The sequence below is a fragment of the Rhizobium sp. Root1203 genome, from assembly GCF_001424945.1.
GTDB lineage: Bacteria > Pseudomonadota > Alphaproteobacteria > Rhizobiales > Rhizobiaceae > Rhizobium.
On the sequence record NZ_LMCW01000015.1, the window covers coordinates 1 to 87,102 of the forward strand.

At 58.7% G+C, this 87,102-nt stretch carries 80 protein-coding genes and 10 pseudogenes; 52 read left to right on the forward strand and 38 right to left on the reverse strand.

All coding sequences use genetic code 11. The features are described 5' to 3' along the window. Nucleotides 1-161, reverse strand: a 161-nt coding sequence (locus ASC97_RS33085; protein ID WP_200959493.1) for a porin, incomplete at its 3' end; no start/stop codon positions are given. Between the two features lie 1,098 nt (nucleotides 162-1,259). Between ASC97_RS33085 and ASC97_RS17275 the strand changes: the two genes are divergently transcribed. Next, complete coding sequence (locus tag ASC97_RS17275) at nucleotides 1,260-1,781, forward strand: hypothetical protein (protein WP_057469596.1); 522 nt, start codon at nucleotides 1,260-1,262, stop codon at nucleotides 1,779-1,781. A gap of 484 nt (nucleotides 1,782-2,265) precedes the next feature. Here the strand turns inward: ASC97_RS17275 and ASC97_RS17280 are convergent, their stop codons facing one another. From ASC97_RS17280 to zwf, 4 genes are all read right to left on the reverse strand, one after another. Beyond that, nucleotides 2,266-2,529 (reverse strand): CrpP-related protein, encoded by a 264-nt coding sequence (locus tag ASC97_RS17280; RefSeq protein WP_057469667.1) that lies wholly within the window; start codon nucleotides 2,527-2,529, stop codon nucleotides 2,266-2,268. A gap of 243 nt (nucleotides 2,530-2,772) precedes the next feature. Beyond that, nucleotides 2,773-3,360 carry a hypothetical protein gene (locus tag ASC97_RS17285; protein WP_057469597.1) on the reverse strand — a complete coding sequence of 196 codons (588 nt, stop codon included), beginning with the start codon at nucleotides 3,358-3,360 and terminating at the stop codon, nucleotides 2,773-2,775. Nucleotides 3,361-3,400: 40 nt separating this feature from the next. Continuing rightward, nucleotides 3,401-3,520 carry an ABC transporter gene (locus ASC97_RS35355; RefSeq protein ID WP_082530038.1) on the reverse strand — a complete coding sequence of 40 codons (120 nt, stop codon included), beginning with the start codon at nucleotides 3,518-3,520 and terminating at the stop codon, nucleotides 3,401-3,403. Between the two features lie 540 nt (nucleotides 3,521-4,060). Further along, on the reverse strand, nucleotides 4,061-5,518 hold the full coding sequence (gene zwf, locus ASC97_RS17295; RefSeq protein WP_244481508.1) for a glucose-6-phosphate dehydrogenase: 1,458 nt from the start codon (nucleotides 5,516-5,518) through the stop codon (nucleotides 4,061-4,063). Between the two features lie 659 nt (nucleotides 5,519-6,177). On the opposite strand from zwf, the gene ASC97_RS17300 reads away from it, so the two are divergent. Next, nucleotides 6,178-7,317, forward strand: coding sequence for an MFS transporter (locus tag ASC97_RS17300; RefSeq protein ID WP_244481509.1), 1,140 nt, complete (start codon nucleotides 6,178-6,180; stop codon nucleotides 7,315-7,317). On the opposite strand, the gene ASC97_RS17305 is transcribed toward ASC97_RS17300, so the two are convergent. Together ASC97_RS17305 and ASC97_RS34040 are read right to left on the reverse strand one after the other, a co-directional pair. Continuing rightward, nucleotides 7,307-8,320: a LacI family DNA-binding transcriptional regulator gene (locus ASC97_RS17305; RefSeq protein WP_244481515.1), complete on the reverse strand. Its 1,014-nt coding sequence runs from the start codon at nucleotides 8,318-8,320 to the stop codon at nucleotides 7,307-7,309. The genes ASC97_RS17300 and ASC97_RS17305 overlap by 11 nt on opposite strands. 230 nt (nucleotides 8,321-8,550) lie before the next feature. Continuing rightward, nucleotides 8,551-8,706, reverse strand: coding sequence for a hypothetical protein (locus ASC97_RS34040; protein ID WP_156390391.1), 156 nt, complete (start codon nucleotides 8,704-8,706; stop codon nucleotides 8,551-8,553). Between the two features lie 73 nt (nucleotides 8,707-8,779). Here ASC97_RS34040 and ASC97_RS34045 point away from each other — a divergent pair, with 73 nt between their 5' ends. The 6 genes from ASC97_RS34045 (at nucleotide 8,780) to ASC97_RS17330 (ending at nucleotide 14,640) form a co-directional block, all read left to right on the forward strand. Next, entirely contained in the window at nucleotides 8,780-9,013 is a 234-nt protein-coding gene (locus tag ASC97_RS34045; RefSeq protein ID WP_156390392.1) for a hypothetical protein, read from the forward strand. A gap of 80 nt (nucleotides 9,014-9,093) precedes the next feature. Continuing rightward, on the forward strand, nucleotides 9,094-9,960 hold the full coding sequence (locus ASC97_RS17310; protein WP_057469601.1) for a peptidyl-prolyl cis-trans isomerase: 867 nt from the start codon (nucleotides 9,094-9,096) through the stop codon (nucleotides 9,958-9,960). Further along, on the forward strand, nucleotides 9,957-11,000 hold the full coding sequence (locus ASC97_RS17315; protein WP_082530039.1) for a HupE/UreJ family protein: 1,044 nt from the start codon (nucleotides 9,957-9,959) through the stop codon (nucleotides 10,998-11,000). The genes ASC97_RS17310 and ASC97_RS17315 overlap by 4 nt, the downstream gene beginning before the upstream one ends. Nucleotides 11,001-11,130: 130 nt before the next feature. Then, nucleotides 11,131-13,062 (forward strand): DUF3604 domain-containing protein, encoded by a 1,932-nt coding sequence (locus ASC97_RS17320; RefSeq protein WP_082530043.1) that lies wholly within the window; start codon nucleotides 11,131-11,133, stop codon nucleotides 13,060-13,062. Nucleotides 13,063-13,132: 70 nt separating this feature from the next. Beyond that, the gene (locus tag ASC97_RS17325) at nucleotides 13,133-13,345 is read left to right on the forward strand and encodes a hypothetical protein (protein WP_057469603.1); all 213 of its coding nucleotides are present in this window, start codon (nucleotides 13,133-13,135) and stop codon (nucleotides 13,343-13,345) included. Between the two features lie 812 nt (nucleotides 13,346-14,157). Further along, entirely contained in the window at nucleotides 14,158-14,640 is a 483-nt protein-coding gene (locus ASC97_RS17330; RefSeq protein ID WP_057469604.1) for a hypothetical protein, read from the forward strand. Between the two features lie 102 nt (nucleotides 14,641-14,742). Here the strand turns inward: ASC97_RS17330 and ASC97_RS17335 are convergent, their stop codons facing one another. From ASC97_RS17335 to ASC97_RS17345, 3 genes are all read right to left on the reverse strand, one after another. Beyond that, a complete protein-coding gene (locus ASC97_RS17335) occupies nucleotides 14,743-15,117 on the reverse strand; it encodes a response regulator transcription factor (protein WP_057469605.1) in 375 nt (124 codons plus the stop codon). 80 nt (nucleotides 15,118-15,197) lie between these two features. Next, entirely contained in the window at nucleotides 15,198-15,845 is a 648-nt protein-coding gene (locus ASC97_RS17340) for a response regulator transcription factor (protein ID WP_057469606.1), read from the reverse strand. Continuing rightward, a complete protein-coding gene (locus ASC97_RS17345; RefSeq protein ID WP_057469607.1) occupies nucleotides 15,842-17,734 on the reverse strand; it encodes a sensor histidine kinase in 1,893 nt (630 codons plus the stop codon). The genes ASC97_RS17340 and ASC97_RS17345 overlap by 4 nt, the downstream gene beginning before the upstream one ends. 292 nt (nucleotides 17,735-18,026) lie before the next feature. On the opposite strand from ASC97_RS17345, the pseudogene ASC97_RS35360 reads away from it, so the two are divergent. The 6 genes and pseudogenes from ASC97_RS35360 to ASC97_RS17380 form a co-directional block, all read left to right on the forward strand. After that, nucleotides 18,027-18,300, forward strand: a pseudogene (locus tag ASC97_RS35360) (haloacid dehalogenase-like hydrolase); the annotation flags it as partial. 1 nt (nucleotide 18,301) lies between these two features. Continuing rightward, a pseudogene (locus ASC97_RS36270) lies at nucleotides 18,302-18,837 on the forward strand (HAD family hydrolase); the annotation flags it as partial. Between the two features lies 1 nt (nucleotide 18,838). After that, nucleotides 18,839-19,329: pseudogene (locus tag ASC97_RS33095) on the forward strand (HAD family hydrolase); the annotation flags it as partial. A 336-nt stretch (nucleotides 19,330-19,665) separates the two neighbouring features. Then, nucleotides 19,666-20,014 (forward strand): annotated as a pseudogene (locus ASC97_RS36275) (hypothetical protein); the annotation flags it as partial. A gap of 1 nt (nucleotide 20,015) precedes the next feature. Beyond that, nucleotides 20,016-20,501, forward strand: a pseudogene (locus ASC97_RS35375) (hypothetical protein); the annotation flags it as partial. A gap of 543 nt (nucleotides 20,502-21,044) precedes the next feature. Then, nucleotides 21,045-21,833, forward strand: a complete 789-nt coding sequence (locus tag ASC97_RS17380; protein WP_057469610.1) for a hypothetical protein — start codon at nucleotides 21,045-21,047, stop codon at nucleotides 21,831-21,833. On the opposite strand, the gene ASC97_RS17385 is transcribed toward ASC97_RS17380, so the two are convergent. The 3 genes from ASC97_RS17385 to ASC97_RS17395 are packed head-to-tail and all read right to left on the reverse strand — an operon-like array spanning nucleotide 21,830 to nucleotide 23,359. Next, a complete protein-coding gene (locus ASC97_RS17385) occupies nucleotides 21,830-22,285 on the reverse strand; it encodes a DUF2721 domain-containing protein (RefSeq protein WP_057469611.1) in 456 nt (151 codons plus the stop codon). The two genes, ASC97_RS17380 and ASC97_RS17385, sit on opposite strands and share 4 nt — an antisense overlap. 51 nt (nucleotides 22,286-22,336) lie before the next feature. Continuing rightward, entirely contained in the window at nucleotides 22,337-22,906 is a 570-nt protein-coding gene (locus ASC97_RS17390; protein ID WP_057469612.1) for an OmpA family protein, read from the reverse strand. A gap of 24 nt (nucleotides 22,907-22,930) precedes the next feature. Further along, entirely contained in the window at nucleotides 22,931-23,359 is a 429-nt protein-coding gene (locus ASC97_RS17395; protein ID WP_057469613.1) for a cysteine rich repeat-containing protein, read from the reverse strand. Between the two features lie 243 nt (nucleotides 23,360-23,602). Between ASC97_RS17395 and ASC97_RS17400 the strand changes: the two genes are divergently transcribed. The 5 genes from ASC97_RS17400 (at nucleotide 23,603) to ASC97_RS17420 (ending at nucleotide 29,700) form a co-directional block, all read left to right on the forward strand. Continuing rightward, entirely contained in the window at nucleotides 23,603-23,986 is a 384-nt protein-coding gene (locus ASC97_RS17400; RefSeq protein WP_057469614.1) for a superinfection immunity protein, read from the forward strand. Between the two features lie 12 nt (nucleotides 23,987-23,998). Next, the gene (locus ASC97_RS17405) at nucleotides 23,999-25,156 is read left to right on the forward strand and encodes an HlyD family secretion protein (RefSeq protein ID WP_057469615.1); all 1,158 of its coding nucleotides are present in this window, start codon (nucleotides 23,999-24,001) and stop codon (nucleotides 25,154-25,156) included. A 176-nt stretch (nucleotides 25,157-25,332) separates the two neighbouring features. Further along, nucleotides 25,333-27,399, forward strand: coding sequence for an alkyl/aryl-sulfatase (locus ASC97_RS17410; RefSeq protein WP_057469616.1), 2,067 nt, complete (start codon nucleotides 25,333-25,335; stop codon nucleotides 27,397-27,399). 205 nt (nucleotides 27,400-27,604) lie between these two features. Then, complete coding sequence (locus tag ASC97_RS17415; protein WP_244481512.1) at nucleotides 27,605-28,516, forward strand: HAD family hydrolase; 912 nt, start codon at nucleotides 27,605-27,607, stop codon at nucleotides 28,514-28,516. A gap of 224 nt (nucleotides 28,517-28,740) precedes the next feature. Continuing rightward, nucleotides 28,741-29,700, forward strand: a complete 960-nt coding sequence (locus ASC97_RS17420) for a formylglycine-generating enzyme family protein (RefSeq protein WP_057469618.1) — start codon at nucleotides 28,741-28,743, stop codon at nucleotides 29,698-29,700. Nucleotides 29,701-29,740: 40 nt separating this feature from the next. On the opposite strand, the gene ASC97_RS17425 is transcribed toward ASC97_RS17420, so the two are convergent. Together ASC97_RS17425 and ASC97_RS17430 are read right to left on the reverse strand one after the other, a co-directional pair. Beyond that, on the reverse strand, nucleotides 29,741-30,817 hold the full coding sequence (locus ASC97_RS17425; RefSeq protein WP_057469619.1) for a calcium:proton antiporter: 1,077 nt from the start codon (nucleotides 30,815-30,817) through the stop codon (nucleotides 29,741-29,743). Nucleotides 30,818-30,899: 82 nt separating this feature from the next. Further along, nucleotides 30,900-32,621, reverse strand: a complete 1,722-nt coding sequence (locus ASC97_RS17430) for an arylsulfatase (protein ID WP_057469620.1) — start codon at nucleotides 32,619-32,621, stop codon at nucleotides 30,900-30,902. Nucleotides 32,622-33,467: 846 nt separating this feature from the next. On the opposite strand from ASC97_RS17430, the gene ASC97_RS17435 reads away from it, so the two are divergent. Both ASC97_RS17435 and ASC97_RS17440 read left to right on the forward strand, forming a co-directional pair. Further along, complete coding sequence (locus ASC97_RS17435; RefSeq protein WP_057469621.1) at nucleotides 33,468-34,055, forward strand: DUF6088 family protein; 588 nt, start codon at nucleotides 33,468-33,470, stop codon at nucleotides 34,053-34,055. Next, nucleotides 34,045-34,989 (forward strand): nucleotidyl transferase AbiEii/AbiGii toxin family protein, encoded by a 945-nt coding sequence (locus ASC97_RS17440; RefSeq protein ID WP_057469670.1) that lies wholly within the window; start codon nucleotides 34,045-34,047, stop codon nucleotides 34,987-34,989. Before ASC97_RS17435 ends, ASC97_RS17440 begins: the two co-directional genes overlap by 11 nt. 235 nt (nucleotides 34,990-35,224) lie before the next feature. On the opposite strand, the gene ASC97_RS17445 is transcribed toward ASC97_RS17440, so the two are convergent. The 4 genes and pseudogenes from ASC97_RS17445 to ASC97_RS17460 form a co-directional block, all read right to left on the reverse strand. Beyond that, complete coding sequence (locus tag ASC97_RS17445; protein ID WP_057469622.1) at nucleotides 35,225-36,139, reverse strand: phosphotriesterase family protein; 915 nt, start codon at nucleotides 36,137-36,139, stop codon at nucleotides 35,225-35,227. Nucleotides 36,140-36,396: 257 nt separating this feature from the next. Further along, a pseudogene (locus tag ASC97_RS17450) lies at nucleotides 36,397-37,072 on the reverse strand (acetoacetate--CoA ligase); the annotation flags it as partial. 142 nt (nucleotides 37,073-37,214) lie between these two features. Then, on the reverse strand, nucleotides 37,215-38,468 hold the full coding sequence (locus ASC97_RS17455; protein WP_057469623.1) for a type II toxin-antitoxin system HipA family toxin: 1,254 nt from the start codon (nucleotides 38,466-38,468) through the stop codon (nucleotides 37,215-37,217). Continuing rightward, on the reverse strand, nucleotides 38,461-38,772 hold the full coding sequence (locus ASC97_RS17460; protein ID WP_057469624.1) for a helix-turn-helix domain-containing protein: 312 nt from the start codon (nucleotides 38,770-38,772) through the stop codon (nucleotides 38,461-38,463). The genes ASC97_RS17455 and ASC97_RS17460 overlap by 8 nt, the downstream gene beginning before the upstream one ends. Nucleotides 38,773-39,858: 1,086 nt before the next feature. On the opposite strand from ASC97_RS17460, the gene ASC97_RS17465 reads away from it, so the two are divergent. Continuing rightward, the gene (locus tag ASC97_RS17465) at nucleotides 39,859-40,239 is read left to right on the forward strand and encodes a hypothetical protein (protein ID WP_057469625.1); all 381 of its coding nucleotides are present in this window, start codon (nucleotides 39,859-39,861) and stop codon (nucleotides 40,237-40,239) included. Nucleotides 40,240-41,520: 1,281 nt separating this feature from the next. After that, the gene (locus tag ASC97_RS17470; RefSeq protein ID WP_200959495.1) at nucleotides 41,521-42,339 is read left to right on the forward strand and encodes a DUF72 domain-containing protein; all 819 of its coding nucleotides are present in this window, start codon (nucleotides 41,521-41,523) and stop codon (nucleotides 42,337-42,339) included. 313 nt (nucleotides 42,340-42,652) lie between these two features. Here the strand turns inward: ASC97_RS17470 and ASC97_RS17475 are convergent, their stop codons facing one another. Then, complete coding sequence (locus ASC97_RS17475) at nucleotides 42,653-43,282, reverse strand: TetR family transcriptional regulator (protein ID WP_057469627.1); 630 nt, start codon at nucleotides 43,280-43,282, stop codon at nucleotides 42,653-42,655. 85 nt (nucleotides 43,283-43,367) lie between these two features. On the opposite strand from ASC97_RS17475, the gene ASC97_RS17480 reads away from it, so the two are divergent. The 5 genes and pseudogenes from ASC97_RS17480 to ASC97_RS35380 all read left to right on the forward strand — a co-directional run. After that, nucleotides 43,368-44,024 carry an O-methyltransferase gene (locus ASC97_RS17480; RefSeq protein ID WP_057469628.1) on the forward strand — a complete coding sequence of 219 codons (657 nt, stop codon included), beginning with the start codon at nucleotides 43,368-43,370 and terminating at the stop codon, nucleotides 44,022-44,024. A gap of 40 nt (nucleotides 44,025-44,064) precedes the next feature. Then, nucleotides 44,065-44,931, forward strand: coding sequence for an SDR family oxidoreductase (locus ASC97_RS17485; RefSeq protein WP_057469629.1), 867 nt, complete (start codon nucleotides 44,065-44,067; stop codon nucleotides 44,929-44,931). 116 nt (nucleotides 44,932-45,047) lie between these two features. After that, nucleotides 45,048-46,259, forward strand: coding sequence for an arabinose transporter (locus ASC97_RS17490; RefSeq protein WP_057469630.1), 1,212 nt, complete (start codon nucleotides 45,048-45,050; stop codon nucleotides 46,257-46,259). Between the two features lie 100 nt (nucleotides 46,260-46,359). Continuing rightward, a pseudogene (locus tag ASC97_RS17495) lies at nucleotides 46,360-46,635 on the forward strand (SDR family NAD(P)-dependent oxidoreductase); the annotation flags it as partial. A gap of 14 nt (nucleotides 46,636-46,649) precedes the next feature. Next, nucleotides 46,650-46,790: pseudogene (locus ASC97_RS35380) on the forward strand (SDR family oxidoreductase); the annotation flags it as partial. A 279-nt stretch (nucleotides 46,791-47,069) separates the two neighbouring features. Here ASC97_RS35380 and ASC97_RS17500 read toward each other — a convergent pair. Continuing rightward, nucleotides 47,070-47,843 carry an SDR family oxidoreductase gene (locus ASC97_RS17500; RefSeq protein WP_057469632.1) on the reverse strand — a complete coding sequence of 258 codons (774 nt, stop codon included), beginning with the start codon at nucleotides 47,841-47,843 and terminating at the stop codon, nucleotides 47,070-47,072. A gap of 87 nt (nucleotides 47,844-47,930) precedes the next feature. On the opposite strand from ASC97_RS17500, the gene ASC97_RS17505 reads away from it, so the two are divergent. Continuing rightward, entirely contained in the window at nucleotides 47,931-48,590 is a 660-nt protein-coding gene (locus ASC97_RS17505) for a TetR/AcrR family transcriptional regulator (protein ID WP_057469633.1), read from the forward strand. Between the two features lie 543 nt (nucleotides 48,591-49,133). Here the strand turns inward: ASC97_RS17505 and ASC97_RS17510 are convergent. From ASC97_RS17510 to ASC97_RS17550, 9 genes are all read right to left on the reverse strand, one after another. Next, complete coding sequence (locus tag ASC97_RS17510; protein ID WP_057469634.1) at nucleotides 49,134-49,748, reverse strand: dual specificity protein phosphatase family protein; 615 nt, start codon at nucleotides 49,746-49,748, stop codon at nucleotides 49,134-49,136. 93 nt (nucleotides 49,749-49,841) lie between these two features. Beyond that, nucleotides 49,842-50,627, reverse strand: coding sequence for an HAD-IIB family hydrolase (locus tag ASC97_RS17515; RefSeq protein WP_057469635.1), 786 nt, complete (start codon nucleotides 50,625-50,627; stop codon nucleotides 49,842-49,844). Further along, the gene (locus ASC97_RS17520) at nucleotides 50,624-51,409 is read right to left on the reverse strand and encodes a DeoR/GlpR family DNA-binding transcription regulator (RefSeq protein ID WP_057469636.1); all 786 of its coding nucleotides are present in this window, start codon (nucleotides 51,407-51,409) and stop codon (nucleotides 50,624-50,626) included. The genes ASC97_RS17515 and ASC97_RS17520 overlap by 4 nt, the downstream gene beginning before the upstream one ends. A 10-nt stretch (nucleotides 51,410-51,419) precedes the next feature. Next, nucleotides 51,420-52,169 carry a glycerophosphodiester phosphodiesterase family protein gene (locus ASC97_RS17525; protein WP_057469637.1) on the reverse strand — a complete coding sequence of 250 codons (750 nt, stop codon included), beginning with the start codon at nucleotides 52,167-52,169 and terminating at the stop codon, nucleotides 51,420-51,422. A gap of 13 nt (nucleotides 52,170-52,182) precedes the next feature. After that, nucleotides 52,183-53,271, reverse strand: coding sequence for a sn-glycerol-3-phosphate import ATP-binding protein UgpC (locus tag ASC97_RS17530; RefSeq protein ID WP_057469638.1), 1,089 nt, complete (start codon nucleotides 53,269-53,271; stop codon nucleotides 52,183-52,185). Between the two features lie 2 nt (nucleotides 53,272-53,273). Further along, nucleotides 53,274-54,122 carry a sn-glycerol-3-phosphate ABC transporter permease UgpE gene (ugpE, locus tag ASC97_RS17535; RefSeq protein ID WP_057469639.1) on the reverse strand — a complete coding sequence of 283 codons (849 nt, stop codon included), beginning with the start codon at nucleotides 54,120-54,122 and terminating at the stop codon, nucleotides 53,274-53,276. A gap of 11 nt (nucleotides 54,123-54,133) precedes the next feature. Continuing rightward, nucleotides 54,134-55,018, reverse strand: coding sequence for a sn-glycerol-3-phosphate ABC transporter permease UgpA (gene ugpA / locus ASC97_RS17540; protein WP_057469640.1), 885 nt, complete (start codon nucleotides 55,016-55,018; stop codon nucleotides 54,134-54,136). Nucleotides 55,019-55,083: 65 nt separating this feature from the next. Beyond that, nucleotides 55,084-56,412, reverse strand: a complete 1,329-nt coding sequence (gene ugpB, locus ASC97_RS17545; RefSeq protein ID WP_057469641.1) for a sn-glycerol-3-phosphate ABC transporter substrate-binding protein UgpB — start codon at nucleotides 56,410-56,412, stop codon at nucleotides 55,084-55,086. A 693-nt stretch (nucleotides 56,413-57,105) separates the two neighbouring features. Next, nucleotides 57,106-57,858 (reverse strand): LysR family transcriptional regulator, encoded by a 753-nt coding sequence (locus tag ASC97_RS17550; protein ID WP_082530044.1) that lies wholly within the window; start codon nucleotides 57,856-57,858, stop codon nucleotides 57,106-57,108. A gap of 581 nt (nucleotides 57,859-58,439) precedes the next feature. Here ASC97_RS17550 and ASC97_RS17555 point away from each other — a divergent pair. The 12 genes from ASC97_RS17555 to ASC97_RS17610 all read left to right on the forward strand — a co-directional run bounded on the left by ASC97_RS17555 (nucleotide 58,440) and on the right by ASC97_RS17610 (nucleotide 70,430). Next, nucleotides 58,440-59,159, forward strand: a complete 720-nt coding sequence (locus ASC97_RS17555; protein ID WP_057469642.1) for an IclR family transcriptional regulator — start codon at nucleotides 58,440-58,442, stop codon at nucleotides 59,157-59,159. A 2-nt stretch (nucleotides 59,160-59,161) separates the two neighbouring features. Further along, nucleotides 59,162-60,898 (forward strand): hypothetical protein, encoded by a 1,737-nt coding sequence (locus ASC97_RS17560; RefSeq protein WP_057469643.1) that lies wholly within the window; start codon nucleotides 59,162-59,164, stop codon nucleotides 60,896-60,898. Continuing rightward, a complete protein-coding gene (locus ASC97_RS17565) occupies nucleotides 60,895-61,611 on the forward strand; it encodes a hypothetical protein (RefSeq protein WP_057469644.1) in 717 nt (238 codons plus the stop codon). The genes ASC97_RS17560 and ASC97_RS17565 overlap by 4 nt, the downstream gene beginning before the upstream one ends. Nucleotides 61,612-61,622: 11 nt before the next feature. Further along, nucleotides 61,623-62,594: a membrane dipeptidase gene (locus ASC97_RS17570; RefSeq protein ID WP_057469645.1), complete on the forward strand. Its 972-nt coding sequence runs from the start codon at nucleotides 61,623-61,625 to the stop codon at nucleotides 62,592-62,594. Nucleotides 62,595-62,697: 103 nt separating this feature from the next. Continuing rightward, nucleotides 62,698-63,771 (forward strand): extracellular solute-binding protein, encoded by a 1,074-nt coding sequence (locus ASC97_RS17575; protein ID WP_057469646.1) that lies wholly within the window; start codon nucleotides 62,698-62,700, stop codon nucleotides 63,769-63,771. Nucleotides 63,772-63,909: 138 nt separating this feature from the next. Further along, complete coding sequence (locus ASC97_RS17580; RefSeq protein WP_057469647.1) at nucleotides 63,910-64,767, forward strand: ABC transporter permease; 858 nt, start codon at nucleotides 63,910-63,912, stop codon at nucleotides 64,765-64,767. Continuing rightward, a complete protein-coding gene (locus ASC97_RS17585) occupies nucleotides 64,764-65,594 on the forward strand; it encodes an ABC transporter permease (protein ID WP_057469648.1) in 831 nt (276 codons plus the stop codon). The genes ASC97_RS17580 and ASC97_RS17585 overlap by 4 nt, the downstream gene beginning before the upstream one ends. Nucleotides 65,595-65,607: 13 nt before the next feature. Next, on the forward strand, nucleotides 65,608-66,654 hold the full coding sequence (locus tag ASC97_RS17590) for an ABC transporter ATP-binding protein (protein WP_057469649.1): 1,047 nt from the start codon (nucleotides 65,608-65,610) through the stop codon (nucleotides 66,652-66,654). A 45-nt stretch (nucleotides 66,655-66,699) separates the two neighbouring features. Next, nucleotides 66,700-68,085 (forward strand): aspartate aminotransferase family protein, encoded by a 1,386-nt coding sequence (locus ASC97_RS17595; RefSeq protein ID WP_057469650.1) that lies wholly within the window; start codon nucleotides 66,700-66,702, stop codon nucleotides 68,083-68,085. 13 nt (nucleotides 68,086-68,098) lie between these two features. Then, nucleotides 68,099-69,559 (forward strand): NAD-dependent succinate-semialdehyde dehydrogenase, encoded by a 1,461-nt coding sequence (locus ASC97_RS17600; RefSeq protein WP_162246699.1) that lies wholly within the window; start codon nucleotides 68,099-68,101, stop codon nucleotides 69,557-69,559. 91 nt (nucleotides 69,560-69,650) lie between these two features. Further along, nucleotides 69,651-70,040, forward strand: a complete 390-nt coding sequence (locus tag ASC97_RS17605; protein WP_057469671.1) for a RidA family protein — start codon at nucleotides 69,651-69,653, stop codon at nucleotides 70,038-70,040. 15 nt (nucleotides 70,041-70,055) lie between these two features. After that, nucleotides 70,056-70,430, forward strand: coding sequence for a RidA family protein (locus ASC97_RS17610; RefSeq protein ID WP_057469652.1), 375 nt, complete (start codon nucleotides 70,056-70,058; stop codon nucleotides 70,428-70,430). Nucleotides 70,431-71,044: 614 nt separating this feature from the next. On the opposite strand, the gene ASC97_RS17615 is transcribed toward ASC97_RS17610, so the two are convergent. Together ASC97_RS17615 and ASC97_RS17620 are read right to left on the reverse strand one after the other, a co-directional pair. Beyond that, a complete protein-coding gene (locus tag ASC97_RS17615; RefSeq protein ID WP_057469653.1) occupies nucleotides 71,045-71,542 on the reverse strand; it encodes an RES family NAD+ phosphorylase in 498 nt (165 codons plus the stop codon). A gap of 8 nt (nucleotides 71,543-71,550) precedes the next feature. Continuing rightward, on the reverse strand, nucleotides 71,551-71,901 hold the full coding sequence (locus ASC97_RS17620) for an antitoxin Xre/MbcA/ParS toxin-binding domain-containing protein (protein ID WP_057469654.1): 351 nt from the start codon (nucleotides 71,899-71,901) through the stop codon (nucleotides 71,551-71,553). Nucleotides 71,902-72,396: 495 nt separating this feature from the next. Here ASC97_RS17620 and ASC97_RS35385 point away from each other — a divergent pair, with 495 nt between their 5' ends. From ASC97_RS35385 to ASC97_RS17640, 4 genes are all read left to right on the forward strand, one after another. Continuing rightward, entirely contained in the window at nucleotides 72,397-73,773 is a 1,377-nt protein-coding gene (locus ASC97_RS35385) for a hypothetical protein (RefSeq protein WP_057469655.1), read from the forward strand. A 96-nt stretch (nucleotides 73,774-73,869) separates the two neighbouring features. After that, entirely contained in the window at nucleotides 73,870-76,542 is a 2,673-nt protein-coding gene (locus ASC97_RS17630; protein WP_244481513.1) for a UvrD-helicase domain-containing protein, read from the forward strand. Between the two features lie 147 nt (nucleotides 76,543-76,689). After that, nucleotides 76,690-77,535, forward strand: a complete 846-nt coding sequence (locus ASC97_RS17635; RefSeq protein ID WP_057469657.1) for a type IV toxin-antitoxin system AbiEi family antitoxin domain-containing protein — start codon at nucleotides 76,690-76,692, stop codon at nucleotides 77,533-77,535. Continuing rightward, nucleotides 77,525-78,448, forward strand: coding sequence for a nucleotidyl transferase AbiEii/AbiGii toxin family protein (locus ASC97_RS17640; protein WP_057469658.1), 924 nt, complete (start codon nucleotides 77,525-77,527; stop codon nucleotides 78,446-78,448). The genes ASC97_RS17635 and ASC97_RS17640 overlap by 11 nt, the downstream gene beginning before the upstream one ends. 248 nt (nucleotides 78,449-78,696) lie before the next feature. Here ASC97_RS17640 and ASC97_RS17645 read toward each other — a convergent pair whose 3' ends face one another. Then, on the reverse strand, nucleotides 78,697-79,539 hold the full coding sequence (locus ASC97_RS17645; RefSeq protein ID WP_057469659.1) for an oxidoreductase: 843 nt from the start codon (nucleotides 79,537-79,539) through the stop codon (nucleotides 78,697-78,699). 78 nt (nucleotides 79,540-79,617) lie between these two features. Between ASC97_RS17645 and ASC97_RS17650 the strand changes: the two genes are divergently transcribed. Beyond that, a complete protein-coding gene (locus ASC97_RS17650; protein WP_057469660.1) occupies nucleotides 79,618-79,977 on the forward strand; it encodes a MerR family transcriptional regulator in 360 nt (119 codons plus the stop codon). 9 nt (nucleotides 79,978-79,986) lie between these two features. Here the strand turns inward: ASC97_RS17650 and ASC97_RS17655 are convergent, their stop codons facing one another. After that, nucleotides 79,987-80,940, reverse strand: coding sequence for a D-2-hydroxyacid dehydrogenase family protein (locus tag ASC97_RS17655; protein ID WP_057469661.1), 954 nt, complete (start codon nucleotides 80,938-80,940; stop codon nucleotides 79,987-79,989). A gap of 282 nt (nucleotides 80,941-81,222) precedes the next feature. Between ASC97_RS17655 and ASC97_RS17660 the strand changes: the two genes are divergently transcribed. Next, nucleotides 81,223-81,600, forward strand: a complete 378-nt coding sequence (locus tag ASC97_RS17660) for a VOC family protein (RefSeq protein WP_057469662.1) — start codon at nucleotides 81,223-81,225, stop codon at nucleotides 81,598-81,600. Nucleotides 81,601-81,665: 65 nt separating this feature from the next. Here ASC97_RS17660 and ASC97_RS17665 read toward each other — a convergent pair. The 4 genes and pseudogenes from ASC97_RS17665 to ASC97_RS17680 form a co-directional block, all read right to left on the reverse strand. After that, a pseudogene (locus tag ASC97_RS17665) lies at nucleotides 81,666-82,124 on the reverse strand (phosphohydrolase); the annotation flags it as partial. A gap of 51 nt (nucleotides 82,125-82,175) precedes the next feature. Continuing rightward, complete coding sequence (locus ASC97_RS17670; protein WP_082530045.1) at nucleotides 82,176-82,937, reverse strand: alpha/beta fold hydrolase; 762 nt, start codon at nucleotides 82,935-82,937, stop codon at nucleotides 82,176-82,178. 193 nt (nucleotides 82,938-83,130) lie between these two features. Next, a complete protein-coding gene (locus ASC97_RS17675) occupies nucleotides 83,131-83,622 on the reverse strand; it encodes a GlcG/HbpS family heme-binding protein (RefSeq protein ID WP_443216752.1) in 492 nt (163 codons plus the stop codon). A gap of 12 nt (nucleotides 83,623-83,634) precedes the next feature. After that, on the reverse strand, nucleotides 83,635-84,333 hold the full coding sequence (locus ASC97_RS17680) for a type 1 glutamine amidotransferase domain-containing protein (RefSeq protein WP_057469664.1): 699 nt from the start codon (nucleotides 84,331-84,333) through the stop codon (nucleotides 83,635-83,637). A gap of 147 nt (nucleotides 84,334-84,480) precedes the next feature. On the opposite strand from ASC97_RS17680, the gene ASC97_RS17685 reads away from it, so the two are divergent. The 5 genes and pseudogenes from ASC97_RS17685 to ASC97_RS33100 all read left to right on the forward strand — a co-directional run. After that, nucleotides 84,481-85,383, forward strand: a complete 903-nt coding sequence (locus ASC97_RS17685; protein ID WP_057469673.1) for a LysR substrate-binding domain-containing protein — start codon at nucleotides 84,481-84,483, stop codon at nucleotides 85,381-85,383. 274 nt (nucleotides 85,384-85,657) lie between these two features. Further along, nucleotides 85,658-85,831, forward strand: a complete 174-nt coding sequence (locus ASC97_RS34695; RefSeq protein ID WP_200959494.1) for a hypothetical protein — start codon at nucleotides 85,658-85,660, stop codon at nucleotides 85,829-85,831. A gap of 10 nt (nucleotides 85,832-85,841) precedes the next feature. Continuing rightward, entirely contained in the window at nucleotides 85,842-86,318 is a 477-nt protein-coding gene (locus ASC97_RS17690) for a zeta toxin family protein (protein WP_082530042.1), read from the forward strand. Then, nucleotides 86,302-86,517, forward strand: coding sequence for a type II toxin-antitoxin system prevent-host-death family antitoxin (locus ASC97_RS17695; RefSeq protein ID WP_057469665.1), 216 nt, complete (start codon nucleotides 86,302-86,304; stop codon nucleotides 86,515-86,517). The genes ASC97_RS17690 and ASC97_RS17695 overlap by 17 nt, the downstream gene beginning before the upstream one ends. Further along, nucleotides 86,514-86,916, forward strand: a pseudogene (locus tag ASC97_RS33100) (type II toxin-antitoxin system VapC family toxin); the annotation flags it as partial. The gene ASC97_RS17695 and the pseudogene ASC97_RS33100, both read left to right, overlap by 4 nt. Nucleotides 86,917-87,102: the final 186 nt, after the last annotated feature.

Genomic DNA, 87,102 nt, shown 5'->3' on the forward strand with positions numbered 1-87,102 from the left:
TCCGTGCCCGGTATATAGAAGTAAGTCGTGCCGTAGGCGTCGCAGACGCGCACATACTCTGCCGGCTCCGGCTCAGCGGCGACGATCGCATCCGCTGCCATCAAGGGGGAGTATCCGGCAAGCAAGATTCCCGCACCCGTAAACATTTGTCTGAGGCTCATGATTTTGTCCCGGCATTGCAATCAGCTATCAGCTATCTGTTACCATCGTAATGTACCCGCGATTTCGCAAGTCGTTGTCGTGCCAGAGGCGGAATTTGCGGAACATTGTGATCTAATTGAAACAGCGCGGCTTCGATGCGTCTAATTTCCATGCTGGAAATCCGTTTGCCAACGCGCCTTCGAAACAAACCGCGCTATGCCAGCATCAAAGCGGCGGTGGAATTTTTTGCACAGCTCGCTTGCCCGGCCCTCATATCGGGGACACAGTCTGCTTCAATAGGAGCTGTCGGCCGCTCACGCGTCGGTCGAACATCACAACAACCGCATTAATGTGAGAACGGATCAGAACGTTCGGAACACAGATGCGAACGAGAATGCAATGCGTCCAACAATTGCACACACGGTCCGGGCCTGTGGTACCACGTGGCCACGAATTTGTTGGAAGCACGCCACGTAGTCTCGCGTAACCTCTATGCCACTACGTGCATACCCGACCGTTTCGCATTACCATCAGACCCACCTAACCAATCAATGTTTCCTGCCGTGATCGGTTGTCGATCGATTCGGTGCAGCGTCGACGGTATCGATGCCGTCACAAGATCAAAGTGGTCACAATCGCGGCCGCTTCAACGGGAGGATGGTTATGATCAAGTCACTCATCAGCGCTTTGGTGACTGCGGCACTCCTTGTAGGCACTCCCACGTTCTCGTGGGGGACTGAGCAAGGACAGCAGCGCAAAGCCGCTCGCGATGTCAAGCAAGACAGTCGGCAGGGTGCCCGGGATACAAAGCAGGCATGCCGCTCCGCGAATGACAAAAGCAACGCCTCCTGCCGCCAGGATAAGCGGCAGACCAAGCAAACTGGACGTCAGACTGGCAGGGACATCAAATACTGAGCTGTGGCGCGGACTCCGGTGCGACAGGGTTGGGACTTCAAGCCCTTGAACGGTCTTGGGGTCCCTATTCAGGCATGCCCACCAACTTTCTGCGTTTGTTATTTGGATTTCTTTAGACGCTATTCTCGAACGATCACGGCGAGGCGCGAAGATCACCGCCACGGCTACAGAGCAATTCAACCCACACACCAAAAGGGATACCAATGAGACACTTCGTGACAATCATCGCGTCCACAGCGGTTATGCTCTCATGTGCCATCGCGGCCTACGCACAAAATCCCGTTCCCAAGGCCAGTGATGTGCTTGCCAAATACGGCGAGGTCGAGGGCTGGACCGTCTATACAAATCAAACCCGCGGAGACTGCTTGATCGTTCGCGAATATGGCCCAGGTTCAGTGCAAATGGGAGTTACCCCGTCAGATCGTGAGGTGGGATATCTTGGAGTGTTCTCCAAGGCGGATATTGGGCTGCTAAACGGAGCCAAGTCTGAAGTCTTCGTGTCCATTGGAGGCAACCTCTATGGTGGTGTTGCCACCAGCACCCATGGCGAACTCAAGGGCGGGTATTCTGGCGGCTACATCACGACGGACAGCCCGAATTTCAAGCGCGACATAGCAAAGAAGTACGAAATGATCGTATTTCCGGAAACCACGGGAACCTTTGTGGTCGATCTGAAGGGAACCTATAAGGCAATGGCAATGGGTCGCAAGTGCCTCAAGCATTGAATGCGCGCGCACCGCTGCGATGACGTAAACATCAGCCGCCGATGATGCCAGGATCAACGGCGCAAACGAAATACAAAAACAGCGACCTCCTGGTTGACGAGAGACGGCTATCAGCGGAACACACACTCAAATCAAAGGTTAGTGGGTTCGAAGCGAACTTACGGTCGGGCGACAATGTGGACGTACTCCGACAAGATGGGGTCGTTAGCCAGGCACTCTTGACACTTCCGCTCCGACCAAGTCGGGAGGCTTCCAGAGTCCGACCCGGTTCACGTCAACGGGGGAGATGCATAGTAACCGGCGAAGCTTGGCGCGTCTCGGAAACCTTTTCACTATGGCGTGCTCAACGGCCAAAGAGAATATCGTGAACCGCGCCTTTGACCGTTCCGGGGAAAAACAGGCCGCTGCTTTGTGTCGACCTCTGGCTGAAAGGTATCCGAGGTCGTTCTTGCAATTGGCGGCGGCGGGCTGAGGAATCAGCCAATCAAGATAAGATCTTCGAATAACGTTGCCCGCGGCTCTCTGCCCCCAGCATCCGGAATGCTTCGGCCACGCTCTCATCCCTGCTCGCGTCTTCCGCTTCCCATCCGAATTTCCACGCATTGTGGCGAACGAGGCCGTCATCGAGTGCCGATTTATCACTAAAAGGAGTTCCGCCGCGAAGATATGGATTGTCGTGAAGCTTTAGCCCCGTTCCTCGGGCACGCCCGCCCTCTTCCTGGATGTCGATCAAATCTTCGATAGTCATGCCGGACTCCTTCACAGAAGGATGGTATCGAAGTTGGTGAACTACACAAGCAATCTCTAATCTAACGGCAGCGAGCCGCACCGCACCCACGCTCGGCCCTTCGGTAATATTACGATCATGGCCCTCGCGTCGCTCGCCCAGTTCCAGGGCGAGATTTTCAGGGTGGGAAAGACACGCCGGCAGGAACAGCTGCGAGATCAAGCAGAAAATGCTCAAACCCCGCAGTCGGCCTGGCAGCACCAGTCATTTCTCAGTGTTCATCTCGCGGAGCTCTGTAATGAACTGTTGTGGCCTCAGCCAGATGCTGGGCGTCTTATAGCCCATGTGGCGCGCGATCTCGCCTACCCAGTTGTTGCAATTATCGACCGATGCTTGCCAGAAGTGGGAATTCCCTTGCTGCTTGCGGATGAAGGCTACGACATTGCTGTATTCGTCGTCCGAGAGCATCACGCGCCAGCTTGCGGACCTGTACTGCTCTTCCAAATCACCGTCGGTTTGCCCGGTCGTAGCGGGAACCGGTATGACGTGACCTATGACGTAGGGAGCAGCATCCGGCGATGCCGGGGCAAGGCCTGCAACCTCGGGATCGATCATATTTCCATTTGCGTCTACGCGCCCGAAAACGACGTAGGTGTGTCCATAAGTCAGCGCGTAACGCGATCGGAACTCAATGAAGTGGCTGTAGGCTACGGCCCGTGCAGGGTCGGCGATTGATAGGCCGCGGCTGTCGGTTGTGAAATGCGGTTGGGGACTTTTATCTTCCGTCTGGCATGAGGATAATGAAAATGCCAACAGCACAACCAACAGGTGACCATTTCTTCCAAGCGTCATGACTACGCTCCATATGAGAGCCGAAGATCAGAGGGTGTGCTTATTTGTAGATTGCAGTTGCCGGCGGTGGCGCCTTCCCCTTGCCTTTGCCGATCGTCCCGCAGGCACTTAAGTTGGCTACAGCAATCACTGCAACGATCACGAATAGAATTCTGCTCATAAAGAGGCCCTCTGCTTCGATCCCCACGTAGGTGACGAATCAGAGATTAGGGGCTGCATATACCGGAGACTAGTGCCGGGATGTCACACCGAGCGGAATGTCGGCGCTCTGCCAAGAGGGCGTATAACAACCGCGTCTGACGTGTGGAGACAGCCATCTCGAGCGCGCACTACGCCGGCAGGACCGCAACACCTCCCGACATCGATGGGCATCGCAGCGCGTTCACTAGCGCAGCAGCAGGCTCCGCAACCTGCCCTTTATATGCGAGCCCAATACGGCTCCGGTGAATAGCTGGGCGATCCCACGACCGCCAAACGCAACTCCTTCGTGACACGCACCACGATCATATCCTTTTGAATATACTCGCCGAGTTGAATACCAGCATCAAACCCGACCGCGACGATGTCCACGTGGCGAGTGACGGTGACAACGTCAAGAATGACGTCGGGGTAAGCGTCGGCAAACGCTGTGAGCCTCGGCAACAATCACAGCAGCCGACCGTGACATTACGGCCGGGATTATTCTGGTGGAGGCTGCCGACTACTCCCTGTTCGAATCTCGCCAGGCCCGCTCGAACGGGAGGCGCCAGGCATGCGGGGCGATGAGCTGGTGGATCGATTTCGGCCCCCAGCCGCCCTGATCATATAGGCGCACCGGTGGTGGGTTTTCCAGAAGAGGTTGCGAGACCTCCCACAGACGCTCGATGCCCTCAGCGGTGGTGAATAGCGTGTGATCGCCACGCATGGCGTCGAGGATCAGGCGTTCGTAGGCCTCGAGCACTTCGCCGATCAGTCCGGTTTCGCTCATGGCGAACTGTAACGACAGCTTGTCGAGCCTAAAGCCAGGGCCGGGTCGCTTGCCATAGAAGGACAGCGAGACTTTTGAGGCATCCGCAAGGTCAAAAGTGAGGTGGTCCGGCCCTTGCGCCCCAACGCCCGAACCGGCCGGGAACATTGATTTGGGTGGCTCTCGGAAGGCGATCGAGATGATGCGCTGGCCCTCGGCAAGGCGTTTTCCCGTGCGCAGGAAGAAGGGGACGCCCGCCCAACGCCAGTTGTCGATGGCGCATTTTAAGGCGATGAAGGTATCGGTGTCGCTCTCCGGATCGACACCCGGCTCCTTGCGGTAGCCAATGTATTGGCCGCGCACCACGTCGCGTGGCTCGATCGGCAGCATGGAGCGGAACACTTTGTTCTTTTCCTCCGAGATCGGCGCCGGCTCCAGGGCCGTGGGCGGCTCCATCGCCATGAAGGCGAGGATCTGAAAGAGATGAGTTACCACCATGTCGCGATAGGCGCCTGTCGTCTCGTAGAAGGCAGCGCGAGTGGCAAGCCCCAGCGTTTCCGGAACGTCAATCTGCACGTGGTCGATGAAGTTGCGGTTCCAGATTGGCTCGAAAAGGCCGTTTGCGAAGCGGAATGCCAGGATATTCTGAGCCGGTTCCTTGCCGAGGAAATGGTCGATACGGAAAATCTGTTTTTCGTCGAAAACCTCGTGCAGCTTCTTGTTCAGTTCCATCGCGCTGGCAAGATCGATGCCGAACGGCTTTTCCATGATGATGCGGCAATGCTCAACGAGCTTTGCTTCTGCAAGGAGCCGCACGGCCGGAAGCGCCGCACTCGGCGGCACAGAGAGATAATGCACGCGCCGCGTCTCCGGCCCAAGCGCCTCCTCTGCCCTGTTCACCGCCTCCTTTAGGACGCCGGCGCCGGCAGAAAGCGAAACATAGTCAAGCGATGCAGAAAAATCTTCCCATTCCGCTTCCGTGAACTTGCGGGTCAGGAACTGGTTCAGGGACTCGCGTGCGATGGCGCGGAAACCGTCGGCATCGGTCTCATCCAGCGAGACGCCAACGATGCGGCACCCCGGGATGAAGCCCGCCTTAATGAGATGGAACAGCCCCGGCAGCAGCTTGCGCCGGGAGAGATCACCCGTTGCGCCGAAGAGGACGACGACCTGCGGATAGCCGGGCCCGACCCGAGTGGGATTCTTTTGCACAGTGCCGTTCCCTTTCTGCTGTTGCGCCCAGAGCAGCATCCGTGTGGCAAGCTGTCCTCATGCCTGAGGCCCCGCGGCATGTGTTCCCAACATAGAGCTAATAGAGGCATGAATTACTCAGTCGATCAAGGATTTACGGTCTCTGCGTGCGGGGAGGCCGAGCGGCGGCAGGGAGGGCGGATGGATAGACGAACCAGACCCTCGGTCCCGCGCCAACACGAATGGCCGTTCGCTCTTGAATAGATCCCAAGCGGCCGGGTCAGCAAGCTTGCCAGCATGGTTGGCGAGAGCCCTCAGGGCACAGAGGAAGGTCGTCAAGCGTGTGCAGCGGCATCCAGACTTTCTGGTGACCGCCCACATCCATGCAGCACGACGATGCGGAACGCAGGCGCCGTTCTCGTTGCTATGCGTCGCCATGATGGCCATCGCGCTATCGGCCCGCCCCTCTTTTCGGTGTAGAGCCCGACCACGTCCACCACAAAAAATCCATCAAATCATTGACAGTAACCGTTTACTGTCCTGCGGTCCTCTGCTCTAAGAATCCGAAAGGCAAGGGATGTGCCCGTACGAGAGGATACCAGGTGGATAGTTCAATTCAGGCTAAGCCTGCCTCAGCCATCAGCGAGGTGCTGGCGTCACCGCTCTTCCGAGGCGCCACCGTGGCGTTATTCATCTCGGGCCTGGGTACGTCGGCAGCGGCGCCGCAGATCGTCCTTTTCCTGGTCAGGGAGATGGGCGCCCCGCTGCATGTGGCCGGCCTCTACTACCTCACGAGCATCGCAGCCCCCGTCGCGGGGTTCATGGTGGGCAGGTACTCCGATCGCACGGGCATTCGGCTGGGGCTGTTCAGGATCTGCGCGCTGCTGGGCTTCGTCGGCTGGGCCGCCATCGCGCAATCGAACGCGCTGTGGATGCCGTTCCTGATCAGCGCCGCCATTCTCTCTCTGGCCGGCGCGGCAACGTCGCAGGTATTCACCGCCGTCCACGACGAGCTCAGCCGCCAACCGGGAGCCAATGAGAGCGTTGTTGGTATAATCCGCATGGCCTTGACCGCGGGCTGGATCGTCGGCCCGGTGCTCGGCGCCTGGCTCGCCGCCCAGTGCGGGCTGCGCGCCATGATCTGGATGACGGCAATCTGCTGGCTGCTGCAGATCATTCCCCTCGGCACGCTGAGCGTCCCGCCCGCCCGCAAGCCGACGACCCAGGACACGCCCGGGCAGCAGTCGCCCGGGCGCGAGATCGAGATGGTGCCGCTCCTCGCGTTCACCGGCCTGTTCGTCCTGGTCTACGCCGGCGAGCCGATCAAGTACGGCTTCCTCCTCCTCTACATGGAGGAGACCCTCAAGCTCGAACCGGCCGTGCGTGGGGCCGTCATCGGCATCCAGCCCTTCATTGAGCTGATGATCATGCCGTTAAGCGTGGTCATTGCGCGCAAGGTGGGAACACTCCGGCTGATGTGGCTCGCCGCGGGGCTCGGCATCTGCGCCAACCTCTGCTTCGCCTTCTGGGCTTCCGCCGCGGGCATGTTCGCGGGTCAAATCCTGATGGGTGGGGTCTGGGGAGTGTTCATGGTCCTGGGCATCATCGTCGCCCAACGCCTGCTGCCGGGAGCCGTGGCGACCGCGTCGGCGATCTTCATGAGCTCCACGGCTCTGAGCTCCGCGCTGGGCGGCGTCGCCGGCGGCCTCGGCGTCGATGCCCTCGGCCTGCCGCACGTCTTCGTCCTCCCCGCGGTCTTCGCCGGGGTCGCCGCCGTCGGCCTCATCGCTATGGACAAGGCAGGGATGATCAGGGACTAGGCACCGACGAGCCCCGCGCGACCAGCGTCGCGCGCAGCTCCGAGCGCATCGGCACCTGATGGCCGGCGATCGCCGCGGCCAGTGTCTCCAGTCCAAGGCGGCCCATCTCGCCGGCCGGCATGTGCATCGAGGTGAGAGCCGGGCGCAGGTACTGGCTGGTGAGGTAGTTGTCGAACCCAACCACAGCCACCGCATCGGGAACACGCCGTCCCGCGTCGGAGAGCGCAGCCATGGCGCCCAACGCGTGCCGGTCGGTCGATGCGATGACGGCCGTGGCGGCTAGGCCGCCGTCCAGTGCTTCGGCCACGCGCGAGAACGCGTCGGCCTCGCTGTAGATCCCGTCGAGCACGTCCAGCTTGTAGTTCTCCCCGGTTTCCCGGAGGAAGGCGGCAACGCCCACCTGCCGATCCTGGAAATCGTGCCACCCGCTGTCCGGCGCCAAATATGCGAACGCGCGGTGCCCAAGGCTCCAGAGATGTTTGGCCACTTCGTGGCCGGCCGCCACATTGTCCGTCACGACGATCGGGAAGCCGGGGTTCGGCTGCTGGCCGATCAGGACGGTCGGGACCGGCATCTCGGCCGGCGTTCGACCGGGCAGATGGTCGTCGGCCCCCGCGCAGATCAGAAGTCCGTCGACCCTCCGCTCGAGGAACTCGGTGACCAGGTGCTCACGCTTTGCCTCGTCGCCTCGGCTGAGGCCCAGCAGGATGGTGAGACCCTGGCGGGACGCAGCCTCGTCTATGCCTTCGATCATGGCTGCGTAGTACGCGTGGAGTGCCGGAACGATCACGCCGACGCTCTCGGACCTCGATCGCGACAAGCCGCGCGCCATGGCGTTGCGCACGAAGCCGAGAGTACGCGCGGCCTCGATCACCCTCTCGCGTGTCACCTTGGCGACCGGGTAGTCGGCCTTGGCGATGACGCGGGAGGCGGTGGCCACGGAGACGCCCGCCAATTTCGCGACGTCTCGTATGCCGGGAACGGAGTTGGTTTTGCGTGTCATCGCCAAGTAATAGCGACGCCGGCCCGAAGACGCCATGCCGGCGATAGCGATGCGAACTCAGCTTGCTTGTATGCGAGCGTCGATTGAAACTGTAGCGCGAATAGCGGTTTATTCTTGGAGCGCGTTTGATCGCAAACATCTTGGCCGCGATTGGCAGCTGAACGATCGCTTGTTTCGTCCTGTTCGTAATTGGCATGCCGGCTTGGACTCTGGTTTTTCCATTCGCTTTGTCATTGTGGCGCACCTGGCTGATCATTCCTTCCGCTGAGATCTCCCTGCAGGGCGGCGCCGGCGTATCGGCCAGGCGCAAAGTTCAGGACAATGCCGCCGATTATGAGATCGAGTGCGAGAACGATCTCAAAAGCATAGAGTTTCAGTGGAAGCATGCTCTGCCTCACAACTTCACAACCCATTGATAAGGCCTGATTGAGGGACTCCGGCCTGGGACAGGACTCCGGCATGGGACAGTTCGGTGGAGAGATAGATGAGCAGAGAATGAATTATAGCGCCATTGCCACAAGCGAATCTGATGGAAGCACGATCATTCCATGCCGTCAAAGAATGCTGAGCAGTGTTCGCAAATCCAACCGGAGCGCGCAATGGGAATATACTAAAGATATTGCAGGTTATGCCGGTCGGGTGCATAAATGGCACCGCCACCGCCCCGGAGAGAATTTGTTGGGCGGGCGTTAGTTCGAACAGAGGGACGGCGCTGATCTTGTACTTCGATTTTTCTTCTCTGCCACTCACCGGAGGAACACGGAGTGGGCTGCATGAAGGTGTTCAGAGAACCTCTGCTGCATTTCGCCGTCGCCGGCGCGCTCCTGTTTGGCGGCTACTCCTGGCTGCATGACGAGCGGGCGGGGGCCGTCGCGGAACCTGTCCGCATTAGCGAAGGGGACGTCCGCTGGCTGAAGCAGACATGGTCCAGCCAATGGCTGCGCGATCCGACCTCCATCGAGTTGAAGGGACTGGTCGAGGATCTCCTGAACGAAAGGCTGATGGCCCGCGAGGCCAAGGAGATGGGCCTCGATCAGGATGACACCATCATTCGGCGCCGCTTGGCGCAAAAGCTTAAATTCATGGTTGAGGACACCGCCCAGGTAGCCGAGCCGGCGGAGGCGGAACTGCGGACATTCTACGCGGCCAACTTGTCGCGCTTCGAGACGCCTGGCAGACTCTCGTTCAAGCAGGTCTACTTCAGTCCCGAGCGCCGGGTTGACGCCGCAGCGGACGCTAAGGCGGTTCTCGCCAGATTGAACGCCGGTGACATCGAGCCGGCAGGCGATCGGCTACTCATCGGGGACATATTCGACGACACCGACTCGGGGGCAATTTCCGGCATGTTCGGGGCGGACTTTGCGCACGCCGTCCTACAACTTCAACCGGGCGGGTGGCGCGGGCCGATCAGTTCCGGCTACGGCTTCCATCTGGTGTTTGTCACACGTCATATGCCGGCGGCCCGGAAACCTTTCGAAACCGTGCGGGACGCTGTTTTGGTTGAATGGCGTAGCGCCAGGCAAGCCGAACTTGCCCGCGATTATCTTGCCGAGCTTCGCAGGAAGTATGGGCTCGAGCTAGAGGACGGCGTGAGCACGATGTTGGGCTCCGAGACCGCGTCGAAGGTGGCTGCGAAATGACCAGGCGAGCCCAACGATCCGAGCGCGTGCGAGCCGTGTGTGAAGGGACGGTCTCCGTCTGGCTGATCGCACTGACAGTTGTGGCAGCGCTTTACTCGGTAGCTGCCGTCGCCCACGAGGTTCGGCCCGCCTACCTGAGCATCCTGGAAGAAGCGCCAAACGAGTTCGACGTGCTCTTCAAGACCCCCACGCAGGGCGACGCGCGGCTGGCGCTGAAAGCCGTTTTCTCCGGCAGGACGGAGACGGTGAGCCCGGTCGTCTCGCATCCGACTGACGATGCGATGCTGCAGACCTGGCGCATGCGAATGCTGGAGCCGCTGCCAGGCCAGAAGGTGCTGATCGACGGGTTGCAGAACACCATGACTGATGCGCTAGTGCGCGTCGCGTTCATCAACGGCAACACCTGGTCAGCGCGGCTGACCCCCGGCGAACCGTCTGCCTTGATTCCTCCGTCGCAAAGCATCTGGGATGTCTTCATCACCTATGTTGATCAAGGCATCTCTCACATCGCCTTCGGCTTCGACCACCTGCTCTTCGTCGCCGGTCTCATGCTGATCGTCCGCGACTGGCGCAAGCTTGTGAGGGCCGTCACCGCCTTCACCGTCGCGCATTCGATCACGTTGACCTGTGCGACGCTAGGCTGGGTAACGCTCCCATCACGGCCGGTCGAGGCAATGATCGCCATCAGCATTGTCATGGTCGCCGCCGAGGTCGTGCGCATGGAACGTGGCCAACTCAGCCTGGCCATCGCCAAGCCATGGATGGTGGCGTTCGCCTTTGGCCTGCTGCACGGTTTCGGTTTCGCTGGTGCGCTCGTGGAGCTCGGCCTGCCGCAGGGCGATATCCCGCTCGCGCTTCTTGCTTTCAACGTTGGCGTCGAGATCGGGCAACTAGCATTCATCGCTGTTTTGCTGACTGCGGTGTATCTGGCAGGGCGGGTCGTCGCCATCCCCCGCCGGGCGACGGTCGCTTCGGCCTATGCAATCGGCATCGTCGCGGCATTCTGGTGCGCTCAACGCCTGGACGCGATGTTCCTGTGAAGGAGGTCGACAATGGAGTTCTCGGAGATCGGAAAGGACGCTCGTCCCACGTAGTGTCGAACCTGAATTCCCAACGCCGCCTATCAGATTGACAGATTGGAAGAATGCACTCGTTCATATGGAGGACGCCATGCGCAGTTTGATTCCTTTGGCGGGGCTCGCCTTTGCTGCGATCACAGCATTTAGTCCCACCGCACTGGCACAGGAAACCATGGATGAGGGAACACTCGGTCCAAAGATGGTCGAGACTCTCTTTCCGAAGCCAGGCTATTCCCCTTACGTCGGCAACACGTTTCCGACCCGTCCTTTGTTCGGCGACACGCATCTGCACACGTCGCAGTCCTTCGATGCCATCGCCTTCGGCAACTCTCTCGGACCGGAGGAGGCCTATCGCTTCGCCCGTGGCGAGGAAGTCGTTTCCTCGACGGGCCAGCACGCGCGCTTGAGCCGCCCGCTTGATTTTCTGGTCGTGTCCGATCACGCCGAGAATATGGGAACGTTGGGCGAGATCAAGGCCGGAAACCCGACCTTGATGAACGATCCTGACCTGAAACGCTGGAACCAGATGATGGCCAACGGTGCCGATCAGGCGATGAACGTCTACTATGAAATAATGGCGAGCGTCGGGGGTGGGGGCAAACCATTGCCGGCTGCGCTTCGTTCGGACGAACTGACGCGGTCGGTATGGCAAAAGAACGTTGAGGCAGCGGAGAAATACAACGATCCGGGCACGTTTACGGCTTTGATCGGCTATGAATGGTCATCCAACACCCGCGGAAACAATCTCCATCGCGTGGTCGTTTTCCGCGACGGCGCGGCAAAGACAGAACAGGTTCTTCCATTCTCGTCGTTGCAGAGCGACAATCCGGAAGACCTGTGGAGGGCTCTTCAAAACTACGAGACAAAGACCGGCGGCAGTGTGCTCGCCATCCCTCATAACGGCAATCTGTCAAACGGTTTGATGTTCCCGTTGATCAATCCCGTCGGGGCAAAGCCGATCACCGCGGAATACGCGCGCACGCGCGCTACCCTGGAGCCGCTCATGGAAGTGACCCAGATGAAGGGAGATGGAGAGACGCACCCCGTCCTATCGCCGAACGACGAGTTCGCCAGCTTCGAGCGATGGGACATGGGTAATCTCGATTTGAGCGTAGCGAAAACTCCGGAAATGCTGCAATTCGAGTATGCACGCTCGGCCCTCAAGAACGGCCTGAAGCTCGAGAAAGAGCTTGGCGTAAATCCGTACAAATATGGCCTGATCGGATCGACGGATTCCCACACCTCGCTCGCAGCAGTCGAAGAGAACAACTTCTTCGGAAAACTCCCTGCAGCAGAACCGAACGCCGGCCGCGCCACCCACCCGATCGCCAAGTTCGGCGACAAGGAGGTCATGGGATGGGAAGTGGTTTCGAGCGGATATGCTGCGGTCTGGGCGTCGGAGAACACCCGCGAGGCCATCTTCGACGCGATGAAGCGCAAGGAGGTCTACGCCACGACTGGGCCGCGAATGATGGTTCGGCTCTTCGGCGGATGGGACTTCGCCGACGCTGATGCCAAGACGCGCAGCCCAGCGGCGGTCGGCTACTCCAAGGGCGTTCCGATGGGCGGCGACCTGCCGCCTGCGCCAGCGGGGAAGTCTCCCACGTTCCTGGTGGCGGCATTGAAGGACCCGATTGGTGCCAATCTCGACCGCTATCAGATTGTCAAGGGCTGGATGGACGCGGCGGGCGAACTGCACGAGCACGTCTATGACGCTGCATGGTCCGGCGACCGCAAGCCCGGCGCTGACGGCAAGCTGCCGCCGGTCGGGAGCACCGTCGATGTCGCCAACGCCACCTGGACCAATACGATTGGCGCGCCCGAGCTGATTTCGGTCTGGACCGACCCTGACTTCGACCCGGATCAGCGCGCCTTTTACTACGCTCGCGTGCTGGAAATTCCGACGCCGCGCTGGACGGCCTACGACGCGAAGTACTTCGGCGTCACCATGCCGCCGGAAGTGCCAATGACGCTACAAGAGCGGGCCTACACATCGCCGATCTGGTACAGTCCGGTGGGCTAGGCGAGAAGGTTGATTCACACGCAGAGCGCACCGGCCTTTCTCATGTGTGGCACTGAGCAAGGAGAGGGGAATGATGAATCTGCGCATGTTGGTGGCTGCGGGTATCTGCAGCCATTTTGGAACCCTGGCAGACGACGCGATCTATCCGGTGGCGAATACGAAAGGATACGAGTCGCCGTCGGGCTGGACGTTATCGGGCATCTGCCCCGAACATTCGTCGGAGAACGTTTCATCAATGAATTTCGGGGCGGTAACTGTAAAACCGTTTCGCTACACGCCCTGAGATGGTTTCCCTTTCTGCCTTCTAAGCAGGTTGTCGCGGGTTCGATTGCAGGGCCGCCAACCAGACAGCAGCTAAAACTTCTTGCAACGCGGATTCGGCAGCAACGATGGCGTCAGCAGCCTGAGCACCGGAAACTATTGCGAGAGCAGCAGCGGAGCCGAGAAGTAGGCTCATATTGACCTCCAGTTCAAAGTTTCGATCGGGTCTGGGTTTTTTCGCCGTTAGAGCAGCGTTCCCTGCCCATCCCCATGTTTCAACAAGTCGGACGATCAACCGCCCTCGCTTCCGAAGTTGAAAATACAAGACCGGAACTGTCACGCAATCACCAACTTGCCCGTTTGGGGTGGTATTCCCAGATATTGGCTCGCTGCGAATGCTGCTATTTCGTTGGGAATAACGGGTCGCAACTGCCTAGACTTGGTTGCACCACCCGCTTGCCATCGCCGACGATTTGAAGGAATATTGGGGCTCTGGCCCTTGAGGCCTGGGCAGTCTCCAAAGACAGGACAATGTTATGCCTCTGAAATATCTTTTGGCGACGGCAGTATTTGCGCTTCTGATCGTTTCTGGGTGCGCAACCACCAGTCAGGAAAACACAACCTACGCAACCCCCGCAGGGATAGGCCCGGTTCGCGGCACCGGTAACAACTTCTACTAGCTCTCGTCGTTCCCGATGCGTCTGTAGGCGCACAATAGTGGAAGACTGAGGCGTTCGCTGTGGTCACTTTCTTGTTTCCCAATGGGAGGCTTTGCGACATCCGCGTCAGGAATGCGTTTTGCGATGTGCTGCCATTTGCTTCTGAGAGTTTCGATTGGATCAACTTTCTCCACCCAACCCGTTTTTTGAGATTGTGCTCGGAACTTTGATGGTGATTACGATCATCATTGTACATGGTGTCGGGATCCGCACGATCACCCAGCGCTTCAGTAAGTCCTGGGTCCATGTCAACAATTCTACGCCGCATTGGCGGATAAACCTCTTGCTTGCTGTCACAATCGGTTCGCTGGCAATCCTCCATTTTGTAGAAACCCTCCTGTGGGCGGCACCGGTATCGCTGATGGGTTTGATTCCTCTAATGCGAGACAGCTATTACTTCGTGCTGGAGAGTTATACGACGCTTGGGGAAGGCACCGTGAGGCTACCTGACGGATGGCGCCTGATTGGGCCGATCATGGCGATGTCGGGCCTCTTTACATTCGGATGGACGGGTAGCGTTCTGGTGAGCATCATGACTGAGTTCGGCAAGCTCGACAGGGGCCGCGCCAAGAAAGATCTGAAAGATCCCGGGGAGTGAAGTCGGTGGAATCCCATCACTGTGCTTCGGATGAGGTGAGCACGATTAGTCGTCGCGATCTTTTTGCAGGCACGTCGTCCAAGTAATCGTTTTCCGGCGTCCTTACACTCCAAGCGCCTTTTTCACCGCGTCGACAAGATCCGATCCAGCAAACGGCTTTCGCAAGTAGGCAATGCACCCCGCCCGCTCGGCATCGATTTGCAAGCGTCGGTCCTCAAGCGCCGTGATAAAGATAATCGGCAGGTTCGAGCCAGCCTCTTTCAGCCTGCGCTGCAATTCGATACCTGACAAGCCACCGTCCAAGTCGATATCCAGCACAAGACAGGCGACGTCCGTGCTTGCATAGTGCGCAAGAAAAGCTTCGGCGGACGAATATTCCACGGCGTCAAAACCGTAGGCATTCAGGAGTCGTCCGACACTTCGCCGTAGGCTTGCGTCATCGTCTATAACGGCAACGGTGTGGCGCACCTTTCCCATCTCAAACCCCCACTTGTGACTACAACAGGGATATGCGGTTGCATTCACCGTAGGCGTGCTTGGGGGTGATTGATATTGTCCTAAAGGGAAGTCGCCAGGATATTCTGCGTCACAGGTTTTCGTTCGAGAGCATCGGCGCTGGCTGCGATTAACACGACCTCTGCAACGGACCGCACGCCTAGCTTTTCCATCACACGACGGCGATGTACCTTGACGGTCCGTTCGGATATGCCAAGGGCGTAGGCGATCTGCTTGTTGAGTTGGCCGCGGACGAGCAATTCAAAGACTTCGGTTTCGCGCGCGGTCATGCTTCCCACCAGCTTCCTCCGCTCCTGACGCCGCCCATGTTCCTCCCGCAGCATTTCAGATTTAGCCAGCGCCCGCTCAATCGTCTCCATCAGCACCGCGGATGAACTGCGTTTCTCCAGAAAGTCCTGCGCTCCCGCCTTCATCGCTTCGACGCTGGCGCCTATGTCGCCCTCCCCCGTGAGGAAGACGACCGGCAGACACGGCGCCCGTTCGCACAGTTGACGTTGTACCTGCAGACCGGACTGTCCTGGCATCTGCAGGTCCAGAAGAACGCAGCCAGGCTCGCAGCTCGAAAGGTCGGCTAGAAACTGGTCCCCCGACTCGTATTCCTCCACCTTCAAACCAAATGCGCAAAGCAGCCTCGCCGTCGCCTTTCGGCAGGACTCGTCGTCATCGACGATGTGGACAACTGATGTCATGATCCTTCCCCCTTCTGCCCGGCCAGGGGCAATACCACCCGAAAAATGGCGCCGCCTTCTGGCCTGTTGTAAGCGGCTATTGTGCCGCCATAGGTCTCGATGATGGCACGCGCTATGGAAAGACCCAGGCCGGTTCCCGCCTGCTTGGTCGTGTAGAACGGGTCGAAAACTCTTGAGAGGCGCTCCTCTGGAATTCCGTTGCCCGTGTCGGCGACACACAGCGCTGCCTTCTGATTGGTCAGTCCTGTCGCGAACGTAAGCGTTCTCTTGGAAGAACCGGCATCCAGTATGGCGTCCATTGCATTGGTCGCCAGATTGAGGACAACCTGCTGCACATGGACCTTGTCGGCGCGTACCGGCAGCTCGATGGTCGGCTCGGTTGTGTTCAATGTGATGCCTCGCCGTTCGGCCTCACCCTTGATGATGCGAATGGCGCTCGACATCACCTCGTTTAGGTCGAATTCCTGCCATTCGATCTCGCTTCTCTTCTTCAGCAAACCCCTCATCCTGCCAATGATGTCGCTTGCCCGCTGGTCGTCTTCCTGGATGTCCTGGAGAATCTGCTGGATCAATTGCAGATCGGGGTTCTCGCTTCGAAGCAGCTCCGAGGCAGCCTCGGCATTGCTTCGTATTGCCGAAAGCGGCTGGTTTAGTTCGTGGGCGATCGACGACGACAATGCGCCGGCCGTTGCCGACTGATTGAGATGAACGGCTTCGAGCAAATGAAGCAAAGACCTGCTCTCCGCCCGTTGACGTCTGCGGCGTTCAAATAGAAGTATCGAGATGACACCTGCTTGTATCAATAGGACGGCAAGCGCGCCCATTGCCACTAGCCAGTGCTCCTCCCAAAAGCCTTTTTCCCTGTTCACCTGTAAGGTGCCTGTTGGGAGATCCCTATCCGATAATCCCCAGCGCCGAAGTTGCCGGGCATCGACGATATATGTCTGGGGGGCGTCAACGTCCGCGACCTGCTTTCCGGCAATCACATCGATGACGAGGTTTCCGACGGTCCTGCCCAAGGTATCGAAGGGAACGGTGTTGCCGCCGACGACACCATAGCCGATGTATGTCTGGTAGGGGCCATAAATAGGCGCGCTGGCCGTTGCCGCGATCTGCCTGATCGCTTCGCGCGGGATGAAATTGCGCCCTGCCCGATCCTTGAAAACCGTCAATGCCAAGATGATGCTGTCGGACGGAATATGGGCTGCGCGATCGACGAATTCCTCGATCGTCAGATCTTCGAGGTACGTCGTCTCGTATGACCTGGAGAAATCACCGAGAGTGAAACGCGCCGCCGCCAGCCATCCGCGGTCGAAGTCAGACGAACCGCCGATGATATAGAGATGCCGCGCTTTGGGCTGTAGATTGCGCGCCATCTCGGCTGTCTTCAGAATGTCGTAGGCGCTGAAGGCGCTGATAACGTCGTCGGGCAAGTCGTTACTCTGAGCTGTGGGGTTACCAAAGCCCGCGGTGACAATCGTCGCTCCGGGAGCAATCGTTGCGCGATATTTGGTGATGAAGCTTGCCGATTCCTCCCCGAGTGCGACGACAACGTCCGGCCGGCGGGTTGCGTACTTCTCCGCAAGGAACGGTCCCATCCGCGTGACATGATCCGCTTCGGGAAACCTCGACAGATCCAGGAACTCCGAGAACACGTCGATCTTACTGTCCGTCGCTTGTATCAGGCGGTTTCTCAACGCTTCCCCGGCAATGGTCGTCGCCACGAGCCGTTCGTCGTAAGGATAGACGATGAGAATTCGGGGGGCCCGGTCGGCGGTCGCCGATGACGTGTCTGCTGCAATGGCATGAAAATTTGAAGCGGTAAACATTGTCACCGCCAGAAGGAGACCAGCATAGTCAAATCGATCTGACAGCTTGCCCGAGCTCATGTGGCTTCCCCAAAGCGGGCGGACAATAACACGTTAGCGATGTAGTGTCATCTGCACCTGATACCACTTTTGATTGGGGCAGTTACCAATTGGATTCCCTTAAGGGCAATATCGTTGGCACGCCGCATTGGCTAAGGTTGACTTGCTTGGAGTGAAGAAAATCTGTGTTCGGTCGAACGCAGTATGGCAAGCCGGTTTGCGCTGACGCAAGCGATCATGCCGCAGCATATCGCTGTGCCAGCGAGCGGAAGTCACCTCGGGGCCAGATCAACCAGATATGGAGGGCGCGGTGATACAGGCCACTCGTAGTCAATTCCTAAGGAGGTCGCGCGACCTCGTCCTAGCCATCGGCCTGTTCATCTCTTTTGCCGCCCCCGCGCAGGCGCAGAGCGATCCCCTGCCCTCATGGAACGACACCGCGCCGAAGCAGGCAATCGTCTCCTTCGTCGAGAAGGTGACCAAACAGGGTTCGCCCGACTTCGTCCCGGAACCGGAGCGCATCGCGGTGTTCGACAATGACGGCACGCTGTGGGTCGAGCACCCCATGTACACCCAGCTCGCCTTCGNAGATCGTCCAGACCAAATGCGCCAGCGCCGCCCTTGATCGAATGGACGGCACGGAATACCAAACAGGGTTCGCCCGACTTCGTCCCGGAACCGGAGCGCATCGCGGTGTTCGACAATGACGGCACGCTGTGGGTCGAGCACCCCATGTACACCCAGCTCGCCTTCGCGCTGGACCGGGTGAAGACGCTCTCTCCGSAGCATCCGGAATGGGCGACCGTACAGCCGTTCAAGGCAGTGCTGGAAGGCGACATGAAAACCCTTGCMGCATCGGGCGAAAAAGGTCTTCTCGAGCTCATCATGGTCACCCAKGCGGGCATGACCACCGACGAGTTCCAGAAGRTCGTGACCGACTGGCTGTCGACGGCGCGAGATCCGAGATTCAAGCGCCCGTACACCGAACTYGTGTACCAACCGATGGTCGAGCTGCTTGCCTACCTGCGCGCCAATGGCTTCAAGACCTTTATCGTGTCGGGTGGCGGCGTGGAGTTCATGCGGCCGTGGACGGAAAAGGTCTACGGCGTTCCGCCCGAACAGGTNTGGTCGAGCTGCTTGCCTACCTGCGCGCCAATGGCTTCAAGACCTTTATCGTGTCGGGTGGCGGCGTGGAGTTCATGCGGCCGTGGACGGAAAAGGTCTACGGCGTTCCGCCCGAACAGGTRGTGGGCTCCTCGATCAAGACCGAGTTCAAGATGCAGGACGACACGCCGACCCTGCGGCGCCTGCCGGAAGTCAACTTCATCGACGACAAGGCAGGCAAGCCGGTCGGCATCAATCAGGAGATCGGGCGCCGGCCGATTGCTGCCTTCGGCAATTCCGACGGTGACCTGGAAATGCTCCAGTGGACGACCATGGCAGGCGCGCCCGCGCGTCTCGGCATGCTGGTCCATCACACCGATGCGGAACGCGAATACGCCTACGACCGCGATACCGAGTTCGGCCGTCTCGACAAGGCGCTCGATGCAGCCCCCATCATGGGCTGGTCGGTCATCGACATGAAAGCCGACTGGAAGACGATCTTCAAGGATTAGGAATGTTGCACCTCACGGTTAGGGCGCAACGAAGGCTTGTGACATCACAATGGGTTCATCAGGCGACGGGCATCCCGCCTGTCTCCACTGGGAGGACATCTCCATGAAAATCGATCACGTCGCCCTTTTGTTCTTAGCCGGCGGTTTCACGCTGGCGACCGCTGCCTTTGCGCAGGACGCCCCGAAGAAGCCGCACGTACCGCTCGAAAAGTCCATCGGCGAAATCACGCCGACAGGCCCGGTGCCGTCGCTGGCGGTCCTCAATTCGGCCGGAGCCAAAATCGAAAACGGCAAGCTCGTTCTGACCGGCGTCTCGGCCAATTCGATCGTCTTTGNCAGGCCCGGTGCCGTCGCTGGCGGTCCTCAATTCGGCCGGAGCCAAAATCGAAAACGGCAAGCTCGTTCTGACCGGCGTCTCGGCCAATTCGATCGTCTTTGCTGACCGGCCCGTGCGCGCTGCAGGACATGTCGCCACCGAGCAGTTCATCATGCAATGGGACGAGGGCAAGAACAATTTCGCCATCGATCCCCCGAATGCGACCGTATCCGTCCTTGGCGGCGACGGCTCCGACGTAAGCGACGCAGTTGTCACCCTGAAATCTCCGAAGCTCGTCGGAAATACGCTGACATTCGACATATCAGTACTTGAGGGAAGCCTGAGTGGCGCGGCCGGCCCCGCAGCCCTNCAGGCCCGGTGCCGTCGCTGGCGGTCCTCAATTCGGCCGGAGCCAAAATCGAAAACGGCAAGCTCGTTCTGACCGGCGTCTCGGCCAATTCGATCGTCTTTGCTGACCGGCCCGTGCGCGCCGCAGGGCACGTCGCCACCGAGCAGTTCATCATGCAATGGGACGAAGGCAAGAACAATTTTGCCATCGATCCCCCGAATGCGACGGTGTCCGTGCTGGGGGGCGACGGCTCCGACGTCAGCGACGCGGTYGTCACCCTGAAATCTCCGAAGCTCGTCGGAAATACGCTGACATTCGACATATCAGTACTTGAGGGAAGCCTGAGTGGCGCGGCCGGCCCCGCAGCCCTCTTCATCGATCATTTTGGCGGCAGTTTCGGCGGCGGTGGTGGCTTCGGCGGTGGCAGCTTCGGTGGCGGTGGTTTCCGTGGCGGAGACTTCGCTGGAGGCGACTTCCGAGGAGAAGCGGAACCTGAAGCAGCAACGTNCAGCCCTCTTCATCGATCATTTTGGCGGCAGTTTCGGCGGCGGTGGTGGCTTCGGCGGTGGCAGCTTCGGTGGCGGTGGTTTCCGTGGCGGAGACTTCGCTGGAGGCGACTTCCGAGGGAACGATGTGCATATCGGCGAAACCAATTTCAACCGCGTGGGAGGCAACTACTGGCATGCGCCGGTCTATCATGGCGCTTGGTATCGGGGGGCTCCGGTTGCCGCAGGTGTCGTGGCAGGCGCAGCCATCGGAGCGGCGGCAGCGCGCCCCTACTACTACAATTCCTACTACAACAACAATCAGCAGTGCGGCTACTATCCCTTCCCGCCCTGCTATTGACCGCCGCTTCTTCGGTTACGCCGCGAAGGCGGCGTGACCCTCCCTCGACATCGCAGAGACACCCGGGACTGAGGCTGACGGGCCACAGATCTCGACGATTGCGACTGTTCTTCGACCCTGAGTAGCGATTCCAGCTTGCCGGAATTCACGACCTCTTGCACCGTCTGCTCGGAAGCAGGCTGGGAACGGGCTCGGAGAATTCTCATGAAGGCTATTCACTTGCATGCGGTCGCACTGCTGGCCGGTATCGTTGTCGCAACTGTAAGCAATGCAGCCGATCTGACGCCGCTCACGCCGGAGGCGAAGACCGTCGAGACCCGAAGCGGCTGGGAGTTCACTGTTGCGCCATATTTCTGGGCCGCCGGAATTTCCGGCGACATAAGGCAATTCGGCCTCCCGCAGGTCAACATTGACGCGGACTTCAGCGACGTTCTCGACAATCTGGACTTCGCCTTCATGGCGACAGCTGAAGCGAGATATGATCGCTTCAGCATCGTTGGAGACGTTGTCTACGTCAAACTCGGGGCCGACGCCCATACGCCAAACGGTATCCTTGCCGGTAGCGTCGATGTAACGTCGGAAACCTTCGCAGGACTTCTCGGCGTCGGTTATGCCGTCCTCGAGGACCAGAACGGCCACCTCGATGTGGTCGGCGGCATTAAAGTCTGGTCGGTCGACACGGACGTCTCCTTCAATGGCGGACTTCTGGGCGGCGTCGAGCGCGAGGACAGCGCGACGTGGGTGGACGCGGTCGTCGGCCTGCGCGGGAACTACTTCTTCACGCCGGAAATATATGTGACCGGATGGGGGCTGGTGGGCGGCGGCGGCGCTGACGTCGATTGGGACGTGGGCCTCGGCCTGGGCTATAAATTCAACGACACCATTTCTGCCATTGCTGGATATCGCGCACTCGGCGTCAACTATGAAAATGACGGATTTGTGTTCGACGTCGTCCAGCAAGGGCCGATCCTCGGACTATCTTTGCACTTCTAGGGTCCGACGTCAGCGCGCTGGCGGGTGCGGCTGCCAATGTCGTGCTCACGCTGGCTAAGCCTGATGTCCTGCAGGAGGCGGAAGAGTGCCGCTGCCAGAAAGCAAAGGGCCGCCATAAACAAGATGGCGGCTCCTGGTTCGTGGCGGTATCCCACAAAGGCGATGACAAACCCGAAGAGCAACAGAAGGGTCACGCCGATTCCTGCAAGCACTGCTAGGTGCAGCGCATTGTTCAACAGACGTTCTCGCTGTCGCAGTTGGGAAATTTCCTTCTTCAGCCACGCTCGAGTATCGCCTTCGTCGATCTCCCGAAGCCGTCGGATCCGCTCTGTAACAGCGGAAATCCGATTGACCAGAATTGCAATCATCGCGGCGACCGCATTGAGCATGAACGCCGGCGCAACCGCGTGACTTATCATGTTTGCAAGCTGGTCAGCTCCGACAGAGGGCATGTTTTTCACCCAGTTGTGTCCGCGATTTGCCCACGCATTTGTGCCGCGATTCTATCGAACCAATCCCAGATTGATCAGTTGAACGCGTCGATTGTCGGCCGCCGCCGGGTGACCGGCATCGATTGGCCATTCCTTGCCGACGCCGATCGGATAGAGGCGATCCGGGGGGACGGCGAAGGTCGTGGAAAGCGCGTAGGTTATGGCGTTTGCGCGGTCCTGGCTCAGTTTGAGATTGTGCGCGGCATCTCCCGTCGAACTCGTGTGCCCTACCACCAAAAATTTATATCGAGAGAGATTGGGATGATGCAGTGCATCGGCGATCATCCCGATGGTGCGATAGGACTGTGGTTCGATGGCGACGGAATTATTCTCGAAATCAATCTCGACAATGAGCTGGGACAGACGCGACAGGTTCTGCCAGTTCGGAAGATTCGCCACACCCTTTCCGGCGTTGGCGGTAACCTCCTCGGTCAGCAAGGCGACATCGACTGCCGGGGCAGCTTGGTCGAGCCGTCCCAAGGTGGTGATCAGTTGTTTATGGTCGATCTCCTGTGCGGTGGAATAGACCGGGGCAAGCAGAAGGCCGGCCGTTGCCAGCAGGCGAATCCGGGCGATGAACATTCTCTTCTCTCCTATCCCTGAGATCTAGCGCCATCCGGCGTCGGTTATTGCCTGGTCACATTTCCTGCCATCGACGCGGCTGGTCTCGATGAGGCAAGAGAGGATATTGCCGTCTCCTACGACGCCGTTGCAGAACTGGGACATGTCGTGCTGGCAGACCTTGCTATAGGCCATCTGCGCCTCTTGGCGCTCTCTGATGGAGGCCACGACCCCGGACAGCGTTGACGTGCACGTCGGCGAGACTTTGGCTCCATTTTGTTCCAGGCAGCTCTCAATCTCTCCGCCACCGAGATTGACACCCTTGCAGTGCTTCTTGATGTCTGCACCGCACTCCTTGGCGAGCGCGGTCACGGCGTCCGCGTAACTTATGGTGTCGGCCCTGCTGGCGACGGCGGATGTCAGGAATGCAGCGAACATCGCTGCGGCAACTAGCATGAGCCCCTTTTGCATCATGTCGTGATCCGATCTGAAGTTGTTGAAACTCTTTCATGCGGGCTTGGGGGACGCCAAATTGTCCCGCGCAGGAGCCGCTGTCCTTGTGGCTGGAAAGCCGGCGCTTTGTCTATTGCCCTTTAGGGAGGTCTACGCGCCCTCCCCAAAGGGCAATATTCGTTCGATCCGGGACGTGACAAAATGCTGCTACTCGGAAGGCTGACATAGATAGGGAGATGCCATTCGCGGGCGGAGGGACGGCCAATGTTCGGCTTTGAACTTACTTTTTGGGACTACGCAACGTTTGTTGTCATGTTCATCTGCGTGTTGCTCGGCTTGACCTTCATCGTGTGGTTTGCCGGATTGCCCGGCCGCATCGCCATCGCACGAAAGCATCCGGACGCCGAGGCGATAAAGATAATGGGCTATGCCGGCCTTCTCGTTGCCGTTCCTTGGGTTCAGGCATTCATCTGGGCGTTTAAGCCGACCGACGTCGTCGACATCCGCCGTTTTCCGCGAGAAGAAGCGAAGGACGTCCAGGAGGACCTGGACCGGCTTACCGGCAAAACTTCAACACCGAAGCCGCCCAATGAACGCGAGAGCGCCAGTCCAGGCCAGAGCACAACCGGCGGCCATTCGCCGGGTTGAAGGAGTTGCGCAATGCTGTTCGCTATTACTTTGACCTTGGGATTCGTCCTCGTCGCCTGGCTGGTGTTCTTTAAATTCAAGTGGCTGAAGTTCAGCATCCCCTGGGCAATCTTGTCAGCGTTCTTTTTTCTGCACGTCCTCCTGATTTTCCTGATTGGACTGCGGTTCGCAACCCCCTACACTGCCAATGCCAGGGTGGTTCAGCCCACGATCCAGCTTGTGCCGCGGCTCCCCGAGCCGACGCTTGTCACCGCATTACTCGTCGAGCCCGACGTGCTTGTAAAGAAGGGAGAACTTCTCTTTCAGTTCGACCGCAAGCCCTATGAAGACAAGGTCAGGCAGCTCGAGGCGGAACTGGATGCCTCGAAACAGCACGTTAAAACCCTACGGGCCGACACCGATATCGCGGCCCAGAAAGAAGCCTACGCGAAGGCCACACTAAACTATCAGGACTACTTTGTTCGCGTGCAACAGAAGCAGGGCAAAGTCGGCGTCGTCGCCACCGACCAGGTCCAATTGGCCATCGAGCAGCAAAAACTTGCGCAAGCTGGCTACGATGAAGCGATTGCTGTTGCCCTGAGCGCGCGCATCAAGGCGGAATCAGAAATTCAGGGCGTGAACACGACCGTAGCCGCGATACAGTCGCAGCTCGATGTGGCCCGCTATTACCTTGGAAATACGACCATGGTAGCGCCCGAGGATGGACGCATCGTCAACCTGCAAGTTCGCCCTGGCATGGTTGCTGGGGAGTTTCGCATTGGTGCGATTGCCTCGTTTATATGCGAGGCGGATCGTTATCTCCTCGCCAACTACGACCAGGAGAGCTTGAAATTCGTTGCCGAAGGGCAGCCGGTGGAAGTGGCGCTCGATCTTTATCCAGGCCAGATCTTTACAGCGAAGGTGGCGGCCGTGTGGAAAGCAAATGGGTCGGGTCAGTTGCTTCCCAGCGGTACGCTGCCGAACTTCCAGGCGGCGGCGCCGGAGACGCCACAGAACCAATATGCCGTGAAGATCGTGTTCGACGCGGAGGACCAGGCAAGGTTTCCGATCGGCGCACAGGGCGCGGCAGCCATTTATACCGGTGGCATGAAGGGCAGCTGGCCCGCACTTCGTCGCATAGGCATCCGCACCTACTCCTGGATGAACTGGCTCTATCCGCTTCCGTTCTGACGCAGGAGCCCCGAATACTCGCAACGCCCGAGAGGACGAAGGCCGGCGAGAGGTTGGCGGCACCCCAATCATCCCGGCAGGAGTAAACGCAGACAGCCCTCCCCAAAGGGCAATAGAAGCTCCAATCCGCATATGCCAAAACTATCAACAGGAATTCCATCCACGGGGACAAAGACATGCCCGGCTCGCCTAGACTTTGGACATCCGTGCTCGGCGCAGTTATCGCCGGCGCGCTGGGAGGCGTGTCGATTGCGCAGGAACAGCAGCATTTCAGCCCGAAGGGAAAGATGCCCTCGCAGTTCACGATCGAGGCCCAGCAGCAGCAACGGCGCCTTCTGCCCTTTGCCGACAAGCGTGACTTCGAGGAAGCAGAACGGGGTTTCATCGCCGCGCCGCTGTTCCGGAAAATCATGAACGATAAAGGCGATGTGGCTTGGAACATGGACAACTGGGACTTCCTGTTGAAAGGAAAGGACTTCGACAGCATCCATCCGTCGCTGCAGCGTCAGGCATTGCTCAACATGGAGTACGGCCTGTTCGAGGTCATCCCGGGCATCTATCAGGTGCGCGGCTTCGACCTCGCGAACATATCGTTCATCAAAGGCAAGACCGGTTGGATCGTGATCGATCCGCTCACGGTCAAGGAAACGGCACGCGCTGCCCTCAAGTTCGTCAACGAAAAGCTCGGCGAACGACCCGTCGTTGCCGTGATTATCTCTCATTCCCATGCCGACCACTTCGGCGGCATTCGCGGCGTTGTCGATGACGCCGCACTTGCTGCCGGGAAAGTTCAGATCATTGCCCCGAAAGGGTTCATGAACGAGGCGATCGCAGAAAACCTCTACGCCGGTAACGTCATGACCCGCCGGAAGACTTATACCTATGGCGACCTTATGCCGCCGAGCCCTTTTGGACATGTCGACGCGTCGATCGGCAAGGCAGTTGCCAACGGAGACGTCGGCATCCTGCCACCGACGATCACTATTGATCAGCCGATCCAGGAACTGACAATCGACGGGTTGAGGATGGTCTTTCAAAACACGCCGGGCACTGAAGCGCCAGTGGAGATGAACACCTGGTTTCCTGATCTCAAGGCCTTTTGGGCGGCCGAAAACATGGTCGGCAGCCTGCACAACATCCTGACGCTGCGTGGCGCTCCGGTGCGGGATGCGCTGGCGTGGTCGCAGTACATCAATGACGCGATCTACGAGTTCGGCAACAAGGCCGACGTGATGTTCGCGTCCCATAGCTGGCCACGCTGGGGCAAGGAGCGGATTACCGAAGTAATGCGTGGGCAACGCGACATGTACGCGAACCTGAACAATCAGGTTCTGCATTTGGCAAACATGGGCGTCACCATCAACCAGATCCACAACGTCTACGAGCCGCCAAAGAGCCTGCAGGCGCAGTGGTTCGCGCGTGGCTATCACGGCTCCTACCAGCACAACAGCCGAGCCGTCATCCAGCGCTACCTCGGGTTCTGGGATCTGAACCCAGCGACACTGGTGCCGTTGTCACCCGAGGATTCAGCACCGCTCTATATCGAAATGATGGGCGGCGCTTCCAAGGTGATGGCCAAGGGTCATGATCTTTACGCCAAGGGAGAGTATCGCCTTGCGACCGAAATCCTGAACAAGCTCGTCTACGCCGAACCGAACAATCAAGACGCAAAAGATCTGCTTGCCGACACCTACGAACAGATGGGTTACCAGTTCGAGAGTACCGCTCTTCGGCACAGCTTCCTTGCCGGCGCGAAAGAACTACGCGACGGCGTCATCGCCGTGAAGGCGGCAAAGGCCGGCAGTGCGGACTTCGTGCGCGGCACCGGCACGGAGCAGTTCCTCAACTATCTCGGCATCCAGATGGACAGCCGCAAGGCGGAAGGAATGCACTTCAAGATCAACCTGTCGACGCCCGACAATGGCGAGAAGTTCGTTGTCGAAATGAGCAACGCGACGCTGACGACGATCGCCGGCTTTCAGGCAGACGATGCCGACCTGACAATCACCATCGACCGCCGTGAGCTTGAGGACGTGATGATCGGCGCAGCCAGGCTGGCGGACAAAGTCGCGGCGGGAAAGGCAAAGTTGGACGGCAATACTCAGGTGCTTTCACAGCTAGCGTCGACCATGGTCGAGTTTGACAACTGGTTCGAGGTCCTGCCGGGGACGAAGAAGCAGGCAGCGGCGCTGACGAAACCCGAGCTTCTTCAGGACGACGCGACCTACTACGAAGGACCTTAGAGCTTCCGCGCTAAGGCTGCGAGCGTTGCGGCCACGGACCACCAAGTTCGTGGCGAGGGCAATTCCAGGAGACAGAGGAGGATGTGAAATGCATTCAATTCACGCATTCTGTGGGCGCCTCGCTGGCGTTTGCTTTTTGTACGTGTTGTTTCTGCTCGGCACGGCGCAGGCGCAATCTGATCCCCTACCGTCGTGGAACGAAACTGTGACGAAGAAGACGATCGTCGAGTTCGTGGAGGCGACAACGGACAATACCAAGCCGACATTCGTACCGCCTGAAGAGCGGATTGCGACCTTTGATCAGGACGGCACTCTGTGGGTCGAGCATCCGATGTACAGCCAGGTGATCTATTGTCTCGAGCGCGTTCCGGCGTTGGTCGCGGCCAAACCGAAGCTTAAGAACGTTGAGCCCTTCAAAACTGTGCTGACCGGGAACCGTGAAGCGATCGCCAAACTGCCGCTCGCCGATCTCGAAAAACTACTTGGAGCCACGCTTTCGGGCATGTCGGTCGAACAGTTCCAGACCGAGGCCGGCAAGTGGATTGCTTCGGCAAAGGATCCGCGGTGGAAGCGCCCGTACACAGAACTTACCTACCAGCCGATGAAGGAAGTCCTCACCTATCTGCGCGACAACGGCTACAAGACCTACATTGTCACAGGCGGCGGCCAGGACTTCGTTCGCGTCTACTCCGAGGGCACCTATGGGATACCTCCCGAACAGGTCGTGGGGACCGCCGGAGCAACGAAGTATGAGAGCGGCAAGGACGGCAAGCCCTTCCTGATCAAGGAGCCCAAGCTTCTCCTCAACGACAACAATGCCGGCAAGCCCGAAGGCATCCATTTGATGATTGGCCGACGGCCGATCATCGCGTTCGGCAACTCAACGGGTGACAGGGAGATGCTCGAATATACCGATGCGGGCGACGGTCCGCGCCTCTCCGTGCTCGTCCTGCACGACGATGCCGACCGAGAATACGCCTACGGCCCCGCAAAGGGTCTGCCCAACACCAAGGTCGGAACCTTCCCGCAGAAACTTTACGACGAAGCCATGACGAGCGGCTGGACCGTCATCAGCATGAAAGACGACTGGAAGCAGATTTTCACACCAGAGAAATAGTCCGAAGGACCGTCGATATACGACCGCGCCAGCTCGCGCGCACCACAAAAGGCTCGCCGTCGAGGAACGGGTGTCCCCGAGGCGCCCGATCTTCAGACCCACCTGCCCGCGGGCGAGCGGTTCCATTTCGCCGCAGAGGATCAATCTTGTTGAGCATCGTGCGGGCGTCGGCGGCGCAAACCGCAATGTGATTTACGACGAACCAGGGTTGGAAGGAGACCGCTATGACATTGGCATTTGACGATGCGAAGGCGTCGCACAATGGGATGGGTATGGTATGGATCCCAAGTCGCACGTTCGTCATGGGATCGAACGACCACTATCCTGAAGAAGCGCCGGCTCACCCCGTACAGGTTGATGGTTTCTGGATTGACGAGGCCCCTGTTACAAATCGTCAGTTCGGTGAATTCGTCAGAGAGACAGGCTATGTGACGTTCGCCGAGATTGCTCCCGATCCGAGAGACTATCCTGATGCGTTGCCGGCGATGCTTCGTCCGGGATCGCTCGTCTTTCACCAGCCTAAGCGTGTCAGCGGACCGGACATCTCGCAGTGGTGGACGTTCAAGTTCGGCGCGAACTGGCGCCGACCGATTGGAGGGCTCGGTGATCTGCGCGGGAAACTGAACCACCCGGTCGTGCATGTTGCCTATTGCGATGCAAAAGCCTACGCAGCTTGGGCAGGCGCCGATCTTCCGACCGAGGCGGAATGGGAACTCGCCGCCCGCGGCGGTCTGGATGGAGTCGAGTTTGCTTGGGGCAACGAACTGATGCCGGATGGTGTCTCCATGGCGAATACATGGCAAGGGGTCTTCCCAACCCGTACGACCAAGCCGGCAGGCAGGGAACGAACATCGCCCGTGCGCTCGTTCCCCGCCAATGGCTATGGTCTCTACGACATGATCGGCAACGTCTGGGAGTGGACGTCCGACTATTGGTCGATACGCCATCCGACACCGGCCGCCAAATCGTGCTGCCTTCCGCAAAACCCGCGCAATGGTGACGTTGATGCCAGCTACGACCCGGCTCAGCCCCACATTCGTATTGCACGGCGCGTTCTAAAAGGTGGCTCCCATCTGTGCGCACCGAACTATTGCCGGCGCTATCGGCCGAGCGCGCGCCATGCTGAACCCGAGGACACCTCCACCAGCCATGTCGGATTTCGATGTGTGAAGAGGTTGTCGTAGTTCACGATTGGCTCGCCCACCGACCGGTCGCCACCAGAGATCAGGGCGAGACCGCAAAGAACAGGAACACCCCAAAAATGACCAGGTGAACTACGCCCTGCAGAATCGTAGTTCGACCAGTCCCCAGCGTGATGACGCTGATGAACAGTGTCAGCGTCAGAAGGACGCGATCCTTGTCATCCAGGCCCATTGCCAAGGGCTGCCCTATGGAAAGGGAAACAAACGCGACGACCGGGACTGTGAGGCCAATGGCTGCGAGCACTGATCCCAGGGCAAGGTTGAGACTGTTCTGTAGCTGATTGGCTCGAGCTGCCTTGAGGGCGGCGACGCATTCCGGCAACAAAACTACAGCAGCAATAACAATGCCGACAACCGGCTTGGGCATCCCGAATCGAGCGATTGCCGCTTCCACAGTCGGCGTCAGCAGCTTCGCCAGTCCGACAACCGCGACAAGGGATATAAGGAGCAACGCAACGCTGCTGACCGTCCGCCTGTTCGACGGGGGCGTGTCGGGGCTCGTTTGTTCCGCTTCCTCCGAAACAAAATAGTCGCGATGCCTGACGGTCTGAACGAAGATGAATGCACAGTAGAGAACCAACGAGACTGAACCGGCAAATATCAACTGAGGCGTCGTGAACATTGGACCGGCAGCCTTTGCCACAACGTTCGGCACAACCATTGTCAAGGTCGTCATCGCCGCCAGCACTGCCAACGCTGCACTTGCTCCTTGGAGTTGAAATCCCTGCTCATGGTGACGCATCCCTCCAAGCAGCAGGCAAAGACCGACAATGCCGTTCATCACTATCATGACTGCAGCAAACACGGTATCGCGAGCCAAGCCCGCTTTTTCCTCCGGTGCCGAGATCATGACCGAGACGATGAGTGCCACTTCGATAATCGTTACCGATACGGCGAGAACGAGCGTGCCAAGGGGCTCACCCGTGCGGTGGGCGATAACCTCGGCGTGATATACGGCGGCTGAGACTGTGACGAGAAGGGCCGCTGCAGCAACAATGGACACCAGACCGCGTCCCCCCGCGAGGAGCATCAGAAGCATGATCGCCCATGCGGCAGCCGGAGATACCCATGTCCACAACGGCATTCGATCGAGGGTCATTCTCCTCCCGTCAGTCCAGCATTTATGATTGCAGACGTAACGGACGCCGACCCGCGGCGTCCGTTATCGGTTCCGAGCCGAGCTATTCGCTTGGGTGATGCTGTTGCTTCATCGCCTGAACCTGTTGGATGACCTGTTCCAGATTGTAGCTGGCCGGGTCCTGCATCGGCGGATAGTCGATGTAGCTCTGGAGTTCCTTGAGCCACAGCGCCTGGCCGATCGGCAGCATGTTCCAGTCGTACACATAGGCAGTCGCCGGAGCTGAGATCGCGCCGCCCATGCCTGTAAGGGTCTTTACCTGCTCCCCTATCGAGGTTTCGAACGGATCACGCTTGATGTTGACCACCTGCGTCCAGTGGAAAGGAAGGACGCCCGCAAGGAAGCCCGTAGGGGCATCCGATACCATTGCGAAATACATCTTCCAGTTCTTGTAGCGAACGGCCGACGGATCCTTGCCGGAATAGTAGAAGAACGTATCCCGGGCGGACTTGTCGGAGTCCCCTTCGAGATAAGCCCGCTGGTTGACGCCATCGAGCGTGGTCTTGGCAATTCCGGGATAGGCGCCCTTCTCGATCTCGGCCTTCAGCTCGTTGCCCTTGTGTCCGCCTGCGATGTCGACCAGGGTCGGCAGCCAGTCGAGCGAGGCGAAGATGTCGTTCTTGACCGTGCCAGGTTTGATGTGGCCGGGCCAGCGAACGACCAGCGGCGCGCGCATGCCGCCTTCCCATGTCGAGAGCTTGCCGCCTTTGAACGGCGTCGTGCCGCCGTCGGGGAAGGTGATCGTCTCGGCTCCGTTGTCGGTGGTGAATGCGATGATCGTATTGTCGAGCTCTCCCATATCTTCGAGCTTCTTGAGGACGTAGCCGATGTTGTCGTCCATCTGCTTCATGCCGGCTTCGTTGACGCCCCAGTCCTTACCACCGGGTTCGCCAACCATATTGAGGTACTTGTCCGGAAGCACGGTGGTGATGTGCATGCGGGCGGGATTGTACCAGACGAAGAACGGCTTGTTGGTTTTCTCGGGATCGTTGCGATCGAGAAAATCGATGACGTGGCTCGATATTTCCTCGTCGACCGTCTTCGAGCGCTCCAGCGTCAGCGGCCCCTCGTCCGAGCAGGTCTGGTTGGCGGCGGTACCGTCTGAAGATTTGCAGGCCAGCACCGGCCGCGGAGGCATCAGGCACAAGGTCGTCTTCGGGTCGACAGCCGCGGGGTCGTCCTTGAGGCCCGGGATCGGCGTATTCCTGCACGGCGGGGCAACGGTCTGCTCGGTCGGCGTCCTGTTGATATCAGGGAAGCTCACACCCTGCATGGCGTCGAGGTGATAGAGATAGCCCCAGAACTCATGAAAGCCGTGGGCGGTCGGCAAGGCGTCAGTATGATCGCCAAGATGGTTCTTGCCGAACTCCCCAGTGTTGTAGCCGAGGTCGCGCAGGAACCATGCGAGCGCCGGCGTTCCCGGTTTGAGATATGACGGACTACCCGGCAGCTGGGGCGGGATCATACCGGTGCGAAGCGGGTGCATCCCGGTGAAGAAAGCGTTGCGTCCCGCCGTGCAGCTCTGCTCGGCGTAGTAGGTCGTAAACATTGCGCCTTCTTCGCCGATCCGATCGATGTTCGGGGTTTCGCCGACCATCAAGCCTTTATGATAGATGCCCGGCTGCATCCAGCCGATGTCGTCGCCCATAATGAAGAGAATGTTGGGCTTCTTGGCGGTGTCCTGCGCGTGCATTGTCGCCGTACTCGCCAGCAGGCTTCCCGCGACCGCGACAGCCGCTGTCAATAATTGCGTGGTCCGTCTCATTTCTACTGCCTCCCTCAAATGGCCTCCACGTGGATGGCCAAGGTTGGTTGAAAGACGATGCAAGGTAGCGAGGGAATGTTGTACGACGTCCAAGTTACAATGCAGCAGCGGACCGACCAATTCGACATGGGATTCACCTCTGCGGCGGCACATTGCCCTCGACTTGCAGAAAGAGGATGTCCACTTTCCACTCAGCTTTCTACATTGTATTAGCGGCGCCAGATATTGTCCTTAAGGGAGTCCTGTTAGCGCTCGCGGTCAGCACAGTGGCGAGCTCGAGCTGAAGGCGTTTCAGCTCAAAAATCTTCGGATGGAGAGTATAAGGTCTCTGACAAAGCTTGTGGCACTCGCTCCTCCAGATGTAGCGACAAACGGCCTATTGGCCCCACCTTGAGGCAATCCCGCTCCCACCCACACGCTGGAGGGAGGCCGACCGGTGCAGCTTCGATGGAGTTCCAGCATCAAGGTCGCCGCCGCCGATCTACCGACGCTCACGTTCGGACGATCCAAAGGCCTCGGATTTGACCGCGTCGTCATCTATCCGACGGAAAAAATGATGTCATAGCTGGAAGACCCAAGGAGCCAATTGGAAGGAGAGGCGCGTGCCAAGCTGTACGTTGGCTTGACGCGGGCACGGCATGTCGTCGCTGTCCACGACTTTCCGGAAGGCAAGGCAGTTCCGGGGTTTTCGCTGTTCCAGTAGTGGAAATTTCCGGAAAATATTCCATTATGACTTCATGATCTGGCCTGGAATAGATGTTGTCGGACTCGCCCGATTTTGCATGAAATTTGGAAAAAATTGCATTCACTCCCATATTTCGCTATAGTGAGTGCAGGAGCTATCCCATGACGAAGTTACAGGAACTGAAAAAGCATCTGCGGTCCGGCAAGGTCTACCGTCGGGAGGACCTCGCCCAATGGTCGTCGTCTGTCGATCGGCACCTGCAGCAGCTGCTGGCGGAAGGGTACGTGACTAAACTATCGACCGGCATCTATCACCGGCCGAAGCAGACTGCATTCGGCAAAGCTCCTGCCGAGGATGACGCGCTCGTCGAGGCCTTCCTGAAGGACGACCGTTACCTCGTCACCTCGCCCAATGCCTATAACAGCCTGGGTGTCGGCGCCACGCAGCTCTATAACAAGATCGTCGTCTACAACCATAAGCGCCACGGCAACTTCACGCTGGGTGGACGGGAGTTCGAGTTCCGCAAGAAACCGGCCTTCCCCAAAACCCTGACCAAAGAATTCCTGCTGGTCGATCTGGTCAACAATCTCGACCAGCTGGCCGAAGACCGCGAACAGGTGCTAGCCCGCGTGAGAGAGCGTGCCCTACAAGGCAATCACACAGCCCTCAGCCGTGCCGCCAAGGAATACGGCCTGGTGCGCACGCGGAAGTTCTTCAACACCCTCGCAGCGGATGCGCATGTCAGCTGATTTCCTACATAGGCACAGGGATTTTGCAGCCCTGCTCCGCATCGTCGCTGACCAGATGAAGGTGCAGCCGGTGCTGGTCGAGAAAGACTACTGGATCATGCACTGCCTGTACGGCCTGCAGCAGCTTGAGATGGCGTTCGAGCTCAAGGGCGGTACCTCGCTCTCGAAAGGATATCGCATCATCAACCGCTTCTCGGAGGATATCGATATCCGTATCGAGCCCCCGAAGGCAATGGACGTGAAAACCGGCCCTAACCACGATAAGGCCGCGCACCGTGATAGCCGCAAGGCCTTCTATGACTGGCTGGCTGAGACGATCACGATCGACGGAGTCCAGAAGATCGAGCGCGATACCGAATTCGACAATGAAAGTTATCGCAGCGGCGGAATCCGCCTCTACTACCCCGAGACGACCGGCACGAAATCGGATCTCAAGGACGGCGTTTTGCTCGAAGCCGGCTTCGACACGGTGGCACCCAATATCAACAAGGATATCAGCTCCTGGGCCTATGATTACGCGGCATCGCGCGTCGAGTTGATCGATAATCGCGCGCTGGCCGTCCCCTGCTACGAGCCCGGCTATACACTGGTCGAGAAGCTCCAGACCATTTCCACCAAATATCGGAAGCAGCATGAAACTGGACAGTTCCCCGCCAATTTCCTGCGGCACTATTACGACGTCTTCTGCCTACTGGACCAGCCGCAAGTGCAAGACTTCATCGGTACGGAAGCCTATCTCGCGCACAAGGACCGACGCTTCCCGAAGGCTGACAATCAGAACATCGGCAGCAATCCCGCTTTCAGCCTTTCCGACCCCGGGACGTTCGGGCTTTACGAGCGCGCATATGAGCGGACGTCGGCGCTCTATTATCATGGCCGGCCCAGCCTGAAAGAGATCCTAGCACGCATCACCTCCCACGCGGAGCGTCTCTAACGATCCCGTCGCATTAGGCTGATCTTCTCGAAAGTCCACTTATATACTTGTCCCGGTGGACGCCTTCGCTATGCAGTATTTGGACGAGTTCATACCGCAGATCTGAACGCAGTTTACAAACCCGGATCGCCCCCTGTGCCAATCGGCTATCTTGCCTCTTGCTCTTGAACGGATACGAACCGTTGACCTCAAATGTCACCAATTCGCCTCTCGGTGAAGGTCAAATCGCCTCCCTTCAGCGCGCGAATGCCTCGAAGGGATTGGCTTCAGTCAGTTTCCGGATCGCCTCCTCGCTTACGCCCGCGATTTTGAGCGATGGCAGAAGGCTATCGACAAGGTGGGTGTAAGGTCTTGGGGTTCCACCACCGGGTTGCGCCGGATCATACCAGCCGAGATCGTGGCTTATGAGCAGATGTTCTCCCAGCCCGGCGTCAACGGCGCGCATTACCATTGAGACCAACTCGTCGTCGGGCGCTCTTCCGACATGGTCGTATTCGATCCATGCACCCCGGTCGACCAACACCCGGTGAAGCCCGAAGTCCTTCTCCTCTTGGGTATGAATGGATATGAAGCGCTCTGGTGAGCAGCCCTCTGACTGAAGAATGTCCAACTGCTCCAAAGCAATTCTTCCCCGGATCGTATGCGAGCCGATAACCGCATTTGTCCGTACGGATGCTCTTGCGGCTGCACGCAGGATACGGGCTTCGAGCGGCGAAATCCCGTCGTCGCCAGCGCTGAGCTTGATCCATCCCGCCAGCACACCAGTGTCCTCAATTCCTTCGGTTAGCTCACTAACCATCCATTGTTCAAGATCGCCCTCACTAGCCTCTGATATCCAAGCGGGGATCCACGGTTCACGATAGTTGCCGGTTGGGACGACTATCGGAAAATCGGCTGCCTTCGACACAGCAAGATCGATGTCGGCACGTCTTCCAACGCCCCCCGTCGTACACTCGACGAGCAACGTTATGCCTTGTCGTTTTATCGCTTCAATCTGAGGGACCATCAATGCGACTACCGCATCTATCTCCGCCTCTGCGTAACCGGGCTGGTCAGGCGTTCTGAGGTCGGCAAACACATGCTCGTGCGGGAGGATCATCCCGAGTTCGTCGCGGCGCCTTGGCCCCAAAGTCGTGTAAATCTGCTTCATCGTTAGGCTTCCGTCGCATTTGTAGGGCGGGCAATTTGGTGACTGTACAGTACGGAGAATGAGCTGGCGTCGCAAAAGTAATGTGGCAAGAAAGGCCCAAAGACAAGGAAGCCCATCGGAGCCTTCAGCATCGCGACGCGCGGACGCGCGCGGCGTCGGTAAGGCCACGCGCGGCCTGTTCCCGTAATGTGAGACGCCTGCGCTTTGATCTCAGGCGCGCCACTCCACCTGAAGTGCCGCCTCCCTGGCCGCAGGCCCTCCAGCGCATCCAGACCTGCATAAAGCTCCAGTGCTTCGGGATTGGCCAGCGCTTCCTTATTCTTGACCGGCCGGCCATGGACCACCTCGCGCACTGCGAGTTCGACGATTTTCCCGGACTTAGTGCGCGGAATGTCGGCGACCTGAATCGCCTCGGCCGGCACGTGGCGTGGCGACGCACCCATTCGAATGTTGGTCTTGATCTTCTTTTCGAGGTCGGCGTCCAGCGCCAAGCCCGTGCAGGCGGACGACGCGGATGGCGCATACGTCGTCGTTCCAATCCTGGCCGATGCAGGTCGCCTCGGCGACCTCATCGAGTTGTTCTACCCGATTGTAGATCTCCGGCGTCCCAGTGCGCACCCGCCCGGATTGAGCGCGCATCCGAGCGTCCATGGATGATCAGACCACCATGTTCGGTCCATTCACCGAAGTCGCATGGCACGAGACGAAGCGTTCGAAAGCAGCGCAATACTCCGCTCCATCCTCGTCGTTCCAAAAACCAACGGGCATGGAAAGAAAGGCTTTGGCGCAGGCCAGTTCGCCCTTCTCGCCACGCACCGGCTTGCCCGCGTCGTCCCAGACGTCGACCGCGAGGCCGAGGCCCCGGCCTTCGATCTCGCCACGCCAGACCGACTTGACCTGATTGCCAAGCACGAACCCGGAGACGATATCGGTACATCGATGCCTAAGCTACGCCAACAGATCGAAGTACGACGTCTGGCGGACAAATGCACGACCGGGCGAATATGGACCTAGGTGTGCGGTGGCCGGCCCAACGGCGGTATGGAGCCACGAGCTCATTCGGACAGACGACAAGCTAGTCCAGGCACGTGCTGAGGATTGGCATCATTAGCTTTACATGAGCATCGATTCGTTCAAGAACCTTTGCCGGAACCACCTCACGCTCCGGCAGTGACCACCAAAGCGCGTTGACGCGTTCAACGATATCAACCACCGCTTTGAGCACCGCCGCTTCCGGCAAACGTGCACGATTGGCGAAGACTTTCCACCGCTGAGCGTTCATCGCCTTGAAGGAACGCTCGCCGGCGAGCGACAGCGCCATGGCATCCGCCGGGATATAGGGAATCGTCGAGAGTACGTCGTAAACGGGCGCGAGTTGCGGTTTGTCGCCCGCCTCGCGATAGATCAATGACCAGTTCTTGAGATGCATGTCGCCATTGCCGGTGATGGCGGCCAAAGCCAGCCGGCGAACGAATTCCATCGGCGCCGCAGACGATACGGCGATGCCGAGAGCAGCGGCGATATCGTGATAGGCGGCACCTTCGTATTTGCGCGAGGGATAGATGCCAAACACCTGAGCGAAATCCTCGATATGAATTCGTTCGGCACCCGCGCCACGATCGAAGCGTTTGACGAGCAGGACTTTACCGTCCGATAGCGTCTTGAATTCCTCCGGGATCCCTTCGAATTCCGATTGCTCGACAAGCTCACGTTCCGGCACGTCCATGCCGATAGCTTCGGCCAAAGCTAGATTCGCATATTCGTTTTCCGAGACCCCGGGAAACGACGTCGACGGAAACTTGGCAACGTAAGACCCCTGCTCATCTCCCAGCGGCAGTGCCAGGCCGCCACCCTTGCCGGTGTTCTTGATAACGGAAAGCTTCATCTGCACGCCGGCGAGCGAAAAGCGGGCCTTTGGTTTGAGAGGTGACGGATCGTCGACGCGAGCAACCGTTCCGTCGCCTGGCACAACGCGGACGGCACCCGGCAGATCCGACCCGAGTGCAACCAGCAGATCAAAGTCGTTTCCGGCGCGAACAGCGCTAGCGTGGTGCTTTTCCATCGCCTCGCGCAGCTTGTCCTCGGGAAGAAGATTGGCAAAGAACGCCGGCAACGCTCTGGCAACAGGCTTGGGATCCTTCCGCAGGCCGCCGGTCGCTGCGCGGAAAGACAGGCTGAGCACTGGAAAGCCGCCCGTTGCGCGATAGCTATCCTCGAAGCTGAACGCGTTGAAGTGGCCGGGCGTTCTCACAATCGTGCCGACCTTCAGGTTATTTAGCAGCACTTCAAGTGACGAAATGGATCTTGGATGGAGAGGAACCTCAGCCATTTGCTTCACCGTCGGCGCTGACCACGAAAGCAGGAAGGTCTTCTTCAGCACCATCGGGCAGCAGCAGGGCATCAACCGCCGGGACCACAGCCTGCGGGATGAGCATCAGTTCGAGACCGAGCGCCCGCGAAATGTTGATCAAGGTCGTTGTGCGAGCAGCGGTGCTTCCAGCCTCGATCTCGCGATAGCGAGGACGTGATATGCCTGCCAAGTCGGCAACGTGCTCTTGAGTGAGCCCCAAGTTTTTACGCGCCGTCTTCAACAGTCGACCGATCGCCAGCAAAGCCTCTGACTCAGCCCTCATTTGATCTCTAAACCTATCATTGCGTCTTGGATGATACGTTTTCATATCCCGCTAATTCAAAAAAGTCAAGCTTATTGAGCTGCGAAAAGATCATTGAAGGAAGGATGGTCTGTTTACATATCTTATTTCAAGGGATTTATTCGGGGTACGGGAGCAAGCACGACTGCCAAATTATCTCTATTCCGATACATGCCTTGCCTGCCCACTATCCCGCTCGCCCTCGGCACTGGTGCCTCAGATAAATGGAATGAGCATGCCCAAACATGATCTTTCATCACCAATCCAGAATGGCCTATTCAACTGGAAAACGATCAGACAGGCCCTGCAGGACGATCGATGCATTGTGCCGTCCTCGCCCTGCCCAACAATCAATGTTCAAAATTATGAACACAAAGCGTCTTTATGGCCAAACAAATAAACAAAATTTGACTTTATCCATCCTCCGGTCCTGCGAAGGGAAGCCCGCCGCGGGGTGAAGGCGGGCTTCTAAGCATTACAGGAAAACGACCGTATTCGGCCTTGACCAAGAAAAACATGACAGGCCCTTGCTCGCACGACCTCTAATAGGCTTAAGCGAGCCAACCATTCGTTGAAAAAGACCCGGCAGTATTCCTCGTGTGGTCCGCCTGCCGGGCCTTTCCGCCGCAAGGGGTGGTACGGTCGTGGCCGTTGTGCCTGACCGGATGAAAGCGTCACTCGCCGGAAGGCACTAACCCTCAGTAAACATCTACGCCCAGAGCCTTGAGGCTGATCGAAACTAAAACACTAGCTGTCGCCAAGGACGACAGCGCGATCTTGACTAGGCGGCTCCTCCGGGTTCGTCTGCCGTTCCAATCATAAGTCATTCCATGCCCTCCTGTTCGCGGTTCATAGAGGGCGTCGGCGGACGATTTCAAGCTGTAGGGCACGAGCATTGCCTGGTATGTTTCAGCTGCCTCACCATCCCGGACGTCCGGTGGAGACTTCCCGCACGACTCAATAGGACAACCCAGCGCCTAGCGTCGCTTCCTAGGTGAACGCGGTGTTCACGCTGCGTTAACCGCGCAGGGTCCAAACCTCTCGCTAGGTAAAGCGAAGGAAATGAAAATGAATGTGATGAAAGCAGTTTGCACCGCTATGGTCGCCGTTTGCGTCGGGGCAACGACTTTGACGCCGGTCTCCGCGGCTCCAATGCCGGCTGTTCGTTCCGTGGCCGGTCAAAATGCTGATGTGGTTCAGGTCCGTGACGATCACCGTCGACCAAACTACTATGATGGGCGCGATCGGAACGATCGCTACTCCTATCGGGGACGCGACCACGACCGCTACTCCTACCGCGAACACGATCGCGACCGCCGCGGCTACTATCGTGGATATCGGGGCTACCATGATCGTCGCCCTGGGTACCGCCGGTATAATGACGGCCATTGGTATCCAGCTGCCGCTTTCGCATTGGGCGCTATCATCGGTGGCTCCATCAACAGGTAGGCCACAGGCTCGTCGATTGGCGATTAGATTTACGATGGCTCCCTCGCGGGGGCCATTTTTCATTCCCTCAATCTGGAGCCTATCAATGCTCGTCCATAGCTGGCGCGCAGTCCCGCCTGGCCGGTGCGTCTCTTGGCGCGCGCCTTCCTCTGGAGACCTCGCCACTGGCAAGCCCCGAAGAAGGGTAGCGCGATAGCTGCTGCCGCAATCGCCGTCGTCAGCACGTTTGAAGGGCTGCGCTTGTTCGCTGACAAGATCCGATCGGCATTCCCACGGTCTGCTTCTGGGGGAGTTCGAAACAAGCACGCGCTGTGCCTGAGGCAACCAGGACGAGATCAATGTCGGCCTACGTTGCCTCCCTGTCGTTCTTCTACAACAGGGGAACGGAGCAAGCTGAACGCCGGAGAGATCGTCGGCGCCTGCAACGAGCTCCCGAAGAGGATAAGGCCGCTGGCAGCCGCCTTCCGGGCCTCACCCCCAAGGGCGGATGGCGCGTTGCGCCTGTCTACCAATTTAGCCGAGATCAATAGACCCAGTGGCAGCCTCTCGGCGTGGCCCTCATCTCGCTGAGCTTCCAGGCGCGCCTTAAGCAGGCGCTCGCTCTTTTCCCTTTTTGCCCTCTCTGAAACCGCAATGATTTCTTTTGCGATCCTGCGGGTTTCCTCGAACCTTTTTTCCCGCCGTGGCTTTGTCGATTCTTTCCCGTTCTCGCCTCATCGATCCCACCATTCGTTCCAGAAAAAAGGCCGCCGGGGGCAGCGGGACATATGGAAAGGCCGCGTCGGTGGCAGTACGACGCGATCTGCCGCAAAAACGTGGTCTCGAAACGTTGGTTCCGACAAAAAAACACTGCCAAACTTCCGTACGATATCGGACAAAAGCGTGATGGATGACGGCGGCACTTTCGCTTCGGGGAGTAAGCGGATAGCGCCGGCTAAACAAGGGAGCTAGTGCGGGGGCCCGATGTCGCATCTCAGGCCTTGTTGGTGGAACTCGGCTCGCCCGCGGCCTTGCCGCTCGACCTGGGAGGCCGGCAGCCCAAGACAATCCTGCTCCCGACGGCCCCAAGCTAGTGGGCTTTAAGCTATACTTCCACCAAGCGCTGACGTGAAGGAACTGCCGACGGGCTGAATGGTTATGCAGTACATCCTCGTCGTCAGAACTTCTTGCTACCATGCGCTTTGAGGGGAAGGTACATTGGAGGAAATCGAGAGTCGGAGATTGCGACGAGCAGAACGTCGCGAGAAGCAGCGGCAGTCAAACCTTTTGCGCGCCGAGAAAATGCATCAACTCCGGATCTCCAGTCAGTCCGATAGTTCAGCGCCTCGAGAGGATCGCGGCGCAACGGTTCATATTGGTTGTTCCGGGTGGTATTACTGGCATTGGCAGGGAGCGTTCTACCCTGCGGACGTGCCCCGACAGCAGTGGTTTTCCGTCTACCAAGGCGAATTTGATACGGTGGAGTTGAACGCTCCGTTCTACTCCTGGCCAACAGTTGCGGCAGTCAAAACATGGGTGCGCCAATCCAGGTCGGACTTCATCTACACCGTCAAGGTGTGTGAACTCATTACCCACATCAGGCGCTTCGATGGCACAGAGAGCCTCATTCGGGACTTCGGCTACATTGCGGATTTGCTGGGCAATCAAATGGGCTGTTTTCTGTTTCAACTTCCTCCGAGCGTACGTTACAGCCCAGAGTCACTTCGAACTATTCTGTGCCAAATGGATCCAAACCGACGAAACGTCGTGGAATTCCGCCATAAAAGCTGGTGGAACGATAATACGTTTGCGCAATTCCAGGCGGCGGGAGTGATATTCTGTTCATGCAGCGGGCCGAGACTGCCAGACGAGTTGGTGAAGACGGCCGACGAGATTTATCTTCGCTTTCATGGAACCACTCAATGGTATCGACACGACTACACGGAAGCGGAGCTTCTTGTGTGGGCTGATCGAGTTAAACAGAGTGGTGCAAAAGCTGTCTGGGCCTACTTCAACAATGACCGGGACGGGAATGCTGTCAGAAATGCCAAAACGTTCGCGCGGTTGCTGGGGGCGCACCAAGGCCTTGACGACCACGTGTCTACCGATGGACTTTCGTAAGGCTGATCGCTTGGTGGCGCATAAACCCAAGGCGGCGCCAACTTGCAGTCGGCACAAGTTTCCGCTTTGCCTGCCCGAACATACGCATACCTTGCTCGGCAAGGTAACGGGCGACATTTCTTATCGAAGATCCCACAGAGCTGAGTGCGGCGGGCTTGTTGACGCCACGGATACGTGACGCCCACAGAGACGCCCATTATGCCCGTAATCTCCACCGTCTGCACGCAAAGAAAGCGGGTTACCCGCTACAATTGACGAAATCCTGCTCGTACGGCGCAAGGTTCAGTTTGGTCCGACGGAGGCGTCCTACTTGTCAGACCCCTATAAGTGTATCGACGTAGGAACAGAGCATGTCCGCCATCGCTGCGGCGTAGACATCGATTTCCTCGTCGGTCCGCGGGGTCTCTGAGAATTCCTTACCGACGGCGGTCAGTGTCGTGATGATCAGTTCGCCGGCAATATCCCGCACTCCGTCGGGTATACCGGTAAGCAAAATCAGAATGAAACTGTCGAAGACCCGGTCTCCCTCCGCGCGCATCTCGCGCGCCTCCGGGGCGTCGCGGTAGAGCGGCGCCGCATCGGCAAGCGCCCGACGGACAGGAGCCTCCTCGCATTCGGAGCGAACGAAGACATGCACCAGGCGCCGCAGCCGGTCCTTCGGCGGCGCGGTGCCGGTGAGTATTTCACTGAGCATCTCAGTCGAGCCACGCCATTCGTCGCTTTGCAGCCGGAAGAGGATCGAGGCCTTGTTCGGGAAATACTGATAGAGCGAACCGATACTGACCCCAGCCTTTTCCGCAACCCGCGCCGTGGTGAAACGCTGTGCGCCTTCCTCCACCAAAACATGAACAGCCGCCGTCAGAATCGCCGAAACGAGCTCGTTCGAACGGCTCTGCTTCGGCTGTTTTCGCGTGGAAATCCGGGGCTTTACACGTTCCGCCATCGAGTCCTCCAGCAATGCGATTAGAAAATGCGACGAATTAATCGTATTTCTATGTCCAACGCAATATCATCTTTTGGAGCCACCGATGTCCACCCTCACGACAACCACTCTCGGACCGCTGCTTGACCGGCTGTTCGCTGAGGCCCATGCGGCCACGAGCCCGGCGATCAAATCGTTCACGACGGAGGAGCGCATCGCCCTCACCGCCAGCAAGACCGAGTACCTCGACCTCTATGGTCGGCTGAAAGACCTCTGGCTGCCCGTCTCTCGCGAGACAGGTGAGCTGCTTTATATGCTGGTCCGCGCTACCGGCGCTCGCACGGTTGTCGAGTTCGGCACCTCGTTTGGAATATCGAGCCTCTATCTTGCCGCGGGGTTGCGCGACAACGGCGGCGGGCGGTTGATCTCCAGTGAATTCGAACCCGGCAAGATCGTGCGGGCACAGCAAAACCTTGAAGAAGCCGGCCTGGCCGATCTGGTCAAGATCCGCGCTGGCGATGCCATGAAGACGCTGGCCAGCGATCTGCCCGAAACGGTCGACTTGCTTTTGTTGGACGGTGCCAAGGCGCTCTACGCCGACATCTTCGACCTCGTCGAACCGCGGCTGCGAACGGGAGCGTTGATCCTCGCCGACGATGCGAAAATGTGCCCCGAATATCTGGTGCACATCCGAGCCGCGAAAGACCGCTACCTCTCCCTTCCCTTCCCCGGGGATATCGAGCTTTCGATGAAGCTCAGCTGACACGCGCTCAACCGCGCATATCCAATTCAAGGAGAAAGAAATGCATGTATTTGTGACAGGCGCCACTGGTTGGGTCGGCTCTGCCGTGGTCGACGACCTTTTGGCAGCAGGCCACACGGTTACTGGCCTTGCCCGAAACGGCGACAAGGCAGAAGCACTGGCGCAAACGGGCACCGACGTGGTGATCGGCACGCTCGATGACCACGACGCCCTGAAGGCCGCGGCCCAAGCGGCTGATGCCGTGGTCCACACCGCTTTCCATCACGACTTCTCGCGCTTCCTGGAAAGTGCCGCGCAGGACCAGCGCGCGATCGAAGCCATGGGGGCAGTGCTCGAAGGCACAGACAAGCCGATCATCGTCACGACCGGCCTTTCCGGCCTGCCGCGCGGTGCAAGCGAAGACGACAGGCCGAACCCCACGGCACCGCGGCGCTCGGAGGCGGCTGCTCGAACCCTGATCGAGCGCGGCGTGCGAGCCGGGATCGTGCGGCTTGCGCCATCAGTCTACGGCATCGGCGACTACGGCTTCGTCCCCATGGTTGCGGGCTTTGCGCGCCGCACCGGCGTTTCGGCATGGATCGGCGATGGCCGCAACTGCTGGTCCGGTGTCCATCGTCTCGACGCGGCGCGGATCTATAGGCTGGCGTTGGAACAGGGCCTACCCGACACGGTCTATCATGCAGTCGCCGACGAACCCGTCCCCTTCCGGCAGATCGCCGAAGTCGTCGCGAGGCAGCTCGGTCTGCCAGCCGCCTCGCGTCCAGCCGAACATTTCGGCGGTTTCGCAAGCATGGTCGGCGCCGACATGGCGGCTTCGTCGGCAAGGACGCGGGCCCTTCTCGGTTGGACGCCGACAGGGCCCGGCCTTCTCACGGATATCGACCAGCCCGGCTATTATCCCAGCTGACCCCGCCCAACATCATTTCAACGTAAGCGTTCACGTCAGGCAACGCATATCAGACACCTTTCGGGCCAGCGATGCAAAACCCGCGCGACCGAAAAGCCTATGCCTGGAGTATTCCCATGTCTTCCTCATCCGATCACATCTCGGGCCGCGACCCCACACAGGCGCGCCTGCTGCTGCTGGCGTCGGTCCTATTCATTTCCTATCTCTGTGTCGCAATTCCCCTGCCCGTCATCCCGGTTTACGCAACCGGACATCTGGGCCTCGGAAACGGCTGGGCCGGCCTTGCGGTCGGCATCGCGTTTCTCTCGACCATCCTCACGCGCGGCCATGCCGGCGCCCTGTCGGACCGACTCGGTGCCAAAGTCGCAACGACCCGAGGCCTTGTCTTCTATGCGATGGGGGCGCTATTTTCACTCTTTGCCGGATTTTCCTTCCTGTCATCTGGACTTGCCCTGACCGTTCTTATGGTCGGCCGTCTGCTGGTCGGTTACGGGGAAAGCCTTGTCGGCGTCGGCGTGATCGCCTGGGGCATCGGCATCGTCGGGCCTGATCGGTCCGGCCGTGTCATCGCCCTGATCGGCGCGGCAATCTACGGTGCTCTTGCCGTCGGCGGCCCGCTTGGCCTAGTCATGCTCGACCATATCGGTTTTGCCGGCGCCATGGCGGCAAGCCTGGTGCTGCCCTGCCTCGGGCTTGTCGCCATCGGCTCGATGCCGGGTGTCGCGCCGCATCCAGAGGTACGGCGCAGTTCGTTCCTGCGCGTCATGCGCCGCATATGGATGCACGGAATGATCGTCTTCCTGCAGGGCATCGGCTTCGCTGGCATCGGCGCCTTCTTTGCGCTCTATTTTCTTGATCGAGGCTGGGTTTATGCCGGGCTCGGGCTGACCGCTTTCGGTGCGGGCTTCGTCTTCGTGCGGCTGTCTGCCGGACACCTTCCCGATCGGATGGGAGGATTTAGGGTAGCGATTGCCTCGCTTGCCATCGAGGCTGTTGGGCAGTTCATCATCTGGAGCGCGCCGAGCCCGACGGTAGCACTGGTCGGAGCCTTCCTAAGCGGTCTTGGTTGCTCCCTGATCTATCCTGCCATGGGGCGGGAAGTCGTAAAACTGGTCGACCCGCATTTGCGCGGAACGGCAGTCGGCGGCTTTGGCGCGTTCCAGGACCTCGCCTACGGACTGACAGGGCCGATTGCCGGCCTGCTCGCCGACCGGGCGGGATACGGCAGCGTCTTCCTAATCGGAGGTGTTGCGGCCAGCGTCGGTTTCCTGATCACGCTCGGCCTGCAAAGGCGACGTTTGTACGGCGACCGGACTAGCCAACAGTAATCCGACACACGCCAGAGAGGATCGGGACGTTCCGCTCGATGGAAGTCCACCCTACCAAACACACGCTTGGACTATGCAATCGCAACGAAAGGTAACGGCCATGAAAATCACGGGCAACACGGTTCTCATCGTCGGCGCAACGAGCGGCATCGGCAAGGAATTGGCAAGATCTCTCCACGCTCTCGGCAATCGCGTGATTGTCGCCAGCCGGAGGCGGGAACTCGTCGACCAGATGATTGCCGACCATCCCGGAATGTCGGGCATTCCGGTCAACGTCAACGATCCGGTTTCCCTGGCGAATTTCACCTTCGAGGTGCGCAATCGGTTCCCGGAGGTGAACGTCCTGTTCGCCAATGCGGGCATCTGCCGCTCCGAGGACATGACGTCAGAGGACGGGAAAGCTCGATCATTCAACGTGCGGCGAGCGTCGAGGGAATCGCCAACCTTGTCACATACCTAGCATCGCCGTTGGCATCCGCAACGACCGGCGCGTCGATGCGTGTGGACGGAGGGCTGATCGACACCCTGTGACACGCTCTACCGACGGGCCACTGCACGGTCTTTTTCAGATGTCGTATTCGCAATGCGCTGTTGTGGTTGAAGCGAGGCCAGCCATACAGATGCGAGGGATAACCCCGCCAACTTGGCGCAAGCGCACTGCCGGGTAGATGAAAATAGGACCGCGATCAGCGAGCGCGGCCCTATCTATCGGACTGACGGGGAACCGGACCTCAACCGGCACCTTGTCAAATATACGCCCTATGCCGCTTGGTATGACGGGCCGCAAACATAGCGGAGTCTTGGGATCGATCAGATCCGGGCGCCACCCGTCGCATCAATCATCTGGCCGGTCGTCCAACGCGCATCGTTCGATGCGAGGAAAGCGATGACGTCAGCGACGTCCTCCGCACGACCGACACGTGAAAAGACCGAGAGAGCTTCGGCACCAGCGCGCGCGTCTGGCGATGCCAGCCACTTGGCATTCATATCCGTCTCCGTCACACCCGGCAGCACGGCATTGACCGTGATCCCGCGAGCCGCAAATTCGGGCGCCAGCGCCAGTGTCAATGTCTCCAGCGCCCCCTTGGAGGCCGCATAGGCTGGATGCGTCGGTGCCGCGATACGCGTAAACCCGGTCGAGACATTGATGACCCGGCCGTTGTCGCGAATGTGGTCGGCAACTGCCTGGATCAGGAAGAACGGCGCCTTGTAGTTGATCGTCATCAGCTCGTCGAACGCAGCCTCGCTCGTCTGCTTCAATGGCAGTGCCGGCGCGATGCCGGCATTGTTCACCAGAATATCGAGAGCGGACGCGCCCGTTTCGGTACGCGCAGTTTCGCTGAACTGCGCCCAGAGGCTGTCGGCCGCGTCCTTGCCGTGTCTGAGATCGGCTTTCACAGCGACAGCCTTGACGCCGAGCGCCTCAATGTCGCGTACCGTGGCATTGGCCGCATCCGCATTGGCGGTGTAGTGCACGCCAATCAGCGCAGCACCCTCCTTTGCAAATGCAAGGGCGGCCGCCCGGCCGATACCACGCGAACTTCCGGTGATGAGGGCTATCTTGTCTGCGAGTCTTCGGGACATGGTCACTCCGTTGCTAAATTAAATAGTGGTCCCTATAATAAGATTCGAAAACACACTGTCAACAATTTAATAGGGATCCCTATTTTAATGGAAGAGACGACCCGCAAACGAGGCAGACCGCGCGTGCTCGATCGCGACGTCGGGCTCGACATAGCGGCACGCCTGTTCTGGGAGCGAGGCTACGAAGGGACGTCGACCGCCGACCTCACCAAGGCCATGGGTATCAATCCGCCGACGCTCTATTCGACCTTCGGCTCGAAGGAAGAATTGTACCGTCAGGCCCTCGACTTCAGCATTGCCCGTGAAAACAGCCGCCGTTCGGAAATCCTGCAATCCAATCTTCCGCTCTACGAAGCGCTGAGCCTCTACCTTTATGATATTGCTGACGGCGACACCCAGCCGGACAAGCCGCCAGGTTGCATGGTCTCGACGGCCGCCCTGCAGCATGCGGAAGAAAATACGTCTGTTGCGCGCATGACGGCAGCCTTGCGCGAAGCGTCGATCCAAACCCTCAAAGCACGCTTCGACCGCGCCGTTGGGGAAGGCGAATTGCCGACGGCAACTGACACCGATACGCTCGCGCGCTTCTATGGTGCGATTATTCAGGGCATGTCCGCCCAGGCTTGTGACGGCGCCTGCAATGCTCTGCTGAAGCGCCTGATCGACATCGCACTCACGGCCTGGCCTGGAAAGCGTCAGACCTCCACCGGGAATTCGGACAAAAGACACCTTGACCAATCATTCTGACCGTAAAGATCGCAGAACTCTATATTGAGCAATTCGATCGCGACCGTGGGGCAATTGCCGCGAGAGAATTTTCGCGCGTCCTGCCCGGTCCGCAACTTCATCAGTGAACGCGCATAGCTGTCGTGAGGGATTTCACTGCGCATAACTGCTGACTGAAGAGCGCTCTTGAAGTGACACGAACTAGATAGTTCGAATATACGGAAGTTATTTCCGCTTAAAAACAAGGCCTCGGCAGCTTATCGCCTTGAAGGGATGTGAACCTTCAATCCATGCAGTTGCTCGTTACTCATGAGGCCTAAGTCTTTGTATCTACAGCAGTGAGCTCAGCATCCTCTCATTCGGCCTTCCCACTCCTGCGGTGTCAGTGTCTTGATATCGAACTGCCCGCGCGCGCGTGCATTGACAAACACCAGATGTGAAAGGTTTTGGGCCGCTGGCTCGTTCCCCGCCGTGCTTGAAGCGCTGGGAGAGCGTGGACATCACATGTTGCTCTCAGTCCTATGGCGAAGCAAAGAAATGCCGCCGTGAGTCACGGTAGAAGGGTTAGGCACCCTCCCCTGTCTTTCCACCTTCAACCATATCTATCCAATGGGAAGCGCGCTTGGCTGCATCATAGAGAACGGGTTTGGGCGTTTCGAACCACTCATCCGACCGAAGTTCGCGTTTCTCGCGAATATGTTGGATTGCCTCGTCGAGCGTTGGGAAGCAATGAGGCTGTTGTTTATGCAGGAACAGGGCAGCCAGCGCAACCGATCGGCTCCGCCCAGCGCGGCAATTGATGAGAACGTTGCCGCCATCGTTGAACGGATAGCTTCCGCGCTTGGGGAGCCGTTGGTTGAGCGCGCCAAGAAGGATGTAGTAGGCCCCAAGCATCATCGTTTCGGGATTGCCACTATCATCGACGAGGCCGAGCTTGTAGTATCGAATCTCCGCGCAACCTATGGCACATAGCGCTCCATGTTCCGGTGCTATCGGGTCACTGACAACATTAATGTCGAGATTGACGGCGCAATTGATGACGATCGAAATCCCATAAGTCCGCAACAGGGCAAGGTCTCTTGCGCCGTCCAACCCGCCGATAAAAAGTGCGGAATTGTGAGGGGAAATGCCCTCTGCGATCAAGCTGATCGGCGCGCGGGTGTAGAACGGGCTCTCCATTTCAGGCCTTCCGACAAAGCAAAACTACGAACTTTCGGTTCGTCCTTTGTCTGTTTGTTTGAATCGTCGACGAGGAGACCATTGGCAGTACTTTCAGGCTTTCGCATCAAGCAGTGTTTTGGCCACCTCAACAAATCCCAGTCCCGCCGGCTGTCCCGAGATCCATCTTGGTTTGTGAGGGAGCTGCGCCAGCACCGGTTCGATGTTTCGCACTCCAAACGAGTTACGGATAAAGCCGAACATCGACGCGTCGTTGCGCGAGTCTCCAACAAAAGCCGTTACCAGAGGCGTCGCCTGCGGATCGATCTTGAACATCTGCGAGACTAGGCGTTCGCTCATGGCGCGTTTGTCGTAGTCGCCAACCCATGTATTGATGTGGATGGAGCTGATGGCTACTGTCGCGCCAATTGTTCTTAGCTTTGCGGCAAGGCCATCGATCTCCTCACCGCGACGACCGCCGATATCGATGGCAACATCAGCCAGTCGAAATGCCTGATCGTGTGCAATCCGGAACGATCGGTATTTGGTGTCGATCAATTGACGAACAGCCTGCAGGTGTCGACATTGACGCTCAACCTGCAGCGCTTCATTCTCCCAGAAGTCGAACAACACCTCGCCGTTCCGGCGAGATACGGAAAATGCTCCACTTTCGCCGATCACAGCCGCCACGGGCCACGCACGCACGATATGTTCACACCAACCTGCTGAGCCTCCGGTCACAGGAACGATCGCGATCCCTGCGCGGCTCAGATCCCACAGCGACTGATAGGTTTGCGGCAGGAGTTGGCCATCGGTCGTCAGCGTATCGTCGATATCGGTGAAAAGGTAGCGCACGTCCCGCAGTTCCGAGACCGAGGGCGAATTTCCTATGAACATCATTTATTATCCTCCCCGCACAAAACGACCTCCATTGCGCTGTTCTCAAGCGCAGAGGTGATCGCGGAGTCCTCTGGTAAGCGATCGGTGTAGAATCGGGTCAGCTTGTTGAATGCAGCAACACGAACCGAGGCATTCCTTGTCCACTTGCTTGAATCCGCGACCAAAAAACAAGCACGGGAATTCTCGATCAAGGCATTCGTAATCTGGGCCTCGCTGTAGCTGAAGTCCATCACCCCGTTAGCCGCGCTGAGTGCGCCGGCACCGACGATTGCGTGTGTCGCGTAGAATTTCTCGAAGAACCTGATGACATCGGCCCCCACCACGTCTCGGTCATCATGGCGCAACAACCCTCCCGTGAGATGGACCTCTATCGCGGGAGCATCGCACAGGATCAGGGCCACATGAATGTTATTGGTAATAACGGTGAGCCCCTGGTGTTCGCGGAAGGCTTCGGCAACGAACTGAACGCTGCTTCCAATTCCAAGGAACACCGTCGCGTCAGGCCCAATATCACCAGCGACGCGTCGTGCCATAAGCCGCTTGGCGTTGCTGTTCAGTTGGGCACGGGCGTTCACGGAGATGTTCCGGCCTTCGACAGGCACGCCCACACCTCCATGGAAGCGTCGGGCATAGCCGAGATCGCACAGCGCGTTGATATCGCGCCGGATGGTCTGGGTCGTCAGGTCATAGCGGTGCGCAAGGTCCTCAATCGACTGTGTCCCTTCCGTTTCGATCAATGCGAGGATATCGCGTTGCCTGCTCGATATCATTCCTTGCCCCATAGCTTGCCGGTCAGTTGAGAAAGACACCTGGGTCGTCGGTGATCACGCCCGTTAAGCCTGCGTCCCAGTAAGCGGCAAGGCGCTGAGGCTCGTTGCATGTCCAGGCGCGCACTTTGATGCCAAGGCGGCGCGCCTCGTTTAGAAACTCAATACTCAACGCCGTGTAGTCCAGATGTATGGTCGTTGATGGAATGGAGGCCAGAACATCGACCCAATCGTCAGGAATTTGGCTCCAAAGCATCCCAAGGTCGTAGCTGGGATCCAGTTTGTGCATTGCCTTCAGTGCGGCGGCGTCGAAACTTGAAATAATGATCTTCATCTGGGCAGGGCGCGCTTGCAGATGACTATGCACGGTCTCGGTCAATTGCTCCAGGGACTTGTGATGGGCATGCTGCTTGATCTCGACGTTGGCGTTAAGGCCCAATTCGCCAAGACTTTCAATGGCTTTCGCAAGCGTCGGCAACGGCTCGCCTTTGAACGTGGGATCAAACCAGGAGCCGGCGTCGATAGACGCAAGATCTGCTATGGTCATGTCACCGAGCATTCCCTTGGACGACGAGCAACGATCGACGCTGACGTCGTGGATGACCACAGCTGTTCCATCGGCCAGTAATGCGACATCAAGCTCCACCCAACCAGCACCTTGTGCTGCCGCTGCCCTGAATGCAGCAACCGTGTTTTCGGGAGCGGCGGCCGACGCCCCTCGGTGGGCTTGGACCTCGTCGCGCGAGGGGCCGGGTTTCCGTTGCGAAATTGTCATTGAGATTCTCTTATCAAGACGTGGGGGTAATGCGTGATTGCGCGGCGGAGGCTTCGTTATCCGTGCGCTTGCCGGTCTGGCGATTGAACGGATGCATGGATTGCATGCGGGCATAGATCGAGATGTCGGCTCCCTCAGCAAGCTCCGGCCTACCGGGGACACTCAGGATGACTATCTGCCCGCTATCGCCGAGCCGGACATGCACGTGGCTCTCGCCCCCGATCGGCTCCACCAGCTCGATGGTCGCATCAAGACGGATTGAAGACTCAGCAGGTTTCGCTAAGAGAAGGTCGTCGGGCCTTACGCCGATGATATCCGTCCCATGAGGAAGTGCAAGAACAGCAGCGCCCTCTGAACGGGTGATGAGCTCACAGGCAATGAGGTTCATAGGCGGCGAGCCAATGAAGCCCGCAACGAACAGGCTGGCCGGTCGATCGTAGACTTCGATTGGCGTTCCGACCTGCTCGACCAGTCCACCGTTCATCACCACCAGGCGATCGGCGAGTGTCATCGCTTCAAGCTGATCGTGGGTGACGTAGATGCTGGTTGTCTTCAGCCGTCGCTGCAGGCGGCGTATCTCCACGCGCATTTGCACGCGCAGTTTTGCGTCGAGGTTCGAGAGCGGTTCGTCAAACAGGAAGGCGGCTGGTTCACGAACGATCGCCCGGCCCATTGCAACCCGCTGACGCTGGCCGCCGGACAATTCACGAGGCTTGCGATCCAGCATGGGAGCGATTTCGAGAATTTCGGCGGCCTCGGCAACACGTCGGTCAATTTCAGCACGGGGGGTGCGGCGGTTCTTGAGCCCGTACTCGAGGTTTCCGCGCACGGTCATGTGGGGATAAAGGGCATAGTTCTGGAACACCATGGCGATGTCGCGCTCCGCAGGCTCGGCGTCGTTGACATTGCGCCCGGCAATTTCCACGACGCCGTCACTGGTTGTCTCGAGACCGGCGATCATGCGCAGCAACGTCGATTTTCCGCAGCCCGATGGCCCGACCAACACGATGAGTTCGCCATCGGCCACCTGCAGATTGATCCCTTTGACGGCAGGAACGGAGCCGTAGTTTTTCTTGAGGTCAACGATGTTGATCGTGGCCATTGCTATTTCTCCGTTTCGACAAGGCCTTTGACGAAAAGGCGTTGCATTGCGACGATGACGAGGACCGGCGGAAGCGCTGCAAGTATCACCGCGGCCATAACGAGGTTCCAGCGCGGTTCGGCATCCGCCACAGCTTTCATCCGCTGGATGCCCATCACGACGGTGTAGTGGCTCTGGTCCGTGGTGACGATCAGGGGCCAGAGATACTGATTCCAGCCAAGCACGAAGAGAATGATAAAGAGCGCCGCGATATTGGTCATCGATAGGGGCAGCAGGATATCGCGAAAGAACTTGATAGGGCCGGCACCGTCCACACGAGCGGCCTCCATCAGTTCTTCCGGAACGGTGAGGAAGAACTGTCGGAAGAGAAAGGTGGCCGTCGCAGAGGCAATCAAGGGGATGATGAGCCCGCCGTAGTTATTGAGGAGGCCGAGGTCGGAAACGACCTTGAACGTCGGTACGATGCGTACTTCTACGGGCAGCATAAGCGTGATGAAGATCAGCCAGAAGGCGAGCGTACGGAAGGGAAAGCGGAAATAAACGATCGCGAAAGCCGATAGGATCGAGATCGCGATCTTCCCGACGGCGACGCCAATCGCCATGATAAGCGAATTCAACATCATCGGACCGATCGGCGGCGCTCCCGCGTTGGTCATGCCGGTCGACAGCATCGTCGAGTAGTTCTGAACAAGGTAGGGGCCGGGTGTCAGTGGCACGACACCCGATAGAAAGTCATTCGGGCCATGTGTCGAGGCAATAAGGGCTACGTAAACCGGGAAGACCACGATCGCCACGCCCAGGATCAGGATCAGGTGCGCAACGAGGTTTAGAAAGGGGCGATTTTCAACCATTCACATGTTCCTCAATACTGCACGCGTCGCTCGACGAAGCGGAACTGAACGGCAGTCAACGCGACAACGATGATCATCAAGATGACCGACTGAGCGGCCGAAGAGCCAAGGTTGAGACCGATGAAGCCGTCGAAGTAGACCTTGTAGACGAGGATCTCGGTAGCCCGTGCCGGACCTCCTTGCGTCGTGGCATGGATAATCCCGAAGGTGTCGAACATGGCGTATACGATATTGATCACCATCAGGTAGAACGTGGTCGGCGAGATCAGCGGAAAGACGATCGTCCAGAACCTCTTGATCGGTCCGGCGCCATCAATGGCACCGGCTTCTTCCAGCGAGCGCGGAACCGACTGCAATCCGGCCAGAAAGAACAGGAAGTTGTAGGAAATCTGTTTCCACGTGGCTGCGATGACGATCAAAGCCATCGCGTCGTTCGGATTGATCAGGTGGTTCCAGTTGATCCCCAGGGCGCGTAACATGTAGGCCACAATACCGATCGACGGATTGAACATGAACCACCACAAGATGCCGGCGATCGCCGGCGCAACCGCGTAGGGCCACACCAGCAACGTGGAATAGAAGCGGGAGCCACGCAGGACACGCGTAGCGGCAACCGCAAGCAGCAAAGATATGGAAATCGACAGCGCAGTGACCAAGACAGCAAATACGACCGTGTGACCGAAGGCATTGATGTAAATCGGGTCGGCAAACAGGCGGCGATAATTGTTGAACCAGACGAAGGTGGTTTTGAAGCCAAAGGCGTCCTGGCGCAGGAACGATTGCCAGAAGGCGGTTCCGGCCGGCCACAGGAAAAATACGATCGTGACCAGCATCTGGGGCGCGATCAGCACGTAGGGCAGAATCTTGTTCGGAAAGACGGTTCGCTTGGTCTGCATTGTCCCCTCACGCAAAAACGACGGCGGAATGGAAGCCGGCGGGAACCGGCTTCCATTCTCCAGGACTATTGATTGGCAGACTGGAAGTCGCGCAACTGCTCGTTGCCACGGGCAACCGCGGAGTCGAGCGCTTCCTTCGCGGTCTTCTTGCCCCCGAGCAGCGCAGCAGCCTCGTCATCGATGATGCCGCGGACCTGCACATAATTGCCGAAACGAATTCCCTTGGAGTTTTCGCTCGGCGCAACCCGCGTCAGCTGCTTGATACCGATATCGGCGCCAGGGTTTTTTTCGTAGTAGCCCTGGCTCTGGCCAAGCTTGTAGGCTTCTTCGGTGATCGGCAGGTATCCGGAGAACTGATGCCAGTCGGCCTGAACGTCAGCCTTTTGCAGGTAGGTGTAGAACTTCGCCACCCCCTTGTATTCGTCCGCCGGACGCCCCTGCAAAGTCCACAGTGTCGCGCCGCCGATGATCGAGTTCATGGGTTGCTGGATCACGTCGTCGTAATAGGGTAGCGGAGCAAATCCAACCTTGAAGTCCTTGGCGTTGTTGACGACGCCAGCCCGAGCGGCCGAGGAATTCATGTACATCGCGCATTCCTGCGAATAGAACATGGGAGGTGCGTTGTCGCCGCCGCCCGGGCCGCCATACTTGAACAACCCTTCATCCTGCCATTTCTTCAGGTTGTCCCAATGGCGGATCGTCAGATCGTTGTTGAAGGTGAACTCGGCATCGAGGCCGCCGAAGCCGTTCGCCTTCGTCGAGTAAGGCTTGTCGTGTAGTGCGTTTAGGTTTTCGGTCTGGATCCAGGATATCCAAGCGCTGGTGAAGCCGCACTTGGCGGCCCCCGACTGGACGATCTTGCGCGAGAAGGATTCAATGTCGGCCCAGGTTTTCGGAGGTGTTTCGGGATCGAGACCTGCCTTTTTGAAAACATCCTTGTTGTAGTAAAGGATCGGCGTTGAGGAATTGAACGGCAGCGACAAGACGTTGCCGCTGGTGTCAGAATAATAACCGGTGACGGGCGTGATGAACTTGCTTTGATCCCAGGCTTCGCCTTGATCCTTCATCAGCTGATAGATCGGATAGACTGCGCCTTGCGCCGCCATCATCGTGCCTGTGCCGACCTCGTAAACCTGAACGATGGCGGGTTGCTGGTTGGCGCGAAAAGCGGCGATGGCGCCGGTAAGTGTCTCATCATAGGTGCCCTTGAAGACGGGCGCGATTTCATAGTCAGATTGGGACGCGTTGAAGTCCTTGGCAAGTTGCTCAAGCTTGGCGCCGTTCTCGCCTCCCATCGCGTGCCACCATTGGATCTTGGTGGCTGCCATTGCTGCCGGAGATGCCAGCATCACTGCTGCCAAGCTTGCGGACAGGAACATAGCTGTCGTTTTCATGTGCTCTCCCTTTTTGTCTCGGAGCCTCCCGCTCCCAAACCCACCCGACCGTATCAGGCAAATTTCATTCTGCAAACGTAAAATATTCATATGAATATTCCGAATGAGGAAGACAAATGGAGCAGGCCAGATTTTCGTGGTATATTCTATTGTTTTAATTCGCTTATATCTGCCGTCCGACATCATGCCTTACGATTGCGATGAGGCCCGACGTCGGCCGAGATCGCAATAAACGTTCATCATGACATTCATATGAACATTCGGACCTTTCGCAGTTTATTGATCGACCAAGCGACGGGTGTCTGGTGATCGTGTGCCACGCATGGCCGATCCAACGCGCTACATCACAACCGAAATAGCGTTGGCATGGTGGAGCGGGCGTTAATGCCACCGCCAAGCTTCCGCGTCGACGGGCAGAGGAAGCCAGCAAGTGCCTTATCGATGCTTGGCCCAGCGTACACCGAATGACGATCGCAATTCCAAGGTGAAGAAGCTGGAAGCTCGCGTGCGCGAGCTTGTGCGCATCCTCGGACGCAAGAGAGAGATAGGTTCAACAGGTCGTTTACGTGTGCGATGCAGGTGAAAGGTCTGCGGCATCATCCTGTTATTCCGGATAAAGTTTGTAACGACTTTTACGCTTGTTCCTGAAAGCGGGTGTGACGTCGTAGATCCTTCGATTGATGGGTTCATTCTTCACGATGGGACACGAGCAACAGCTCCCGACACGTGACCCTTGATCGTCAGATGGTAGCGCTCATGGGCAATCGAGCAGAACCGGAGGCACCCGATGTTTTCCACCGGACGGATGAAGCCGAGATTGATCTGGCCGCTCTCGAGGCTGCGGATGATGTCACCGGTGTTGCCGGAGGAGATATGGATGCGGACATCGGGAAACTTGCGGGCGATCTTTGCCAGGAACAACGACAGGTTCTGCCTGTTGAAGGCGATGATCTTCTGGTCGCGCAGATCATCGATGGTGATCTCCTCGCGGCTCGCCAGCGGATTGGAATGGGCCACCGCCAGATGGTAGCGTTCATGGGCAATCGAGCAGAACCTCAGGCAGCCGATGTTTTCCACCGGACGGATGAAGCCGAGATTGATCTGGCCGCTCTCGAGGCTGCGGATGATGTCACCGGTGTTGCCGGAGGAGATATGGATGCGGACATCGGGAAACTTGCGGGCGATCTTTGCCAGGAACGTCGGCAGCATACCCATGGTGGCGGGATAGACCGTGCCGATCCTAATCTGGCGGATGCGACTGCCGCCAGCCGCCCGGGTCAGCTCGGTGGTCAGATCGACGTCGCTCAGGATCCTGACGCACCGCTCGTAGAAGGTCTCCCCTGCCCTTGTCAGTTCGACCTTCCGGGTCGAGCGGATGAACAACGCACAACCGAGCTCCTTCTCCAGAGAGATCACATGGTTGCTTTCCATTGCCCCAGATTTCATTGCGCCAATGGCGATTGAGACGGTGCTCCGCAGTGTGGAACGAGTGCCCGCGAGTTCGGAGAGCTTGATGGTCACCGCAATTGCGATCTCAGGCGGGAGAACCTTCGCCTTCGCCGTGTTCTGCGCCTCGGCGAGCATTTCGGCGTTCGGGTTCGCCGACCGTGGCGGCATCGTTTGCGAACCAGCCCGTCAGCCTGCGGATTGATCACCGGCGAGTGTTCGTTGCAGCCGATGGGAGTGTCTTCTGAAACATTCGTGGATCATTGAGGGCAGCCGACAGGCCCAGACCCACGTCTGCACAGACGGACCGGACAGATGGCGCATAGCGAAAATCCGCCGTCTCACTGCTACCGACCGCACCTATGCGCAAGAAAGTCGCGCATCTACAGCGCTGCGGGACTGACACTTTCCCACGTGATTTCAGAAACTTGAACCTGATCGGTGAAAGTTCGCGCCGACAAGGCGAAAAATTTCGCACGGAACCAATTTCGGCTAATTGACATAAGTCAAAGTTGAGTCCAACATAAACATACAACGTCTTCTAATATTGGACAATACTAAAGAAGAAGATTGGATAAAAAATGGCAGTGCGACCGCTTACCTCGGTGTTAAAGACCCTGACTGCTTTCGATTGCGTCGCCCAGGCGTCGGAGCCGATGCGGCTTGCGGATATTGCCCGTCAACTGGACGAAGCTCGTGGCGCCGCTCACCAGCGTCTGGTCACATTGGTAGAAGCCGGTTGGCTGGAGCAGACACAGGACGGGCGCTACCGCCTGAGCCTGCGCGTCGTCAGCCACGCGGCCATGGCGCTTGAGCAGTCCAATCTCGGCGCACGCTTTGCCGGCGTGCTGGAAGAAATGGTCACCCAGAGCGGCGAGACGGCTTCGCTCGCCATTCTCGACGGCAAGGATGCGGTCATTGTTCGTCGCGTTGAATCGCGCGGTGTGCTTCGGGCGGATCTCAAAGTCGGCGCGCATCTCAGGCTCGATCGCACTGCCTTCGGCCGCGTGCTGGTCTCCCATGCCCGCCCGGAAATCGTCGAACGCCTGAAGGCACAGGGCGTCAGCCTGCCGGATGACGATGTCATCGCTCAGGTTCACGAGCGGGGTTATGCCATTTCCGAGGTTGAGGGGCCGCGCACCGTATCGGCTGTCGCGGCGCCCCTTCTGGATGCACAGGGCCAGTGCATCGGCGCGCTTGCGCTCTCCGGCCCCTTCCAAGGTTTTGACACTGAAAAATGCGCAGGGATCGTCGTTGCCGCAGCGGCAGCCAGTTCCGGTCGCATGCGAGGAGAACAATAAGCATGACCGCCCTGAAAAAACACGCTCCGGAATCGGACGCATACCGCATCGCGCGGCTGATGCGCTCGGCCGGCGAGATGATGCAACCCGAGCGGCTCGCCGCCATCCAGCCGTCGCGTATCAGCGCCTCGCGTGCGCTGGCGGGCCGCGCCATCCGCGGACGCTGGCAGATCCTGTGCAAGCGCTTCGACATCGATGAAAAGGGCAACGGCGTTGCCGAATACCGCATCGAGATCGGTGGCTGGCGCTTTTCCTTCCCCGTCTATTCGTTCGAACCTTCGCCCCACGGCCGCACGGGCCGCATCATCGGCCGCGCCTGGGACATGATGGGCGCGCTGGTCGAAGGCGAGATGAGCCGGGCCGATTTCGAAACGACCCGCACCGAGCTTCCGAAACTCTATGAAGGCCGCGCCACCCCCGGCACGCTGATCTGGTGCCGCTCCAACCGCAGCGGGCGCTTCTTCGAAAGCGCCAGACAAGCCCTGCAGGCCGGCCGCCAGCCCGACGTCGCCGAACTCGCGCAGACCTGCTACCTGATGCGCAACACCGGACTCGACGGCAACGGCACCTTCGGCACCAAGACCTTTCTCGCCTATGAAGGCGATCATCCGCTTCGCTGGTCGCTCGCAGCCCAGATGCTCTGCGCCTACATGATGCGCGTCTTCGCCCAGGATCTGCTGCAGCATCTCGTTCGCCTCGGTTCGCCGCAGGCGCCGGAGATGGCAAACGACCTGCGCCGTTTCCTCGGCGTCGGGAATGGTTCGGCGCTCGGCCTGATGCTGTTCGTCAACAACCATCCGCGTCTCATCGAGCGCTGGCTGTTCATCCGCGAAGAGGCCATCGCCCGCGCCAAGGCCGTGCTGCCGGACGATCAGGGCACGGAAATCGCCAAGCTGCTCGGCCTTATCGAAAAGGCCATCAACTTCCGTTCGCAGGACCGGGCAGCCTATGAAAACTTCACACGCTCAGACGTTTTGGCGGAAGAGTTGCAGGTCATTCGCCGCGCAATCGCAGACCTTCTGCAGCGCTGGCAGGCCGGCAATCGCTTTGAAAGCGAGCCCTTTGCGGACCTGGCGGCGTCTCTGGACGGCCGCGTCCATGCCGAGGCGATGGAAACCCTGCATTCGCTGCTGATCGAGCTGGTGCCGGAAGAAGCCGATGCGCTGGTCGAAGGCCTCGTCATCGACGAGGAACTGACGGGTCGCCCGGAAATGTCGGCAGGCCGCCTGCGTGACATCCTGCGCAACGAGTATGCCTGGGCCTTCCGCCTCGATCTCGATATCGCACCGGCCGAGCGCTACGTCTGGTACAAGTCCGTCACGGCCGAAGAGCCGCGCCGCGGGCCTGCGGAAGAAGTTGGCGAAGGCGTCGTCAATCTCGGCCTCGACCTGCCGCGTCTCGTCGTCGCGCTCGACCGTGATCTCGCCGCCGTTGATCCCTCGCTTTCGACCGCCCGCTTCCTCATCGCCCATCCCCAGCACCGGGCGATCGTCACCCGCGTTCAGGCCCTTGCCGGCACCAGCCTGCATTCCCCGCATGCGGACATCATGAGCGGTGCCTTTACGCCCGCCCACATCACCCGTCTTCTCAATGTCGGCATCCACGGCATCGACAAGACACGCGATTTCCTCGACCGCAACCTGCGCGGTGTCCTGTTCCACGGCGCTCCCATCCCGGAAGACATCGCCAGCGGCACGGCCGACGACCTGTGGTTCTACCCTGCGGAGCCAAACCTGTGAGCACCTGCCAATCCAACCTTTCCTCGTCGCTGACCGTCAGCCTGCGCGAAATGCGCATGGTGTTCGAGCGCCTCACGCAGGTCACTCGCGTCGAACCGGGTCTTGTACCGGCGCTTCGGGATTGCGCGATATATTCGGCGGCCCTCGGTCTTGGCGGTTTCGCCCGCCTGAAGGCCAATCTGGAGGCCGTCAAGGCTTCCGATCCGCATGCCGTCACGCTGGCGGACGCAAAAAAGCCGGTGGTGGATGGCGGCGGCCAGCATGCCTGGATCGTTGCCGAGGCGGTCCTTGAGCTTGCCATCGAAACTCTGCGGATCGATGGCAATGGGGTCGTCACGGTGCGCAATGTTTCTGAGATATCGGAACTGAAGATTGTCCAAGCCCTTGCCCAGCGTTTCGGCGCCAAGGCAAGTGTAACGATCGCCGCGCAATCCGCCGTGATCACCGTATCGCCGGCGACCGAAGCCTACGAGATCGCCATCCTCGACACGATCCGCCGCAACGGCCTCGTCGTCGATGCCGCTCTCTGGTGGGACCTCTATCATAGCTCCGCGGAAGCCCTTGCGCCGGACTCCTACCTGTCGCGCCGCCATGCCGGCCCGATCATCGTCGAAGCCGACGGCAAGGTCATCGGCCGACAGGACGAAGACGAAACCGACTTTTCGCTGCTTCTGGCTGACGCGCCCAAGAGCGCTGCTGTTGCCAAACATTGAATGGACTGACCATGATCATCGATGCTCTGCAATGCGGTCATTTCGACCGCCAATCCTTCGAAGCCCTGAAGCGCGGCGGCTATAGCGCCGTCACGCCGACGCTCGGCTTCTGGGAAGGGACTCTGGAATCGCTGGATTCGCTCGCCCGCTGGCGCGACATCGAACGCGAAAACGGCGATCTCATTCTGATTGCCAAGACGGCCGCCGATATCGAGCGCGCCGAACGCGAAGGCAAGCTCGCCATCGTCCTCGGCTACCAGAACTCCAACCTCTTCGAGGACCGGATCGCCTTCGTGGAGTTCTTCGCGGAACTCGGCATCCGCGTCGTCCAGCTCACCTACAACAACCAGAACGAACTCGGCGGCTCCTGCTACGAGGAAAACGACAGCGGGCTTGCCCGTTTCGGCAAGGACGTGATCCGCGAGATGAACCGCACCGGCATGCTGGTCGACCTCTCCCATGTCGGCGACAGAACCACGCTCGATGCCATCGAGTGGTCCGAGAAGCCGGTCGCCATCACCCACGCCAATGCCGCGTCGCTCTTTGCCCACAAGCGCAACAAGTCCGACAAGGTGATCAAAGCCTTGGCTGAGCGCGGCGGCGTCATCGGTTGCGTCGCCTATCGCAACATCACGCCCGACAGCGCCTGCGCGACCGTCGATGGTTGGTGCGAGATGGTGGCCCGCACCGTCGATATCGCCGGCATCGACCATGTCGGCATCGGCACGGATATCTCGCACAACCACACCCAGCGCGACTACGACTGGATGCGCAAGGGCCGCTGGACGCGCTCGGTGCAATACGGCGCGGGTTCGGCGGCAACGCCCGGCGCGGTCGCAAAGCCGGAATGGTTGCTGAAACCCGACAGTCTCAAGGAAGTGGCACCGGCCCTGCTGCGCGTCGGCTTCAATCAGGAGGAGGCGAAGAAGATCCTCCGTGACAATTGGCTGCGCCTCTATTCGGAGGTTTTCCGCGCCGACTGACCGATCCCGCAAGCCCTGTATCCAAAGACAAGAAGGGCCGCCATCAAACCGAGCGGCCCCGGGAACAGTATCAACCGACCATTCGCATAAGGAGTAAAAACGGATGGAAGAGTTCAAGAAAGCATCAGCTACACCGCTCTCGCGCCGCACAGTGCTGGGCGCCGGCCTTTTCGGCGCCGCCATGATCGCGTCGCCCTTCGTTCGCCGCGCCAGTGCCGACGAAAACGTGCTCTACGTGAACACCTGGGGTGGCGATTGGGAGGCCTCGGTCAAGAAGTTCCTGTTCGATCCCTTCACCGCCGACACCGGTATCGAGATCCGCACGGTTTCGCCGATCTCCTTTGCCAAGCTCGCGGCACAGAAGACGACCGGCGTCTACGAATTCGACGTCACCACGCTCGGCGTCGCCGACGTTGCCCGCGCCAACGCCGCCGGTCTGCTTGCGGACTTCGAAGGCTATGTTGACGAAGCCAAGCTCTGGAAGGGTGCCGTCTATCAGAACGGCCTTTCGACCCACGGCTTCGCCACGCAGCTCGCTTATATCAAGACGAAGTATCCTGATGGCCTGAACAGCTGGGCGGATTTCTTCAACGTCGAGAAATTCCCCGGCAACCGCAGCCTGCAGCGTCACGCCGCTCGCGTTCTGGCGATCGCCCTGCTCGCCGATGGCGTCCCCGCCGACCAGCTTTTCCCCTACGACCTCGACCGCGCTTTCGCCTCGCTCGACAAGATCAAGCCGGACGTTCGCGTCTGGTGGACGGCAGGCCCGCAGGCCCGCCAGATCCTGACCGATGGCGAAGTCGATATGGCCGGTCTTTGGGACAGCGACGCCGCCGGTGCCAAGAAGGCCTCGGCAGAGCCGATCGAAATCGTCTGGGATCAGGCCATCGTCGATCAGGCCTGCTGGATTGTTGCCAAGGACAGCCCGCGGGCGGAAAATGGCTTCAAGCTCGTCAATCATATCGGCCAGAATGCCGAAGGTCTGGCGAAGTTCTGCATCGCCGACCAGAATGGCCCGATGAACCCGAAGTCGTTCGACTTCATCCCGGAAGACGTCGCCAAGACCATGCCGACCTATCCGGACCACCTTGCCCGCGCTGTCATGCTCGACGGCGGCAAGCTGACGCCGCAACTGGAAGAACTGACCAGCCGCTTCGAAAGCTGGGTCGGCCTGTAAGGATACCTTCCCGGCCCTGCACAGTCAGGGCCGGGACCTGTCAGATGACGATGATCGGGCTTTGGTTGCGGATGCCATGACGGCAATGCGCAAGAAGTCGCGATCTTGGACCCCGCCGAAGGGCAAGGGAGCACGATAATGAAATACAGGTCGGCCCAGTCTCGGCCCCTTGCGGAAGGCCCGCTGCCCCTGATGGCGCCAGCCGGCATCTTCCTGGCCCTCTTCTTTCTGGTTCCGCTCGCCTATGTGGGCTGGATGAGTATATCGCAGCCGGCTGTCGGCCTGCAGAATTTCGCACGGCTGCTGCATTCCAGCCTGTTTGCCTCGGTGCTATACCAGACCTTCAAGACGGCCTTCGTCGTCACGGTACTGGCGCTGATCTTCGCCTATCCGCTGGCCTATGCTGCTGCCAATGGCACCAAGCGTTTCGCCACTTTCCTGCTGATGGTCGTCGCGCTGTCATTCTGGACGAGCTATCTCGTACGAACCTATGCCTGGATGGTGATCCTCGGCAATCAGGGACCGATCACCGCCCTGCTCGTCTGGCTCGGCTGGGACCCCGCGCCAAAACTGCTGTTCACCACTTTCAGTTCCACGCTGGCCATGACCCACGCCCTGATCCCGTTCATGACCATGTCGCTCTATTCCGTTATGAAGCGCATCGACCCGCTCTATGTCCGTGCCGCCGAAAGCCTTGGCGCCAGCCCGTTGCGCGCCTTCATCACGGTCTACCTGCCGCTTTCCGCACCGGGCATCGTCAACGGCTGCACGCTCGTCTTCATTTCCTGCCTCGGCTTCTACGTCATGCCGGTGCTGCTCGGCAGCCCGCGCGACCAGATGATCGCCGGCATCATCGGCGACCAGATCGAACAGACGCTGGATTTCGGTCTGGGTTCAGCGATCTCGATTGTACTGCTCGCGCTGACCGTCGCCATCTACGCACTCTACAACCGCTTCTTCGGACTTGACCGGCTCTGGGCAGGAGATGACCGATGAACCCGTTTATCCGCGTGTTGGCTGTTCTCATCGCCTTCTTCGTCGCCGCACCGATGTTCATCGTCATCCCGATGTCCTTCAGCTCTGCCGCTTCGCTGACGTTCCCGCCGCCGGGCTATACGCTGGCCAACTACATCACCTTCTTCTCCGATCCGAACTGGACGGAGCCGTTGATCAACAGCGTGCTGATCGGCCTTGGTACGGTCTGCGTAACGCTGGCGCTGGCGATCCCCGCATCCTTTGCGCTTGCCCGCCATATCTTCCTCGGCCGCACGCTGTTCAATCTCCTGATCATGCTGCCGATGATCGTGCCGACCATCGTCATGGCGCTCGGCTACTACATGTATTTCGGGCAGCTTCGGCTGGTGCAGAGCTATCTCGGCGTCATCCTCGCCCATAGCTGTATCGCCATGCCGATGTCGACGCTGATCCTGACTGCCGCCCTCAAAGGCTTCGACCAGTCGGTGGAACGTGCCGCCATGAACCTTGGGGCCTCGCCCTTCACCACCTTCCGGCTCATCACCTTCCCGATCCTGCGTCCGGCGTTTTCGGTCGCCGGCCTCTTCGCCTTCATCGCCTCGTTCGACGAAGCGGTGATCGCCCTCTTCATCTCCGGTCGCGACAAGGCAACCCTGCCGCGCCAGATGTTCAACGCCGTCCGCCAGGAGGCCGACCCCACGATCTCCGCCGCCTCATCCTTCCTGTTCCTGCTTGTCCTTGCCGGCATCTGCATCTGGCTTGCGCCGCAATTTGTGCGCCGCCGTGCCAATGCTGCCGGGCAACCTCTCGGAAACGGAACAACCCAAACCGCCGCTGCGGCATCCTGATTGGAGCAAAGCCATGAACGCCCGTTCCCTCACGCTTCGCAATGTCAACAAGAGCTATGACGGCAAGCATATGGCCGCCGATGATGTCTCGCTCTCCATCAAGGCCGGTGAGTTCGTTTCCTTCCTCGGGCCGTCCGGCTCCGGCAAGACGACGACGCTGATGATGATCGCCGGTTTCCAGCATCCGACCTCAGGCGAAATCCGTCTTGGCGACCGCGCCATCGACAATCTGCCACCGCACAAGCGCAATATCGGCATGGTCTTCCAGAACTATGCCCTGTTTCCGCATATGACCGTCGCCGACAACGTCGCTTTCCCGCTGCGCATGCGCGGCGTGGACAAGGCCGAGAAGGAGCGGCGCTCCCGCGAAGCGCTGGCAAAAGTCGGCCTGCAGGGCTTTGAGAAGCGTGTACCCTCCGAACTCTCAGGCGGTCAGCAGCAGCGTGTCGCTCTTGCCCGTGCCCTCGTCTTCCAGCCGGATATCATCCTGCTTGACGAGCCGCTCGGCGCGCTCGACAAGGCGCTGCGCGAACACATGCAGGTGGAGCTGAAGCGCATCCACAAGGACCTCGGCGTCACCATGGTCTACGTCACCCATGACCAGACCGAAGCCATGACCATGTCCGACCGCATCGCCGTCTTCAATCAGGGCCGCATCGAGCAGGTCGGAACGCCGAACGAGATTTATTTCGCGCCGAAGACCCGCTTCGTTGCCTCCTTCATCGGCGACAGCAACATCATCTCGGCCTCCTCCATGGGTGATGGCCGCTTCGAAACGCCGGTCGGCATCGTCGAGACTGCAGCCACAGCCGGGCGCAACAGCAAGGCCGACCTGCTGTTGCGCCCGGAAATGATCCGCATCGCCGATACCGCCCAGACCAACCGCCAGCCGATGAAGATCGATACGACGATCAACTACGGCGATAACCTGCTGGTCATCGGCAAGCTCGGCAGTCAGGCGATCCGCATGCGCGTGCCCGGCATCGATGCGCGAAAACTCACTGGCGCCGCCGAGTGCCACGTCACATGGCGCAACGAAGACGTTCACGTCATCGCCTGATTTTCAAGTTCTCACATACCCCGTGCATTCCTGATGGAGCCTGCCATGAACGACCGCCCGAATTCCCTTCATGCTCTCGACAAGCAAACCCTCGTTCACCCCTACACGAATCTCGCGGTGCACCAGGAGGTCGGTCCGCATGTGATCACCGGCGGCGATGGCATCTATGTCACGGATGACGAGGGCAAGCGCTATATCGAAGGTCTGGCGGGTCTTTTCTGCGCCGGCCTCGGCTTCAGCGAGCCGCGTCTCGTGGAAGCTGCGACCCGGCAACTCAAGACCATGCCGTTCTATCATTCCTTCGCCCACAAATCGACGGAACCGGGTATCCGGCTGGCCGAAAAGCTTCTCTCCATCGCGCCGGTTCCGATGTCGAAGGTGTTCTTCGCCGGCTCCGGCTCCGAGGCAAACGACACGGCCATCAAGCTCGTCTGGTACTACAACAACGCGCTCGGCCGTCCTGAAAAGAAGAAGATCATCTCGCGCCGCAAGGCCTATCATGGCGTGACCGTCGCAACGGCAAGCCTCACCGGCCTGCCCTTCAACCACCGCGATTTCGACCTGCCGATCGCCAATATCCTGCACACGGATTGCCCGCACTACTGGCGCTTTGCCGAACAGGGCGAGAGCGAGGAGGATTTTGCCACCCGCATGGCGAACAATCTCGAGGCGATGATACTCGATGAAGGCCCGGAGACCATCGCTGCCTTCTTTGCCGAGCCAGTCATGGTTTCCGGCGGCGTCATCACCCCGCCAAAAACCTATTTCGAGAAGATCCAGGCGGTTCTTGCGAAATACGACATCCTGCTTGTCGCCGACGAAGTGATCTGCGGTTTCGGCCGCACCGGCAATATGTTCGGCTCGCAGACCTATGGGCTGAAGCCGGACATGATCAGCTGCGCCAAGCAGCTTTCCGCAGCCTACATGCCGATCTCGGCGCTGATGATCAACGAGAAGATCGCCAATGCTCTGGTCGACCAGAGCCGCAAGATCGGCAGCTTCTCGCACGGCTATACTTATGGCGGCCATCCGGTCGCCGCCGCCGTCGCACTCGAAGCCCTGACGATCTATCAGGAGATCGATATGGTCGGCCACGTCCGCGCGATCACGCCCCGTTTCCAAGAGGGTATCCGCAAGCTTGGCGAACATCCGCTCATCGGCGAGGCCCGTGGCGTCGGCCTTGTTGCCGGCCTTGAATTCGTCAAGGACAAACAGACCAAGGAAAACTTCCCGCCCGCGTGGCAGGTTGCCAACCATGCCGGCAAGTTCGCGACCGAGCGGGGCGTGCTGACCCGCGGCCTCGGCGACATGGTCAGCCTCTGCCCAGCCATGATCATAACTGAAGAACAGATCGACGACCTGATGGCCCGCATGCAACTGGCACTCGATGACACCCTCGCCTGGGCGCAGGCGCAGGGTTATCTCGCCTGAGAGGAAGAGCATGATGACGGATAACCCCAATTTCGCCTATGAGCGGCTCGGCATGCTCATCGACGGCCGCTGGATCACTGAGACGGAACGGCGCGACGAGGTTCTCGATCCTGCGACCGGACAGATCATCGGCCACCTGCCGCATGCGACAGATGCCGACCTAGCCGTAGCGGTAGCCTCCGGCCAGCGCGCCTTCGAAAGCTGGAAAAACCGTTCGCCGCTAGAACGTGGCCAAATTCTGCGCCGCTTTGCAGACCTGGCCCGCAGCCATGCCGACGAGATCGGCCGCAGCATGACCCGCGATCAGGGCAAGCCGCTCGCGGAAGCGATCGGCGAAATCCGCTTCGCAGCCGACCATGCCGACTGGCATGCGGAAGAGGCGCGGCGTATCTATGGCCGCATCATTCCGTCGCGCGATCCGCGTGTACAACAGCTGGTGACGCGCGAACCTGTGGGCGTCTGCATCGCCTTCACCCCCTGGAACTTCCCCTTCAGCCAGGCACTGCGCAAAGTCGTGGCGGCGCTTGCAAGCGGCTGCACGATCATTCTGAAAGGTCCGGCAGAATCCCCGTCCTCCACGGTCGCCATCGGCCGGCTGATGCAGGAAGCCGGCCTGCCGGACGGGTGCCTCAACATCGTCTGGGGCGCATCCGCGCATATTTCGGAAACGCTGCTGGCAGCGCCGGAGGTGAAGAAAATTTCGTTCACCGGCTCCGTCGAAGTCGGCAAGTTGCTGGCCTCGCTTGCCGGACATCACATGAAGCGCTCGACCATGGAACTCGGCGGCCACGCCCCCGTGATCGTCTTCGACGACGCCGATATCGATGCGTCAGCCGATGCGCTGGCAGCGCAGAAGGTGCGCAATGCGGGGCAGGTCTGTGTTTCGCCGACCCGTTTCTACGTTCAGGCCAAGGCACATGATCGCTTCCTCGCCCGTTTCACGGACAAGATCGCCGCCACGAAAGTCGGCAACGGCTTCGACGAAGGCGTTCAGATGGGGCCGCTCTGCCACGCCCGCAGGGTAACATCCATGGAAGGCTTCGTGCGGGATGCCCGTGCGCAGGGCGCCGAGATCGTCACGGGGGGCGAGCGCATGGGCAATGCCGGTTTCTTCTACGCCCCGACCGTCGTTGCCGGCGGCACCGATACGCTGGAGCTGATGAACGATGAGCCCTTCGGCCCGATCGCTGTCGTCACCCCGTTTTCAGAGTTCGAAGAGGTGATCCGCCGGGCTAACAGCCTGCCGTTCGGTCTCGCATCCTACGTCTTCACCGGCTCCAGCAGCCGGGCGCAGCATGCGGCGCAGGCGCTGGCAGCGGGCATGGTCAGCATCAACCATTTCGGTCTGGCGCTGCCCGAAACACCCTTCGGCGGCATCAACGACAGTGGTTACGGCAGCGAGGGCGGGACGGAGACCTTCGACGGTTACCTCAACACCAAGTTCGTGACACGCTTCGACAACACGCCGGCATAAAGCAGCCGGCTGCTGCCCAAAAAATGCAAATTCGATTATGCGATCGCTACAGTTCATCGGCGCGATCCTGCGTCGACAGAAGGAGACCACCATGTTTGAAGCCATCGATACCGGATCGGACCCATCGGAGTCACCCGTCAGCGAGGTCGTTCGCGCCGGCAACCTCGTCTGGTCGGTTCATATCTCAGAGGATCCGGTCAATGGCGATCTCGTCACCGGGGATATCGAAACCCAGACGCGCCGTACGCTTGGCAATCTCGATATCGCCATCCGCGCCGCCGGCGGCACGTTGGCGGATGTCGTGCAGGTCCAGGTCTTCCTTGTGGAAAAGACGGATTCGGCCGGCATGAACAAGGCCTATGCTGAGTTCTTCAAGGAGCCCTATCCGGTGCGCGCAACGGTCGTCGTGAAGGAACTCCTCGCGGAAGGTCTGCGCATCGAAATCCTTGCCCATGCCGTCCTCGGCGGCATCGCGCGATAAACTCGGGGCGGACTCATGTTTGAAAAAGTCGAAACCGGCATCTTCGCCTCTAAGGCTCCGCTGAGCGGCACAGTCAAGGCCGCCCGCATCGTGCGCTCGGCCCACATCGCCAAAAACCCACAGACCGGTGAACTCCTTACGGGCAATATCGAGGAACAGGCGCGACAGGTGTTTCTCAATCTTCAGCAAGCGATGAAGGCGGCCGGGGGCAGCCTTGCCGATGTGGTCCAGATCCAGGCATATCTGATCGACAAGACGGACGCCCACGGTTTTAACCGCATCTACCACGAGTTTTTCTCCACCCCCTACCCCGTCCGGGCTACAGTGGTGGTGGACTTGCTCTCCGCAAATATACGCGTTGAGATCCTGGCAACAGCGGTCATTCAGTAGACGACGAATTTCGGCAGTTGACCAACGCCAGGCCACATTCGCAGCCCATGAACAGCATAGAAGCTCCTGGGCCAAAGCGTCGAGGAGCTTTTATGCTGTTTCGGGGATTGATATTTTAGAGAATTGGGTTGCGGGGGCTCCAGCGCGCACAGACTTGTGTATTCTCCCGCCTTGAAGGGATGTGAACCTCCAACCTATGCACTTATTCATTACAGAGCAGTCTCCGTATTGATTGGATGGGCGCTCGTCTTCATCTCATTCGGGTGCCGTCTTGGAAACGCTCTTTCGACCTTGCCACTCCTGCGGTATTAACGTCTTGATATCGAAGTAGCCGCGCCCGCTCGGTGAACGCGTCTGGTTCGCCACCGAACGCGACGCTCCCTGCGCCGTCGAACTGGCTTCGCATCGCCCACATAGCTGCGTTGCACAATAAATGTTTTCCAGATGGTCAAAAAGCGGGCATAAAGTCTGCAGCTAGCTAATGCAGATAGCGCTCTTCTCCCAGTTCCGCCGCAGTAGCTGTTCCCCTCTGAAGGTTTTTGACCTTCACACTTCATGGGCCGCGTTTTCGCTGGCCCCTTTTTTTGGCCGATGCGTCCTGCATGCGGCCATTCCTAGCGCGACAGACGGCCGTCGTCATCATTTAGCGTGATGCGGCTGGGCAAGGCGTTGCTCCATGTCCACAAGACCAGATTGAGATCCTGCGTAGTCGCACCATGCGCGAAGCTCTGAACGAGGAGCGCCTGATAACCGGCCTGCGCCAGCTTCCGCGCGAAGGCCTGGGTTTCTGCCACGCCGCGCGCCTTCATTTCGTTCCGCCACGCCGGATCGGCAAGCGCAGCCGCATTGATACATTCGGCATCCAGGGCATCATTGTTTCGGCAGTCGAAGACACGCTCCACCTCGGCATCATAGGAGACAAGCGTCGTAGGCTGCAGGGTTCCTACCTGGTTGGCCTCGCGCAATGCCGTCATCACCGATAAGGATGTGTAAAGTGCTGGAGTTCCTTTTGCGTTGAAGCGACCACCATAAAGTTCTGCTCCGCGACCCGACAACGGCTCGCGTGCGTGGACAGGGTTCAGTGCGCGATAAAGAGTTCCCTTGAAATGCATCTAGGCGATCACGCGTGGATGCCCGCGTCGACAGCGTCGATATAGTCAAGAACGTCGTCGGCGCGACCATCCCTCACCAGTTGCATAGCTGTCAGGCCGGAAAAGCCGGACAATGGCTCCGACCGATACCAGGCATAGGCCATCAGGGCCGAGCCGAAGCGTGGCTCGACTTTGTTGATGATCTCAGCAACTTCACGCAGGCGGCGTTGTGTCTTGTCCGAGCGAATGCGATCCTTGCGTTGGATCGCATCTCGTCCTAATCCGGCGGTACGGGCGATTTCCTCGCTTGTGGTGCGCAAAGCCTCCGCGAATTTGCGTGGTAAGAACATGCCTCCGTCTGCATACTGTGCAAGGCTCATATCGCTACCCTCAATCTCTAACGCCGAAACTATTGACGTGATATAGCGTCAATGAGAGTGGTTTTCAATGAGAGGTCGAATATAGAGGAGTAGGGTAAACCATAGAAGCGGTTCGCAGAGGTGCGTCCATCTTCGATTATGAAGTCGCCGGCAGCGGCGATGCCTCTCCCATTGATTACCTCCCGGATCGCAAGAAGGCAGTGTCTCGGCAAAGGCCGGGACGACAGCAAGGTCTATGTCACCTTCGACATCGACCGCCTTGAAGGGATACGAACCATCGACGATCTGTTACATTCTCCAAATGACTGAAAACACTCGATTTACTGATCGCAAAGCGCGGCGGTCGCCTTCAGTGGCGACCAGCATTCTCCTGATCGGCAATCGCCTTTACGACGTAAGACGACAAATTCGCGAACAATCCCTATTTGAAGTTGGAAGTGTTGGGTCTCGAAATCGTAGGATGGCGGCATTGATTTGATGATTTCGAGAGAAGCCATGAGCGATGAGACACAACAGCCAAACCGGGAACATCATTTCTACGTTTCGATCGCCAAATTACTGTTTCACCATCCTCAACACGGCATTGTGGCTGTTCGCGATCCCATAAGGCTGGCGGATGCAAAACAACGCGGGCTGGATCCTATTATACTATATGGCGTCACGGTCGCCGGGTTGCCGATCCGTTGGCTGACGTTCTCTGCGATCGACAAGCCTAAATCGTTGAGAGAGGTGCTGTTGACAGCGTGGAGAGTTGCTGAGGGTTTGCGCGGCATACCTGATGTCCTGCGCGTAAACCGCTACGTAGCACATGCAGATCCGGGGTTGGCGACTGATCTGGACAGAATCGGCACCCGCCTTGAGATTGCTGCCGCCAAGGATAAAACAGTTCCTGCATCTCTGCGATCAGCCCAAGATGCTTCTGTGTGGCTTTTGAAGAAACACGACCCGGCAGACATGTCGCTGGCCGCATCAGTTGAATCCCTTTGTCGCGACGCACATGAGGATCACGACTGGAGAGCGGACCGCGGTCCTCTCAGGCTCAGCAATCGAAAGTTGGAGGGCAGCATTCAGCAATGGCTGGACTTGCCTATGCGCGAACCATCGTCTGTTCTCCCCGCATACTGCGGCTGGGAAGCAGGCCCATGGCTCTCTTCCTGGGAAACAGCGCTCCCACCCGATCAGCCCCGCCATTTTCATTACGACGGTATGAGCCGAAGGACTTGGCTGATTTCGGGAGAAGACCCGTCAGACGATGACGACGAATTCCCGGCCTACGAAGAGCACGACAATACGGTTGAAATCGCCCGGAACCTGGTAGCCTGCTGGCCCAACCCACCGAAAGAAATCGCAGCCGCAGCCGGGATCACCCTGCGCCAACTGCAATGGTTTACCTCAGAACGTGCGTCCCTCGACCAGTCGACCCACTACGACGTGAGGCGTCTATTGGGTATCGATTACGACGAACGGATGGGCGGCTATATGCCCGCGGGACCTTACGTTCTGATCGCCAGAAAAGCCAAGGCGATCGAGGCGATCTATCAGGAGATTTCCGGAGGCGGTGATGCCTGCCCCTGCGAGCTCGTTCCGGCTCAGGGACAGGCCGATCCGAGCTGGAGGTACGTCTTGATAAACGCGCATAGTACGCCGCCGACCATTGTCATGGCTCCTCGCGGCGAGGCGGTCACGGAACGGCTTCCCGACCTACTTCTAAACTATGAGGGTATCCGGCCAGTTTCTCAGACTTTTTACCGCGATGTGGTCACCACTTGCGCCCGAGCCTGCCAGACACCTCAGGCCAATGTCCGTGAGATGACGGAATTCGCGAAGCGGCATGAACAGCAATGGATCGATTGCGCATGGCTTCCGGACTAGACGTTCTGGTAGATCTTAGCCCTGATGTCTGATCGTGTTCGAACATACCGGCCTGGTTTCGTTGCGCGCTTCCTTCCCCAAGGGAAATGGAAGGTGATGCTGCGCCTGTCCTTCCCTGCGACCATACAAATTACCCAGAACGGCGCCAACAATCTCGCTTGCCTGGATATTGCAGCCATTTCCGTTGGCAAGGCGTTGCTCTGGCATTCGGTCGAAGTCAGGACTGGCAACCATGTCTATAGCCTACCCTGCCTTGGTGAAGAGGCCGCAACCCAGCTGGCGACTGATCTCCACAGTTTCATCAACAACCACCTTTTCGATCTGATCGGGTCCAATACCCAGCATCTGAACGCGGTGCATGCGAAGCTGATGGTTATCGTGGAGGGTCAACGGCAATATCTCGCCCATGCTGACCTTGCGCGGGCCATTGCCAGTGTGGAGGGTGATGCCGCCGCGGCGCTTTCGCACCCTCTGTTCGATCCGGAATTGATGCCAGCGACTATGAAGGCGACACTCCCCCGATCGCTCGCCTTCATCACCGATCCGGATGTGCGCCACAGATATAACGATGCGTTTGTTTCGGCCGAGCTGGCGAGATACCGATCGTTCTTCGGCGATCTGGACGGCCGGTCCTTGTCCGATCAGCAGCGCGAAGCTTGCATTCGACTAGAAGACAACAATCTTCTTGTCGCCTCCGCCGGATCGGGCAAGTCCGCCACGATGGTCGGCAAGGTTGCATATGTCCTCGACAAACAGCTTTATCGCCCGGAAGAGATCCTGGTGCTCGCCTTCAACAAGAGCGCGGCCGACGAGCTGAAGGAGCGAATAGCGCGTCAGTTGGCAGTCGAGCCGGACGATCTGGAAAGCAAGGTTACGACGTTTCATGCGCTCGGTCGCGGCATTATCGAAGAGGTCGATGGCCGCCCGCCTCAGCTAGCCGATTGGGTGGAGCATCCCGCTGGCGAGGCGAAGGTCATTGAACAGATCATTGACGAGTTACTGCGGTCGGATCCGGAATTCGCCCGGCTCTGGGTCAATCTCCTCGTCCTTCATCCCAAGGCGGATATTCCGTCGGAAGTGTTCGATTCCAAGGCGGACTACGAGCGGTACCTCTCCGCACGTCGAAGAAAAGGCAATGCGACCATTGGCACGATGGCTGGCATCTATGTAAAATCACTTCAGGAACAGACGATCGTCAATTGGCTCTGGTTGCAGTCCGTCGAATTCGAATACGAGCGTCAGATCCCCATTGAAGAGGATAATGGCGGGATCCGGCATGTGCATCCGGACTTCCACTACCCTGCCATAAACACCATCCATGAGCACCTCGCCATCAATGGGGACGGTTCCTCCCCGTTCGACAACTACATCACCCATGCCGAACATAAGATGACCGCCTACCGCAATGCCGGCATCGACGTATTCCAGACGACATCGGCGCAAGCGCGCGACGGATCGCTGCTCACAGCCCTACAGGCAGAAATCACGAAACGAGGCATTCCGCTCCAACAAAAAAGCTACACGGCAATCGTCAAAGGTCTCGAGCCAGTGGTCATCAAGCACTATCACAAGCTGATAGCGGTCTGTATCAAGCACATCCGGGCTAGCCACCTCACCCTGGACATGCTGCTTGAGCGGGCCAAATCGCTCCATGACCGGACCCGCGCTCGAGAATTCGCTCAGGTGATCTGGAAGATCACGGAATCCTATTCACGGAAGCTGGACCAGGCCAAACGCATCGACTTCGACTCGATGATCGCCAACGCCACACGTCTCGTGGAGACGGGGCAATTCCGGAGCCCCTACTCGCTGATCCTTGTCGATGAGTTCCAGGATATATCGGAGCCGCGCGCGAATCTGATCAAGGCGCTGAAACACCAGAAGCCGTTCACCAAAATCTTTGCCGTTGGTGACGACTGGCAGTCGATCTATCGTTTTGCCGGTTCTGACATTACCATTTTCACGCAGTTCGAGGCGAACTTCGGATCGAGCTGGCAAGGTCGTCTGGAGCAAACGTACCGTTGCAATCAGCTCATAGCGGAGACGGCCGCCAGCTTCGTGCAGCGAAACTCGGCTCAACTGAAGAAGTCGGTACGCTCGACGCGACCGACCATCCCACGATCGATCCGGGTCATTCCGATCAGTGGTGAAGGGAGAAAGCCGGAATTCGGCAAGGCGTGTCACCAGCTCTTGCAACGGCTAAATTCGTTCCTGGGTGGGATTTCGGGGCAATGGCGGACAGAGGGGCGCGAAAAGCTCAACGTCATGGTCCTATGGCGCTATAACCAGCTCGATCCGTTCAGGGGTACACCGCCAAAATTCGAAAGTATCGAGGTTTCGGGACTGTCGTTCCATCGCGCCAAGGGGCTCGAGGCCGACTACACAATCCTGCTCGATATCAGCGAAGGCGATTACGGTGTGCCGAGCCGGATCGAGGACGACGAACTTCTCAATCTGGTCATGCCACGACCAGAAACCTTCGAGTTTGCCGAAGAGCGTCGCCTTTTCTATGTCGCATTGACTCGGGCAAGCCGCGGCGTTTTTTTGCTTACGAATAGCCGCGAGCCTTCGCGATATGTCCGCGAACTCTCCGACATTGCCGGCGACAATCTGCGATTTGAATCGATCGATGGCGATCCCCTGCATCAATGTCCCAAATGCCGGGTCGGCCAGTTGGTCGAAAGGAATGGTCGCGGTAGCCGCCGGTTTCTCGGATGCAATCAGTATCCAGAATGCGAGCACACCGCACAGTCGCACGGAGCCGTCTAAGGCGATCCGAGTCCGTTACGCCCAAGGAACGTCGAAGCTCTCACGTCACTTTTCAGTTGACGCAAATAGTCAATTCAGAGTTGACAAATTGGTTTATTTATAAAGTTTCATTCGCGCCTGCTTTAATTTTGTGGCATAACGTTAAACATGAATGGACAATCAAAGACGAAGTTAAAGCAGCTTCTCCAGCAAGTCCCACCCGGCTTCCTGGTGGACTCGAGGTGGATGGCCCGCCATGCCATCTCGCGACAATCCGTGTCAGGCTATCTCAAGCAGGGCTGGCTCGAGCCAGTCATGTCTGGCGTGTACCGCCGCCCATTCCCCTCAGATATCAATCCAGAAGCTGTCGGGGGCTGGAAGATACCCCTGCTATCAGCCGTCTGGCTCATGCGACATGAGTTCCATGTCGGCGGGGCGAGCTCCCTCTCCTTGCGGGGACATGCTCATTACCTCTCGTTCGGCAGCGAATTTGTCCTCTATCTCTACGGATCCGATATCCCGACATGGCTATCGAAGCTGCGGACGGACGCCGATGTGAAGACAAGGAGTAACGTCCTGTTCGGGGAAGGGGCGAACGGGGTCGAAAACGCGGATTTCGACCTTTCCAACGACGAGGATCCAGAGCTGGCACAAAGCCCATGGCGCTGGCCAATGCCGATTTCCTCACCCGAGCGCGCGATCCTCGAAATGCTAGACGAAGTCCCGAAGGGCGAAAGCTTCCACAAGGTGGACGTGGCGTTCGAGAGCCTTGCAAATCTGCGCCCGAGATTATTGACGACGCTCCTTACCCTATGCCGAAGCGTCAAAACCAAGCGCCTCTTCTTCGTGTTTGCTGACAAGCACAATCATGCCTGGCGCCAGCACATCGACGTCTCCTCCGTCGATCTAGGCAAGGGCGACCGGGCGATGACACCGGGCGGGCGGCTGCACCCCATCTATCGCATCACAGTCCCGAATGACTTGATGCCAAAGGAGGCCCCGTATGGCCCGTGACCAATACATGCGCCAAGTCGACCTCTTAGTGCGGACCCTTCCCTTCATCGCCCGCCACGAGGCCTTCGCCCTGAAGGGTGGAACGGCGATCAACCTCTTCTATCGCGACATGCCGCGGCTCTCGGTCGATATCGATCTGACCTATCTGCCGATCGAAGACCGTAAAACGACGCTGAAAAACATTGACACGATTCTTGATCACATCCGCGAGGACCTTCTGCGCAATCTGCGGAATACGAGCGTTCAGAGGATCGCCGGCGGCGGCAACAATGATACCCGCCTCCTTGTCCGGCAGGGCAACGCCGAAATCAAAGTGGAGACTTCTCCTGTCGCGAGGGGCACCGTTCATCCGCCGGAACGACGCCGGGTGAGCGAGAAAGTCGAGGAAGCGTTCGGGTTCGCCGAGATGCAAGTCGTCTCGTTCGAGGATCTGTTCGGCGGGAAGCTGCATGCAGCAGTTGACCGTCAGCATCCGCGTGATCTGTTCGACGTGAAGCTGCTCTATGAAAACGAGGGGCTGACCGACGCGTTGTTTCGGACATTCCTGATTTATGTCGCAAGTTCCGGGCGGCCGCCGCACGAGTTGGTCAGGCCCTCCCTCATTGTACTCGAAGAGGCATTCGTAAAGGAGTTCGAGGGCATGACGACACAGCCCGTCAGCCTCGATGACTTGAAAGCCGCGAGAGAGCAAATGACGGAGGATCTTCTTGCACGGCTTGACGGCAACGCAATGCGCTTTCTGTTGTCGCTCCATGATGGCGAACCAGATTTTGAAGCCATCGGGTTGCCAAAAGCGGCTGATCTGCCGGCAGTTCGTTGGAAGGTTCTCAACCTTGAGAAGCTTAAGGCGCAGAACCCCGAAAAACACGCCGAGCAACGGCGAGAGATTGAGGGACTTCGGTCAAAAGATTAGGCGCAGTGCCAGCACGAAAGTCTGACGATCTTTGCCTTGAAAGGACCGGAACCGACGACCCGGTTATTTCGAAGCCCAAAGCCTTGATAGGATTTAACCTGAGCTGAGCGATGATTTTGCTCGATGAGCAGCGCTGCGGCGTTTCGTCCATCAAGATTCTCCGGAGGCTTGCGGTGAGAAAGTAGGCCGCGTGGCGACGGTCTCGGTAGGCCCGCCACCGCAGGGAATTGCTCCGGCAACGCGGTCGCTCATCGCGATTTGGGGCGGGTTGCGAAGATCATGCAAATCACCCTGTCGAGAACGCGATCGGGCAGCCATTCCTTCAGAAAGAGCATGGGGCCCGCCATCGTCCCGCCGTGATAACGGGTCGCCGGGCGGGGCGCCCTTATCGCTTTGACGAGGAGATGGCCGATGACCTTCGGCTGCGCAAGTCTTTGATTGCCGGATTGCAACTTTGCGAAACGATCGACCAACGGGGAATAGGCTCCGGAGGCCGAATGGCGGCGAGCTTCCTCAACAGCAATGCCACCCCACTCGGTCTCGACGCCGCCGGGTTCGATGACAATCACGTCAATGCCGAAAGGCGCGAGCTCATTGCGCAGGGTATCAGAGTAGCCTTCCAGCGCAAACTTCGACGCGTGATACCAGCCGCCGACAGGCATGGCGAGCTTCCCGCCGATTGACGAAATGTTGACGATTTTTCCGCTCCTCCTCGCCCGCATATGGGGCACGACGAGTTGCACCAGGCGCGCCAATCCAAACAGATTGGTTTCGAATTGACGCCGGGCATCACGTATCGGCACCTCCTCGAGGGTGCCGTACTGCCCATATCCCGCATTGTTGACGAGAAGATCCAATCTCCCTTCTTCGTTCAGCACACGCTGGATGGCCGAGACCAGTGATTCGTCGACAGTGAGGTCCACCTCCATCACTCGGACCCCATCTTTCTCGAGTTCAGTCATCCGGCCCACACGACGGGCGGCGCCATAGACGATGTAACCTTCCGCAATCAGCCTCAACGCGAACTCCCTCCCCATTCCAGATGATGCTCCGGTGACGAGCGCGACGGGCCGCGGATCTTTGATTTTCATGTCTGAAAGCCTTGGTTTGACAAAATACGACGCCAGCTTAATCTGTGGGCAAACCCCACAGTCAAGAGAGGACATTCAGTGCTTATCAGTGAAGTGGCGAGCATTGCCGAGATGTCGAAGGATGGCATCAGACACTATGAAGAATTGGGCCTGATCACCTCGACGCCGGTTCAGGCGGGAAGCCGCATCTATCGGGACTACGATACCTCCGTCCTGAAAACGATAGAGCAGGTCAGACAGGCCCAGCAGCTCGGCATGAGCCTGAAAGAGATCGCCCCTCTGCTCAAGGTTTACGGTGACAAAGCGCTCTCCGACGCGGAAACGGTCGCATTTCTCGAAGACCGCAAGCGCATCATCCGACAGAGGATATCCGACCTGAGGAAAATCGAGAAATTCATCGACACAAAAATCGAACACTACAAGTCGAATGCCGGGTGATCTGGCTCGTCATTCGAGGACACGGATGGGCCGTCCGGCCAGCCAGGCGTCAACGTTCTCCAATGCCTGGCGAAAGTAGGTCTTGTAGTTGTCGAGAGTCACATATCCAAGATGCGGCGTCGCCAGCACATTGGCCAACGAGCGATAGGGATGGTCGACGGGCAACGGCTCCTGTTCGAATACGTCAAGCGCCGCTCCTGCGATCGCGCCGCCTCGAAGGGCAGCAATCAAAGCCGTTTCATCAACGAGTGCAGACCGCGAAGTGTTGATCAGATACGATGTCTTCTTCATGAGCGCCAATTCCGCACTTCCGACCACGTGCCGCGTATCGGGCGACAAAACCATGTGAATGGTCAGGAAATCGCTGGCCTTGAACAGTTCCTCCTTGCTAGCATAAGCGACCCCGCAGTCCTGCGCGCGCTGCGGCGTGAGATTTGGGCTCCAGGCATGCACCTTCATCCCGAAAGCCTGACCGAGCTTGGCCACTTCCTTCCCGATTTTTCCAAGACCGATAACCCCGAGGTACTTACCGTACAAGTCCGTGCCGATGGTACTTTGCCATGGACCATTGCTCGTTAGGTTCTTGTATTCGCGATGAATAGACCTGCTCAAAGCCATCAAGAGCGCCCAGGTCAATTCCACCGGCGGCCGGGACATGCTTTCAGTTCCACAAATCAATATCCCCTTCCTCCTGGCTGCGGTAGAATCCAGGGAGGCATTGCGCATGCCTGAAGTGACGATGAGCTGCAGGTTGGGCAGCCTGTTGATGATGCTCGCCGTCAGGGGCGTCCTTTCCCGCATCATGAAAAGCACATGGGCATCGGAGATCTGCTCAACGAGAGCGTCTGCAGAGGCAAGGTGAACATTCAAACTTCTGACCGAGATCTGGCTCTCTAGCGCCGGCCAGTCCGCCAATGACAGCGCGACGCCTTGATAGTCATCCAGTATCACCATTTTCTTCATTTTACTTCCTTACTGGTTGCGACTTGACGCCGAAATTCGGTGCTGTTGATAGACTTTTGAAGGAAATACACTACGCTTCGCCATCTGGTGCTGGCATCTTCAGGTTATCCGGGACAAAACAAGTGACAAGCCGGGAGGACAGATTGCTCGTATATCGGAGCAGGCCGCGCGATCAGTCGGTGCTGCCCGGCCTTCAATCGCACCTGCACCAGCGCGGCTTCCTCGGATGCCCACTGGCGACCCCGTGTCGGAACGTACCAAATCGCCCATGGGAAAATGACAATGATCATCGATCGACTGGATCACTTGGTTTTGACTGTATTGTCCATAGACAGCACCGTGAAGTTCTACACCACTGTGCTGGAAATGGAGCTCGTCGAATTCGGAAATGGTCGGAAAGCCCTGATTTTCGGCAACCAGAAGATTAACCTGCACCAGAAGGGCCACGAATTCGAGCCGAAGGCTCTTGCGCCAACACCCGGCTCGGCCGATCTTTGCTTTATCACGTCAAACAGCCTGGAAAATGTCGCAGAAAAGATCAGGGCGATGAATATCGAGATTGTCGAAGGACCGGTCGCCCGGACAGGCGCAACCGGCCCGATCAAGTCAATCTACCTTCGCGATCCAGACCAAAATCTGATCGAGATATCAACCTACTGAACCGATCGCATGTCCATCCAGGGCGGAGCGAAAACTTGCGTCTCTCGGCCCGAATCGTGATTCGGTCAGGCCTTCCAGCCAGAGCATCGTATGACAGAGCAAAAATTGCCGCGGTGAAAGTGCGGTTCCTTGTCGGCGATCACATCCGCCTTGACGTTGCCGAAAGTCGTGCCGGGCTTGTGCTTGATCCCATCGTAGAAGGCCTCGATGATGTCTTCCTTGAACTTCGTGGTGCGCGGAAACGCAGATACCACAGCCTCGCGGAGGTCGTCAGTGTACTGATCGTAGGTCAAGCCCAGAACATCCATCTCGACGCCCGCCGTGGTCAACGCGATCACTGGGTGCATGAACTCAGGCACGCCCGGCGTCGTGTGCAGTGCGATTCCTGCCCAGACCTTCTCGATGTCGGAAGGGGTCGACTTCAGAAAATCGCGAGCGGCGTTCGCGCCGTCAACCTCGAAGCGGAGATCAGCGCTGCTGTGCGAGGGCATCAGCCCGACATCGTGGAACATCGTCGCCGCGTAGTGGTGAGCATGACGGGCCGGCCAGGCAGACCGCCCGTCATGATGTTGAGATTATTTCGCGGCCTCGATGATCAGCTTCGCCACCACGTCCGGGTGCGACAGCATCACGACATGGCTGGCAGCCACCTCGACGGCTGCCGCCTTGAGGCGCTTGACTTGGTCTCGCTGGAGCTGCGGCGGGATCACCTTATCGTCAGTGGATACAACCTCGAAGGAAGGGACCGTGTGCCAGGCTGCCTGTGTGACGGGCGTTGAAACGGCCTTCACGCCAAATGCACCCTGTGTGGCCGCTATTAATGCACGCTCGCTGCGAGGCAGATCTGGCGCGAAGTAGTCGAAGATGCCTTCATCGGTGAATTTCAGATATCCGGCATCATCCTTCACGATGAATGGCCTGCCGGGGGCGTCCGGATATGGCTTCTGGGTATCGAGCACCGACTGGCCGACCTCTGGTGCATAGGCAGCAACGTAGACCAGCGACTGCACCTTAGGATTGACACCCGCCTGTGTGATGACGGCACCGCCGTAGGAGTGACCGACCAGCACGACCGGTCCTTCAGCATCGGCAATGGCCCGGTCGGTGAAAGCAACGTCATTTTCCAGTGTGTCCAACGGGTTCTGGACCGCCACGACCTTCAATCCTGCCTTTTTCAGAAGCGGGATGACCTTGTTCCAAGAAGAACCATCCGCAAATGCGCCGTGAACGAGGACAACGGTCTTGGCCTTGAAGCCTGCCGCAGCCGCGGGCAGGGCGACACTGGCTGTGATTGCAACGACGGCCACAGCCGAGATGAGGGAGTTCAGGAGTTTCATTTCATACATCCTTTTTGAGAAATCATGGTGATCGGAGGAGAAATTGAGCGCGCAGTTGTCCGATCCCGAAACAACCTCGGTTGAAATCGGGCGCTACAATGCGCGATTAAGGGTCAAGCCGCAGACATGGGCGTTGGCGACGGGTTTAGATTATCGGGGCCGAATGCTATTTGGCTCTAGCCCCTTGGTTGGCCTAGGCGCCACAGGAGACAAGACGTTCGGTCAGAATCCCTGCGCCAGTCTCCGCGATGGCAACGTCTTCTGCGACGGTGCCACCGCTAACGCCGATCGCGCCGATTACCTGCCCCTGGAATTGGATAGGGATGCCTCCTCCGAACACGACCACGCGACCATTGTGGGAATGCTGAATTCCGAAGAGCTCCGCGCCCGGTTGAGCCAATACGCTCAGCCTGTCAGTCCCGTTGTTGAAGATCTGAGCGGTGAACGCTTTGTTGATCGCCAGTTCAACGGATCCCGTCATGGCTCCGTCCTGGCGCTCGAAGGAAAGCAGGTAGCCGTCCGGCCCAATGACGGCGATCGAACATGGGACATTCAAGGCGGTCGCCTGGGACATTGATGTCTCGATCATCTCGCGGGCATGCGCAACCGAAAGTGTTGGTTTGAGGCTGATTATTTCGATATCCGATTTTCGCGTGGCCGACCGTCGTCTGTGGCGGCCGGCCACGACGCTGAATGATCAGGTTGCCCGGATCCGGGTCTGGCGCAAGGCGGTGAGCAGAGCTTCCGCCGCCTCGCCGGAAGATCCCGGGTTCTGCCCGGTAATGAGCTGACCATCCACGACCGTATGAACGCCCCAGTCTTTCACCTTGGAGAACACAGCACCTTGGGCGACGAGTACGTCCTCGACCAGGAAAGGGACCACCTTGGTCAGACCAACGCCTTCTTCTTCGGTGTTTGTGAAACCTGTAAGGTATCGTCCCTGAGCAAACGGCGAGCCATCGGCATTCTTGACATGGCGTAGCACACCAGGAGCATGGCAGACCAGCGCAATTGTCTTGCCGGCGGTGATGAAGGATTCGATCAGCGCGATGGAATTCTTGTCTTCAGCCAGATCCCACATCGGTCCGTGACCGCCGGGATAGAAGACTGTGTCGAAATCCTTCTGGTCGACTCTGTCGAGGCGCACCGTCTGGGCGAGTTGAGCGTTGGCGTCGGCGTCTGCCTTAAAACGCGCCGTCAGCTCGGTCTGGAACATCGGTTCGTCGCTCTTCGGGTCGAGCGGCGGCTGGCCGCCCTTGGGCGAAGCAAGCGTGATCTCGGCGCCAGCGTCCTTGAAGACATAATAGGGAGCTGCCAGCTCCTCCAGCCAGAAACCGGTCTTGCGGCCGGTGTCGCCGAGCGTATCGTGCGAGGTCAGTACCATGAGAACTTTCATCGTCTTATCCTTTGTTTGTCGCGGCCGAACCGGCTTGGATTGTCGATCAGCGCTGCTGGCCTTTCGATGAAGTGATCATCGCAGGTGAAGAGATATTTGAGAAATTTACTTGTTGGATTCTAGATATTCATGTGCGATTATATCTGTATGAAATACGATCTGAACCTTCTGCCCGTCTTCCTGGCTCTCATGGAGGAGCGGAGCGTCACCCGCGCTGCCAGCCGTCTTGGAATCACGCAGCCTGCGCTGTCGAATTCGCTCAATCGGCTGCGGGACATGCTGAAAGATCCATTGTTTATCCGCGAACGCTACGGCATCAGACCGACACAGCTTGCCGAGGAGATTGCGCCGACGATCGAGGCAGCGCTGGCTCAGCTCGACGATCTCGTCGTCCACCAGCAGGATTTCGATCCGGCAAGCGCGGAGCGCCTTTTCCTGATCGCGCCAAACAGCTATGTCGAACTGGTGTTGATGCCAGCGCTGGTGGCAAGCCTGCGAGAGCAAGCTCCGGGGATCAAACTTCGCATGACGCCTTTCGGCAACGATCTCGCCGATACCGGAGTGATTTCGGGGACGACGGCGATGGTGCTGGGAAGGGTTATCGACCCACCGGACAACCTCGTCGTCCAGCATCTCATGGACGACGGCCTTGCCTGCATCGTACGTCGCGACCATCCGGATGTCGGTGCTAGCCTGACGCGGGATCTTTACGAGAGCCTTAAACACGTCAACGTCCTGCCACCCGGTCGCATTCGCGCGGGCGTATTCCAGGCGTTGGGGCAGCAGAATCTTAAGCGCGAGGTTGCTGTCTCCGTCACGCATTTCCTGTCAGTTCCCGAGATGGTCGCGGTGACCGATTATTGCGCAACATTGCCGCGCCTGATCTGCCGCAGCCTCGAACGCGACCCTCGTCTGAAGGTTGTTGAAGCACCTGTCGACCTCGGAACATTCCCGGTCGAGATGGCCTGGCACGTCCGATACCGTCACGATCCAGCGCACAGGTGGCTCAGAGGTGTGGTGAGTGAACTTGCCAAAGGCCTGGTAGCGTAACAGAAGCCGATTCCGCGTTTCGCTCGTCCGCGAAAAAATATCGCCTTGATGGGATCAGAACCGTCGACAACTTGACCTGCTTTAGCTAAGCCGCTGGTTTGTTTGAAACTCTTTTTGCATAAGCCGCTATTATGGAGCGACTAGCTTCGGCGCTTGAAGGCCGTCTCCCGCTACCTGTTAGATCCAGTGTTGCTGTCGGCGGAACCTGGCGGGAGTGGAATTTGCAGCGGATGGCGTGAAGCGCTATATTCGATATAAGGAAAGGAGATCTACGATGCTTTTGAAGAAGTACCGCGAAAACAAGGAAGCGCTGAAGCAGATTGGCCGGGAAGCTCTTGCCGAGAGCCGTCGCATGGGTTTGTCAATCTCCGCCAAGGACAGGCAGAACGAGGCAAAGGATCGGTCGACAACCGAGCGCAAGGATCGCGCCCCGGCGACGGTGAGGTAGCAGTCGCTTAATGCCGGAATTGTCATGCATCCTCCTCGCAGGGCCGAATGGCTCTGGCAAGTCTTCCGCGTTCGCGAAGCTCGATCTCGAAGGTGTCTGGATCAACGCAGATGAAATCGCCAAGACGATACCCTCGGACCACGATGGCAGATCGACGGACATGCAGGCTGGCAGAGCCGCACTCCTGAAAATTGCCGAGATGATCGAAACCCGGCAAAGCTTTATTTTCGAGACGACACTGAGCAGCCTGCAATCAATACGGTTGATGCAGGAAGCAAAGGCGGCCGGGTTCACAGTAGGACTGTACTACGTCGCGCTGGATTCCGTTGAGACGAATGTCGAGCGCGTTAGGCAGCGTGTCCTCAAGGGCGGTCATGACATTCCTGAAGAAAACATCCGCAGGCGGCATAAGGGGTCGCTGATGAAGCTGACCGAAGCCCTGAGGATCGCGGATGAAGTCCTGCTGATCGATAACAGTGGCCTGTAAGAAAGCCGCCCAAAGTGGACCTGTGATCATCACGGATCGGGGCAGGCCTTCGCACGTGCTGATGACCTATGACGACTTCAACCGTCTTTCCGGCAAGAGTCGCAGTTTAGTCGAGGCTCTGTCCATGCCCGGGCTTTCCGAAATCGATTTCTCGCCCGAGCGTGTCGAGATTTATTCGCGCACGGTGGATCTGTCTTGACCTATCTGCTGGATACCAATGTCATCTTGGAACTGCGCAAGATCGGCGACGGCAAAGCCGACGCAAATGTCGTGGCCTGGGTGGCGAGAAGATGCGGCCTCCTTCTTCCTCGCTGCAATTACCATTCTTGAATTGGAGCGTGGCATCCTTGGTGTACAGCGGCGCGATGTCCTGCAGGGTGCCCGGTTGCGGACTTGGCTCGACAGCCATGTCCGGCCTGAATTTGCCGGCCGGATGATTGCCATTGACGATGCGGTTGCGACGCGCTGCGCCCATCTGCACATTCCCGATCGGCGCAATGAAGTCGATGCTTCGATTGCGGCGACCGCTCTCGTGCATGGGCTCACAGTGGTCACCCGCAACGTCAAGGACTTCGACGGGACCGGCGCGATCATCGTACGTGGGGCAAAATCGGTGGCAGCATTTCGGCGACCGCCCATAGAAATTGTGCATAACCCGGCGCGTAGAATCCTGTTGGTCGGCGCAGGGATTCCTAAGACGGGGCAAATCATGATTCGGTCCGGGGATGGCAAAGAAACGGCTCCCCTCCCCCGAGCATGCCGACACGCTTTCACTGAATGCGTT

Coding starts and splice junctions, on each gene's coding strand:
- ASC97_RS17660 (WP_057469662.1), top strand. CDS start 81,223: ATGATCATCGATCGACTGGATCACTTGGTTTTGACTGTATTGTCCATA.
- ASC97_RS17670 (WP_082530045.1), bottom strand. CDS start 82,937: ATGAAACTCCTGAACTCCCTCATCTCGGCTGTGGCCGTCGTTGCAATC.
- ASC97_RS17585 (WP_057469648.1), top strand. CDS start 64,764: ATGAACCCGTTTATCCGCGTGTTGGCTGTTCTCATCGCCTTCTTCGTC.
- ASC97_RS17385 (WP_057469611.1), bottom strand. CDS start 22,285: ATGCCCTCTGTCGGAGCTGACCAGCTTGCAAACATGATAAGTCACGCG.
- ASC97_RS17550 (WP_082530044.1), bottom strand. CDS start 57,858: ATGAAATCTGGGGCAATGGAAAGCAACCATGTGATCTCTCTGGAGAAG.
- ASC97_RS17690 (WP_082530042.1), top strand. CDS start 85,842: ATGCCGGAATTGTCATGCATCCTCCTCGCAGGGCCGAATGGCTCTGGC.
- ASC97_RS17575 (WP_057469646.1), top strand. CDS start 62,698: ATGGAAGAGTTCAAGAAAGCATCAGCTACACCGCTCTCGCGCCGCACA.
- ASC97_RS17620 (WP_057469654.1), bottom strand. CDS start 71,901: ATGAGCCTTGCACAGTATGCAGACGGAGGCATGTTCTTACCACGCAAA.
- ASC97_RS17635 (WP_057469657.1), top strand. CDS start 76,690: ATGAATGGACAATCAAAGACGAAGTTAAAGCAGCTTCTCCAGCAAGTC.
- ASC97_RS17285 (WP_057469597.1), bottom strand. CDS start 3,360: ATGACGCTTGGAAGAAATGGTCACCTGTTGGTTGTGCTGTTGGCATTT.
- ASC97_RS17505 (WP_057469633.1), top strand. CDS start 47,931: ATGGAAGAGACGACCCGCAAACGAGGCAGACCGCGCGTGCTCGATCGC.
- ugpE (WP_057469639.1), bottom strand. CDS start 54,122: ATGGTTGAAAATCGCCCCTTTCTAAACCTCGTTGCGCACCTGATCCTG.
- ASC97_RS17340 (WP_057469606.1), bottom strand. CDS start 15,845: ATGACATCAGTTGTCCACATCGTCGATGACGACGAGTCCTGCCGAAAG.
- ASC97_RS17440 (WP_057469670.1), top strand. CDS start 34,045: ATGTCAGCTGATTTCCTACATAGGCACAGGGATTTTGCAGCCCTGCTC.
- ASC97_RS17425 (WP_057469619.1), bottom strand. CDS start 30,817: ATGACCCTCGATCGAATGCCGTTGTGGACATGGGTATCTCCGGCTGCC.
- ASC97_RS17410 (WP_057469616.1), top strand. CDS start 25,333: ATGCCCGGCTCGCCTAGACTTTGGACATCCGTGCTCGGCGCAGTTATC.
- ASC97_RS17420 (WP_057469618.1), top strand. CDS start 28,741: ATGACATTGGCATTTGACGATGCGAAGGCGTCGCACAATGGGATGGGT.
- ASC97_RS17280 (WP_057469667.1), bottom strand. CDS start 2,529: ATGACTATCGAAGATTTGATCGACATCCAGGAAGAGGGCGGGCGTGCC.
- ASC97_RS17600 (WP_162246699.1), top strand. CDS start 68,099: ATGACGGATAACCCCAATTTCGCCTATGAGCGGCTCGGCATGCTCATC.
- ASC97_RS17335 (WP_057469605.1), bottom strand. CDS start 15,117: ATGGGAAAGGTGCGCCACACCGTTGCCGTTATAGACGATGACGCAAGC.
- ASC97_RS17530 (WP_057469638.1), bottom strand. CDS start 53,271: ATGGCCACGATCAACATCGTTGACCTCAAGAAAAACTACGGCTCCGTT.
- ASC97_RS17570 (WP_057469645.1), top strand. CDS start 61,623: ATGATCATCGATGCTCTGCAATGCGGTCATTTCGACCGCCAATCCTTC.
- ASC97_RS17470 (WP_200959495.1), top strand. CDS start 41,521: ATGCATCAACTCCGGATCTCCAGTCAGTCCGATAGTTCAGCGCCTCGA.
- ASC97_RS34045 (WP_156390392.1), top strand. CDS start 8,780: ATGGGACAGTTCGGTGGAGAGATAGATGAGCAGAGAATGAATTATAGC.
- ASC97_RS17510 (WP_057469634.1), bottom strand. CDS start 49,748: ATGGAGAGCCCGTTCTACACCCGCGCGCCGATCAGCTTGATCGCAGAG.
- ASC97_RS17325 (WP_057469603.1), top strand. CDS start 13,133: ATGATGAATCTGCGCATGTTGGTGGCTGCGGGTATCTGCAGCCATTTT.
- ugpB (WP_057469641.1), bottom strand. CDS start 56,412: ATGAAAACGACAGCTATGTTCCTGTCCGCAAGCTTGGCAGCAGTGATG.
- ASC97_RS17305 (WP_244481515.1), bottom strand. CDS start 8,320: ATGACACGCAAAACCAACTCCGTTCCCGGCATACGAGACGTCGCGAAA.
- ugpA (WP_057469640.1), bottom strand. CDS start 55,018: ATGCAGACCAAGCGAACCGTCTTTCCGAACAAGATTCTGCCCTACGTG.
- ASC97_RS17380 (WP_057469610.1), top strand. CDS start 21,045: ATGAAGGCTATTCACTTGCATGCGGTCGCACTGCTGGCCGGTATCGTT.
- ASC97_RS17435 (WP_057469621.1), top strand. CDS start 33,468: ATGACGAAGTTACAGGAACTGAAAAAGCATCTGCGGTCCGGCAAGGTC.
- ASC97_RS35385 (WP_057469655.1), top strand. CDS start 72,397: ATGAGCGATGAGACACAACAGCCAAACCGGGAACATCATTTCTACGTT.
- ASC97_RS17515 (WP_057469635.1), bottom strand. CDS start 50,627: ATGATGTTCATAGGAAATTCGCCCTCGGTCTCGGAACTGCGGGACGTG.
- ASC97_RS17580 (WP_057469647.1), top strand. CDS start 63,910: ATGAAATACAGGTCGGCCCAGTCTCGGCCCCTTGCGGAAGGCCCGCTG.
- ASC97_RS17475 (WP_057469627.1), bottom strand. CDS start 43,282: ATGGCGGAACGTGTAAAGCCCCGGATTTCCACGCGAAAACAGCCGAAG.
- ASC97_RS17605 (WP_057469671.1), top strand. CDS start 69,651: ATGTTTGAAGCCATCGATACCGGATCGGACCCATCGGAGTCACCCGTC.
- ASC97_RS17395 (WP_057469613.1), bottom strand. CDS start 23,359: ATGATGCAAAAGGGGCTCATGCTAGTTGCCGCAGCGATGTTCGCTGCA.
- ASC97_RS17480 (WP_057469628.1), top strand. CDS start 43,368: ATGTCCACCCTCACGACAACCACTCTCGGACCGCTGCTTGACCGGCTG.
- ASC97_RS17465 (WP_057469625.1), top strand. CDS start 39,859: ATGAATGTGATGAAAGCAGTTTGCACCGCTATGGTCGCCGTTTGCGTC.
- ASC97_RS17345 (WP_057469607.1), bottom strand. CDS start 17,734: ATGAGCTCGGGCAAGCTGTCAGATCGATTTGACTATGCTGGTCTCCTT.
- ASC97_RS17310 (WP_057469601.1), top strand. CDS start 9,094: ATGAAGGTGTTCAGAGAACCTCTGCTGCATTTCGCCGTCGCCGGCGCG.
- ASC97_RS17275 (WP_057469596.1), top strand. CDS start 1,260: ATGAGACACTTCGTGACAATCATCGCGTCCACAGCGGTTATGCTCTCA.
- ASC97_RS34695 (WP_200959494.1), top strand. CDS start 85,658: ATGCTTTTGAAGAAGTACCGCGAAAACAAGGAAGCGCTGAAGCAGATT.
- ASC97_RS17500 (WP_057469632.1), bottom strand. CDS start 47,843: ATGTCCCGAAGACTCGCAGACAAGATAGCCCTCATCACCGGAAGTTCG.
- ASC97_RS17525 (WP_057469637.1), bottom strand. CDS start 52,169: ATGACAATTTCGCAACGGAAACCCGGCCCCTCGCGCGACGAGGTCCAA.
- ASC97_RS17315 (WP_082530039.1), top strand. CDS start 9,957: ATGACCAGGCGAGCCCAACGATCCGAGCGCGTGCGAGCCGTGTGTGAA.
- ASC97_RS17595 (WP_057469650.1), top strand. CDS start 66,700: ATGAACGACCGCCCGAATTCCCTTCATGCTCTCGACAAGCAAACCCTC.
- ASC97_RS17520 (WP_057469636.1), bottom strand. CDS start 51,409: ATGGGGCAAGGAATGATATCGAGCAGGCAACGCGATATCCTCGCATTG.
- ASC97_RS17430 (WP_057469620.1), bottom strand. CDS start 32,621: ATGAGACGGACCACGCAATTATTGACAGCGGCTGTCGCGGTCGCGGGA.
- ASC97_RS17645 (WP_057469659.1), bottom strand. CDS start 79,539: ATGAAAATCAAAGATCCGCGGCCCGTCGCGCTCGTCACCGGAGCATCA.
- ASC97_RS17615 (WP_057469653.1), bottom strand. CDS start 71,542: ATGCATTTCAAGGGAACTCTTTATCGCGCACTGAACCCTGTCCACGCA.
- ASC97_RS17655 (WP_057469661.1), bottom strand. CDS start 80,940: ATGAAGAAAATGGTGATACTGGATGACTATCAAGGCGTCGCGCTGTCA.
- ASC97_RS17405 (WP_057469615.1), top strand. CDS start 23,999: ATGCTGTTCGCTATTACTTTGACCTTGGGATTCGTCCTCGTCGCCTGG.
- ASC97_RS17490 (WP_057469630.1), top strand. CDS start 45,048: ATGTCTTCCTCATCCGATCACATCTCGGGCCGCGACCCCACACAGGCG.
- ASC97_RS17390 (WP_057469612.1), bottom strand. CDS start 22,906: ATGTTCATCGCCCGGATTCGCCTGCTGGCAACGGCCGGCCTTCTGCTT.
- ASC97_RS17640 (WP_057469658.1), top strand. CDS start 77,525: ATGGCCCGTGACCAATACATGCGCCAAGTCGACCTCTTAGTGCGGACC.
- ASC97_RS17455 (WP_057469623.1), bottom strand. CDS start 38,468: ATGGCTGAGGTTCCTCTCCATCCAAGATCCATTTCGTCACTTGAAGTG.
- ASC97_RS17400 (WP_057469614.1), top strand. CDS start 23,603: ATGTTCGGCTTTGAACTTACTTTTTGGGACTACGCAACGTTTGTTGTC.
- ASC97_RS17680 (WP_057469664.1), bottom strand. CDS start 84,333: ATGAAAGTTCTCATGGTACTGACCTCGCACGATACGCTCGGCGACACC.
- ASC97_RS35355 (WP_082530038.1), bottom strand. CDS start 3,520: ATGAGCAGAATTCTATTCGTGATCGTTGCAGTGATTGCTGTAGCCAAC.
- ASC97_RS17320 (WP_082530043.1), top strand. CDS start 11,131: ATGCGCAGTTTGATTCCTTTGGCGGGGCTCGCCTTTGCTGCGATCACA.
- ASC97_RS17445 (WP_057469622.1), bottom strand. CDS start 36,139: ATGAAGCAGATTTACACGACTTTGGGGCCAAGGCGCCGCGACGAACTC.
- ASC97_RS17555 (WP_057469642.1), top strand. CDS start 58,440: ATGGCAGTGCGACCGCTTACCTCGGTGTTAAAGACCCTGACTGCTTTC.
- ASC97_RS17460 (WP_057469624.1), bottom strand. CDS start 38,772: ATGAGGGCTGAGTCAGAGGCTTTGCTGGCGATCGGTCGACTGTTGAAG.
- ASC97_RS17560 (WP_057469643.1), top strand. CDS start 59,162: ATGACCGCCCTGAAAAAACACGCTCCGGAATCGGACGCATACCGCATC.
- ASC97_RS17590 (WP_057469649.1), top strand. CDS start 65,608: ATGAACGCCCGTTCCCTCACGCTTCGCAATGTCAACAAGAGCTATGAC.
- ASC97_RS17685 (WP_057469673.1), top strand. CDS start 84,481: ATGAAATACGATCTGAACCTTCTGCCCGTCTTCCTGGCTCTCATGGAG.
- ASC97_RS17630 (WP_244481513.1), top strand. CDS start 73,870: ATGCTGCGCCTGTCCTTCCCTGCGACCATACAAATTACCCAGAACGGC.
- ASC97_RS17485 (WP_057469629.1), top strand. CDS start 44,065: ATGCATGTATTTGTGACAGGCGCCACTGGTTGGGTCGGCTCTGCCGTG.
- ASC97_RS34040 (WP_156390391.1), bottom strand. CDS start 8,706: ATGCTTCCACTGAAACTCTATGCTTTTGAGATCGTTCTCGCACTCGAT.
- ASC97_RS17610 (WP_057469652.1), top strand. CDS start 70,056: ATGTTTGAAAAAGTCGAAACCGGCATCTTCGCCTCTAAGGCTCCGCTG.